A 114,490-nucleotide genomic window follows, 5' to 3' on the forward strand; every position below is an offset into this window, starting at 1 on the left:
GTTCCGAAAGCCCAACCCGTCAGCTTGATCGACGTGAGCGTCGTCGTGGCGGTAAGCCCGACAAGGCTACGGATCAGACGCTTTTCGACGGATTCGACCGGCGCGATGTCCGCAGCCCAGTCGTACGATTCCGCTTCGACGATCATGCGATGGTCGTGCTCACTCATGCTCATACTCCGAATATTGCGAGGTGTAGGAAACCGGCAAACGAGCCCAGCACGGCCCCGTGTACGAACAACAGCCACTCGTCCTGCTTGACGGCTGAGCGTAGTAGTTCGCTGAAATCTTCCGGTGAAAGGATGCTCATGCGTTCGGTGACGAAGACACGAATCTTCTCCGACTGGTTCTCGGCGAACTCCGCGTCCTCGAAGACCCTTGGGTACAGGTCGAGCACTTCGGTGGTGGCCAGGCCGGGCAGACGCTTGTAGCTCTGCGAACCAACGGTCATCTTGACCACCGACTTTGCCCAGCCGGCTGCGTCGTCGACGGATTCGCGCAGTACCTGATCGAGCATCCGCCGCGTTCGGTCCGAGCGGGGACCTTCGAGGAGTTCGGTGCCGATGTTCTCGAGCGTCACGACGTGATCGGCGAGGGTTTTTGCGTACCCGGCGATGATCTCGGTGCGGCGTTTCAGGAACAGTCCCTGCCGCCACGGCACCCAACGGCTGGGGGTGATCGGTTCGAAGATCATCGTGATTCCGAGGTAGTTCACGATGTACCCGATGATCACGCCACCGATGGGAAGCACCCACCACTGCGGAACCAGATGGAGGATTCCGACGAGCACGAAGCCCATCGGGAACCCGAAGTAGAAGCCGAAGTTCTGCATGAACCTGAGCTCTTTGTTGCCCATCGTGCGGAAGATGTCGTTGAGCAGTTTGGGGTGCGAGGAGAGGTAGCGGATCACCATCAGCTTCGCGTCGATGAACTCGTCGATGTCCTCTTCGATGCGGTCGGTGATCATGCGCACGCTGGCCGGCAGATCGTCCTCCACCTTGCGGAAGACGGCTTCCTTCACCGACGTCGGAAGGTTGTGCCAGAGCTGAGGATTCTCGGCCGTCATGATTCTGGTGACCACGCCGCGCACTTCACTGCGAGAAATGTTCACCAAGTGCTCGGCGATGCTGTCCGGGTCCAGGACGCGATAGAAATCGGCGATGCTGCCGACTTTCGCGAGGGATTTGTCGACGGCGATCGACGCCATCTTCTCCGCCCGCGAGGGGACGATGCCTTGCCAACCGAATCTGCCGTCGCTGGTGATCGCGGGGATCACCTGAACGCGCCGGGGGAGGAACGGGAAGAGCAGTTTGAGGCCGGGCACTTTGATCCCGTGGAAGTTGATCGGCGCAAAAAGCATCAGGACGCCCGACCAATTGGTGATGTACCCGATGATTCCCGTGAACAAAGGAATGGTGATCAACTGTTCGAGCAAGTGGTCCGGCACCGTCGCACATCCTCCTCATATCCGAGAACCTCACGTTCGGACATGATTGCCGAAACTTCGCTCTTCGTGGGTGTTTCGTTGGCTACTGCTGCGCCTTCCCAGTTGCGTCAGCATAGAGGCCCGACAATTCGGGCTGTAGGTGGGTAGGAAGTTGATGTAACCTCACGTACATGGTCAGTATTGCGCACAACACGACGACGCCGGTTCTCTTCCGGCGCATCGTTTAGCAACTGCTGACCGAACCCTTTCAGCCCCGGGAGTTATCGCCCCGGGGCTTTCCTGTTTCGTCGCTCCGTGTGCGTCTCCCCTTGAACGATTTGGAGACCTCTCATGAGCGTTGACCACCGCGAACTCGGGCGCGACCTGGAGTTTTTCGCCACCACCCCCACCGTCGGGGCCGGCCTCCCACTCTGGTTACCGGACGGCGCGATCATCAGGAACGAACTCGAAAAGCTCGCCGCCGAACAAGCAGCGCGATCCGGATGCCGGGGTGTCTATACCCCCGTTATGGCGAAGAAAGAGTTGTACGAGAGATCTGGGCATTGGTCCAAGTTCTCGGACGACATGTTTCCCGAAATGAAGATAGGCGGAGAGTCATTTCTCCTTCGTCCGACTAACTGTCCCCATCACGCTCAGGTATTCGCCGCTCGCGGTCGTAGTTATCGCGAGCTACCTTTCCGCGTTCGTGAACTCGGCTCGATGTTCCGTAGCGAACTCTCCGGAGTTCTCAGCGGATTGAGTCGAGTCAGACAGATCAATCTCGACGACGCACATGTCTTCTGTAGTCGCGAACAAGTGCAAGCGGAAGTGATCGTCGCGCTCGACGCGATCGAGCGCTGCTACTCGACTCTGGGGATTGCCGAACGGGAGTACCGCCTCTCGATCAGAGGGGGAGAGGGGCAGTATCTCGGCACCGACGAGCAGTGGGCGGACGCCGAGGATCACCTTCGCGGAGCACTGAATGCACGCTCGATCGAGTACGTGGAAGCGAAGGGGGAGTCAGCGTTCTACGGTCCCAAGATCGACGTCCAGGTGCGAGACGCGCACGGCCGCGAGGAAACACTCTCGACCGTGCAACTCGACTTCAATCAACCGGAGCGGTTCGACCTCGAGTACACCGCTGAGGACGGATCCAAGGCTCGCCCCGTCATGATCCATCGGGGCTTGCTCGGATCGATGGAACGCATGACTGCGCTTTTGATCGAAAGGTTCGAAGGGCGGATGCCGCCGTGGCTGGCACCCAACCAAGTCTCGATTCTGCCCGTCGGCGACCGGCACCAGGTTGAGGCCGAGCGTTTGCGGGCCGATCTCGAGGCTCGCGATGTTCGAGTGGCGATCGCGCCTGACGGATCGTTGGGACGTCGCATCCGCGAGGCACGCACTCACCGTGACCCGTACATCGCGGTGATCGGGGACAACGAGGTGCACGGCGGCACCGTCGACGTTCTGGTCCCCGCGCGTGGTGGGCGGGTGGTCGTCGATGCGAGTGTGTTTGTCGCTCAGGTGGTCTCGGGCATCAAAGAGCGTGCCCTGCTTCCGGCAGACTTCTAGCCGACGGGAAGCTCGTGGAGGGCGCGCACCAGTGGCGCGAGTTCGGGTGTCTTGCATGCCTCGTCGAGCGCCGCCTCGAGGGTGGCGTCGTGCGTCGGCCGTGCGCTTTCGAGAAGCTCGCGGCCGGCCGGCGTCAGCTCGGTGTAGATGCCTCGACGGTCGTCGGCGCACAGGATGCGCGTCAATAGTCCTCGATCTTCGAGTCGATTGACCAAGCGCGTCGTGGCGCTGCTGCTCAGTGCGGCAGCGCGAGCCAACTGAGCCATCCGCATGTGCCAGCCGTCCTGGCGGCTCAACGCGTCGAGGACGGTGTATTCGACGACGGACAGTTTGTGCTCACGCTGGAGCGCGCGTTCCAGTTCGGTGTCGAGAGCGCCGTGCAGTGCTGCGAGCGTGCGCCACCCTTGCGAACGGATTTCGACGGCGTCGTCGGCGATCCCCATGTGATTCTCCTTGTCCGTTTCCTGCGACTCCAGGTTACCAGCTTGCGCATGTAGCGCGCGCGTGCAACTATTTATAGCGCGCCTGCAACTAATGCACACGCCCGCTAACGGCTTACGCGTAAATCTGTGAAAGGAACATCGAGATGCCATTGGGTCTCATTGCCCTCGCTATGGGCGGGTTCGGGATCGGCCTCACCGAATTTGTCATCATGGGCCTCCTGCCCGAGGTCTCGGCTGATTTCGAGGTCACCGAGTCCGTCGCGGGCTACCTGATCTCGGGCTACGCACTGTCGGTGGCGATCGGCGCGATCCTCCTGACCGCTGCCGTCACCCGCTTCGAGCGCAAGAAGGTCCTTCTCTCGCTCATGGTGCTGTTCATCATCGGCAACCTGATGTCCGCGCTCGCTCCCTCCTACGAGGTCATGATGGGCGGACGCATCGTCGCGGCGCTGTGCCACGGTGCGTTCTTCGGAATCGGCTCGGTGGTTGCCGCCGACATGGTCGCGCCCAACAAGCGCGCCGGCGCCATCGCGATGATGTTCGCGGGCCTGACCATCGCCAACGTTCTGGGCGTTCCGTTCGGCACGCTGCTGGGCCAGCAACTCGGATGGCGCTCGACGTTCTGGGCCATCACCGTCATCGGCGTCATCGCACTGATCGGAATTGCAGCACTCGTCCCGACGACGCCCGCCAGCACGACCGGTGGCGGATTGCGCGGAGAGTTGGGGGCATTCCGCAACAAGCAGGTATGGCTCTCGATCATCATCACCATCCTCGGCTACGGCGGAATGTTCGGAGCCTTCACCTACATCGCCTTCACCCTCACCGAGGTCACCGGCTTCGCGACGTCCAGCGTTCCGTGGCTGCTCATCCTCTTCGGCTCGGGCCTGTTCGTCGGCAACTTCCTCGGCGCCAAGGCGGCCGACCGTTCGCTCACGAAGGCGCTGGTCTGGATTCTCGCGATCCTGACCGTCGTTCTGATCGTGTTCGCCGCCACCGCGGAGAGCAAGGTCATGACTGTGATCTCGCTGTTCTTCATGGGCGCCTTCGGTTTTGCGACGGTTCCCGGTCTGCAGATGCGGATCATGAACTACGCGTCGGCAGCACCGACCATGGCATCGGGTGCCAACATCGCCGCCTTCAACGTCGGCAACGCACTCGGGGCATGGCTGGGCGGAATCACCATCGCCGCGGGACTCGGCTTCACCTCCCCGATCTGGATGGGGGCGGCGGTCACCGTCGCCGGTCTGCTGGTCCTGATCGTCGCGGCGAAGATCGACCGCCCGGCAGCGTCAGAGCAGTCGACGTCGAGCACCTCGCTGCACCCGACCGCCGCCTGAACCTGTCCACTGCGCTCTGACCCCATCGCGTGAACGTATCGCTCCCCTTGTCCAACAAGGGGAGCGATACGTTCACGCGGGTCAGGTGAGGCGGAATTCGGCGGTCACCCCGGAGAAAGGCGTGATCGCGCCGCTACCCCGAGCCTTCGACGCACCGAAGTGTTGGACTCGATACGTACCCGCCGGAGTATCGGCCGGAACATCCCACGTGATGCGAACGACGGAACCGTTGCTCCCGACCCGGCGCCAGTGCAGTTTGGTGGACCAGTCGTTGTCGTCGGCGACCCGTGTCCAGGATCCGCCGGTATTGCGTTGGATCTCGTAGAAGGTCCCGTTTCGGTGAGTGTCGTTCTTGGGGTGGCCGGTGACGAACTCGACGGCAACCTGTCCGCCTGGTGAGCTGTCGCCGGGCTGGACGGTCGCATCGCCGAATTGTGTTCCCGGCAAGGGCTCGTCGAAGTCGACGCCAGGTCCGAAGCTGGGTTGGAACCCGGACAGGTCTGCCGGAGCGGGGCCGCGAGGAGGTTCGGTGCCGTCGCGCATCGCGGCTGCAAGGGCGGCATACCCCTGCTGATAGGCCGGCAGTGTGTAACGGCCGAACATCGTCGAACCGCCCTCGTACTGCTGCGAATCGTATTCCTGTGGTGTGGTGCAGTAGCTCGAGTACGAGTTCGCGTATCCCTGGAAGATGACGTTCTCGAGGGGAACCCCAAGCTCCTCGGCGACGGTTCGACGCACTCGTAATCCGGAGACGATGGTGAATTCCGCAGGGCCACCGACGATGTAGAACTGACCGATCCGCAGGATCTGGATTTTGAGTACGTTCGGCACCCATCCTCCCGGTGGCAGCAGGCCGACCGGAACGACTACGAGTTTGGGCGCCTGTGCATCCTGAAGCCATTGAGGCACAGGAGCATCCATACCGCCCAGGGCGTCGATCATGGGGTTTCGGGTGCCCTCGGGGAAGATCGGGATTGCCGGTCCGTCCTCGACGCTTCCGGCGCTCATTGCCGCGCCGATCGCGGCCGGAGCGGTGCGGTGCTCGCGTCCGTCGGGGGTGAATCTTCCGCTCACCACCTGATTTGCCATGTCCAGGTACATGATCCGACTGTCGACGCCACCGGTGACGGTGTCGGACGCCGCGTCGAAGGCAGTTCGAGCTGCCGCTACCTGGCGCAGCCCGATGATGCGTGCGTTCTCGAATTCGTCTTCGGTCGGTCCGCGTCCGGGCTCGAGGAAGAGGTTGGGTGACATGTCGCCGCTGTTGGTCTGCGGAAACGCAGCAATGAAGCTGGTGTCGCCGTCGAGGTAGCGCACGCCCTGGTCGTCGTGCTCCCAGAAGTACGCCGCGGCGCCCTTGTTGTCCCCGGAGATGAGATGGTTCTCGTTCGTAAGCGAGGCGCAGTGGGTGGCGAACCAGTTGATCGCTCCGATGTCCTTGCTGCCCCGACTGATACGCATGACACGCATGTGGTGGTCGTTGCCACCGGGGTAGTAGGCCTTGTCCTCTTCGGGGTTGAGGTCGAACGCCACTCGCGATCGGTTGACGCTGGCGTCGGTGAGATCGGACCGCCCGAAACGGACCGTGCCTGGCGCCAGGTTCTCGTGCGCAGCGCTGATCGCCTCGACCATGCCGTTGACCTCGGCTTCGAACACCTGCAGTTCGAAGCCGAGAACTGCGAGGTTGTACGCGTAGTTGTGCGAGGCCCCGCCACATGCCGCGTGTGAATGGATGGCCGTCAACATGACGTTGCGTTCGGTGTAGATGTCACCGAACCTCCCGGCCAGTCGGCGCAGGACCTCGTCGTGAACGGACTGGAAGATCATGCAGTTGTCGACGCACACGTAGGCGACCCGTGACCCGCCGGACTCGAAGATGAAGGCGCGTGCGCGCATTCGCTGGTGCAGGCCTTCGGCGCGTTGATCGAAGCTCGAGTAGCCCATCATGCCGACTTCGGCGACCGGTCCGGTCACGTCGGAAATTCCGACGCCCACCTGCAGTGACGCCGACGACTTGTCGGTGCGTGCGGGTGAAACGGTGCGTGCCGGCGAAGCTGCGACGGCCTGGTTCGTCGACAGAGCGGCGAGCGCAGGTGCGGCGGCAGCGCCTGCCAGTACGGTGCGTCGGGTGATCTGCACGAGTGTCCTTTCGGGCGGTCTGACGCGAGTTGGTCAACCGTCCAGGAGTGTAGCCCGAGTCACACGTGACCGAAAGGGGTGCCGTCGGCCGACACTCAGATTGTTGTGGCCTCCCCGAACGTCATCGCCAGGTTCTTGATGGTCGTGGTCATCAGGGCCCGGCGGGGGAGTCCCAGTTTCCGGAGCTCCGCCGCCATCGGGTGACTGCCCAGTTGAACCTCGGCTCCACCAGGGCGCGATTTGACGCCGGTCGGTGCCATGTCCCACGACGTGCACCTGGTGGCGCCGTCGAGATGTGAGTACGCGGCCAACGACATGTTGGCTCCGCCGCCCGGCACGCTGACGCCGGATTTCACACTCAACTGTGTGATGAGTTTGCCGTCGCGAGAGACCGATCCGCGCTTGACCGAGCCGACGTGCTCGGTGTCGAACTCGGCGAGCACCTTCGGGAATCCCCAGATTTCCCGGCCGGCGGCCTTGGTGAACTCGCCGTCCACCGGCAACTCGTGAATGAGTGCCCCTGCAGTTCCGGCAGCGAGCGAACGTAGATCTCCCAGCACCGAGGTTTCGGGAGGCGCAGTGTGGCTGCGCACCATGTACGTCACTCCGAATTCGTTGTACGGCCCCAGATCCCCGTCGATGTAGTCGACAAAAACCAGGCCGCACAGCGCCCGGCCGGGACGGTACTGGAGCACGGTCAAGCCGGTGTAATCGATGATCGACTGCGCGGTTGTGCTGGGTACCGAGTACAACGCCATGAAGGCAGACGCGGTGCGAACTTCGACGGGCAGCTCGACCTTCTTGCCCAGAATCGTGTAGCTCATGGCGCCACCACCCCGCGGAGTCCGTCGGAGCCGTAGACAGGTTCGAGCATCGAGCGGAAATCCGGTCCGCGGCGCAGCATTTGGCCTCCGTCGACGTTGATGATCTGCCCGGTGATCCAGGTGGAGTGCGGTCCGAGGAAGAAGGAAGCGAGTCCGGCGACGTCCTCGACCTCGCCGACGCGTTCGAGCGGCGTGTTGGCCAGGTAGTCGTCCAGGATGGGGCCACCGTCGGTGATGAGCGCGACCAGATCCGTTCGGGTCAGCCCCGGGCGGATCGCGTTGACACGAATGTTGCTGGCGCCCAGTTCGTCTGCTGCCAACTGCACCAGGTGGTCGACGCCGGATTTCGAGACTCCGTACGCGCCGAACCAGCGATGTGTGTTGCTGCTGGCGATCGACGAGATCGCGACGATGGATCCACCGCCTCCAGCCACCAGTGCCCGCGCGCCGTGCTTGATCGTCAGCATGGTCCCCGTGACGTTGAGGTCGACGGTGCGGCGCCAGGCGTCGACGTCGAGTTGCGTGACCGGTGCGATGGTTTCGTTCCCGCCGGCGCAGGCCACGACTCCGTCGAGCTTTCCGGTGACGGACACCGCCGCGGCGACAGCGGCGACGACGTCTGTCTCGATCGTGACGTCGGCGGGGGAGACGCTGACCGATCCTTCCGGACTCGACTGCCGGATCGATTCAGCGGCAGCATCGAGTTTCTCCTTGTTGCGTCCGCAGATCGTGACGTGAGCGCCAGACGCAACGAGCGAACGAGCGATGCCCAGGCCGATGCCACTACCGCCGCCGGTCACCAGTATCGATGTGCCGGCGAAAGTGGGTATGCCCGCTGAGGCGGTGTCGTCGTCCATGCGTGTCTCCTGGTCGTTGCTCCGGCGGGCTCGCGTGCTGATTCTGGAGGATTTCCGATTCGGCTTCGGTGAAAACGCCCCACGCTATATAGGAACAGGTTCTACTTATTGAGGCAAGGGTTGTGCGAGAGGTGGAGTGATGGCTACCAGACCGACCTTCGATTTGATCGACGGACGCTTCTACAGCGGAGACCTCGGCAATGTGCGCGACGCGTACGCCTGGATGCGCGATCACGAGCCCGTGTACCGAGACGACGCCAACGGAATCACCGCGGCCGCGAGTTACGACGCCGTCGTCGCAGCCGAGCGGGATCCCGAACTGTTCTCCAACGCCGGTGGCATCCGCCCCGAAACCGGTCCATTGCCGCAGATGATCGACATGGACGACCCGCAGCACCTCACACGTCGACGCTTGGTCAATGCGGGTTTCACACGTAAGAAGGTCGAAGCCAAGGCCGGCCGTATCCGGGAGATCTGCGATCAACTGATCGACGCCGTCTGTGAGAAAGGAGAAGCCGACTTCGTCGCAGACCTGGCGGCACCGCTGCCGATGGCCGTCATCGGCGACATGTTGGGTGTCCGTCCGGAGGAACGCGCGTTGTTTCTGCGGTGGTCGGACGATCTGGTGAAGGCATTGGGAAGCAACGCTTCCCAGGATCAACTGCAGGCCATGATGGTTGCGTACGTCGATTTCACCGCGTACATGATGCGAACCATCGCCGAGCGGAGGAGCGACCCGGCCGACGATTTGGTGAGCACGTTGATTCACAGTGAGGTCGACGGCGAGGCCCTCTCCGATCAGGAAATCGTCAACGAATCCCTGCTGATCCTGATCGGCGGTGACGAGACCACACGGCACGTGCTCAGCGGCGGCATGGAACAGCTACTGCGCCATCCGGACCAGCGCCGGGAGCTAGTCGACGATCCCGATGCCATTCCCTTGGCAATGGAGGAGATGCTGCGGTGGTCCTCGCCGATCAAGAACATGGCTCGAACCCTGACCCGTGACACCGATTTCTTCGGCGCGCAGCTGAAGGCAGGTGAGAAGATGCTGCTGCTCTTCGAATCGGCAAATTTCGACGAGTCCGTGTTCCTGAACGCCGAACGGTTCGATGTCGGCCGCACACCGAATCCGCACGTGGCCTTCGGCTTCGGAACTCATTTCTGTCTGGGCAATCAGCTGGCCAGGTTGGAGGGACGGATCATGTTCGAGCAACTCTTCGCCAGGCTGCCGGACATGGAACTTGCCACCGACGCGCCGTTGCAGCGGCGTGCGGCCAACTTCGTGTCCGGGCTCGAATCGATGCCGGTGCGGTTTAACTCTTCTGCCCCGTCAGCCGGGTAGTTGGCAGTTAGGAGGCGCAGCATCTTCGGAGAGGGGGCTGCCCGCCGGATTGACGTAGACGACCTCGAGCACCAATGGTGTTGTCTGCGAGTTGTTTCCGATGTGCACATGATCTGAACCGCTCGGTTCGATCAAAGTATTTCCGGCGCTGTAGATCCCGTCGACGGAGCAATCGGATCGGTAGTGGCTCAACGTGCCCTGCGCGATCAGCGCGTAGAGCGTCCCGTCGTGGAAGTGCCAACCGGTGGAACCGCCGGGGTCGATGGTGATCTGGCGCAGGATGTAGTCCTTGCCGTCGAAAGTCACCTGCCCGAGGATTTCTCCGTGTACTCCCGTGCTCGGTGTTGCCGACGCATTGATCGGCGTCAGCGACAGTCCGATCGCTGCGGACACTGCAAGCAGAACCTGATGGCGTTTACGCATGAGCGGCCCTCCCAGACGGATGTGCTCCTGAGTGTCCTCCGACAGTGTCCGATTTATCCCGGTTTTCGTGGATCTTGCAGGGTGAAGGCAGAGGTATGCCCTTGAGAGGCGGTTACGCTCGTGTCATGCAGCAAGTCGCGACGAGGCGCCGGAGCCAGCCGCCGCCTGCGCGCTTCATGTTCGAGGCATTGATCGATCCGTACCGCCAGCCCGCCCGGCACTGGCTGGAACTTCTCGAGAGCGAGATCGCACCGGAGACCGTCAGGGCTGAAGAACCGGAGCTGGTGATCTGGTCGTCGATCTGGCCGGACCGACCCGACGCCGTCATCCGATTCGACATCGAGCCGGTCGGAAACAGTACGATGCTGCGTTGGACGCTCTTCTTGGACGATCCGATACCGCCCGAGGCAGAGGTTGTCAGCATGCGAAAGCGGCTCAACACCTTGATAAATGCGAATCTCAGGTTCAACTTCGGCCAATAAGTTGGATCACTGCCGCATTACTTGGTGTCGACTCGGCCGATCGGGTCGGCGTTGTCGCTGAATGCGGCCCGGGCCGCTGGCCAGCTGGTCTCATCGATGCGCAACGCGGTCCGAAGGTAGGCAGTACTCATCCGTTGGATGGCGGCGACCCGCTCTGGGTTCTCGTCAGTGGTCTCGGCGACTTGGTATCCGACGATTCCACCGAGTGCGTGCTCGGCACCGTAGAAGGAAAGGAGGTCGGTGGCTCCGGGGCTGTGCGTGTAGGCGTCGGTGAACCAGTCAGGTCCGCGGCTGGACATCTTGGACTGGTCGTGGTCGCCCGCGACGACGAGTGTCGGCGTCGTCAGTTCCTGGAACGAGGGGCGCATGAACGGGAAGTTCGCCTGCGCGAACGGATGCAGGTTCTCGCCGCCGAGACCGGTTGCTGCGAAAAGGATTCCCGCGGTGACGCGACTGTCGGACATGTCCTGGCCGACCTGGCCGGCCTCGTCGAAGATCCTTGCTCCGAGGAGTGACTGAGCGGTTTGCCCGCCCCAGGAGTGACCAGTGGCGGCAACTCGACTGCGGTCGATGCGGCCGGCAAGCCCGGGCACGGCAAATTCGATGGTGTCGAGCTGATCAAGGATGCGTGTGAGATCCGCGATCCTCTCGGTCCAGATCGTCGGGAAAACCGGGTGGTCGAACCCGAAACCGTTCCGGCGCGAGTCCAGATGTGTCGGCTGGATCACCACGAATCCGTGGGATGCCCAGAATGCCGTGAGTGGCGAGTATCCATCGAGGTTCCAGCCGTTGCCGTGGGAGAACACCACAACGGGGAGGTTCGTGCCTGCTGCCGGAGCAGACACACGTACTTCCAGCGGGACAGGTCGATCGGGGGCGAACAACTCGACGGGGGCAACGGAGACGACCGGGGCGCCGGCGCCGATGATGCCGTTCAGAGTGTCGATCATTGATGAGGTCATGGCAAGTTCCTTGCTGAGGCTGCACCCTGCGATACTGTTTATCGGAGCGTCGCTCCGCAACATTACGGAGCGTTGTTCCGTAATGCAAACATATGTTGTGAGTCAGCGAGGAGTGCACATGGCTGATGCCCAGGACGAGCAGTCGCGCGTCGCCTCTCCCAAGCAAGTCGGTCGCCCACGTCGAAGCGAGCAGGCGCTGCTCGACGCGGCGGCAGCAGTGTTCGTGGAGTCCGGAGTCGACGCTCCGGTGCGGGAGATTGCGGCGAAGGCCGGCGTCGGCATGGGGACGATCTACCGCCACTTCCCGACGCGTCCCGAGTTGGTGGTCGCCGTATACCGACACCAAGTCGAGGCGTGTGCGGACGCGGGCCCACAGATGCTCGCGGAGAGTGCAACGCCCGAGGCGGCTTTGCGGGCATGGGTGGCTTTGTTCGTGGAGTTCCTGGTAACCAAGCATGGGCTCGCCGGTGCACTGCAAGGAGACAGCGCCGGGTCCGACGCTCTGCATATCTACTTCGTCGACCGCCTCGTTCCGGTATGTGACTCCCTCCTCGCGGCAGCGCTCGAGTCCGTTGGCACTGCTTCGCGGGTCGATGCGTACAACGTGCTCAAAGGCATCGGGAACCTTTGTATCGGTGCTGGGTCCGATGACCGGTACAAGGCCGAGGTCCTTGTACAGCTATTCATCTCGGGCGTACTCGCGCGGGAGGTTCGCTGACGCTCGGCAGTCAGATCAGCTCCGGATTCTCGGCGTACACCTCCTCGAGGATCGACATGTCGAACAGTTGCTCCGCCGTAATCTCCAGCCCCGCTTTCGACAGTGCCGCGATGTTCTGTTCGATCAGTTGGGGTGTCATCGTGAACAACCCGTTGGCTTTGGTATCTGCCGACACCACCAGATCATTCTGTGCGGTGGCTTCCTTGATCTGCTCTTCGAGTTCGAGGTTCTGGTCCTTGCCGTAGACCTCGACGGCAAGCCGTGCCGACTCTGCCGGATCGGCGACCGCATCCTTCCATCCTTGGATCTCGGCCTTCAGGAATGCCTTGAGTTTGTCCCTCTCGTTGTCGATGGTGGACTGGAGAACCGTGAACGATTCGGCGACCAACGGCAGGTTGTAGTCCGCGAAGAGGAAGTGGGCGTTGGGGAAACCTTTGGCGGCCAGTGTGATCGGCTCGTTGGTCACGTAGGAGACCCAGCCGTCCACCTCGCCGTTTGCCAGGGGGCTCGGATCGAACTGCGCGGGCACGATCGTCATCTGGCTTTCGGTCAGGCCGTTTGCTGCCAGGAGAGCTCCGAAGACGAGCTGATTGGAATCCTGGACGCCGATCTTCTTGCCGATCATGTCCTGCGGTGAGTTGATCGGTGCCGCAGCGGAACTGACAATCGCAAACGGATTCTTCTGGAATGTCGCACCGACGATCTTTGCCTCCAGTCCGTCGAGTACGGCGGGGGCTGTGAGCTGCGGTGCGGACATTCCGATCCACACCTTGCCGGTGTCCAGGCCGGCTTCGACGCCGGTGCCGGCTGCGCCACCTGCCACCAGGTCTACATTCCCGAACCCGGCATCCTTGTAGTACCCCTTGTCGAGAGCGAAGTACTCACCGGCGAACTCGATGTTCTTGATCCAGGACAACTGCACTGCAACTGTTCCGAATTCGGAACCGTCGTCCGTGGTTCCGCCACTCGAACTGCTGGAGTCACTGCTACACGCGAGCAATGACGCACTACCGGCGACTGCGATGCCGGTCAGCGCGGAGTAGCGGAAGAAGGCCCTGCGGTCCAGCTGGCGGACGGGCTTGAATGGCGTCATGAATCGGAACACTAGGGCCAGTCGGTTTCGTTCAGTTTGCTTGGGAGAGAGAGTTTGTTGAGGTCGTGTTAACAGATGTCACGACTTGCCCGCCGAAGGACCGAAACGAGACAGAGCGATGCTTTCGAAGATCCCGACCACGGCGTAGAGGACGATCGACACCACGGTGATCACCACGATAGATGCCCACAATTCGTTGTACTGGTAGCGCGGAATGGCTTTGATCATGCTCGAACCCAAGCCTTGACCGCTACCGAGCCATTCGCCGATCAGTGCTCCGATCAAAGCGCCGGGCACTGACACCCTAGCGGCGGCGAACACCGCCGGAAGTGCGGACGGTACGGACACCATTCGCAATGCGGTCCAACGACTCCCGCCGTACGCAGCGATGAGGTCTTGTGCCTGAGCTGGAGCGGCGCGCAGACCGACCATGATCATGACCAGGGCCGGAAAGAACACCACTATCGCAACCATGACCGTCACACCCACGATTCCGCGGCCGAATATCAGGACGATGATCGGGGTCATCGCAACGAGAGGAACAGATCGTAGAAGCATTGCAACGGGCATGAAAGTCTGTTCGACAGTGCGGGAAACGACGAAGATCGATGCCACCACGAGCGCGGCAGTCATTCCGACGGCAAAGCCGACACCGGCGTCGCGCAGAGTGATGAACAGGTTGTCGATGATGCCCGAACGAGCGTCGGCGGATTTTGGGCCGGAGAACAGGTACTCCCAGACGTCGGCCGGCGTCTTTCCCACACGCGGGCCGACCTGGGGGAAGGCGTTGAGGAAGACCACCCAGATGACAAGCAACAGCGCCGAGGCGATGGCAATCGGGGCGAGGAATCTCAATGTTCCTCGTACCGCGGTCATTTCTGTGCTCCCGGAGCGCTGGTCCACGGCGTGACGAGCCGGGCGATCGCTGCGACTACGGCGTACCCCAGACCGGCGAGCAAGGCGGCGGCGATAGCCATTCCCCACGTTCGCGGGACGTTGTACGACGTCTGAGCGGCCGTTAGTGCGACGCCGATCCCGCTGTCCACCCCGCCGAGATACTCGCCGAGAATTGCACCCAGTACGGCCGAAGGTGCAGCAATCTTGAGGGCAGCAAAGGTGCTCGGAAGTGCGCTCACAAGTTGAACTTTGGTGAACTTCTGCCAACGCCCACCGCCGTAGGCGGCGACGAGATCGAGGCTCGTCTTGTCGGCCGATCTCAGGCCGGCGAGTGTGCCGACCATCGTGGTGAAGAAGCAGTACATTGCGGCGAGAAAGATTGTGGGGGTCCGGCCGCCGAAGACGACCAGGATGATTGGGCCAAGCGCCAACAGCGGTGTGCAGTAGCTCAGGATCGCCAGTTGTGTGGCCAATCCCTCGATGGGCGGAATGAGAACGACAAGCACGGCAAGCGTGATCGCCAGCAGGTTTCCCCAGAGGAAGCCCTGCAGCGCACCGGAAGCCGTGACGGTGAAATTGGGTCCGTACAGCGACCAACCGTCGTCGAACATCGTCGAGACAACCACCCACGGCGTCGGAATCGTGCCTCCCGCAACACCGGCCGCCGCCAGAATCCACCAGAGAGTGATCAGTCCGCAGATGCCGACTGCACCACCGAACCACGTCGGACGCTTCAATCGGATCCGGCGGGGCACAGATGGCTGCGCGGCCGCGGTCGCGACGTTCTCGATATCGGTAATTGTCATGCGACGCCTGCTTTTCCGAAGAGCAGTCCGGAGAGGTAGTCGTGGATCTCGTGGAACTCGGGTGTACGCATCATCTCGGGTGTACGCGGGCGCGGCAGGTCGATCGGCACGGCTTCGAGGACGCGTCCGGGCCGCGGCGTCATGACGGCGACGACGTCGGAGAGGAACACGGCTTCGGCGATTCCGTGAGTCACCATCAACGTGGTCGCGGGTTTCTCGGTCCAGATCCTGAGCAATTCGATGTTGAGCCGTTGACGGGTCATGTCGTCCAGCGCGCCGAAGGGTTCGTCGAGTAGCAGGACACTCGGCTTGACCACGAGCGATCGCGCGATCGACACACGCTGACGCATACCGCCGGATAATTGAGCGGGCTTGGCCTTCTCGAATCCTTCGAGGCCGACGAGAGCGATCAGGTCGGCGATCAGGTCGGGGTCGGGATCGATGCCGGCAACCTGAAGGGGCAGTTTGATGTTGGAGGCCACTGTTCGCCACGGCAGCAAAGCCGAATCCTGGAAGGCGATTCCGAGTTCGCGGCGCTTGCGTAACTCGGCCGGCGACTGTCCGTTGACAAGGGCCGTTCCCGACGTCGGATTATCGAGGCCCGCAAGGATGCGAAGAACGGTGGACTTCCCGCATCCGGACGGCCCGAGCAGAGACAGGAAAGAGCCTTCGCTGGTTTGAAGGGACACGTCGGTCAGCGCGGTCACCGACCGACGACCCATCTCGAAGGTCTTGCCGAGGCCGGAGATGTCGAGACCGGTTCCAGCGGGGCGAGGTGTGGTGACGGGACTGGTCATTCCCGCACAGTACGAACGTCCGGTTGCGGTCATGTTGCCTGCGCGTCACCGCTGCGTGAGGCTGGTTCGGCGTCTCCTGTCACAGCGCCGTGGTGAGATGGACGTCTGGACGGAGTGAGGGGAGCGAAGATTGCTGAAGTTGTACCGGGCCGAGCGTTCGGACACCTTGGTCTCGGCGTTGGCCACGCTCCTCCGTACCCCGCTGTCGGATCCATTCGCCCGGGAAACTGTTGCGGTGCCGGCCAAGGGCGTCGAGCGTTGGCTCAATCAGCGGCTGTCCTCCCAGCTAGGCACGTCCGGACCGTCAGCAGTGGACGGAATTTCTGCGAACATCGCGTTTCCGTCACCCGCGCGCCTGGTCGCGGAGTCCGTGGCCGCGGTCAGTGGAATCACGGCTGACGACGACCCATGGTCGCCGACGCGATTGGTGTGGACGGTTCTCGATGTGATCGACGAGTCCCTCGGCGAGCCCTGGTGCGGAGTCCTGGCGAAACATCTCGAAGGCCATCGTGAAGGTCGACGGTTTGCCTCCGCCACACATGTCACCGAACTCTTCCGCAGTTATGCCGCGCAACGCCCGCAGATGCTGATCGACTGGGCCGCCGGGCGGTTGACCGACGGACACGGATTGGCGCTGTCGGAGGATTTCGAATGGCAGGCACGTCTGTGGTGCATCGTCGCGGACAAGATCGACGTTCCGGGGCCCGCAGAGCGACTGGGGCAAGTGAGCCGCGCGCTGGTCGAGGACCCGGCCTTGGTCGACCTACCGGAACGTCTGTCGGTCTTCGGGCCGACCCGGCTGCCGGTCGATCAGCGAATGATCTTGAGCGCACTCAGTGCGAATCGGGACGTGCACATCTGGCTCCCGCATCCCAGCCCCGCGCTGTGGACCAAGATGAGCTCGCGCATACCGCCTCGAAGTGAGAGCACGATCCGACGTTCGGAAGACGGGTCAGCGCTGATATCCGCCAATCCGTTGCTGTCGAGTCTTGCTCGCGACGTTCGTGAACTTCAGATCAGCCTCGGTGCCGCCGAGTTCGAGTCGGTGCATCTTCCCGAACCAGCCGGCCCGAAATCCCTCCTGGCGACGGTCAAGGCCGATGTCATCGCAGATCGTGCTCCCAGGGTTGCAGCGGAACCGGATGGGACAGTTCAGGTCCACGCTTGCCACGGGCCGGCACGGCAGGTCGAGGTGCTCCGCGAATGTCTGCTCCGATTGTTCGAGGACGACCCGACATTGCAGCCGCGCGACGTACTCGTGATGTGCCCGGACGTCGAAACGTACGCACCTTTGGTTCGTGCTGCATTCGGGCAAGGCGTCCATGGCCACCCGGGGCATCTCCTTCGAGTAAGGCTGGCAGACCGCGGATTACGTCAGACCAATCCTGTCCTGGCCGTTCTCGGCTCTCTCCTCGAATTGGCCGACGGCCGGGCCACAGCCAGTGAGGTTCTCGACCTGGCCGCGACCGAGCCTGTCCGCACACGTTTTTCGTGGGGCGACGACGAGTTGGAAAGACTGCGGGAATGGACGACGGAAGCGGGTGCTCGCTGGGGAATCGGTAGTCGGCAGCGTGCCACGTTCGGCCTCGATGCATTTCCGCAGAACACCTTCAACACCGCCATGGACCGAATCTTGTTGGGGGTCAGCGCGGACGAATCGGAAAATGCCTGGCTGGATCTCGCGCTACCACTCGATGACGTGGACGGCACAGACATCGACCTGACTGGACGTTTCGCAGAGTTCGTCGATCGCCTGGCCGTCTCGCTTCGCGATCTTGCCGGCCCACATTCACCGGCCGAATGGCTTCGTGTGCTGATGCGGGCCCTGGATCTGCTGACCGACACAGCGCCCGCAGATTCCTGGCAGAGCGCGGGGGCCCACCGCGAACTGGTAGCTGCTGTCGAATTCGGCGGAGAGACGGTGTTACGTCTGGCCGATGTTCGCGCGATGCTCTCGCGCAGCCTCGCGGGCAGACCGACGCGTGCCAACTTCCGAACCGGCGAACTGACGGTGTGCACGATGGTTCCGATGCGTTCGGTACCGCATCGCGTGGTCGTGCTGATCGGACTCGACGACGAGGTGTTCCCTCGAACCGGTGGAGTCGACGGCGACGACATCTTGTCACGTGATCCCGTTGTGGGGGAGCGCGATCTGCGCAGTGAAGACCGGCAACTGCTTCTCGATGCCGTGATGTCTGCGGGCGAGCATCTGATTCTGTTGTATACCGGTGCCGATCCGGTCACCGGTGTCGTCAGACCACCGGCGATCCCCCTCAGTGGCCTTCTCGACGTACTCAGTGCGACGGTAGGTCCGGACGCTGTGAACGGGGTGCTGACACGGCATCCGTTGCAATCGTTCGACAATCGAAACTTCGCGCCGAACAAGCCGTTCAGCTTCGACACGGCAGCGCTGGCCGGTGCGAGGGCTGCCTCCGGAACACCGGTCGAATTGCCGACAGTCTTGTCGGCCGAGCTACCCGAGGTGCATCCGAAGGAAGTGAACCTCGCAGACTTGGTGAACTTCCTGGTACATCCCGCGCGTGGTTTTCTGCGCCAACGCCTCGGCGTCCGGGTACCGGAACTCGACGACGACATCGCGGATTCGCTGGCAACCGAGCTCGATCCACTGTCCACCTGGGCTCTGGGTGACCGAATGCTTCTCTCGCGCTTGGCTGGACGCAGCTCGGCGGATTTCCGTGCAGCCGAGTGGCGCCGCGGTACTTTGCCGCCCTACAACCTGGGCGCCACGGTTCTGGGCAACGTCGAGTGGGTGGTAGACCAACTTGCCGGTCTTGCATTGCCACACCTCGAGGGCGACTCCGAGGCTGTCGACGTCGACATCGACCTCGGTGACGGGCGTCGTCTCACCGGAACGGTAACCGGTGTGCACGGCGATTCAGTGGTGCGAGCGTCGTATTCCTCACTGGCGCCTAAACATCGGATGACGGCCTGGATAAACCTGCTCGCCTTGAAAGCGCACGGACGACCCGGTGCGCTCGATGCAGTCTCGATCGGACGGGGTCGGGGAAAGATCGCAGCGGCACGGTCGGTGCTCGATGCGCCGGGCAATGCGGTCGAGATCCTGCAGCAACTGGTGGACCTACGCGAGCGGGGGCTGCAGCGTCCGTTGCCGATGTGGGCCGCTACTTCAGCCGAATATGCGCGCCGACGCTTTGGTGGCGAGTCGGTCGACGATGCGACAAACGGTGCGGACACCCAGTGGACCGGGCAGTACGGCGAGATGATCGATCCAAGCAACGCTTACGTTTTCGGAGAAGCTCGAACACTGGCGGAGTTGGCTGCGGATCCGCCGTCGGACGACGAATTCGTCTGGGCCGAGGAACCGACTCGATTCGGAGTTCTCGCCCGACGACTGTGGGATCCGTTGCTGACCAACGAAAGAGCGGAGTAACCCGTGGACTTCGATCTATTGGGGCCACTGCCTACCGGCACTACGGTGTTGGAAGCGAGCGCCGGAACTGGCAAGACCTACGCGATCGTCGGACTCGCGACCCGTTGTGTTGCCGAAGGTCTCGCCGACATTTCGCAAGTTCTGCTGGTGACATTCAGTAGGGCCGCCACTCAGGAACTTCGTGAGCGTGCCAGGGAGAGGTTCGCGGGAGTGTCCGCCGCTCTGGTCGACCCGGAGGCGGCGAGGCGGTCGGATGATGATCTGGTGGCGTACCTCGCCACAGCTGACGACGAGGAGATCGGCGTGCGGCGTCGCCGACTCCTGCGCGCTCTCGCGGAGTTCGACGCCGGCACCATCACGACCACCCACAGTTTCTGTCAGAGGATGCTCGACGGGCTGGGCATCGCCGGGGAACGTGAACCGGACACAACTTTTGTGGAGTCGGTCGACGACCTGATCAGTGAGGTCGTCTCGGATTTGTACCTCAGCCGCTACAGCCGGACGGACTCGTCTCCACCGTTCTCCACGAAGGACGCGCTGGCCATCGCCCGAAGCGCAGTCGGCGATGGTCAGGCAATTCTCGAACCCGACGGCGAGGAGGAGACCGCACCCGGTCAGCGCGTCCTCTTCGCGGCTGCTGCTCGCCTCGAGGTCGAACGACGTAAGCGGACCAAAGGAATTCGCGACTTCAACGATCTGCTGACGCTGTTGCACGGTGTATTGACGGATCCGGAATACGGTCCCGTCGCGTGTCGTCGGGTGCGCGAAAAGTTCAAGGTTGTGTTGATCGACGAGTTCCAGGACACCGATCCGTTGCAGTGGGACATTCTGCGGTTGGCCTTCCACGGACACACCACCCTGGTCCTGGTCGGTGATCCCAAACAAGCCATCTATGCGTTCCGCGGGGCAGAAGTCCTGAGTTATCTCGATGCGGTCGATCAGGCGGATGCGCACCAGGAGTTGACCACCAATTGGCGTAGCGACCCAGGGTTGTTGGCGGCACTCGAACACCTCTACGGTGGTGCCGCACTCGGCAACGAAGGCATCGTCGCGCATTCAGTGGAGGCTTCGCACAAGAACTCTCGGTTGTTCGGCCCGGTGCCGATGCGTGTACGCCATCTGCCCCGTACCGGAGCCGGACCGCTCAATCGTTCGGGATTTCCGGCCGTAGGCAGACTTCGCAGTCGCGTCGCGGACGACGTCGCAGCAGACGTGGTCGCGCTCCTGGGCGGCGATGCCCGCTTGGCAGTCGACGGTGATCCACGCCCGGTCGAACCAGGAGACGTCGCGGTGTTGGTGCGCACCCACAAGCACGTGGCGATGATCCGCGATGCTCTCGATGCCGTCGGTGTACCTTCCGTATTGACCGGAGGGTCCAGTGTTTTCGCGACACCCAGTGCGACCCAGTGGCTGTGGCTGTTGCAGGCGATCGAGCAGCCCCATCGCTCCGATCGTGTCCGGTTGACGGCCCTCTCGCCGATTTTCGGGCGCACCTCCGAAGAACTGGACAAGGACGGCGACAACGTCGTTGCAGAACTTGCAGGTCGACTGCGCTCCTATTCCGGGCTGTTCGCACGCGTCGGGTTTGCGGCTGTGTTCGAAAGAATCTCTGCCGAAACAAATCTGGAGAAGCGTGTACTCGCGGCCCCGTCCGGCGAACGAGATTTCACCGATCTGCGGCACGTCGCACAACTCCTCGGTCGCGTCGCGACCGAGGAAGCGTTCGGGTTGAGCGCACTGGTTCGCTGGCTTTCCGACCGGATCAAGGATCCGACGTCCGGGAGCGCGACCGATCGAAGCCGCCGCCTCGACAGTGACGCTGCCGCAGTGCAAATCGCTACGGTGCATGCCACCAAAGGGCTCGAGTTCCCGATCGTCTACGTCCCGTTCAGTTGGGAGAGCGTTGGCGGCTTCAACTCGCCGACGCAGCTGTTGCACGACCCGGAGGGACGCCGCATCCTCGACGTCGGCGGGCAGGAAGGCCCGGGGTACAACGCCAGAAAGACTGTTGCGGAGGCCGAAGAAGCGGGCGAAGAACTGCGGCTGCTGTACGTGGCGCTGACCCGGGCGCAGTGCCAACTCGTGCTCTGGTGGGCACCCAGCTACGGGACCTCCCGCTCGCCGCTGCACCGGTTGATGCTCGGACGTACACCCGGCATCGCCGAACCTGCTCGGGTAGTGAAGGTGCTCGACGACGGTACAACCGCAGCACGGCTCGCAACCTGGCCGGCAGCAGCGTCCGACGTGATCTCGGTGGAACCTGTTGGTCCCCATCCGCCCTCGCCCGTCCACTGGTCCAGAGCGGCTGCGGACGTGACCGAACTGGCCGCGGCGCGTTTCGATCGAGACCTGGACACTCTGTGGCGTCGTACGTCGTACTCGGCACTCACCGCCGGAGCGCACCACGCGGTCACGACCACGGGCAGTGAGGTCGAGGATCCCGAAAAAGACGACGAGCCAGAGGATTCCGTAGACCTCGGGAGCATTACCCCCTCGCCCCTGGAGGCGTTCCCTTCACCCATGAACGGACTTCCCGCGGGCGCCGCATTCGGCACGCTGGTGCATGAGGTGCTCGAGGTGGTGGACACGGCTGTGGCAGATCTGAGAGCGGAACTCGGGATGCGTTGCGCCGAGGCGGTCTCGGTACGGGCGGCCGAGGTCGACTCCGAAGCACTCGCGGATGCGCTGTATCTGGTGATGCAGACTCCCTTGGGATTCGGAACCTTGGCCACGATCGCGCCGAAAGATCGTCTTCCCGAACTCGATTTCGAACTCCCACTGGCCGGTGGCGACGATCCGGTGTCGATGAGTGTCACACTCCGCGGAGTATCGGAACTGTTGAGGCGCCACCTTTCCTCCGACGACATTCTGGCGTCGTACGCCGACTATCTGGACCGTGTCGAGACGTCACCGATGCGCGGATTCCTGACGGGCAGTATCGACGCAGTCTTGCGGATCCCGGGCCCGTCGTTCGTGATCGTCGATTACAAGACCAACCGGATCGGTCGCGGCGATCTGACGGCTGCCAACTACACGCGTGAACTCATGGCGACGGAGATGATGCGCTCGCACTATCCGCTGCAGGCACTGCTGTATTCGGTTGCACTGCATCGGTATCTGCGGTGGCGCCTGCCCGACTACGATCCGCACCGTCATCTCGGGGGCGCGCAGTATCAATTCGTGCGTGGGATGCTCGGCCCGGACAGCCCGCCGGAATGCGGTGTCTTCGAATGGAAACCGCCTGCTCAGCTGACGGTTGAACTATCGGATCTGCTGGCCGGTCTTGATGCGTCCCACACAGTAGGGGAGAAGATTCGATGACCGAGGCGCAATTGGCGCAGCGCGCCAAAGGGATCGTGCGAATCTTCAACGAAGCCGGGGTTCTGGTTGCCGCCGATGTTCATGTCGCGACGAGAGTGTGCAGCCTGGGCGGTGAAACTTCCGAAGAAGTGATGCTGGCCGCGGCGTTGGCAGTTCGGGCCGTGCGATCAGGTTCGGTGTGCCTCGATCTACGACGGATGCGTGATGTGAGCGTCGACAATGCGACGGAGGAGGAACTTACGTCGTTGCCGTGGCCCGAACCGTCGGAGATCGTTGCCGCCCTTCGGCTGAGCCCTCTGGTGATCGGCGGAAACGCCGGACCTCTCAGACCGCTCCGGTTGGTCGACACGGACGACGGTGAACTCCTCTACCTCGATCGATATTTTCTGCAGGAGCAGACGATTCGGCGAGTGCTCGACGAGCGGGCGTCCACGTGGCCGCCCGCCGACCTGAAAGCGGTCCGATCGCGGCTGGATTCGCTGTTCGTCGACGAGAACGGGCCGACCATCGCGCCGGATCGTCAACGGATAGCAGCTGCTCTCGCCGCGACACAGTGGACCACCGTCATCGCCGGTGGGCCCGGAACCGGCAAAACCCATACGGTCGCACGTATTCTCGCTCTCCTGTCGGAGGAATTGGGTTCGAATGCTCGCATCGGTCTGGCCGCACCGACGGGTAAAGCCGCAGCACGGCTGCAGGAGTCCGTACGTGAGCAGACCGCGAGCCTTGGCCTTCCCGAAGAACTCGCGGCCATGACCCTGCACCGCCTACTCGGTTGGCAGCGGGGGAGTTCGAGTCGTTTCAAATACAATGCGACCAACAGACTTCCCTACGATGTGGTCGTCGTCGACGAGACGTCGATGGTCTCCCTCACGTTGATGGCGCGCCTGCTCGAAGCCGTTCGCCCCGATGCCCGGCTACTGCTCGTCGGCGATCCCGATCAGTTGACCTCAGTCGACGCGGGCGCTGTTCTTGCTGATCTTGTCGCCCGCCCGGTAAAGGTCAGTGGAAATCCGACGCTGACACAGTTGGTGGGTGACGATCTCACGGCCACTGGTTCCGAAGAGGCATTGAGTGCGGATGAACAGGATCGTCTGCGGGGCGGGATCATTCAACTCTCACGCGGGCGCCGCTTCGACGGAACCATCGCGTCGTTGGCCAGGGCAGTTCGAGCGGGAGATTCCGCTGAGGTTCTGCGTATCCTGCGCAGCGGTGATCCAGCCGTCTCCTTCCATTCGCCCGAGGATGTTGACGCATTGCGCGCCGACATCGTTGCGAGTTCAGAGGTGGTGACGGCGTCGGCCGAGGTGGGTGATGCGATCGGCGCGCTGAAAGGCTTGGAATCGCACCGCCTTCTGTGCGCCCACCGTGACGGACCGTACGGTGTCGGGAGGTGGGCGCAGCAGGCGATGGAGTGGGTCGGCACGGCATCAGGGCAGTTTCTTGACCCGACGCGGTGGTATCCGGGCCAACCCCTGTTGGTGACGGCCAACGACTACGAGGCGAAGATCTACAACGGGGATGCCGGGGTGATCGTGCAGCGTGAGGATGGCGTGCCTATTGCCGCATTCCAGCGGGGCAGTGATGCGTTTCTGATTCACCCGAGCCAACTCTCGTCGGTCCAGACGGTTTACGCGATGACGATTCACCGGAGCCAGGGCAGCCAGTACGACACCGTATCGGTGATGTTGCCGGCCGAGGCGTCGTCACTGCTGACTCGGGAGTTGTTGTACACGGCGATCACTCGCGCCAGAAACCATGTGAGAGTAATCGGCACCGAGGATTCCGTGAGGGCGGGAGTGCAGCGACAGGTACTCAGGGCAAGTGGGCTGCGTCGTGAGATCCGTCCGTACGACGGGCCGTGAAAGTCGGATGTTGCGGATTCTCTTGGTCATTCGTTGTATACGACGAACACCTTGCGTACGGTCTCGGTGACCGTCCACGTACCCTTCCATCCGATTGGGAAGATTGCACTCGTACCGGCAACGAGATGTACGGGATCGCCGTCGTCCTCCTCGACGGTCATGGCGCCGGAGACGATGGTGATGATCTCGCCGCGGGTGAGGAACTCCCACCGCGACTTTCCCGGTTCGCTCTCCCAGACTCCGGATTGAATGCGGCCGTCGTCACTGGTGAACTCGACATCTGCACGAGTGATGATGTCTCCGCCGAGTGGCTCTGCACTGGGTTGGCCCAGCAGTGCTTGTTGGAAGATCCCACTTGCGCTGTTCAACTCTGCGGCACGGAAGGTAATGGTCACAATTCAATCCTGACTTTCGAAACTCATGTGAATCATCGGACTTGTCGATGATGTCGTGTGTCTGCTGAGCCGGGATACATTCACTTGTCGCATCTTTCGGCGTTTCGCTCGTACAGATGTCGAAAGGGTGATCGACCATCATTCAACCGGGGCTCAGGGAACCGTCTCACGCCGAAACATGCCCGAGTCCAGGGAAAACGCCCCCGCGCCGGTGATCTCGAACGGGGGTGATCGGTTGTGTATGAGGGGTTTACGTGGTGGACGCTGTCAACGAGGTGATGAAGCGCTCGGCTGCCGCGTTGACCTCGGCGTCGGGGGTGAGCAACCTCTGCAGCAACAGTCCTCGCAGACATGCGGTTGCGATGATGCTCTGCTGCTTTGCATCCACCACTGTGAATCCTTCGCGAAGGGCCGCCGCTTCGAGGAGGTGCGCCAAATCGTCGAGGTCGGCGGCGAAATCTTGAAATGCTTTGTGCTCGTAAACCGCAAGTCCGGCCAGGTGAAAAAAGGTGCGGCTTCGATCTTCGTGCTCGGCGTTCGAGTAGAAGCTCCAGATCGCCCTGCACAGGGCTGCGAACCCGAGATCTTTGCCCATCGCGGCGATGACGAGGTTGTCACGGCGGCGAGCTTCCGACAGCACGGCGCTGAGGAGTCCCGGTCGTGATCCGAAGTGATAGGTCAGCAGCGTGTGGTGCACTCCGAGTCGCTCCGCTACTTGGCGCATCGACAGCTTCGGGCTTGGGCCGGTTTCACCGAACTCGTCGAACAGTGCCTGCAACAGTCGCTCTCGACCCTCCCCAACCGGCGATCTCACGCTACCTCCATTGACGGGTTCACCACTGTTGAGTACGGTACCGCATATCGAATTCACCAGTGTTTAGGAGAGTGGTTTCCAATGCTCGGAGGTCCCTTTGACTGACGTATGGTTTGCCGGCGGCATGGTCGCGGATGGATCGGGTACCGACCCGGTCGAAGTCGACGTGTGCGTGAGCGACGGCATTGTCACCGCGATCGGACAGGCGCCGTCGGGTTCGACCACGGTTGACTTGGACGGCATGCTTCTAACTCCGGGGCTCATCGATGCCCATGTCCACCTGGGCATTTCGAGTCCGATCCGAAGGCAATTCGGGTTTGAGCTCTCGGCAGCCGAACTGGCTGCGGGCATCTTCGCCACCGCGGGCCATGCCCTCGACGCGGGCTTCACCACGGTGCGAGACGTCGGTGGCATCGACGGCGGAGTCGTCGACGTTATCGCGAGCGGCAAGGTGCGTGGTCCGCGCGTCCTCTCGTGCGGTCCTGTGCAGTGCCAGACCGGTGGACACGGCTACTACGGGGCCGCGTGGGAGCCGACCGAGCTGTGGAACATGCACCACATTCCCGGGCTCTGCGCCTTGTCCTTGATGTCGGGTAATGCCGACGAGCTACGACGCAACGTGCGCGAATCGTTCCGCCGAGGCGCAACATTTCTGAAACTGTGCGTCACCGGCGGTGTCGTCGGAGGCCATGACAGCCTCACCGACACACAGTTCACCGTCGAGGAAATCTCCGTGGCAGTGGAAGAAGCAGCGTCGCGCGGCACCTACGTCACGGTCCACGCGCACAACAATGCGGGCATTCGCAACGCGGTGCGGGCCGGCGTCCGGTGCGTGGAACACGGCACCGACATCGATGCGGAGACGGCCCAGCTGATGCGGGAACATGACGTGGCACTTGTCCCCACCTTCGCCGTGGTCGAGCAGTTGGCGGACACCGAAAGCATGGACCTGGACCCGGCAATACGAGAGCGTGCAGCCGGAGTGCGTCAACGCATGGCCAGAGCGCTCGAGGCCTCTCGCGCAGCAGGCCTGAGGATCGGCCTGGGCTCGGACCTCATCGGGCCGCACCAAAAGCGCCGAGGTGAGGAGTTGCACTTGCGCGCGGAGTTGGAGTCGCCGATGCATGCACTCGTTTCGGCCACCAGCGTCAATGCCGACATTCTCGGTATCGGGGAAAGCGTCGGGACGATCCGCGTCGGTATGCAGGCGGACATGGTTGCCTGGCAGCAAGACCCACTCCGAGACGCAAAGGTGTTCGCCGATCCGGACATGGCTGTTCTCGTCGTGAAGTCCGGAAATATCGTCAAGGGAGACGTTCGATGAGCGCAATGCTGCACGGATGCTTTGCAGACACGGAGTACTTCGAAATCACGGCGAAGTCGGGGTACAGCTACGGCATCTGGGTGACCACACCCCCCGGCTACGCGGACTCCACGGATCCCTTACCGCTGATATACGTGATGGACGGCAACTGGGCTGTAGGTCTTACCGCCCCGCTCATCGTCACGCAGGCAGACCCGTATCTGACGATCGCCCCGTACATCCAGGTCAGCGTCGGTTATGCCGGTGAAGAAGCTGCCAACTGGGCACGACTACGCAACCGCGATCTCGTGCCGCCCGGGGAACCGGTAGGCGAAGAAATGATGGCTACTCTTGCCGCTGCTCGCGACTCGGGTGCAATGACCCAGGAGTATGTGGACGCCTACCTCGAGGAGCTGGCAGACACCCACGCGGACGTCTTCCTCGACTTCCTGACCAACGAACTCCACCCTCGCCTGTACTCGTCGGAGCTACGTGTCAGCGAGTCCGGGCACGGACTCTTCGGGTACTCGTACGGAGGCCTTTTCGCCCTCTACGCATGGCTGCGCGACGCGCCCCCATTCGCGACCTTCGGTGCGGGTAGTCCCGGAGTTGTGAACGCCGACAGCCAGATCCACACACTGGTCGAGGCACTGCCCGAGCGTGGCGTGGGCTCAGTTGTTCCGCAGCTGCACGTCACGCTGAACGAAGCCGAACTGACTGGACCCATTCCGATCTATCGCGGACTGTCACGCAACGTTCTCGCCGTCGTGGAGCAGTTGCATGGCAAGGGACGGTCGCAGGATGTTTCGACCGCGTTGTTGCACGAGACGCACGTAACCGGGCTGCAGGCATCGTTCCTGAGCTACTTGAAGAGCTGCCATGCACGTTAGCTCTCCGTCCCGGAGGCGATGTGCCGCTGACACGTTCTAGGGCGATTTTCCGTAGACGCCGTTGAAGGAGAAGTCGGCTGTGGGTGTCCACCACGTGGTGGACACCCACAGCCGTGTCTATTCAGTTGTCGCGGCTATCGATTCTCCAAGCCGGACAAGACTTCTAACCCATGACCGTCCCGGTCGACTCGGCATTGGGTGCCCGAAGGCGGGAGAATGCGCCGAGGTCGATTTCGAGCCCGGTGTGCATCCCGACATAGGTCAAGGGATCAGCGTCGTGATCGTGTCCAGCTTCCACCTGGTCGATGATCCTGGACATGAGGCGCCCAGCGATGGGCGCATTTTTGAATTGGTTCCCGCTGGTGCCCATGGCGACGTAGAAACCTTGCCTGTCTGTCTTGTCATAGATCGGGGTCCAGTCGGATGCTGCGTCGTACACGCCGGCAATACCTTTCGGTTGTGACGGGACCTCCAGGGTGGGGAAACGCCTGGCGGCGCGGAAAACCTGCGCTTCGAACCGGGCAACAGTGCGATTCGGGTTGGCGGTATCAGGATCGTCGATCCACTCGAGCGGATCGCAATCCGGTTCGGTTCCGCCGACAAGGAAACCGTTTCCAGGTTCGGCTCGCATGTAGGTTCCGAGATCCAAATCGGCGATCATCGGGCCGAGGATCTCGTCGTCGTTGTAGCCAGTGGGTGCGGTGACGTGATGAACTTCCTGGCGCAAGGGCCGAACCGAAACCTTGAAGTCGGCCCCGACGTTCGACAGCTTGTTGAACGCTCCTGACCAGGGGCCGGCGGCATTGACGACAATCTTGGATTTCACACTTTCCCCGTCGTCGAGCCCTAGCTGCCAGATGCCGTCAGGCAACTGCTCGACTGCCACTACACGCGTGTTGTATGCGAAAACCGCACCGTGCGAACGTGCTGCCGCAGCAAGATTCGCGGCAGCCAGTTGCGGGTCGTCGACGAACCCCGCCTGAGGTGTGTACAGCGCGCCGAGCGTGGTTTCCGCATCTGCGAAGAAGGACTCCGAGTCGACTGGCTTGGGTGGATAGTATTTACCTGCGTCGATACCGGGAATCTTCTCGACGAGTGTCGTTGCGTCCCAGAGCTGGTAATCGATTCCTATCTTCTCGAATAATCCGATCGTGCGCGCGTGGGGCGCGACGTCGACATCGAGCAGTGCCATCCCGCATTGCCGAAACTTCGCAAGCGCGCCGTCGACTGTCGCGTTGAGATGCTCGTTCCAGTTTTGCCAGCAATGCAGCGACTCCCAAGCCGCAGCCATACCGTCGAATGTGGAGTAGTTGAACCGGATAACCGCACTGGATGCACTGGTCGAGCCGTAGCCCGGACCACCAGACTTGTCGATGACCAGGACTTCGTAACCTCGAGCGGCCAGTTCGTAGGCGATGGAGCTGCCGATCACTCCAGCTCCGACCACAACTGCATCGGTCTTGTCGGTAGGCACTTTCGGCCTCTCTTTCTACTGATGGCTTTGCCGGATCGAAAGCACAGCTGTTCGATCCGGCAAGCTTGGGTTCTGGTAATTCCGACGCCGTCGACTTCCTCTGGAGAGCTTCATCCCGACTTCTCGGATTCGGCTCTGTCTTAATGAATTTGGCACCTGAAAGTCCAGAGGTGTTCGTCGTCCTCAACTCTCTCGTGGCGGCCATCGGAACGCTATCGACAGCTGCGCAAAAAATCACAGCCGTGGCGCGTCCGTTGTCAGAAATGTTTCGTCGGGCTGCCCTGCGTGGCAGACCAGTTTTTTCGTTTCCGGAATCCCTCGCCACAGAATGGGAAGTGCGATCAAAGCGATGGCGGTCGCGTAGAAGGCAGGCGACAGATCGCTTCCAGTGGCGTTGACCAGTGCTGCGCACACCAGCGGCGCAGTTCCTGCAAAGAGCGCATATGCGATGTTGTAGGGGATTGCCGTGCCGGTGAATCGAGCATGCGTCGGCATCATTTCGAGGATTACGAGCAAAGCGGACGCGAGTAAGGAAAGCGCGATGACCAGAGCAGCCAGTGCAATGGCAATCGCGAAAATGTTTCCGGTACCGATGAGCATGTAGCTGGGCACCGAGACGAAAACTGACATCACCATGCCGATTCTGACGAGTGGCCTCCGGCCGATTCGGTCGACTGTGGCGCCGAAGAAGATGAACAGCGGTACTGCGAGAACCAAAGCGCCGGTTGTCATCAGCAGTGCAACCGTGCTCGAAACGTCGGCTGAGAGAACCAGAAATGTCGGCATGTAGCCGAGCAGCATATGAGTAACGACACCGAGCGAGGCGAAGTACACGAAGGACGTGAGCAGAGTCCGCCAGTGATTGCGGAACAGATCTGCGAGTGGGCGGGTTGGAAGGGAATCGTTTTCTTGCATTTCCTTGAACGCCGGAGTCTCCTCGACGGCAAGCCTCATGAACAGGCCCACCATGGCGACAACGCCTCCGATGATGAACGGCCAACGCCATCCTCCGTCGGCGAAGTGCTCAGCGCCGACCGAGCTGAATGACAAGACTGTGACCGTGGCCAAGATGCTGCCGACAAATGACGAAGAGCTGATTATCCCTGCGTACAAGCCTCGGCGGTGGGACGGCGCATGCTCGACGACGAAGGTGGCAGCTCCGGTGTATTCGCCCCCGGCCGAGAATCCTTGAACCAATCGGCACAGCAGCAGCAACAGCGGTGCGGCAACACCGATCGAAGCGTACGTCGGTAGGAGACCGATTGCCGCCGTCGAGCAGCCCATGAGCGTAATTGCCAGGGACAGTGACCTCCGTCGGCCGAGGCGGTCACCCAGTCTTCCGAAGAATATGCCGCCGGCAGGTCTGGCCAAGAATGCGACTCCGTAAAGAGCGAAGGTGGCAAGCAGTGCGCCACTGCCGAACTCCGGAGGGAAGAACACTGTCGCGAGAACTGCGGCAGTGAAACCGTAGATCGTGAAATCGAACCATTCGACGATGTTGCCTGTCGCGCCGGCAATCAGGGCCCTACGGCGTGCCGATCGACGTCCGGGTGACGTCTCGGTTTGATGCTCTACAGGAGCATTTGCTGTGCCGGTCATGATGATTCCTCTCGGGATATGCTGAATGGCAACGGCTTTGCGATATCACGGTCACCGATGTCATTCGAGGTATTCGACATTGAAAGAGGTCGGTGGGATTCGATGTTGAACTGGCGACCGAAGGTCGTTTGTCGATTTCGGGTCGGAGGCGACTTCGTCTGAGGGAGATCGTGCCGGCCGGCCTCGCTCCCCATTACGCAAATCCCACGGCTGCAACAGATCTCGTCGCTGCCACTTCTGCCGGTTTGCGGACCGAGTGAAGACGTCACGGGTCTCGGGTGCTTGGCATGAAGCGAGCCTATGGTGCAAAAGTTAGTTGCATCACTGTCATGTGTTCAATTTTCTACGTAGAAATTTGGGCATATGTTGCAAACCGGAGAGGGGGCTCGTACAGTTCGACCATGGTCGGAGAACTGCAGCATTTGGTGGACACTACCGGGCGCCGACTGGACCGTTCCGTTGCGATCGATGATGTACAGATTCGTCTGCTCGCGTACAACTCGCATGACAGTGCCGTCGATTCAGTCAGAATGAATTCCGTTCTACAGCGGAATGTTTCACGCGAGATCGTAGACTTCATCTACGCGAGTGGAGGCCGTGAAGCCCTCGATCTCTTCACTGTTCCCGTCAACGAAGAACTAGGGCTGACCCTTGGCCGGGTCGGGATGCCGATCCGATACCGCAATGCGCTGCTGGGCTTCGTCTGGCTGTTGACTTCGGAGGGCGAAGTTGACGAGGATCAAGCCGAGGTCTTGAGGCGCACGGCTGATGCGGCAGCGATGATCCTCCACCGCGAACAGTTGCTGGACGAGTTGTCCCGAAGTCGGGAGCGGGAACTTACTCGAGACGTCCTGTCGGGCGAGCGGTCGCTGCGCGAGGACGCGGCAAACAGGTTGGCCGAGGAGGGCTTGTTGGCTGCGGGTCCAGCAGTCGTGGTCACTGTGTTGCTCCGTCCTGGCGACCAGTCGACATTGACCGAAAGAGATCGTCTGAGTGTTGCCGTCGGCGTCGATCAGCTTCGACGGAGGCTCCCGCGGAACAGTGCAATCCAACTCGACCGCCCCGACCACAGTCTGTTGATCGTATCGGTGGCCGAACGCTCGACTCAAACCCATCTGGACTCGCTGATCGTGGCAGCCCGGGAGCGAGTCTTGTCTGAAAGTGGGCGCCAGAACATCGAATGTTGGGTCGGTATCGGTGAACCGCGAACCTCGGTTGCACACGTGCGCGAATCCTACGAAGAGTCCAGACGTTCCGCAGATGTGGCCCAGGTCGTCAAGGTGCTCGGAAATGTTGTGCGTTATCGGGATCTCGGCGTCTACGGACTACTGGCCGAACTGTCGGAGGATCGACTCGAGAACAGTATTCACTCAGGTTTGCAGTCCTTGCTCAGCCATGAGGACTCGAAAAGTGAGGCTCTTCTCGCGACGCTGGAGAGCTTTTTGGACAATGCCGGTGATGTAAAGCGAACGTCAGAGGCGCTCTGTGTGCATCGAGGGAGCTTGTACTATCGCTTGCGGCGAATTCAGGAGATAACACGAGCAGACTTGGCAAACGGCGACGACCGGTTGGCCTTGCATTTGAGCCTGAAAGTCGCGCGGCTGTTGGATCTCCGATGATCCCGATCCGAGAAGAGGGGACTGCGGAAGAATCAAGCGGCTCAACGTAGTTGGCGGCTTTCGATCGTCAAGCGGGATGATTCCGGGGTGGGAAAGGAAGCGCGTCGTACATCGGCCGGGCTGGGTCGGCTTGACCTGCTGAGATGTTCATACGTTTGATCGGGCATCTTCTATTTTCTTGTCGGCAGATGCGGCGGAGCGCAACTTTTTCGGGCATTGAAAGTGCAGAATCGTCGAGATGGGTGTCGAGCTGTGTGAAGAAGGCGCGTTTTTGCAAACCGAAATGACGACGAATTTGGTCTGAGTTCGGTCCCCCGGTACGCAGATGTTCGCGCGCGAACTGGACTATTTGTTGCCGACTGCAAACAGGGGATCTAGCATCCATTCGCGTTGGCTCCCTTTATCGTTGGATTGGATCAGATACCTGAGTCGGTGCGATTCGTATGCACCCCTTCACCGCAGGTCTGGTCTGATCTTTCCGAAGTCGGAGTCGCGAAGATACATGCAGTTGTTCGAGATCGTTCCCCCGAAATTGAACAAACGCGCCAGACTGGATTGTGGCCATCGAGGCTGTACGTCTATCCATTTGCTGGTTGCTGAGCCGGCTGGTCAGTACGACACTGAACCGGTGATGTTGCCGGCCTATCGCCAAACGGTGAAGTGGTTTTGCCAGGAGAACGACACGTTTTTGCCGGCATTCGAGACGACGACTCCGCGCGGATCGACCTCTGGCGGAAGGGGGACCGACCACATCATCTTTCCGTCGCGAGCCCTGATCGAATGCATGCCGGTGTAGTCGCTGAAGACGAAGTGATCGCCATCAGTCGCACCGCTTCGAACCCAGTACGCGTCTTGCCAGGGTGTTTGCCACAGTTGTCGGCCACTCTCGACGTCGAGACCCGAGATTGTGCGGGTCTCCGGCGACGTGACGAGGATTGTTTTTCCTACCACTGCGGCGATGGCGCTTCCTGTCCCGGCCGTCGCGGTGTTGACGATTTGTGAACTGCGCCAGAGTTCGTCACCCGACTCCGGATCGTAGGCGCCGTCGCCGAGAAACATCGGCACCGCCGTCGAGGGCTTACTCGGGTAGGACGACGATGAGTACGAGGGAATCGGTATCGCACGAATCGTGGATCCGTCGGAAGCCAAGAGGTTTTGGGTTCCGGCATATCCCGACCGGCCGCCGACACTGGTGAGGAACAATCCGTTCCCGGTAGGGACAAGCGAATCGCCCTCGAATCGGAATCGCTCGGCGCCGGACTGCAGATCGTAGATTCGATAGCGGTACTGCGGGTCCCCGCCGTCGCCCTGTTCCATCGCAATGACAGTGTCGGTGTGAGGGACCGTGTAGACGGCTCCGAACTTCTCACTTGGTTCGAAGGTACGCACGAAGTTGGCAGTCAAATTGGTTGTGGTGCCGCTGGCAAGAATTCGTGTTCGAACCGTTCCGTCCATCCTTTCGCCGGACGTGTACACGGTGTTTCCGGCGATGGTGGCGCCATTGAGATCGAAGTCGGTTCCGAGGTCGGACATCAGAGTTCCGGTCGCGGTATCGACAAAGATCATCCGTCGATCGCCCCAGCACGCGATGATCGTGGATTCGTTCTGCTGACTGCACTGGCCGATGACTCCGCCGATTCGCGTTTTCCACAGCGGACTTCCGTCGTCGGGATTCACCCCGACGAGTGTGACGGCACCGACTCCCTGACTCGACGAAGACTCGTCGGTCTTGGGAAGCGGATAAGCAGTCGCGGCCACCAGCACGTCACCGACTTGGTACGTGTTGCCGTAGCCGTAGTAGCTATCGAGCGTGGAAGGCATCGACAGCAGCACGTCCCCGGGGTTGTCCGTGAGCGCTCGGACATCGAGTTCCCAGGCTTGTTGCGGAGGATCGGAGAGGTCTACGTCGACAACGCCTTGCTCGACGATCGGACCGCCTGTCTTCTGCTTCGGCCATGCCGCATCACTGGAGTCGGAGATTACCGATACGACGATGAACGCGATCGCCACGAGCAATGCCAGTCCGAGTGCGACCAGTTTCCAATGTTCCTTCAACCGAAGCTGCATCGAAAGACCGTAACCGATCGATCAAACTGATCGGTTCGTTTCGCGGACGGCCGGCACGATGTCGATCGCGAGATCGAGCCCACGTGCTCGGTGTGACGAAGTGTGGTGGCCTCGTACGCACGAGACCACCACACCGACGGCGTCAGACGTAAGGCGAGTACGCCGGAAGATCCAACTGACCGTTGCCGGACAGCCCGATCACGATCACCTCGGGTTCGGTGACGGCACGGGCGTGAGCGATAGCGCCGGCAACCGCGTGGGTTGATTCCGGAGCCGGGATGATTCCTTCGGCGCGGGCGAAAATCAGACCTGCCTGGAGTGCGTCGTCCTGATCGACGGCAATTGCATCCATGAGTCCGAGGTTGACCGCGTGCGAGACCATCGGCGACATGCCGTGGTAGCGGAGGCCACCGGCATGGATGGCCGGCGGTACGAAATCCTTACCCAGAGTGTGCATCTTGAGCAGCGGCGTCAGGCCGGCGACGTCACCGAAGTCGTAGCGGTACTCGCCCTGGGTGAGGGACGGGCATGCCGACGGCTCGCAGGCGACCAGACGAGTCTTGGTGCCTTCGCGAAGGTTTCGTCCCAGGAACGGGAAGGTGAGTCCGGCGAGGTTGGAACCGCCGCCGGCGCAACCGAACACGGTGTCGGGGACGGCGTCGCCGGCTTCTTCGAGCTGGACCATTGCTTCCTGACCGATCACGGTCTGGTGCAGCATGACGTGGTTCAGCACGCTACCGAGTGAGTAGTGCGTGTTCGGATCCTGCGCAGCGACCTCGACGGCCTCACTGATGGCCATGCCGAGCGAGCCGGTGGTGTCGGGATGCGACTTCAACAGTGCGCGTCCGGCTTCCGTCAGGTCCGAAGGCGACGGGTGACAGATTCCGCCGTACGCCTCCATCTGGATGCGTCGGTACGGCTTCGAATCGAAGGACGAGCGAACCTGCCATACCTCGACGTCGAGTCCGAGCAGCGCGCCCGCGAACGACAGCGACGCACCCCACTGTCCCGCACCGGTTTCGGTGGTGAGCTTGGTGGTTCCTTCGATCGCGTTGTAGTACGCCTGCGCGACAGCAGTATTCGGCTTGTGCGAACCGACCGGGCTCACGCCTTCGTACTTGTAGTAGATGCGGGCAGGCGTGCCCAGAGTGCGCTCGAGTCGATGCGCCCGGAACAGGGGAGAGGGCCTCCACATGCCGTAGATCTCGCGAACCGTCTCCGGGATCTCGATGTAGCGCTCGGTTGCGACTTCCTGCGCGATGAGGTTCATCGGGAACAGCGGCGCCAAGTCCTCGGGGCCGAGCGGCTCACGAGTGCCCGGATGCAGGTGCGGGGGAACAGGCTCGGGGAGGTCAGCCGCCAGGTTGTACCAGTGCGTCGGCACTTTCGACGGGATGGAGACGCCCAAAGGCTCGAGCGAACGGTTGAGTGGGGTGGTGGTCAACTAACTCTCCTTCGTGGATTCGGTACCTGATCTTGGCGGTCGTAGCGACGACGCGTACGGCATTTGCCGGATCGGGGATCCTGAGAGGAGCCTGCTGGACCACCCGATATCGGTCCGGGCAGCACGCAGTTGCGGCTGACCGTCAGCGGTCGGGCCACCAGAGGTGCGCAGTGAGCAGGGTCACGAGCCGATCGTACATCGGCACTCGCACCCTGCTCACGTCGGGCTTAGCGGAAAATCATGCACGTCGTGGTTCCATGCGCCACCAACTTGCCGTTCTTGTCGAGGACCTTGCCCTCTGCGGTGGCGGTGCGCCCGCCCACGTGAATGACGCTGCCGTGGGCTGTCAGCTCGTCACCGTCGAGAGGCACAGTGCGGATGTAGTTGAGCTTGAGTTCGAGGGTCGTGTAGCCGACGCCCGCGGGAAGCATCGTGTGTACCGCGCAGCCCATGACCGAATCGAGCAGCGTTGCGCAGATGCCGCCGTGAACAGTGCCGAGCGGGTTGCTGAAATCGGCGCGCGGGGTCAGGGCGAAGCTGACGGATCCTTCGTTGACCTCGCGCATCTCCATGCCGAGGAGGCGTCCGATGCTGGGTCGGTCGTTGACCTGGGTTCCCATCCAGCGGAGAAGTTCGAGGCCTGTCATCTGCGCCGGATCGACGGTCGCGGTTGTCTCGTCACTCATTGTTTCATCCCATCACTATGTAGGTCGTCATACATAACGTAGCGTATGAGTCGACAGGTGTACCGACGGCCGAAGGATCTGTGACATGGCAGAGCTGAGCTCACGTGATCGCATGATTCGCAGTGCGGTTGAACTGATCAGCCGCAACGGTGTCGACGCGACGTCCTTCAGCGACGTCATCAAGCACAGCGGCGCACCCCGTGGGTCGATCTACCACCACTTTCCTGGCGGTAAGACCGAGTTGATGGTCGAAGCCGTGCGCGCGGCCGGTGCGATCATCACCAGACGGATCAGCTCGGCTGCGGCTACCGGTTCCACGGCCGACGTGATCGAAGCGGTCGGAGACATCTGGCGACTCAATCTCACACGCTCGGACTTCGCGATCGGCTGCCCGGTGATTGCCGGCGGGTTGGCGCGTGCCAGTGAGCCAGAAGTCGCGGAAGTGTCGGCTGAGGTCATGCTGGGATGGCAGAAGTTGATCGAATCGCAACTCGAAACTGCGGGTTATCCTGCAGTGCAGGCAAAATCGATGGCAAACCTGACGATCACGTCGGTCGAAGGTGCAGTGGCGGTGTGCCAGACGACTCGAAGTATCGAGCCGCTCGAACAGGTCATCGCTTCACTGCAGGGGCTCTCTCGTTCTGAGGCTTGGTCCCGCTGAGCCTTCGGGGGTTGACTTCGGTCGTCAAGTATCCGTAACTTCATGTAACGGCTAATTGGGCAGGAGTAGGCGATGACACATTGGTTCGACCTCGAACCGGTCGGTGTCGATTTCTTCGACACGGCACCGCATATCTTCACGTACTCGATCGATCTCGCCGCCGAACCTGACGCCGTCTGGGCCGGTCTGACCGCCGACGAGCCTTTGTCGTGGTGCCGACTGCTCACAAAAGTGCACTACACCTCGCCGCGCCCCTACGGCGTCGGCACGCGCCGAATCGCGGAGGTGGGCGGCGGTGCGATGCAGATGCGCGAAAAGTTCATCACCTGGGACGACGAAACGCGTCGGCACTCGTTTTACGTCGAACAGTCCAATGTTCCGCTGTTCCAATCCTTCGCGGAGGACTACCGCGTCGACGAGCTCGCAGTGGGTTCGAGACTGCAGTGGAATTTTGCATTCTCGCCGCGTCCGAAGCTGTCGCTCGCGGTGCGCGGCGGGCTACCGGTCAACTCGCTGATCTTCTCGAGCTTCGTGCGCGATACCAAGCGGCACTTCGGTTCTGCGCCACGCCATTGACTTTCTTCCCTTCATACGAGAGGCATCCATGACCACGCTCGGAGAATCATTGACTTTGCCCTGCGGGCAGATCCTGCGGAATCGCACGATGAAAGCTGCGCTCAGCGAGGCTCTGGGTGACCGCACTCATGGACCGTCCACTCGCTTGGAAACGCTGTACGGTCGTTGGGGCAGTGGCGGGTTCGGTTTGCTGATCACCGGCAATGTCATGGTCGATCGATCGCAGATCGCCGAACCGGGCAATGTCGTCGTCGACGACGATCGTGATGCCGAAGCACTGACTGCCTGGGCCAAGACCGCCAAGAACGGCGGCGCCGAGATCTGGATGCAGCTGAACCACCCAGGGCGGCAATCCAACCCGATTGCCAGCAGAGGTAGACCGGTCGCCCCGAGCGCGATCGCGCTGAAGATTCCGGGAATGGCGACGCCGCGAGAACTCTCGACCGCTGAGATCGACGAGATCATCGACAAGTTCGCGGAAACCGCTCGCGTCGCCGAGTCCTCCGGCTTCGGGGGCGTGCAGATACACGCAGCGCACGGTTATCTTGTTGCGCAGTTCCTTTCGCCCTTGTCCAATCAGCGGACGGACGAGTGGGGTGGAGATCCTGAGCGTCGACGACGCTTTCTGATCGAGATCGTTCGGCGCATACGCTCTGCCGTTGCTCCGGGATTCGCGGTCTCGGTCAAGCTCAACTCGGCTGATTTCCAACGAGGTGGATTCTCGGAAGACGAGTCGCGAGAAGTAGTGCGCGCGTTGACCGAAGAGTCGGTGGATCTCATCGAGATCAGCGGTGGCAGTTATGAATCGCCGGCCATGATGGGTAAAGCGCAGAAGCAGAGCACTCGCGATCGAGAGGCATATTTCCTCGAGTACGCCGAGACAGTCCGAGCGATTGCCGGCGACATTCCCTTGGCGGTCACCGGCGGCTTCCGCTCGCGATCGGCGATGGTCGAGGCACTGGCTTCCGGCGCGTGCGACGTGATCGGCCTCGGCCGGCCGACGATCACGATCCCCGACGCGGCAACCGTTCTCCTGGAATCGGATCGGGAACGATTGACCGTGCCGACTGTTGAGTTCGGAGCGCGGAAGTTGTTGGGGAAGGTTGCCGACATCTCGATGCTCGACGGTGCACTCGACCTGCAGTGGCATACCGATCAGCTGCACCGGATGGGCGACGGAAGCGAGCCGGATCCGGCTCGGCCGTGGTGGAAGACCCTCGGAACGATGGTGAGGCGAAACGGATTCGATGCGCTTCGCCCCACCAAACGAGCGGCTTGATCAGTTCGGTGCACCGATGTTGAGTTCATCGGGATGCGCGCCGACGCGGGTGCCGTCGTCGAGAGTGTCGATTTCGCTCAGGTCGAGATCGGTGAGTTCGAAGTCGAATACGTCGATGTTCTGAGCGATTCGAGCATCGTGTACGGATTTCGGGATGACGATCAGGCCGTTCTGAAGGTGCCAACGGATCAGGACCTGCGCGGCAGTCTTGCTGTGGCGGTCACCGATTCGTGTGATGATCGGGTCGGTGAGCAGGGTGTTGGGCTTGGACGCCTTACCCCAACCTGCGTTACTGGTACCGCCGAGTGGGCTCCACGATTCGACCTTGATCCCGTGCTCGGCGGCCTTGTCGCGAATGGCGTGCTGCGTGAGGTGCGGGTGCAGTTCCACCTGATCGACTGCGGGCAACAATCCACCGCGTTCGACGAGAAGCTGCAGATGATGCGGCTCGAAGTTGCACACCCCGATTGCCTTGGCGCGGCCCGATTCCGCGATCTTTTCGAGTGCGTCCCACGTGCGGAGGAGTCGGTCGTTGTCCTGCAGAGGCCAGTGGATGAGGTAGAGATCGACGTAGTCGACGCCGAGCTTGTCGATGCTGGTGTCGAAAGCCTTCAACGCCGGCTCGTAGCCCTGATCTGCATTCCAGAGCTTCGTGGTGAGGAAGATGTCCTCTCGCGCGACGGACGAGTTGGCGATACCTCGTCCGACGCCCTCTTCGTTTCCGTAGGCGGCAGCGGTGTCGATGTGCCGGTAGCCGGCCTCGTCGAGTGCGAACCGTACTGCATGCTCGGTTTCGTCGTTGGTGGCCTGCCAGACTCCGAGGCCGAGTTGCGGGATCGTGGTTCCGGAATTCAGCGTGATGTCAGGAATGCTCATGGATCAAGGCTAGCGATCTCGAGCTGTCCTTGCCTGGGTCAGAGCTGCCTGGGTCAGAGAGTGGTAGCCGAGTACCCATGCGCCGATGCAACACTGTCGGACAGGAGCAGGCCGTCGTGTGTGCTCAGACCTGACCCCAGGCCGGGAACTGTCGCGACCGCGTCCTTCCACCCCTTGTCGGCCAAGGCGACGACGTACGGAAGCGTCGCGTTGGTGAGTGCGTAGGTGGACGTACGGGGGACGGCTCCGGGCATGTTCGCAACGCAGTAGAAGACCGAACCGTGAACCTGGTACGTCGGATCAGCGTGCGTGGTCGCGTGTGAATCCTCGAAGCAGCCGCCCTGGTCGATGGCGATGTCGACCAGGACAGAACCCGGCTTCATACGCGCCACCAGGCTGTTGGAGACGAGAGTCGGCGCCTTCGCCCCGGGGACCAGCACTGCGCCGATGACCAGGTCGGCGTCGAGTACTGCCTGTTCGAGTTCGAGGCTGTTGGACGTGATGGTCTTGACCTGGCCGTGGTACAGCTCGTCGATTTCCCGAAGGCGCGCGATCGACAGGTCGAGAACGGTGACGTCGGCCTGCATGCCGTAGGCCACGGCGATGGCGTTCTTGCCGGAGACTCCCGCACCGATCACCACGACCTTGGCGGGGCGCACTCCGGGGACGCCGCCCATCAGAACTCCGCGTCCGCCGCCGTGACGCATCAAGTGATAGGCGCCCGCCTGCGGTGCCAGGCGTCCGGCTACTTCACTCATCGGGGCGAGGAGGGGCAGTGAACCGTCGGAACCGACAACGGTTTCGTAGGCGATGGAGGTGGTCTTCGACGTCAGGAGCGCGTCGGTGCATTCCTTCGACGCCGCCAGGTGCAGGTAGGTGAAGAGAACCTGATCCTTACGGAGTCGCGAATACTCTTCTGCAATAGGTTCTTTGACCTTCAGGAGTAGATCTGCGTCCGTCCAGACCTGATCGGCAGATCCGAGGATCTGCGCGCCCGCGGCCTTGAAATCCTCGTCACTGAACGAGGAGCCGACGCCTGCACCCGTTTCGATGACGACCTCGTGCCCTCGGCCGACCAGTTCGTGGACGCCTGCTGGGCTGATGGCCACGCGGTACTCGTGGTTTTTGATCTCGCGGGGGATTCCGACCTTCATGACACGGCTCCGAACTGAGTCTGTTGTTTCTTCGAATGGCAGGTGCCAAGCATGAAGTTTCGTCGCCAGATAGTGAAGAGAAGTGAAGATAATTCTCTACGCTGTATGCATGGTGCGTGAAAGTTCAAAAATCGGTATTCAGACGGCTGCCTCGCCGAAGCATGTTCGGGCAGCAATGAAGTTGGACGAGATCGACCGGGTTCTGCTCGAAGAGCTGGCGAAGGACGCGAGGATTCCGAACAATGCGCTGGCGGCGATCGCGGGAATTGCGCCGTCGACATGCCTCGGACGTGTGCGCGCCTTGGTGGACAACGGTGTGATCAGGGGATTCCATGCGGACATCGACCCCGCCGCTCTCGGAATGGATCTGCAGGCGATGATCGCAGTTCGACTGCAGGCCAACGCGCGGTCGCATCTCAACCGGCTCGGTGACGACTTCGCCAAGCTGGACTCCGTGCTCAACGTGTATTTCGTGGCCGGTGTCGACGACTACATGCTGCACGTCGCAACGACGGATTCGGCGCAGTTGCGTGACTTCGTCGTCAACAATCTCTCGGCGCATCCGGCGGTTGCTGCGACCGAGACGATTCTGATCTTCGAACATGTCAGGCCTCGAGGCGGTACTGCCTGATTAGTTCTCACCTGATGGCGGGTCGACGCCCGGACCAGGCGTTCTCGAGGAGTTCGCTCAGGCCCGGCGGGGTGATCTCACGCGGATTCGGATACGCGGCGGAGGTGGCGAGTTCGACTGCATTTTCGATTTGATCGTGACTCATTCCCAGTTCTCGCAGAGTGGTCGGTCCGCCGCACGCGGTGACGAGGTCGAAAACGCCGGTAGCGGCATCGGATGCGCCCAGAGCAGTCGCTATTCGCGACATCACATCCGGGACAGCAGGCGCGTTGAATGCCATTGCATGGGGGAGGACCACGGTGTGGGTGGGGGCGTGCGGCAAACCGAAACTGCCGCCGAGGGTGTGGCACAGCTTGTGATGGAGCCCCATGCCGACTGTGGCCAAGCAGGTTCCAGCCAACCAGGCCGATTGCAGCAGATCTGTCCTGCCTTCCACATTTCTCGGGTCGTCGACAAGGGGCGGCAGAGCGTGGGCGATCCCGGAGACAGCCTCGATCGCGATCGCGTCGGTGATCGGGTTGGACTCGGCGGAATACAACGCTTCAACCGCGTGCGCCATCGCGTTGACGGCACTGGTGACGGTGGTATCCAGCGGCAGATCGAGAGTGAGGTCGACGTCGTAGATGACGGTTTCCGGTCTGATGTGGGGAGAGGAGCGAGTTGTCTTGCGTCCGTTCTCTGTTTCACCCAACACCGGAGTGACTTCTGATCCCGCGTACGTTGTCGGAACGACGATCTGATCGAACCCCGCTCGTAGTGCCAATGCCTTGGACAACCCGGTTGCCGAACCGCCGCCGATCGCGACGACCGTGTCGACGTGATGGTTCTCGGCAAGTCTCAGCGCGGCTGTCGTGACTTCGATCGGAGTATGCATCAAAGCGCCGTCGAAGCGGGCCACCGCCATGTCGCCGAGAGATTCGGTCACGGCGGCGGCAACCGCGTCGAGTCGACGACTTGCCAGCACCATCACTCGGCTACGGCCGAGCCGCCGCACTTCTTCGGCGATCGTATCGATCATCCCTTGGCCGAAGACAATTCGAGCCGGTGAAGCGTCGTACGAGAAGGGCTTCATGTCATCCCTGCGAAACGGTGGCGTGCATTTCCCAGACGATGACCTCTGCCCCGGTATCGGAGCTGATCTGCTGACCTCCGCCGCCGGACACGCGTACCGCGTCACCTTGTTCGAGCACTCCGACGCCTTCCATGGCGGCCTGACCGTCGGCGACAAAAACGTGCAGGAACGGTGCGTCGGGCAGGGTCACGGGCTGTCCGGGTTGCAGACGCGCAACGTGCATCGCGGCGTACTTGTTCTTGATCCGGATTGCCGAGTGATCGGCGTACGCGTCCATGCCGGAGGCGACGGGAACCAGTCCACCGGCAAGCAATTCGGCGTCGATCTCCAACTGCTCGTAGCCGGGGGTGATTCCGGCTTCGTCGGGGATGACCCACATCTGGATGAAGTGAACCGGGTCGCTGTGCTTGTCGGAATGGCTGCCGGCCACGTCACCGAGTCGCCACGAATCGTTCTTCTCCGAATGCAGGATGCCCGTTCCGGCGCTCATCCGCTGGGCTAGACCGGGGTAGATGACACCCGAATGACCCATCGAATCCTGATGTACGAGAGAACCTCTCAGTACCCAGGTGACGATCTCCATGTCCTGGTGGGGATGGGTGTCGAATCCCATTCCCGGCGTGACGATGTCGTCGTTGTTCACCAGAAGAAGACCGTGGTGAGTGTTCTTCGGGTCGTAGTGATTGCTGAACGAGAACGAGTGCTTCGAGTCCAGCCAGCCGGCATTGGACTTGAAACGATCCCCGGATCGACGGATATCGAGGTTCGGCTGCGACAGAGTGGAGGTCATGGTGTGCCTTCCGAATGGTATGGGGGAGAGCAAGTTTTCAGAGGACGTGATTGCCGTACATCTCACCGAGTGGGTCTGCGATCAGTTCGAGTCGAGCGCCGTCGGGATCGCGGAAGTACAGCGAAACCTCACTGTGCTCGATCAGTTCGACGCCGGCCTCGGTCAGTCTGGTACGTAGCTTCGCCCACTTGGCGGGTTCGACGCTGATCGCGATGTGGTGGAGGCCGCCGAGTACTTCTTGGTACGGGCCCACGTCGAGACCCGGGAAGTCGAAGAACGCCAGAAGGTTGCCATTGCCGATGTCGAAGAAGAAGTGCGACGACCCGGGATAGTCACGGTTCTCGATCAACTCGGTGAGTGGGAATCCGAGGAGATCCTGGTAGAACTTCACGGTTCGTTCGACGTCACTGCTGATCAGGGCCGTATGGTGCAGGCCGCGTGCGGTCGATGCGGGTCGTTTGTCGGCGGGGAGCAGATGTCGATCCCTGATCTCGGCCCGGCGTTCCTCGAACTGCACTGCGTTGTTGTCGCTCATAGCGCCCGCCTCTCGGTTGAACCTTCTCTTCGAACAGGTAGTTGACTGATCAACTACATTGAGAATAGATCATTTGATTTCGTTGTCAACTACTTCGGATATGCTGGTGTCATGGAATCGACGCGGTGGTTGAGCGACTCGGAGCAAACGGCCTGGCGGGCTTACCTGGACTCGACCCGACTGCTCCAGCGTGTTCTCGATCAGCAGTTGGTGCGAGACTCCGACATTTCCTTCACCGATTTCGAACTGCTGGTCGCTCTCGCCGAAGCGCCCGGCCGGCAACTGCGCATGAGTGAGCTCGCCGACGCTGTGATGGCTACCCGAAGTGGTGTGACTAGGGCCGTCAATCGGCTGGTCGGTGCCGGGTGGGTGCGCCGGGTCGAGTGTGTCGACGACAAGAGGGGCGCTAATGCGGAGCTGACCGACTCGGGTGCCGAGAAATTGGCGTCGGCAAGCCCGGCGCACGTGGCCGCTGTACGGGAGAGCATGTTCGACCTGCTGAGCCCGCGAGATGTCGAGCGGCTGGGTGTGGTCTTCGGTGAGATGCGTCGGCACCTTCTCGAGGCCCAAGCAAGTAATTGACAGAGCAACGGCCCATGTCACGTAGTTGGTGAGGGCTGCGAACGGACTGCCATCATTGTCTGGTGACCCGTATTCGTATGTTCGCAACCGACCTCGACGGCACCCTGCTGCGCTCCGACCGAACGATTTCGGCGCGCACCGCGCAGGCCATGGAGAACGCGCGGCTCGCGGGGATCGAAGTTGTGTGGGCGACGGCCCGGGCCAGGCATTCGGTACACACGTTGGCGAGCTCGTGCGGATTTCGCGGTAAAGCTGTGTGTGCCAACGGAGCTGTCATTCTCGACCTGGCGGACGGGACTCCGGAGATCGTCGACACCGTTTCGATCGAAACATCTTTGGCTGCAACAGCTATGGAGCAGGTTCGTGCTCTGATTCCTGGCGTCGTGTTCGCGAACGTCGGACCCACGCAGTTCTTTGCCGAGCCGGAGTATGCCGCTCTGTGCGAGTTCGCGGACCATCACCGGCACCTGCACGAGATGGTGCTCGCCGATACGCTGCCGCTGGACGTGGAGCCGATGGTCAAGATCGTGGCCCGGCATGCCGAGGTTCCCAGCGCCGACCTGTACCGAACTGCGGTCGCTGCGGGCATCGAGGGTGTGGAGTTGACCCACTCCGGGGCTCCGTACATGGAAATGGCTGCAGCGGGCGTCTCGAAGGCCAGCGCTCTCGCGCAGTTGTGCGCGATCGACGGCATCGACGCGTCGGAAGTTGCCGCGGCCGGTGACGCCTTCAACGACGTTGCGATGCTGAACTGGGCCGGAACGGCTCTGGCGCCCGCCAACGCCAGAGCCGAGGTCATCGAGCTCGCCGACCGAATTTTGCCCACGAACGACGAGGACGGGGTGGCGAGCTGCCTCGAAGAGCTGGTTGCGGGGAGCTAGTTCAGCTGCTGACGGCCTTGGGTCCGGTGCCGATACCGACTCCGCAGTCCGTCATGAATTCGGAGAAGACACGGTCGAAGCGATCCGGATAGTCAAGGTGCGGGAAATGCCCGGCGCGCTTGAATATCTCCACCCGCCCCAGCGGTAGTTCGGCGCGAGCATTCTCGGTGTGGGCGTTGGGGATGATGGTGTCTTCCTCGCCCCACACCAGTAGTGCCTGCAGGTTCTTGAAGTTGGCGAAATGCGGAGTGGCATTGACGGTTTGGCCGTTGTAGTTGATGACCGATCGCGCGGTCGCCAGAAATGCCTGACGTGTCGACGCGTCCGATACCGAAGCAAAGCTCTTACGGGCCTCACTCGCGCTGGCACCGAGCTTGAACAGGCCGATCTTGTTGAAAAGTCCGAGCGCTTTGTCCGTCACGTCGGTCAGCGTCCTGGACGCGAGAACGGGAAGTACCAGTTCGCTGCCGGGCAGAGTCGCCGCGCGCAGGAGTGGGCTCACCTCGGGGCCGAGTCCGCCGCTGGCCACCAGGCACAGCCGCTCCACCCGGTCGGGGAACAGGTACAGCGTCTGCATCGCGATCCCACCACCGAGGGAGTGACCGACGAGGGTGGCCGACGGAATATCGAGGGCTTCGAGGAGGTCGCGAACGGTGGCGGCGTGAGCACTGAGTGAATAGTCGCCGGCAGGCTTGTCCGACGCACCATGTCCGAAGAGATCAGGGGCGATCACGCGGTAATGACGCGAGAGCGTCTCGATCTGCGGCTCCCAATTGGAGTGCGCGCCCAGTAGGCCGTGAATGAGCACCACAACGGGGCCACTGCCTTGGTCGACGTACTTGAGCTGGTCGCCGTGCAATACAACCGTCTGTAATTGGTCGGTTGCCATGATTGAACCTTTCGGAGCCGCCAGTGTCTGTGGCTGCTCGCGTGTTGTCGGACCGCACCCGCCCCGACGCGGATCCACGGGTATTTGTGACCGGGAGTAACCCCAGTTCCCTCAGTATGCCCACCGAGGGGCCCGATGTCGTCGCCATCGGGCGTGTTGTGACGAACCGTGAGCCGTCGGCTGAGGGGAGACGTACAACTCACCGCCGCGTGTCGGCGCCGCTGATCAGGCGAAATCGACCAGTTTGCCGAAAGTGAGGTTGATGTCCCACGGTGTGACGCCCCACGTCTCGATCGCTGATACCGCGAAGATTCCGGCAGCCTCGATGGTGTCCTGTGAGGCTGGTGCCGAAACGGAAACGCCGGTTTGTCCGCTCGGAACCTCCGGCCAGACGCCGGTTCCGGCGGGCGCGGGGGTGGCCTCCATGACCGCGTTGGCCAGTCCCGATTCGTCGACGGTCGTGAAGAGGCAGTTCGGCTCGTGCGGAGAATCCCACCCGCCGAGTTCCGCGAGCCAGAATTCGCCACGTCCAGCAGCGGAGATCGCGACCGACGCGAGTACCGATTCGAGATCTTCCCAAGCGTCGGACGTCGGGGCCGACGCCTCGGTGAGCTTGAACGGTGCGGCAAGTGCAGTGCTGTCAGGGGAAGCGAAGCGCGGCTGCACAGTGAGGGCCTGGGTCTGGGCATCCAGAAACGCAACCTCTCGGAACTTGTTGTCCGGCAGGGTCGTACGGGCTACGAGACCGCGTCCCAACAGTGCGCCGAGCGCCGCGGGATCGTCGACGCTCCACAAGCGGGTCTCGTCCTCGGACCAGGTGCGGATCTTTCCGCCGACGACGGGACTGATCAGCACGGGCTCGAGGTTCGTAGTGCCTGTTGACTCGCTCACCGCTGGCTCCCCACCGCACGTCGTACCGCCGGACCGGTTCCGGGCGACGAGATAAGTATGCCGCCTCGCTGCTGTGCGCCTTTATTAACCGCCGGGGGTTAATAAAGGCGCACAGCAAGTGGTCACATATGCGTGCCGCCGTCGATGCGGATTTCCGTTCCGGTGACAAACGAGCCGTCCTCGGAAGCGAGCATCGCGATCACGCCGGCGACCGCGGACGGGGGAGCGAAACCCTCACCGATTGCCGGGGCCAGCTTGCCGAGCAGCGTGAAGTCGATGTCGGCCGGGAAGCCGGGATCGGAGGTCATGCCCGAAGCGATGCTGCCGGGTGCGACGGCCACGGCGCGAAGGCCCTGCTTGCTGTACTCGAGTGCAAGTGCGTGCGTGAAGGATTGGATTCCACCCTTCGACGCCGCATATGCCGTCATGTACGGGTGGGCGAAGGTCGCCGATGTGGAACTGAAGTTGACCACGACGCCTGCTCCGCTTTCGAGCAGTGCCGGCAGGGACTCCCTCGTCATGAGGAAAGTTCCGGTGAGGTTGACCCCGATGACGGTGTTCCAGAAATCGAGTGTCATCTCGTGGGTGTGCGCGGAGCGCAGAATGCCCGCCGCATTGACCAGCACGTCGAGCCCGCCCAGAGCCTTGATCGCAGCGCCGACCTGTTCGCGAACAGACTCTTCGCTGGAGATGTCGACCTTCACCGTGGTCAGGCGATCGGAGTGTCCTGCGTCCTTCGCGGTGTTCAGCGTCTGTTCGAGGCCGGTCTCGGAAATGTCGGCGGCGACGACGGTGCCACCTTCTGCCAGGATGCGGGCAACGGTGGCCTGGCCGATTCCGGATCCTGCGCCGCTGATGAGGACGCGCTTGTCGTCGAATCGATTCACGAGAAAACTCCGGTCTGTGGGATGGACAGTTGTCTGGTGACCGATTCTGCGCGATCCAGAGCTATTAATCTGCTGGGCATTCCACTGACTGGGCACCAGTGGTGCTTGTTCGCTCGCAATCCCGAGCGAACAAGCACCGACGTCTCCTAGAGGCCCGCTGCCTGCGCGAGGCTCGGCAGGTAGGTGCTCGGCTGACCGAAAAGCTGAGCGCTGCCGTGTGCGCGCTTGAAGTACAGCTGAGCGTCGTGCTCCCAGGTGATTGCGATTCCGCCGTGCAACTGAACCGCTTCGGAGGTGATCTGCTGCAAGGCTTCCGAGCAGTAGACCTTCGCCACTGCCGCGTCGTCCGCCGACTGCGTCGCCACGGCGGCGTACGTCATCGACCGCGCCGTCTCGACCAACGTGTACATGTCGGCCATCCGATGCTTGAGGGCCTGGAAAGAACCGATCGCGCGACCGAACTGCTTGCGCGACTTGGTGTATTCCACAGTCTGTTCGACGATCGCTGCGGCCGCTCCCACCTGTTCAGCAGACAAGGCGATCAGAACGACGGTTCGGATCCGATCGACCAGATCTTCGGACCACTCCAGTGGCCGACCACGAACACCGGAGAACGTGACCTCCGCCAGCGTTCGCGTCGGATCCATGGTGGGGACGCGTCGGCGGGAGACGCCTTCGGCCGCTGGATCCACTTCGTAGAACCCGTCGGCCGTGAGAACGAGCAGGGTGTCTGCGACGTGTCCGTCGAGGACGTACGACGCCGTGCCGGTCAACGCGTCTTCGGTTGCCTCGACGCCGAAGGTGCTCCAACCCGCGGCACCTGCCCAGCACAGAGCGAGCGTGCTCTCGCCGGACGCGACACCGGGCAGCAGTCGCGAGCATGCGTCGTTGTCACCGGAAAGCAGCAGTGCCTGTGCGGCAAGAATCGCCGAACCCAGCATCGGTGACGGGGTCAGCGTGCGGCCCAATTCCTCCTGGACCACGTGTACTTCGCCCAAACCTGCTCCGACGCCGTCGAACTCCTCCGGAATCGCCAACGCGGCGACGCCGATCTGCTCGCACAGCTTGCTCCACAAAGCGGCGTCGTAGCCGATCTCTGTGGTGATGGCGGCGCGGACGGCAGCGGAGTCGGAATGCTTGCTCAGGAGATCGCGTACCGATGCGCGCAATGCTGCCTGGTCTTCGGTGTCGATGCTCATGATGCAACCAGCGCTTCGACGACGCGTGCGCGATGCTCGGACGGTGTGCCCCACGCGGTGAGCAGCGCCCGTACCTTGGTGAGCCACAAGGAGAGATCGTGTTCCATCGTGTAGCCGATGGCGCCGTGAACCTGGAGTCCGACGCGAGCGGCCTTGTACGCAGCATCCCCGCACGCGACCTTGGCCGCAGAGATGTCACGCGAGGCGTCGGCCGACTGATCGCGAACCGACAGTGCGGCGCCGTGCAGCAGGGGGCGAGCCATCTCGAGGGAGACGGCAACCTCGGCCAGGTGGTGCTTCATGGCCTGGAACTGTCCGATGACCTTGCCGAACTGCTTGCGCTGCTTCGCGTATTCGGTGGTGACCTCGAGCAGTGTCTGTCCCAGGCCCTGCAACTGCGCGGCAGTGGCAAGAGCGCCCATGTCGAAGGCGGCCGAGAAGTCGGCGGAGCCCAGTGATTCGCCGGCGGAAACCTCGTAGAGCTTGCGGGAGAGATCCACTGATGCCTTGGCTTCGCCAGGGACGCCGAGTGATACGGCACCGTCCTGCGCTAGCAGAACCAGATCCACCGCATCGGCGTCGAGCGCGAACGGTGTGCGCGGGGGAGCTGCGACGGTTGCCAGCGAACCCTCGGCGAGAGCAGAGAGACGTTCCGGTGCAACGGAAGCCAGGAGCGTCGGCGCCACGGCGATCGTTTCGACGACCGGTCCGGGTACTGCGTGCCGACCGAGCTGTTCGAGCGCAACGACCAGGTCGACGGCGTCGGCGCCGAGTCCGTCGTGCTCTTCGGAGATGACGAGACCGTTGACGCCGGTCTCGGCGAGGCGCTGCCAGAGCTTCTTGCCCGGCTCGGTGTCACCGTCGTTCCACGAACGGATGACGGCGGGCATGTCGGACTTGGTCAGCAGCGCATCGATGCTTGCAGCGAAGTCCTGGTGGGAGGAGTCGAGCGCGAATCTCATCGGTCCGCCTTCGGTAGGCCGAGCAGACGCTCAGCGATGACGTTTTTCTGAATCTCGTTGGTGCCTGCGTAGATCGGGCCGGACAGGGAGAACAGGTATCCGTCCATCCAGTTGTCGGCCAACTCGGCTTCAGGGCCCTGAAGTTCGAGAGCAGTCTCGTGGGTGGCGATATCCCACTCGGACCAGAAGACCTTGTTGATCGAGGACTCGGCGCCGAGCTGTCCACCGTCGGCCAGACGGGTGACGGTGCCGAATGTGTTGAGTTGGTAAGCGCGAGCGCCGATCCAGGCGTCGGCGACCTGGTTGCGCAGAGCGCTGTCGTCGGTGCGTCCGCTGGACTTGTACAGCTCGAGCAGGCGGTCGACGGTGGCGAGAAAGCGGCCGGGGCTGCGCAGCGAGAGACCACGCTCGTTGCTCGCGGTGCTCATCGCGACCCGCCAACCTTCGTTGACGTTTCCGATCACACCCGACTCACCTGGGTTGGCCGGGTCGTCCGGAACGAAGACGTCTTCGAGGAAGATCTCGGCGAAGCCGGGCTCACCGTCGAGCTGATCGATCGGGCGAACGGTGACACCCTTCGACCGGAGGTCGAACATGAAATACGTGATGCCCTTGTGGCGCTGCGCATCCGGATCGGAGCGGAACAAGCCGAAGCCCCAGTCGGCGTAACTCGCGCGTGAGCTCCACGTCTTCTGACCGTTGAGCAGCCAGCCGCCGTCGACCTTCTTCGCACTCGAACGCAGGCTTGCGAGGTCGGAACCGGACTCGGGCTCGGACCAGGCCTGGGCCCAGATGTCGTCGGCACGAGCCATGCGCGGCATGATGCGAGCCAACTGCTCGGCATTTGCATGCTCGAACAGTGTGGGAGCCAACAAGAAGATGCCGTTCTGGCTGACGCGGCCGGGCGCGCCCGAGCGGTAGTACTCCTCCTCGAAGATGACCCATTCGAGCAGGGACGCATCGCGTCCGCCGAGTTCCTTGGGCCAGGAGACGACGGCGTAGCCGGCATCGGCGAGCGTGTGCTCCCACTGACGGTGCTCTTCGAAGCCTTCGGCGGTATCCATCGACTTCAGGGGAGTCGCGGGCACATTCGCTTCCAGGAACGAGCGAACCTCGTCACGGAATGCGGTTGTGGCGTCGTCGAATACGAGATCCACTAGTTTGTTCCTTCCTGCGGTGCGCGAGCACTGGCAGCCATAGCTTTGGCGTCGAGACCACCAAGCGAGTCTTTGCCGACTTCGGCGTTGTGAGCGTGAGCGAAGTGATGCAGACCGAAGACGGAGTCGATGCCGTTGCGCATCCCCATCTGATCCTCGCACTGATTGACGGCCTTCTTGGTCAAAGCCAGTCCGAAGCGCGGCATCTCGGCGATACGTCCGGCGAGCTCGAACGTCTCCTTCTCGAGATGCTTGCGGGCGACGACGCGGTTCACCATGCCGATTTCGTATGCACGTTGCGCGGTGAACCGATCGCCGGTGAAGAGCATTTCCTTGGCGAATCGTGAACCGACCATCCACGGGTGCGCGAAGTATTCGACGCCGGGGATGCCCATGCGGACAACGGGATCGGAGAAAAAGGCGTCGTCGGCCGCGACGATCATGTCGCAGACCCAGGCGAGCATGAGCCCGCCGGCAATGCAGGCGCCTTGCACCATCGCGATGGTGGGCTTGGGGATCTCCCGCCAACGGCGGCACATGCCCAGGTAGACCTCCATCTCGCGGGCGAAACGCTGGTCACCGCCTGGCTTGTCGACGTGATCCCACCACATGGTGGCCTTGTTATCGTACTCGACGTGATGGTCGCGTCCCGGAGTTCCCAGGTCGTGACCGGCACTGAAGTGAGGTCCGTTGCCTGCCAGGACGATCACCTTCACGTCGTCGTCTTCGACGGCGCGCTGGAATGCCGCGTCGAGGGCGTACGTGACCACCGAGTTCTGGGCGTTGCGGTAGTCGGGTCGATTCAAGGTCACGACGGCGACCGAGTCACGAACTTCGTAGGTCACGACGTCGGCTTCGAAGGGAACGGTCATGATTGTTCCTCGCGCAGAACCGTTTTGAGGACCTTGCCCGAAGGGTTGCGGGGCAGGTGATCTACGAAGCGCACCTCGCGGGGCACCTTGAAGCCTGCGATCTTCTCCTTGAGGAAGGCGATTACCGACTCTTCGGTGAGGCCGGCACCGTCGAGTTGGGCGATGTAGACGCGGCCCACCTCTCCCATCCGGTGATCGGGGATGCCGATGGCAGCAGACTCGTGGACGCCGGGCAGGCGAGCCAACATGCCCTCGATCTCGGCGGGGTAGACGTTGAATCCGCCGCTGACGTACATGTCTTTCAGACGGTCGGTGATGTCGAGATAGCCACGCTCGTCGAGGGTTCCGACGTCTCCGGTGTGCAGCCAGCCGTCGGCGTCGATTGCCTTGGCGGTGGATTCGGGGTCGTCGAGGTATCCGAGCATGACGTTCGGTCCACGAAGCAGGATCTCACCCTGGTCGCCGATCTTGACCTCGAAATCGGCTGTCGCGCGGCCGGAACTGGTGGAGACGGTGACCGGGTCGTCGTCGGTGCGGCACATGGTCGCGACCACTGCCTCGGTCAAACCGTATGCCGTGAGGACGGCGTCGAAAAGCTCTGCTTGCATGCGCTCGACGAGAGCAACCGGCACGGGTGCTGCGCCCGTGATCGCGATGCGGAGCGAGGACAGGTCGTATTCGCTGCGGCGGGGATGATCGAGGATGGTCTGGTAGATCGTCGGGGCGCCAGGCAGGATGCTGATCTTCTCGCTGCTGACCAATGCGAGGGTGTCGTCGATGTTGAAGACGGACACCGGCACGATCGTCGCACCGTTCAACAGGCAGACCAGGATTCCGGCCTTGTACCCGAAGGTGTGGAAGAACGGGCTGATGATGAGGAAGTTGTCGTCGGCGGTGACCTCGGCGCATTCACCCCACGACTTGGCGACAGCGATGGACTGACGATGCGCGGTGATCGCGCCCTTGCTGCGCCCCGTGGTGCCGGAGGTGAAGAGGATGTCGCTGACGTCGTCTGGCTGCACCTTCGCAGCACGCGCGTCGGCTTCGGTGCGGGCGGCGTCGGTGGCGAGCGCGAGGAAGTCCTCGAACTCGATGACGCCGTCACGGTCGTCGTCCCCGTCGATCGGTACCTGGATGACGGTGGGGATCCTCAGGTCCGGATTGGCGTCGAGGAACTGCTGGTACCGGTCGGCCTTGAGGAACGTGCCGACGACCACCAGGGCAGCTGCGTCGACGCGCTCGATGATGTCGAGTGCTTCGGTGCCGGTGTAGCGCGTGTTGATCGGGATGATGGCTGCGCCGGCGTACTGAGCGCCGAGCAGGGCGATCACCCAGTGGTACGTGTTGGGCGCCCAGATGACGACGCGGTCGCCTGCCTTCACCCCACGGTTGATCAGTGCGCCGGCGAAATCGCGGACGCGCTGATGTAGCTGTGCGAAGGTCAGTCGGGTGTCGCCATCGGCGATAGCCGCGCGCTCACCGAACTCCTCGGCGGCCCGGATGAGGGCTGATGGGATGGTTCTCGGTTGTTCGGTCACTGGACTCCTACCTGACACGCTACCTAGCAAGTGCTTGGTAGGTTATCTTACATATGTGGACCAGAGCGAGAGCCCGGACGGGCAGATGACGGACGACGAGTTTGCGGCCACGGTCGCGCAGTGGTTGGCCGAGAACTTGACGGGCAAATTCGCCCAGCTCAAGGGTAAGGGCGGCCCCGGCAGTGAGCACGAGTTCTTCGAGCAACGACTCGAGTGGGACAAGCACCTCGCAGCGTCGGGGTGGACGTGCCTCGGGTGGCCGAAGGAGTTCGGCGGGCGGGTAGCAAGCATCTCCCAGCAGGTCATCTTCCATCAGGAGTACGCGAAGGCCGGTGCGCCCGCTCGCGTCAGCCACATCGGTGAAGAGCTGCTCGGCCCGACGCTGATCGCGTACGGCACCGACGAGCAGAAGCGCCGATTCCTTCCTGGCATCAACACGGTCAGTGAACTGTGGTCGCAGGGCTACTCCGAGCCCGGCGCCGGTTCCGACCTCGCGAACGTCTCCACGACCGCACGCCTCGAAGACGGCAAGTGGATCATCAACGGCCAGAAGGTGTGGACCTCACTGGCTCACGTCGCGCAGTGGTGCTTCGTGGTCTGCCGCACCGAGGTGGGCTCCAAGCGTCACCAGGGGTTGAGCTTCCTGCTTGTCCCGTTGGATCAGCCCGGTGTGACAGTTCGGCCCATTCAGCAGCTCACCGGCACATCGGAGTTCAACGAGGTCTTCTTCGACGACGCCGTCACCGATGCCGATCTGGTGGTCGGGGAACCCGGCGAGGGCTGGAAGATCGCGATGGGGCTGCTCACCTTCGAGCGCGGTGTATCGACGCTCGGACAGCAGATCGGATTTGCCCGCGAGCTCCAAGGCGTCGTCGACTTGGCGAAAGCCAATGGCAGTGACCAGGATCCGCACATTCGCGAAAAGATCGCCCGCGCGTGGGTCGGACTGCGCGTGATGCGCGCCCACGCGATGCGCACTCTCGACGCGGTCGACGCCGGAACCGGTGGCGGAGAAGCGTCCGTCGCAAAACTGTTGTGGGCCAACTGGCATCGTGATCTGGGACAGCTGGCGATGGACGTGCAGGGGGCGTCGTCGTTGGTTGCACCGTGGGCGGATTCCGAAGGCAATGCCTCGGACATCACCGATCCCGAGCACCTCGAGCTCGACGAATGGCAACGCCTCTTCCTCTTCACCCGCGCCGACACGATTTACGGCGGCTCCAACGAAATTCAGCGCAACATCATTTCCGAGCGCGTGCTCGGTCTTCCCCGAGAGGCCCGTTAATGTCTGACACCAAAGCCGCGTCCCCGCTTTCCGTTGCGCCGGAGGAAACCCCGGGCCACGGACTGCTCGCGGGCAAGAAGGCGATCATCACCGCCGCAGCCGGAACCGGCATCGGTTTCTCCACTGCGCGCAGGGTGCTTCTCGAGGGCGGCGACGTTCTCGTCTCCGACTTCCACGAGCGTCGACTCGGCGAGACGGTGGAGAAGCTGAAGGCCGAATTCCCCGGTCAGCAGGTCGAATCGATCATCTGCGATGTATCGAGCACCGAGCAGGTCGACGCGTTGTTCGTCGGCGCCGCCGAGAAGTTGGGACGTATCGACATCGTCGTCAACAACGCGGGCCTTGGCGGTGAAACTCCCGTCGTCGACATGACGGACGATCAGTGGGATCGCGTTCTCGACATCACACTCAACAGCACCTTCCGTTCGACGCGCGCCGCCCTGCGGTACTTCAAGAGCGTTCCCCACGGCGGTGTTCTGGTGAACAACGCGTCCGTTCTCGGTTGGCGCGCGCAGCATTCCCAGGCGCACTACGCCGCAGCCAAGGCCGGCGTCATGGCGCTGACTCGGTGCAGCGCCATCGAAGCAGCGGAGTACGGAGTCCGTATCAACGCGGTCTCGCCTTCCATTGCGCGTCACGCGTTCCTGGCGAAGGTCACCAGTGAGGAACTGCTCGACCAGTTGGCTTCCGGTGAGGCCTACGGCCGCGCCGCGGAGGTCTGGGAGATCGCAACGGTCATCGCGATGCTCGCCAGCGATTACTCCACCTACATGACCGGCGAGATCGTCTCCGTTTCTTCGCAGAGGGCCTAGCGTCCCCGTGCGCGGTTAAGGAGTCCCTGGACTCGCTGACCGCGCACAGGGGAAGGCCCTGGATAGGATTGAATACATGACGCCACCTCGAAATTCCGACGAATCAAACGGCAAGTCCGGGCGCCGCGACGAGCTGCTCGAGATCGCGGCGGGGCTCTTCGCCGATCGCGGAGTGCGCGCGACGACCGTCCGCGACATCGCCGACGCCGCCGGGATCCTGTCCGGCAGCCTGTATCACCATTTCGATTCCAAGGAGTCGATGGTCGACGAGATCCTGCACCAGTTCCTCGACGAACTCTTCGGAAAATACCGCGAGATCGTCGCGGCGGGGTTGGACAGTCGCGCGACGCTCGAAGCACTGGTCGTGACGTCGTACGAGGCCATCGACGCCTCACATTCGGCTGTGGCGATCTACCAGGACGAGGTCAAGCACCTCGTCGGGAACGAGCGCTTCGCTTACCTGGCCGAGCGCAACACCGAATTCCGGGACCTGTGGGTCGGCGTCCTCGAAGCCGGCGTCGCGGACGGGACCTTCCGCTCCGACATCGACGTCGAATTGGTCTTCCGCTTCATGCGCGACACCGTGTGGGTCGCGGTTCGCTGGTACCGCCCGGGTGGATCCCTCTCGGCGCACGCCGTCGCGGCTCAATATCTCGCGATCGTGCTCGACGGGCTCTCCGATCCGGCCACAACTTCAGACGCTATTGCTGAATCAACTTCAAGAACTATTGCTGCACAACGAAACTAGGAGCTAACGCTATGTCCGAGGTTTACATCGTCGACGCCATTCGCACACCGATCGGCAAGAGGGGCGGCGCGCTGTCCGGCGTGCACCCCATCGATCTCGGTGCGCACGTCGTCAAGGCACTGGTCGAGCGCACCGGTATCGACCCCAGTGACGTCGACGACGTGATCTTCGGTTGCGTCGACGCCATCGGCGGCCAGGCCGGCAACATCGCCCGTATGTCCTGGCTCGCAGCGGGATTCCCGGAGCACGTTCCCGGGGTGACCGTTGACCGTCAGTGCGGTTCGAGCCAGCAGGCAGTGCACTTCGGCGCTCAGGCCATCCTGTCGGGCACTGCGGATCTGATCGTTGCCGGCGGCGTTCAGAACATGAGCCAGATTCCGATCTCGGCAGCGATGATCGTCGGTCAGCAGTACGGATTCGACACGCCGACTTCGGGTTCGGTCGGTTGGACCGAGCGCTACGGTGACCAAGAGGTCTCGCAGTTCAAGGGCGCCGAAATGATCGCCGAGAAGTGGGACATCAGCCGCGAAGAGCTCGAGAAGTGGGCCCTGCAGAGCCATGAGCGCGCCAAGGCTGCAATCGCCGCGGGTCGCTTCGACAACGAGATCGTCGCCATGGGCGACGCGACCGTCGACGAAGGACCCCGCGAGACCAGCCTCGAGAAGATGGCGACGCTCAAGGTTCTCGTCGAAGACGGACGCATGACCGCGGCAGTGGCCAGCCAGATCTCCGACGGTGCGAGTGCGCTGCTGCTGGCGTCGGCGGAAGCGGTGGAGAAGTACAACCTCAAGCCCCGCGCCCGGATTCATCACCTCAGCGCACGCGGCGACGACCCGATCTTCATGCTCAGTGCGCCGATCCCGGCCACGAAGCATGCTCTCGCGAAGGCCGGCCTGAGCATCGACGACATCGACATCGTCGAGATCAACGAAGCTTTCGCCCCGGTCGTCCTGGCCTGGATCAAGGAGATCGGTGCAGATCCGGCCAAGGTCAACGTCAACGGCGGCGCGATCGCACTCGGTCACCCGCTCGGCGCGACCGGCACCAAGCTGATGGCAACCCTGCTCAACGAACTCGAGCGCACCGGTGGCCGCTACGGCTTGCTGACCATCTGTGAAGGTGGCGGCACCGCGAACGCGACGATTATCGAGCGTCTCTGACGCCTTGCTGTGCGCCTTTATTAACCGCCGGCGGTTAATAAAGGCGCACAGCAGTTAGTTGTTCGGCGCATCCGCGACCTTGATGTCGAAGTTCGCACTTTCACCGTCAACGCTGGTCACGGTAGCTGTGACGTCGTATTCGGTGCCCTGCTCGGTCAGGACGCACGTGATCGATGCGCCGACTTCGGCGTCGAGGTTCTCCGGACACGTCACGTCGTCGGGTGGCTCGCCGATCTTCTCGGCTAGTTGAGTGGAGATCTGACTTGCGACTTCGGACTTGTCCACTTGCGGCGTCCCGACGCTTGCCGAGCAAGCTCCCGTGGCCAATGCCGCCGAGAGTAAGACGATTCCCACTGCAGGCCTCTTTGTCATGTGAACTCCCAGGGTGCGCCGGTGCTCGCTGCTGCCACCTCAGGGATTACCGCATTCGGGACTGTTTCAACCGAGTTGCGCGACGCAGTTTTGCGAGGTCAGCGTCGGCGGACCGTCAAGTTGAAGCCTTCGGGCATCAGGGTGAGCCGTTCGGCTACCTTCAACTCGTAGTCCGGATCGGCCTCGATCGTGTATTTCTGCAAGATGGTGCCCAACACGAGGACCGCTTCGTGAATAGCGAATTGTCTTCCGATGCAGGCGCGTTCACCGGTTCCGAACGGCTTGTACACGTGCGCCGGCCTGGCTTTGATGTTGGCGGGCAGGAAGCGATCCGGATCGAACGCCTCGGGATCGTTGCCCCACACCGGATCACGATGAAGTGAGGGGATGAGCACGAGCATCCAATCGCCCTTCTTCATCGGATACTTGCCGACGAGCGTCGTGTCTTCGAGCGCCGCGCGCCCGTAGGCGGGAGCGGTCGGCCACAGACGCAATGATTCGTCGAGGACGCGTCGTACGTATCGAAGTTTCGCGATCTTCTCGAAGGCGGGCTCCTCGCCCTCCCATACCTTGTCGACCTCGGCTTGCGCCTTGGCCAGCACGTCAGGGTTTCGTGACAGGTAGTACAGCGCGAACGACAATGCGCCGGAGGTCGTTTCGTGTCCGGCGACGAGGAAGGTCACGACCTGATGGCGGATGTTCAGTTCGTCGATACGGTTGGGATCGTTCTCGCGTGCCGCCCGCAGCATCAGTTCGAGAAGATCTTCGGGCCCCGGTTCGGTACTTGTCCGCCGGGCACGGATCACTTCGTCCACAACCTCGGCCATGTACGCCTTGCGGACCTCGTCACGTTGATCGGCGCGACGTGCGAGCACTCGCCCGAGGGCGGTCGACTTCAGGAACGTCGTGCGCTGCGAATGGGAGAGTGCGCCGACCATTGCCTTGACGAACGGATGCTGTTCTTCACGTTCGAAGGAGTCGAACGAGTAGCTGAATCCAGTGCGTCCGATGGTCTCCAGCGTCAGCTTGGTCATGTCTGCGGAGACGTCGATGGGGGAGTCACTTTCACGACTATCCCAATGGTCGACCAACTCGCCGGCCACGTCGAGCATGGTGCGGTGGTACGAGCGCATCGCAGTCTGGCTGAACGCCGGTGCCAGGAGATTGTGCGCCTTGCCCCAGTTGGGTTCGTGGTTGTACGCCGTGAACAGGCCGTCGCCGCCGATTCCGCGGAGTGCTTTGACTCCAGGTGCAAGGTGCTTCGCGAACCGGGACTCGTCGGACAGTTCTGCCACCATGTCCGCGCCCGAGGCGAAGACGAAGCGATTTCCCAGGACATTTCTCTCGAAGATCGGGCCGAGTTCGCGGCCGATGCTCACGGAGTTCTGCAGCGGTGTCCGGATATTGATCCCGAGAACGTCCCCGAGGACCGGCAGGCGCCACGCCGGATGCGGTATCCGAGCATCGGTCGTCGCCTCTGGAGTGGTGTCGACGCTCATTGTGTGTCCCCCGGGGTGAGATCGCTTACTGAATTGATGTCTAGTACGCAAAGTACGCCTTACTGAATCGGTGTCAAGTAGTAATCTGACTTGCCTATGGTCGCACCACGAAAACGCCTGGACCGAGAGCAGCGGCGCACGCAGTTGCTCGACATCGGCGCGCAACTTTTTGCCGATCGCTCGTACGAGGATGTGTGGATCGAAGAGGTCGCCGAGATTGCGGGCGTCTCGCGCGGGTTGATGTACCACTATTTTCCGACCAAGCGAGACTTCTTCGCCGCAATCGTCGAGCGCGAATCGCAGCACCTGCTCGAGGTGACCGCACCCGATGCGACGCTACCGGTGCGCGAACAGGTGGCAGCCGGGTTGGACGCCTACTTCGCGTACGTGAAGTCGCACAGCAGGGGAGTGCGCGCCATCAACGTCGGGACGCTCTCGGCCGAGGCCGGTATCCGGGCGATTGTCGAGCGCGAACTCGAACAGCAGCAGATTCGAATCCTCGATGCACTGGGATTCGAGGGCGAAAGAAGACAGCTCGCTGCCGTTGCAGTTCGGGGATGGATCGCGTTCGTCCGAGCTGTCTGCCTCGACTGGCTCGATCAACCTTCCATACCGCAGGAAGAGTTGAGAGTGATCTGTCTGCGGACCCTCTCCGGAGCGTTGGGCATCGACCTCGAAACGTGAAATGCCGACCGCGCGGGAGCGGCCGGCATTTCCACGGACAAGTCTGATCAGTCGAGCGTCGAATAGAGATCGTCCCAGCCCTTGGCGACGTACATGTTGGTGTAGATGGACCCGTAGTACGTACTTCCTTGCAGAACGGTGACGTTCCCGGCCTGCACAGCCGGAAGTCTTTGCCACAACTTGGTGTCCGAGAGTTGTTCGAAGGTGGTGTCATTGCTGTCTGTGACAGAAACCATGAACGCGTCGCAGCCTTGCAGACGATCCATCTCTTCGATGCTCAGTCGTCCCTGATTGTCGAAACCGGTTGTGTTCAATGTTCTTCCGCCGATATCGGCGAGCGTCATGTCGGTGGGTTGACGATTCTTCTTTCCCGTTTCCTCCGACACGGGCAGGCTGTCGATGTAGATCGTGGCCTTGTCCGGACTGTAGGACAAGCTTGCGACGGTTTTGCCCGCGATCGCGGAAGCGTGTCGAGTGCGAATGTCGGTGATCAGAGCGTCATAGTCGGTGATCAGGCGATCCATGGTGGGTGTTCGGCCCAGCCAATCGGAGAGCTGGGTCAGGTTCTCCCGCCACGTCTGCTTCGATTCGGTCGTCAGGACAGGAGCGATGGCTTGGAGCTTTGCAGCGGGCCAGTACTCGTTGTCGGCGTTGACGCAGATGATGAGATCGGGTGCGAGTCCGAGGATCTGCTCCAGATTGGGCTTGTCGCTGAGGTATTCGGCCGAGCCGTCGGCGGGAACCCACTTGGTGACGGGCGAGATGTTGTATCCGAACACCGGTAGTTCCAGGGCAATGGCGAGCTCGAGGTCGGTTCGGGCGTCGACGGCCAAGACCCGCTTGGGGTTGGTAGGTATGTCGTAGGTCCCCAACGGCGTGGTGACGGTGCGCATTTGAGCGTCATCATCGGCCCCTGAACCGTCGCTGGAACTGCAGGACGACAGAATAGTTGCGACTGCTGCCATCCCGGCTCCGATGCCGAATTGGCGACGGGTAAGTGCGTCGACTAGCTCTTGCCAGACGCGTTCGTCCGGCACGGTAGGTGTGTTGGTCAGCATTTTTTCGATACCCTTCGGTCTGAGTCCGTATCGATCGTAGGGTTGGCGATACCAGATCACCTATATCGAAAACCGCCTGATATTAGTCGATTTCGGCCATGGTCCGTGACTTTCGGGTGATGGCGGCGCCGAAGGCTGCAGCGAGCGGGAACATCAGAACGCCGTACACCGCGGCCGGCACTGCCAATTGCACGTTGTCGAGGAGACTGACGGCGATGGTGATCGCCAACGTGCTGTTGTGGATGCCGATTTCCATGGAACTGGCGATGGCCTGACGATCCTCGATGCCGAATATCCGGGGAACGACGTAACCGATCGAGAGGCTCAGTAGGCAGAACAAGGCAGCGACGACGCCGATGTCGACGAGATAGTCCGCGATGTTCTCGCGCTCGGAAACAACCGTTCCGACGATCACCAGTGCCAGAACCACCGCGGATCCGATGCGGACGGGCTTGTCCATGCGCTCGGCAAAGGCGCTCGAGCGCAATCGAACCCACATTCCGAGGGCGACAGGAATCAGTACGACGGCAAAGACCTGAAGTACCTTCGTGAACTGCAGTCCGAGGGTGCCGTCCGCGTCCTCGGGTTCGAAGTAGCCCAACGCGAAGTTGGTGATGAGCGGAAGGGTGACCACCGCTATCACCGAATTGACCGCAGTGAGTGTCACATTGAGAGCGACATCGCCGCGGAACAGATGGCTGAACAGGTTTGCCGTGGTGCCGCCCGGTGATGCGGCGAGGAGCATCATGCCGACAGCGAGCAGTGGGTCGAGGTCGAACAACGTGACCAGACCGAAGGCCGCGGCCGGGAGCAACAACAACTGACAGATCAGGGCAATCGAGACGGCTTTCGGCGCTTTTGCCACGCGGGCAAAATCTCCGACCGTCAAGGAAAGCCCGAGGCCGAACATGATGATGGCGAGTGCGGCGGGTAGGCCGACGGAGGTGAGTGCAGAGTCCATGAGTTAGTGGCTACTTCCAGTCACTGGGGGAATTTCACTGAAACTACCGTGATGCCCGGATCTGCGTGGCAGTTTGGATACATTGATGTATCGAACCGTGACGGCGTCGGTGAGCAGGGTTATCGTCGAATTATGTGCCGAAACATCACTGAACTTCGTGGACTCGAGCCCGCTGCTACGCCGGAGGAGATCGAAGCGGCCTCTCGCCAATACGTACGTAAGGTGAGCGGAATAGCCAAGGTGTCCGACGCGAACCGAGACGCCTTCGAACAGGCGGTGCGTGAGGTGACCGAAACGACGACGCGCCTGCTCAGTGCGTTGCCGCCTCGCAGACAGCCACCTCAGACCGTCCCTCCGTTGCGTCGCCCGGAAGTACAGGCTCGGATCGCTGCTCGTTCGTCCTGACCCGAGTGGATCTCACAGATATCGACGTATGGGACGTCGAAGCCTTGGATCAACTGTCTGCTGGGTTGGAAGGCGTTCTGGTCGCTCACCGCGTTCGCGACATCCGTCGACGGCTGGATACGCTGCGCAAAGAGGCCGTCGCCGACGACTTGCATATTCGTCAGGATGGAACCGTCTCTGCCGTTGCGCCCATCGCCGACGGTCACCCGCTCCACGTGCACGCCCGGTTGCTCGAGGTCGCAGTTCGAGAACTGATCGGTGAGGCACTGCTGGTCAGCGCGGATCTTCATCATGCGTTGTCTCTGCGGTCTCAGGTCGGCACCGACCTCCGTGACAAAGCTGTGCGTGTGGGGGAGGAGTGGCGAGCGTTCAGCCCTGATCGGCAGCGTCAGATGTTGCGTCATGCACCAGGCCTGATCGCCAACCTCGACGGCATTCCTGCTGCGATTCGCAGCCCGGCCAACCTCGATCGAATTCAATCGGAACGAGCACGGCTGCAAGATGATTCAGTCCGAATATCGCAAGAACTTCACCGCGAGTTCTTCGGCGGCAGACTGAGTAACACCGGGGCGGGCCAGTGGTACGCCGAACGCAAACTCGAGGATCTGGACGCGCTCGACGAGTTGTTTCGCGCCGAACCTGATCGACGGTTACTGCTCATGGACATGCGCTCGGGCGAACGAGGCTTCGCTGCAATTGCGATCGGGGATCCGGACACAGCGGATCACATCTCCGTGACGATTCCCGGACTGAACACCAACGTCAAGGACTCGATGCGCGGAATGGTCGGAGAGGCAACGCGATTACGAGCCGAGGCGATGCGGCAACTCGAACTGGCCGGCCGAAAGGAAAGCGTGGCCACCATCGCCTGGATCGGATACGACGCGCCACAGGTGATCGGGCCGGGAAAGTTCGACATCGGTCGGGCCAGCTTCGACGTCAGTCGATCGTCCAAAGCAGGCATAGCCGCCGACGCATTGGGTAGCTTTTTTCACGGTCTTCGTGCCGCGTCGGTCAACGACGGAGTCCATATCACCGCGTTGGGCCACTCCTACGGATCCCTCGCGACTTCTCTTGCGCTGCAACGCGGGGCAAGCGCAGCGGTCGACGACGTGGTGTTCTACGGTTCACCCGGGGTGCGAGCCAAGGTGGAGTCGGACCTCGGTATCGCCGACCGCCACGTCTACGTCATGAAAGCGGAAGGCGACAGCATCGCGGGGTTCGGCCGTTTCGGTGGCGATCCGACGCGCACCGAGTTCCATCGGTTGTCCACGGCCGAGGGGATCACCCCGGATGGAGTGAAACACGAGCGGGCGTTCGGGCATGCGGAGTACGCGAGGACAGGGGACAACGGAGAACTGCGGATGTCGGGATACAACCTCGCGGTTGTGGTTGCCGGACTGCCGGAGTTGGCCGTTATGGCCTGACCTGCTGACTTACAGTGGCACTCATGCGTCTGAGGCATTCGGCCAGGGGGTTGGTCGTTGACGACCAGTCCCGTCTTCTGCTTTACCGACTCATCGCGCCCGGGGGTGGGCTGACGGTCTGGTGTCCTCCGGGCGGAGGCTTGGAAGGAGACGAAACCCCGTCCGAGGCGCTCGCGCGCGAATTGGACGAGGAGATCGGCTTGCGCGACTACGGCGCAGCCACCCATGTGTGGCATGAGGAGATCCGTGACCCGGCGATATTGCCGGGTTGGGGCGGTGCGATCAACGACTACTTCCTCGTGCCGGTGGCGACCGTATTCGAGCCCTGTGGGTCGTTGGGGCGCGAAGCGCTGGCCGCCGAGCTGGTCGAGCACTCCGAGTGGTGGAGCGTTGACCGCCTCTTGTCACACAGTGGTCGAGAAGTGTTCGGGCCACGCGATTTACCCGACCGGTTTGCACGCCTGGTCAAGGATGGGCCATCGAGTGCGCCGGATCGATTTGTTCGGTCGCCGTGAGGGATGCGAGGTAGCGATTGAAAACGAACATTTCGGCATCGAAACACGGCTACGCTGGGGTTATGGAGCACTACGTGCGTAAGGACCCCATCCCGTACGCTTCTACGGCTGCGCCGGTCAGTTCTCACAACCGGTTGGCAAGGACGGCCCAAAAATTGTGGATGGCTCTTCGAGGGATGATGGGGGATCGGAAGGCGAGTCGATATACCTCGCTCGCTGCGCGGCATCCCGACGGATCACGCACCGCTGTAACATCTTTCAACAGTAGTGGTGGTGGGAAATAGGTATCGGTATACAACACTGCCCGGTGTTCGTCGAATTCTCGACGAACACCGGGCAGTGACGCACTACTCGAACTGGGGTCAGCGGAGGTACTGTCCGCACACCGGCCACGCGCCGGCGCCCTGACCGGCAAGGACGTTTTCAGCAACGCGGACCTGTTCTGCCTGGCTGGCGTTGGCGGCGCTGCCCGCTCCGCCGTAGGCCTCCCACGTGCTCTGGCTGAACTGGAGTCCGCCGTAGTAGCCGTTTCCGGTGTTCGCGGCCCAGTTGCCCGAAGATTCGCATTCTGCGACACCCGACCAGTCGTGGGTGGCTGCGGATGCGGTGCCTGCGCTCAATCCGAGGGCTCCGGCTGCGAGGGCTCCGGCTGCGGCGACAGAGGCAAGTGCACGGGTAACGGTCGTCTTGGTCATTTTTGGTAAATCCTCTCGAGTCCCGCCGACGGAGGACGGTGACCGTCTCAGCTCCGCTCCCACCACTAGGAATGTTGTCGAGTCCGAACCGCGGGGTGGGACGGGCGGTGGCGATTCGGTAATGCCCGGTTGATCGGGCTGTCACCAACCATAAGAGATGATTACGGATTGGTCACGGGTCGGCGTGTCGACACATGTTTGTGCAACAGAAATGCATCAAAGAGTGTTTTCCCAGGTCGCATGGCGATATGCCACCTCTCCCGGCGTTACATAAACGAGATAAAATGTGATGTAAGTCACCTGAAACGTGCCTCGACGGCGTCGATATGCGGCGAATGTGACACTCAATCAGCCCGGTTTGTCGGCTTTTCGACCCGGTCTTCAGTCGTGCTGGAACCCATGTCCAGCCGTGATCTGTTGTCGACCGACCGGCCCGATTTACCTGTAGGGCAGCAGAATTGACAACGAATAACGCGCCGCTGGCTCAGACGAGATTCTTGCTCGCCTTGATCCGGCGGCGAATGTCGCGCATCTGAATGGTGTTGCCGGCCTGACGAACGGAGCGTGGGATGAACCTGTTGACGAACGACACGAAAATGAAGAGGTGTTCGAACCGGCGGCGGTCGTCTTCGGTCCACTCGAGATCGAGTTGGTCGCGGTAGATCGGTGGAAGGAATCCGACCGTCAGGAACCGCAACAAGTTTCGGAACACCAGGCGTATCGGCCACGCGATCATCTGTAGGTTGACCAAGTCGATCAGGTACTGCTTGGTGCGTTCGTCGATGACGACGCGTTCGCAACCGAGGTTCCAGTAGCGCTCGAAGTCGGCACGTGTGGCCGGCCACATCTCTTCGGTGACCTGCAGCGTCGTTCCCAAAGTTGACGCGGACTTGTAGAACGACTCCGCCTGTTCTTCGGACATCTTGCCGTGCAGCAACTGATGACTGTCTTCGAAACCGATGAACAGGCATGCAGCAACCCATAATTGGAGTTCGCGATTGAAGGCGTTGTACTTGACCGGGCTGTTTGAATCCGACTTCACATGTCGGTGCACCGAGTTCACGGCCTCGCGGTAAGCCTTTCGCTCTTCCTCGTCACCCAGGATCGCGACCGTCAGGTACTGCGTCGTGGTTCGTGCACGCTTCCACGGATGCGCTGTCAGAGCACCCGATTCGACCTTGCTCTCCATGACGCCGTACGCCACCTCGGGCCAACCGAGTTGCAGGATGACGTTGGCAGCGGCTCCGGCGAACGACCAGAAATCGAGTGCGTCGGTGATGTGTGCGGGCTTACGTGCCCACCGTCTACGCTCGGCCGTGATGGTGATGCGTGTCTGATCGGTGCGAAGCGACGACTCGGACTTTTCCGAATCCAGGTAGTGAGTGGGCATGGATCTTCCTCCGCGTGTGGTGAGTTACTTGGTCTCGACGTTGCTCACGAGCCACCGGTCGCCCGAGCGGACCAGGGACACGACCATGCGGTACTTCTGTGTGTTTCCCTCTGGCGCTGCGACATTCTTGGCTTGTTGGTCGACGAACACGAGCACCTTGGCCGACGAATTGTCCAGCGATTCGATACCGACGTCTGTCGCCGTCGCGCTCGCCTGGCCTTGGCCCCCGGCAACGACTTCGCGAAGTGAATCGACCATTGTTCGGTAGGTGCCGGCAAACTCGTCGGTCGACATCGAGGCAATGCTGTCTTTGTTGGCATCGAGGTTCTGATAGTCGAAGGAGGACATGATGGTCGAGTAATCCCGCGCGGTGTCCAAAGCCTCCTGCCGCAGCGTGTCTTCCTGATTCGCCGAGTACATCTGGAATCCGAGCACCGCCAATGCTGCGACCAGCGCTACCGCCATTAGTGAGATCAGTGCGTTGCGTGGCTCCTTCAGGCGGTGAAGTAGCGACGGAGAAGTCGGATGTTCGGCCACCTCGGCTTCTGTCTCGTCGAGTAGTGCGTTGTCACCGTGTGCCATTTCCCAGTCCTTCCAACATCAATCTCCAGTAGTTCAGGGCGTCGACTCCGGTCGGGACGAGAATCGGATCTGCGACGACGGGCGGTCCGATCGGAGTGCCCGGGACGATCGAGTTCTGCAAACCGAGGTCGTTCGGACGCGGAGCATTCTGTGCTCCGCGTTGGACGAGGTCGTCGGCGGGGGGACAGTACATCGCCAGACTCGGACTGGTGGGAGACAGATCGCCGACCTCACGCCGAGGGGTGTCGTAGTTGCAGACCGGCCCCTGGGTCGCAACCAAGGCAAAGTCGGCGCGATCGCCTTTGACGATGGATGCCAGTTTGGCGAGACCTTCAGGAATCGTGACAAGTCCGGTTTCCAGGGCGTCTGTGCGGTCGGAGATGATCGGTGCGACAGTGACGAGATTGGCCAGGACCGCTCCGAAAGTGTTGTGGTACTTGTCGAACAACTGTTGAGCGCTGTTCAGGGCGGCGGGCGAATGATCGGTGAGGTAGATCAGCACCGGCGCGTTGGATTCGAGTTGTTCGGTGAAGTTCTTGGCAGCTGCCATTCCCCGGACGAACGAATCCGATTGTGTCGCCATGGAGTCCACCAACGTGGAGGTTCGCGACAGCAGCGCAGCGAGTTCGGCCGACTGGTCGTTCAACTGCGCCGACATGGTCCCACCGTTGTCGATCATCGTCGCCAAGCTCGGGCCGAGCCGGTTGAACGAATTCCCCAGCTCGGTCCCCATGTCGCTGATCGCTTGTGGATCAATCCCTTCCAAGACACCGGACGCCTGAAGCATCAACTGGCTCATCTGGACCGGTTGCTGATCCGCGGGCATGGCGATCTCGTCGCCGTCCCTAAGATACGGGCCGTGGTCTGTGTTGGGGTAGATGTCGACATTCTGAATTCCGGCTGCGGTCCCCATCGTCACCTTGGCGACGCTGTCGGTAGGTATCTCGGTGTTGTCGTTGAGTGAGAGTTCCACCCGAGCCGTGCGGGTGCCTGCGTCGAGTTCGACTTCACTCACTTTCCCCACCTGTACGCCGCGATACGTGACGACCGTGCCCTTGGTCAGTCCGAAGGCGTCGGACATGTTGGCGTGCAGCCGGATTTGACCCCCGAAACCCTGAGGGCCGACCACGTAGACGATCCCGAAAGGGATGACCACAGCAGCGATCAGAGCGAACAGGACAAGTTGAACAAGCGCAAGGCGACTCAACGCGGACCTCCCTGAAGTAGATCGGTGAGAGTTCCCGCTGGTGCGATCGATTGACCGGCCATACCGCCGCTCCAGAGCTTGTCGATCGTTCCCGGAATATCCAGGGCGCCGTCGAAAACGAGGTAGTCACCCTGCACTGCACCGGTGAAGTTTTCGAGCAACCCGTTCATGTTCGTCAGCGTCTGGCCGATCTCCGAGTTGAACGAATCCAGAGTCCCGACAACGGTCGACGCATCGTGCAGCATCGCGTCGAGGCCGTTGGGAGACGAGTCGAGAATGGTGTTTGCGTTGGTGGCGAGCTGAACGGTCGAGTTCAACAGGCTCGCAATCTGATCCTTCTGTCCCACGAGAATCGACACCACCTGTGGAACGGAATCGAGGTAGTTGTCGACAACTACGCGTTGGCCGGCCAGTTGGGAGGAGACCCGGGCAGCGAGGTCGACGGCCTCGTCGAACTCGCTGCGGTGACTGCTTGCCTCTGCCATGAGCGAGGTGAGGGTCTCGGTCAGAGAACGAACTTCACCGGAGCGCCCGGAAAACGCGGTGTTCAGCTCGCGCACCACGGTATCGAGTTGGTCGATGCCGCTTCCGGTCAGAACCGTGCCGAGGGTGGCAAGCGCACTCTCGACCTGCGGACCGATCTCGGTGCGAGACTCCGGAATTGTGTCTCCGTCGCTGAGCGTGGAGCCGGACGGAACTTCCGGCACCAAGAGTCTGATGAACGGATTGCCAAGTGCGGACGGGAGTTCGACGGAAGCTTCGACGTTGTCGGGCAATGGCGTCGCGGCGTCCAGACTCAGAGTCACATCGGCTCCGACGACATCGGCTGATAGCGCGGATACTCGACCGATGACTTTCTGGCCGCTGCGGACGTCTGCTCCCAACACCAGGCCGTCGGCGCCGGCCAGCTGCAGCGCCACGTTGTACGCGTCACCGTCGGCCGAACGACCCAGGGGTAGGTCTTGAATGCCTGCGCTACAGCCGCCGAAGGCGAACACGGCCGCAGAACCCACACCGATGATCACGATACCGGCGATTATTCGAATCGATTGCCGCGTCAATTGCCACCTCCGGGGACGCCTCCGCCGGAAATCGCGGAGGCGATGCCGAGCGGATCAGAAGTGCTGAGGGGGAAGGAAATCGGATTCGTGAACCCGGCTCCGGTGCAGATCGGCAACTTGTAGGTGTCGCACAGCGGTTTCGCCACCGCGAACTGAGTCAATGCAGTCGAGACGTTGAGCCGAATGCGCCCGCGCTGATCAGGACCGATTGTCTGGGAGAGGTTCTGCATCATCAACGGCACCAGGTCCATGAACTCGGCGAGGCCGGGTTCTTTGGCAGCCAGAGTGTCACCGAGAACTCGCACGTTGTCGGCTATGGCACCGACATCATCGCCGTGAGTTGTCATGAAACTGTTCAACTGGTCGAAGACCACCTGCAGATCCTGCAGGGGCTGTGAGATGTCCATGTTCTGGCTCGCCCATTGATCACCCAGGACGCCGAGGTCGCCGACAAGTTCGTCGAGGCTGACCTGCCGTGCGTCCAGAGCATTCATCAAAGTGTTGAGATTGTCGACAAGGGCACCGATGTCTTCCGACCGAGCGCCGACAACTCCGGTTGCCGTGCTGAGGTTGCGAATTGCGGTGTTGAATTGATCGCCCTGGCCCTGCCACCCGGCGGCGCCGCGGCTCACGAGATCGCCGAGATTGCCCCCATCCCCGGCAAATGCGTCGGCCAAAGTGCTGACGCTTCCCATCAAGCCGTCGAAATCTATGGGGGAGTGGGCACGTTCGATCGGAATCTGGTCGCCGTCTTTCAGTGTCTCTCCGCCGGTGTACGCCGGGCCGAGTTCGATGTGTCGATCGCTGATCACCGATGGATTGAGGACATAGGCCGAGGCGTCGGCGGGCAGGTCCACGGAGTCGGGCATCGACATCGCTACTCGAACAGAAGTTCCGCGAGGTTCCACCGACGTGACCGTCCCGACGCCGACTCCGAGGACGGTGACCTTGCTTCCCTCGTAGATTCCGCCGACGTAGCTGAAATCGGCGTAGACGGTCTTGGACTGATCTGTTCGTCCGAATATGTACCAACCGGGCAGGGCGATCGCCAAGGTCACTACCAGCATGGCCGTGACGGCTTTTCGTGTATTCACTTGCAGCCCTCCATGATGCCGAGCGCGCAGAGCAGATTGTCCGGGATCACGGCCGCCGGCGCGTTGACGTCGGTCCAATTGCCGGTGCCGGTTGAATCGGTGACCGAACGCAGCGCGGAAGGAAGACGAGTCAACAGCAGGTCGATCTGATCTGCGTTGTTCTTCAGCGTGGTGGTGACCGCGACGAGGTTGTCGGTCATGGCTCCGAACTCGTCCTGACGATCGACGAAAGTGGTGGAGAGCTTCGAGATGATGATTGTCAGGTTGTCGACCAGCTGAGTCAGTGCGTCCTTGCGCATCGCAAGAGTTCGAACGATCGTCTGAGCATTGGCCGCAGTACCGACGATCGAATCGGTTTGTGCCGCAGCCATGTCCGACAGCTCACGAGACATGATGAGAATCTGGTCGATCTGTTCACTGTTCTGCGCGAAAGCCGCCGAGGCGCCGCTGATTCCGGCCAGAGCCCGGCCCACCTGATCGGAATCAGTGGGAATCACCTGCGAAAGGGTGTTCATCATGGACTCCATCGCCTGTAGGTCGACGCCTGTTGCCGCAGTGGTGGCATCACTGCTGACGTCGTCGAGGCTGTACGGCACGGTTGTGCGGGAGAGCGGGATGACCCGCGCCTCGGAGTCGTCGACCACTCCGGCCGGCACGATCTCCAGGTAGCGCTTGCCGAGGACCGTCTTGAGCCTGACCGTCGCCGTGCTCTGGTTTCCCAAAGGCTGGTCCTTGTCCAAGCGGAAGTTGACGACGACGTGGTCGCCGGCAAGGTCGATCGAATCCACTCGGCCCGCGGGAACCCCGGCCACGTAAACCGGATCGGTGTCGGAAAGCCCGCTGGCATTGGCTAACTCGGCTGTGTATGCCGACGTGCGTACGTTGTACCAGAGCTTCGGAATGCCCAAGGCGGCGCCGAGTCCCACCACCAGAACGAAGATTCCGAGACTGCCCAGGGCGAGAGCGGTGCCGCTACCGCTGCGACGGCGATCCCCTTTGAACAGGAAGAGCATGATGCCGACGAACACGTCGATCAGCTTGACCAGGAACATCATGAGCACACCGGCGAGTGTGTCGGACCGAAGATGTTGGCTTCCATGTCGCCTGCCTTCAGAGTGAAATTGCACAGATACAGGCTGATGAAACTTCCGTAACTTCCGATCCGGTTGGCGGCGTCGGCGAACTGGGGAAGGTTGACGAGAAGTCTGTTGAACTCGTCGGTGCTCGCAATCCAACTCCCGGTGACACTTTCGAGTTGTTGCACGGTCTGACCGAATGCACCGTTCGACCCGGCCATGATCTGAGCCAACGACGAGACAGTGCGGTTTCCCTGATCCAAGAGCGAGACCAGTTGATCGTTCTGCCCGACGACGGAAGTACTCAGATCGTTCAAACCGTCCAACAGACCGACCAATTCGGGTTGACGCTCGTCGACGGAGGTGAGAAGAGTGTTCATGTTCGTGAGTAGTTGCGCGAAGACGTCCTGACGGTCGACCAGGCCGGAACTCATGGTCGCGATCTGGTCGAGCAGGGTGGTCATTGCCTGGCCCTGGCCGTTGAAGGTTTCGACAAAACTTCGCGTGAGCGTGTTGACCTGCTCGGGCTGCAGCGCGGCGAACAACGGTTTGAACCTGTTCATCAGGGCCGTCAAGTTGATCGGCGGTGTTGTCTGCGCCAGCGGTATCGTGTCACCTGGTTCGAGCTGTCGTGCGGATACCGTTGTTGCGCTGTCGTCCTGCGTCAGTGCCAGATATCGAGCACCGAGCATGTCGCCGTAGCGCACGGCGGCACGGACATCCGACTCGAGGGAATATCGCGACTCGATTTCGACGTCGACGATCGCCTTGCTCGTCCCGCCTCCGTTGTCGGCGAACGCAACCGAGTCCACGCGGCCGATACGCACACCCGACATGGTGACCGGGTTGCCCGGGTTGAGTCCTTCGACGTCGGTGAACTCGAACGAGTACGAATCGGTGCTTCCGCGAACCGGGACCGACAACGTGTTCGCCACGAACGACGCGCAGGCGACGCCGGTGAGACAGAAGAGTGACAACCGAATTACCTGGCCAGGACGGACCTTCACGGGACGGTCACCTCGTTACCTCTGACCATCGGCCCCAACATCAGTGTTGTTGCCGGGTTGGGGGTATCCGAGGGTTCCGGCGATCCGCCCAGTAGTTGATCTTCGAGGTACCGCAGGGGGGCCGCTTCGGCTACGCCGCCCACGACCGGGGCACTGACGGGTTGTTCAGGCGTCAGGTTGGAGCCCGAACACTGTGCTCCGCGCGAGTCACCGTACTGCGGGCAATCATCACCCGTGTATGGGAGCGGTTCGGCGAACGTGGCAACTGCTGTGATGTCGAACTTTCCGGTGGCGAAGACCCGAGCGCCCGCGGCGCCGAACGTACTGGCATTCGCGAGGGTGGAACGCAGTCCTCCGGGATTGGCCGCGGTGGTTGCGAGTATCTTTCCGGCGGAATCGATCACAGTGATGATGTTTCGGTTGTTCGCCCCGACAAAATCGTCGACGGTAGCGGCGAAGACTGCGGCCGCGCCGATCGAGGACTCGAGATTCGCTCTGTTGGCGACCATGTCGTTCGAGACAGTTGTGGCGGCTGCCAAGGTATCGAGAATGTCGGGGGTCGCACGGTCCAACGCGTCGACGACCGACTTGAATTCGGGTGTCGATTCGAGGAATTGGTGTGCGGCGGGTGTCAGTACGCCGGACGCGGCACTGAGATTGTCTATCGTGGTACCGATCTCGGCTCCGTTTCCGTCGAGCGCCTGGCCCAGCGCAGTCAGGGCTGTCTGCAACTTCTCGGGCTGCATCGCAGTGAGGACGCCCACCAACTTGGTGTACACGTCGTAGAGCGCAACGGCTTCGGGACCGTCGTCCATGTGGATCTCGTCTCCGTCCGCCAGAGTCGTCTGGCCCTGCTCATTCGGACTGTCCACGAGCTGCATGTAGATGTCGCCGAAGAACGTGCGTGGAACAACGCGAGCCACCACGTCAGCGGGAATCTTCGACGCGTCATCGGTCTGAATCTGCAACTGCACAACGGATTCGGCGGTTCCTGATTCGATTTCGCCGATTCGGCCGACGTTGACGCCGTGGTACCGAACCGGAGCTTCACCGCTGATGAGACCGGCTGTGGCTGGAACAGCGACGAAGATGTCGGTGCTCTGCTCGAGATTTCCCGAACCGCGTAGAACCATTGTCACGGCGGCGGCGACGGCTACGACTATGGCGATCGCGCCGCGAAGGGCGTACACGATCTTCGTGCGTGTAGTGAGTCTGTCCACGGCTCAGACCCCCATTCCCGGGATCTGGGGCACGAGGCCCCACAGCGCGAAAGTCATCAGTACGTCGAGGATTCCGATCGCGAGGATCGCAGTCCGGAGCGCGCGCCCGGCCGCTTGCCCGACGCCGGCCGGACCACCGGAGGCATAGTAGCCGTACGCGCAGTGAACCAGCGCGACAACAGCGGCGAACACCACGGCCTTGAGACCCGAGTACAGGAGATCCTGCGGAGAGATCGCCAGATGGAAGAAGTAGTCGTAAGTACCGGCCGATGCGCCGTTGAAGAACACGACGACCAGTCGGGTCGAGAGGTAACTGGCCAGGAGTCCGATCATGTAGATCGGGATGACACAGATCATGGCAGCGATCACCCGGGTACCCGCGAGGAAGGGGATCGATCGGATCGCCATCGAGTCCAGCGCGTCGATTTCGTCGGAGATACGCATGGCCCCGATCTGGGCGGTGAAACCCGTTCCGACCTTGGCGGCCAACGCGATCGCGACGACAACAGGGGCCAGTTCACGGGTGTTGGCAACCGCGGACAGCATGCCGGAGAGCGAGGTCATCCCGACAAGCTCGAGGCCCCGGTGGGTCTCGACGCCCAACATCATCGCCGCGGCCAGCGACATCGCGAAGACGATCCCGATGGTGCCGCCGCCGGACAACAAGGAATTCGTGCCGAAGCTGACCTCGCTGATCTGACCGAGTACATGCTTGCGGTACTTGGTGAGCGCAAAGGGGATCGATGCGATAGTGCGGACGTAGAAAGTGACGTGCTGACCGAGGGAGACGAGGCCGTCGCCCGCGGTTCGCAGGGGTCTGCTCGCTTGACGTGCTCGAACACGGAGATCGACGAGCGACATCAGAATTCACCGACTGCCGGGACGATTACGGTGTAGAGCGCGGACAACACTGTGTTCACGATGAAGACGAGCGCGAACGCGATGACCACGGCTTCGTTGACTGCGTCGGCAACGCCGCGTGGGCCACCTTTTGCATGTAGACCTTTGAAGGTGGCGACCAAAGTCGAAGCGATGCCGAAGACCGCAGCCTTCACCAAAGCCATGACGAAGTCGGAAGATCGCCCGTACTGACTGAACGTTGCCATGAACGTTCCGGCCGGAAGATGCTGGACGTAGATGTGGTACAGGTAGCACGCGATCACACCGCCGAAGGTGACCATCGAACACAATGCAAGGGAGACGATCACTGCCGCAACCAATCTCGGTGCGACGAGGCGCTCGATCACGTCGATGCCCATCACTTCCATCGCGTCGATCTCTTCCCGGATCTTTCGTGAACCCAAATCCGTGCAGATCGCCGATCCTGCGACACCGGCCATCATCAACGCGCACACCAGCGCCGCGGCCTGACCGACGATGATGAAAGCTACGACAGCTCCGGAATATCCACCGGCTCCGATCCGGCCGGCCAGTTCACCGACCGAGACGGCGATGAATACACCGATCGGAATCATGAGAAGCAGCGACGGGCCGGTGCTGACGCGACCGATGAACAGGGTCTGAGTAACCGTCTCGTGCAATGAGAGTCGTCTGCGCAGGATTGCCGTGAACAGGCCGAAGAGTGCCTGAACCGAGAATCCGATCAGATAGCCCCCCTGTAACGCTACGTCTCGCACCGGGCCCTTCGCGGCTGGCAGCTCGTACGTCATCTAATTGAATTCCTTTGCAGATCAACAGTGTTCGGCGCGGAGTTCGAACTGTTCGAGCGCTGGCGGTCGAGCGAACTGCCTGTGAAGCATCTCACACATATATGTGTCCAAGCAAGCATTATGTGAACCGAAATTCTCGTCGAACTGTCAGCCCTGTTGACCGAGTTTCCTTCATTGACGTGGAGATATCGGAACTGTTCATATCGACATCCTGTGTATGTTTACGAATATTCCGAATCTGCCAGTCGGATTGCTTCGTGGATGCGGGCTGGATGCTTCGAGCGGTGACCCTACCCACTGCTGGTGGCCACAGGCAACGTTTTGTTAACGAAGATTCTCGGTGGAAGCAACGGGGGAGGTGGCGAAGGGCGAGTGGTGTGTTCTGATCAAAGTCAGCGTTACCTGCATGTATGAAACTCTAGACGCGCGATGTGCTGAAATCGGTGTACGAGTTTTCAGAATCATGCTTATGCTGATTCTCGTCTGATGAGCAGGCGGATCGAAGTGCTTTGTGCGTGAGGGCTGGAGAGTGGGGTACACGGTGAGCCTGAACGATCAGTTCGTCGACGCGCAGACGTCGAATGGGATTGTTCGGCAGCCGAGGTCCGACTCCGTCAAGAGGCGACCGAAGGACCGCAAGGCGCAGATCGCGGCTGCAGCGGCAATCGCGTTCAGTGAGCGCGGATATCCTGCTGTCAGTGTCGACGACATCGCGTCGGCGGTCGGTATTTCGGGTTCGGCGCTCTATCGGCACTTTCCGAACAAGTACGCGATGTTCCGCCACGCGGCACTGGAGTTGACCGGAGCGCTCGCCAGTGCCCTCGATGCCGTTTCGGTTGCGCCTGCGGCAACCGATGCGCAGCGGTTGCGCGAAGATCTGATTGCAGTGATACGAACGACGATCCGCAATCGGCGTACGGCCGGAATCTATCGTTGGGAGAGCCGGTTTCTCGACACCGATGATCGGAAATCCGTTCGAGCGCAAGCCAGTACGGTCAATCGCCGAGTAGCCCGGTATCTTTCGCGCTCCGAACCCGCGATGACGGCGAGGGACGAGACCCTTGTCGTGGCAGCGATGTTCAGCGTCATCGGCAGTATCACCGTCCATAACCTGTTGCTGCCCCAGCGAGCGATGGAGAAGGTTCTGCTCGACGCGTGTCTGGCGATAGATCAAGGTGAGGCTGCAATCACCGCTAGCCGCTTGGAGCAGTCCTCGTTACCTCGAACCGTGACCACGAACAAACGTGAACGTCTCTTGCAGGAAGCCGTGCGCCTCTTCGACTCTCGCGGGTATCACGACGTCAGCATCGAAGAGATCGCCGCGGCCGCCGGCTTGAACGCATCCGGTATGTACCGCTACTTTCCCAGCAAGGCAGAGCTTCTCGGCGCCGTGTTCTATCGAGCTGCAGATCGCTTGGACTTGGCGACGGCAGCGGTCTTCGACTCCGCGACTTCGCACGAACAAGTGCTCCGGTCACTGTCGGCGATGTACGTGGAGTTGTCGTTTGCACAGCACGAATTGATGTCGGTCTACTTCTCCGAGATGAACAACCTTCTGCCGAGTCATCGAAGCGATCTGAAGAATCGCCAGAAGCTTTACGTGGTCGAATGGGCGCGAGTGCTCGGCGAGATTCGTCCTGAGCTGTCGGCAGTAGAGGCGAAGTTCGTAGTTCACGCTGCGCTCAACCTGGTCCCGGATGTCGGCCGCATGATGAAGTTCGACGCTGCCGCAGAGAACGCGGCCATGTTGCAGGTGTTCATGTCGGCAGTACTGTTCGGCCGTCGGGCTTCGGCCGCCTGAAGCGTGTCGGTGAGTGTGCGTAGTCTGGCCCACTATGAGCGAAGTCGTGTCACTGGCAGCTGCCCGTCGCATAGCGCTTGCCGCTCAGGGATTCGGCAAATCGCATCCCACGACGGTGACGCGTCGCAATCTGGTCGGCGTGATGGACCGGCTGCAGGTGCTGCAGATCGACTCGGTCAATGTCTTCGAACGCAGTCACTACCTACCCGTTTATGCGCGATTGGGCGCATACGACAAATCCAGACTCGATCAGCTTGCCTTCGCCCCCGGTTCGGGATACCTCGAATACTGGGGCCACGAAGCAACGTTCTTGCCGGTGGACATGTGGCCGTTGTTCCGTTGGCGGATGGACCAGTTTCGCGCCAAAGCGTTGAGTGACAAGGACGGGTGGGCTTCCGATCGGAGTGTCTTCCTCGATTGGTTGCGGCAGGAGTTGCGCGACAACGGTCCGATGGCGGCGAGCGAGATCGAACACGAGGCGAACACACGGCGCGGTCCGTGGTGGGGGTGGTCCGACGTGAAGGTCGGGCTGGAGACGCTGTTCCGTTGGGGCGAGGTGGTCTCGGCGGGGCGCGCCGGTTTCGAGCGTCGTTACGGCCTGGCCGAGCAGATGCTTGCACCCGAGATACTCGACGCACACGTCGAGCGGTCGGAGGCGATACGCGAACTGGTGCTGCGGGGTGTGAAGGCACACGGTCTCGGCACCCTCGACGACATCGCCGACTACTTTCGTCTGCCCAGCGCAGAAGCACGAACGGCATTGCAGGAACTCGAAGATGCCGGCAGTGTGCGCCGGGTGTCCGTCGACGGCTGGGAGCGTCGAGGCAAGGCAAGGGAGGTGTGGATCGATCCGCGAGCGAAGCGTCCCAGGTCCATCCGTGCGGATGCGCTGTTGTCACCCTTCGACCCGGTAGTGTGGGCACGCGATCGAGCGTTGCGGCTCTTCGACTTTCACTACCGGATCGAGATCTACACTCCGGCGCACAAGCGAGTTCACGGATACTACGTGCTCCCGGTGTTGATCGACGACAAGATCTGCGCCCGAGTCGATCTGAAGAACGACCGTCAGAACCGTCGACTGCTTGTCCGCGCGGCGTGGGCCGAACCCACCGCGGACGCCGACACTGCGCCGCGGTTGGCGGAACTCCTTCGGAGAACTGCGCGTTGGCAGGGCTGCGACACCGTCGAGGTGGAGAACAAAGGTACGTTGTCTCAGCAGTTGGCCGCCGCTATGACGTGAGCCTTCAGGTCGCGAGGACGATTGTCATTCGGGAACTGTTATGCGTCCGTCGGTAGCTGCCTGATTGATGGAATTTCTCAATGCGGAACAACTTCCGGATCGAATTCTCGGCGGTTCAGCATCGTCGCGGTACTCCAAACATGCCGTGCGCGAATCTGATCGCCACTGGGTCGACGTGTGATGCCAGCTGTTCTTCTCCACGAGGACGTATGTTCCGCACCGCTCGCAGTCCAGCGGTTCCATGGTCATTGCCCTACTCCTGCGGCGGCCCTGCGTGCGATGTTGTCAGCGACTTCCTGCTTCCACACTTCGATGGGTTTGCTTGTGTCCATCTCGAATTCGAAACGGTCGACCATCTCGGGCGTGACGTCGGCGACGTCCACGTAGAACTGTTCATACCACCGCCTCAGTTGGTATACCGGACCGTCCTCGGTGCAGAGCAGCGGATTGTCGATGCGGGTCTTGTTCTTCCAGATCTCGATGTCCTGCTCGAACCCGACACCGATGTATCCGATCATCGCGTCGACGGTTTGGTCCGCGATTTCGGCGGGAAGGTCGTCGGTCTTCTTGACGGTGATGCCGTACATCAGGACAAACTTGTTCGGGCTGACCGGATAGTGGCAGTTGATCAAAACCGAATCCACCTTGAATGTTTCGTACTGGTACACCAGATCATCGATCATGAACGAGGGTCCGTGATAGGCGGCCACCGAGAAGTTCGAGACCAGCTTCGGCACGTCGGGATCCGTCCAGGTCACGATGTCGTCGCGGTTGATACCGCTCTGCTCCTGGATGGCGACGTGTCCTTCGAAGACGTTCTTGAAATAGGTGGGGAACGAGAAGTGCACGTAGAAGAAGTGCGCCATGTCCACGACGTTGTCGACGATTTCTCGACAGTTGGTGTCGATGACGATTGACTTCCATACCCAATCGGTCCATTCGTGGTCCGGAGTTTTGATTGTCGGTATGGCGACTTCGGCCGGAGGCGGATTGCCTTCGGGGTCATGCCAGACGAAGAGCAGTCCGTCTTGTTCGAGGGTGGTCCAGGCGCGAGTTTTGGCAAGCGGTGGAACGCGGCGTGCAAAGGGATCGCGGTGCATTTGCCGTTGCCGCCCCAACGCCAGTCGTGGAAGGGGCAGGTGACTGAATCGCCCTTGACCGTGCCCTGACTGAGGTCGCCGCCCATGTGACGGCAGTAGGCATCGAGGACCTTCAATTCGCCCTGGCTGTCGGCAAATACGACAAGCTTGGTGCCGAAGGCCTCGATCGGATGTGGGTTCCCGTCGTGGAAATCCGTTGCAAGTCCGAGGCAGTGCCATCCGCGGGCAAAACGTTCGGGCGCAGCGCCCTCGTCGATCATGCGGATCTCGTCGACTTCGCCGAGGTCCATTGTGGTCGTCACGTCTGTGGTCAAAACGTCGTCCTTTGTTCAGTGATCTGTGTTGGCCACTGTGGTGAGGAGTTGGTCCAGGTTCAACGGGGGTAACCGGTGATCGGTATAGCTGCAGGTGGAGTGGCCAGGCAGGTTTGTCTCCCGCACGGTGGGAAACACCCTGGCGGTTCGTCCGGTGAAGGCCCAGATTTGCAGTCAGCAGAGCACGCCCAGCGCTGTCCTCTCGACGGGCGGATCACCGAAACGGAGACGCCATGTCGGTCGGACCGATCACAGAAGAGCCCATCCCTATGTCAACCCTCGACAGGTTGGCGATGGTGGTGGATTGCTTTCGTGACACGCCGCGGTTGACGCTGGGCGAGGTGGCCCGTCGAACCGGGATTCCGCGATCGTCCGTGCACAGGATGCTTCTGAAGCTAGTGAGGATGGATTGGCTTCGCAGAGAAGGCCTCGAGTACGAAATCGGCGACAAACTCGGCGATCTTGGGGCAATCTCGTTGTATCGAAACAAGTTCGAGAGGGTGGTGGTGCCGTTGTTGTACAACCTGCACCTCGTCACCAATCAGGCCGTACATCTCGGGGTCCTCGAGGGAAGCAACGTGCGATACCTTCAGAAGATCGGCAGCCAGGCGATACCTGACCTCCAGACAGGCGTCGGCTCTCGCATCCCGGCGCGATCCTCGGCAATCGGCAAGGCACTCTTGGCAGCGGGCCGCCGTTCGACGGTCGCGCAACATTCCGCAATAGCCAACCATCGGTACGGCGTCGTATTCGGTACGTGTACTTCGGGTCTCGGCTGCATCGGTGTGCGGGTGGGTGCGCTGGGTGAAGCGGAAGTCGGTCTGTCGATCAGCGGCCCACTCGTTCGAGGCAAGATCGACGATCGACACGTTGCACCGGTACAGATGGCCGCGGTGGCAATCTCCCAGTATTTCGAGGTGCCGGGTGGTCGTCACCAGCAGACCGGTTAGCTCGGCAATGCGCAGAGTGCGCCTCCTCCGGCTCCGCGTAAAGCGCAGTGGGGGAGACGCACTCGGATGAATCTGCGTCAGCGAAGAGCCGCAAGCGCGTCGATACGCTTGGCCGCGTCCTCCATGATGTTCTCTATCAGTTCCTTGCAGCTGGGCAGATCGTTGATCATGCCGACAACCTGACCCGAAGCAAGAACACCGGCTTCCGTGTTGCCCTCGACCAGTCCGGCCTTGAGCAACATCGGTGTGTTGGCTGCCATGATGATCTGCATCAGCGTGCGGTCACCCGACCGCTTCATCGCGAGACCGTCCTTGGCGAGGGTCGACCACTTCATGCCCGTCATGGCCTTGAACTTCGTGGCATTCTTGGCCGCGGCGATCAAACCGGTTGCATAGCTGGAACCTTCGAGGCTGTTGACCAGGTCGGTGTTGAGCACACGATGAGGCATGCCGTCGACCTTGCGGGAGACTGTTGTATCCGTCAGTCCGCGCTTGAGATACTCCTGCTTGACGGAATCGGGAACCGAAGAGTCGCTGGTGAGAAGGAATCGCGTTCCCATTGCGACACCGGCAGCGCCGTACGCCAGTGCGGCAGCCAGCCCGCGGCCGTCGAAGAATCCGCCACCGGCGATGACCGGAATATCGACCGCGTCGAGAACCGAGGGGAGAAGCAATGTCGTGGCCACACCGCCGGTATGGCCACCACCTTCGCCGCCCTGGACGATGACGGCGTCCGCGCCCCAGGATGCAACCTTGACCGCGTGCTTCGCAGCACCGATCGAGGGCACGACGACGATGCCGTGGTCCTTGAGCTTGGCGATCAGTTCCTTCTTGGGAGCCAACGCAAACGACGCGACCTTGACGCCTTCACGGATCAGCAGATCCGCGCGTTGCGGGGCGTCAGTGGCGTCGGCACGCATGTTGACGCCGAACGGCTTGTCCGTGAGCTGCTTCGTCTTCTTGATCGCGTGCTCGAGCTCGTCGTACGTCATCGTGGCCGAAGCCAGGATGCCGAGACCGCCCGCGTTGGCCGTTGCCGACGTGAGAGCGGGACCGGAAACCCAGCCCATACCCGTCTGCACGATCGGGTACTCGACACCGACCAGTTCGGTCAGCGCGGTCTTCAGGGTGGGGGTCATGCCGAGACCTCACGGTCCCGGAGGTTGCGCGGATCGAGGGTTTCGCGGATGAGGTGAAGTTCTTCGGCGGTGGGGTCACGGGTGATACCGGCCTCGGCGAGTCCGGCAACCTCGAACGAGGTGTTCTCGGCTACCTCTTCGGCGGTGACGCCGGGGTGAAGGCTCAACGCGCGGAAAGTGTTTCCCGGTCCGCCGAAGTCGAAGACACCGAGGTTGGTGACAACGCGGGGGATGTTCAGGTACTTGTAAGCCGGATTCTCGGGATCGATCTGGTCGTAGCCGACACCGCACACCACGTCGACCTTGTCGACGAACACTCGCTTGGAGTGCTTGGGGACGAAGTAGCTCGTCGCGTGGTTGATGGTGTTACCCGGGGCGCCGCGCACACCGAACATCTGACGCGTCGGCTGCTGAAGCGGGCCGAAGGCGGAGAGGTTCTGGTTGCCGTGGCGATCGAGCTGATTGGCGCCCATGACAACGTGGCGACGGCCGGAAGCGACGACGTCGAACACCTTGCGGAACGGCATCCATCCTTCGACGGGGCCCTTCGTTCCGACGGCCGGAGTGTCCTCGAGAATGAGGGCTTCACCATCGGTGATCAGCAGGTCGGGTTCGGTGGTGAGTCGAGCCAGGCGAGCGCCGATGGTGGACGACGTCGACATCGGGCTGGCCATGATTTCGCCTGCACCGGAGAAGATTTCAGCGCAAGCGAGAACAACGTACTCTGCGCGGGTGACGGTGGATTCGCTCATTTTGCCTGCTCCCCTGCCTTTGATGAATCGGCAAACTTCTTTACTGCGGCTTGGTAGTCCTCTTCGCTGCCGGAGAGGAAGGTGTCGACGAACGCCTGCCACGACTCGGGGGTCTTGGCGGACTCGGCGTAGTGACGCTGGAACTTCTCGTCGCGGCCGTAGCTTTCGCCGGCCAACGTGAAGTGCGCACCATTGGGTGCCTCGACGACGGCGTCGACCATCATGCGGTTGAGCAGAAGGTTCTGCAGTGGAACGGATTTGACCAGTTCCTCGGTCTCGACGATGCGTTCGACGGAGACGTAACGCTTTTCGGCCGCCATGCAGTACAGGTCGTCGAAGTACGGGTCGACGCCGTTGTACGCGGCGTTGCCGTGCTTGTCACCGAGATTGAGGTGAACGAACGACGCATCGAGGTTGAGCGCAGGCATCGCGATCAAGGTCTCGGAGCGGCCGTCGGCCTCGGGGTACGGGGAGGTGACGGTCTTGAGTTCGTCGCCCCAGAAGTTGCGGACGTCCGAACCCAGGCCGGCGCGGATCGGGAGGAAGGGAAGGCGAGCGGCAGCTGCTTCGAGGCCGCACTTGACCATGCCCTCGTCCATCTCGCGGACTTCGATCTCACCGGCGGTGCGTGCCTTGGCAAACCACGGGTCGTAGAACGGCGCGGAGTCGAGGGACACGAAACCGTAGTACGCCTTCTTGACCTTGCCGGCCGAGCACAGCAGTCCGAGATCCGGTCCGCCGTAGGTGACCACGGTCAGGTCCTTGATGTCCGAACGCAGAATCGCACGCACGAAGGCCATCGGCTTGCGGCGAGATCCCCAGCCGCCCAAGCCGATCGTCATTCCGCTGCGGAGTTCGCCGACTACCTCGTCGAGCGACTTCGTCTTGTCACGCTTGCTAGCCATGTTTGTCTCAGCCTTCCTTCTGGGTTGCGTTCTCGCGCGGCTTGCCGGTGGCGACGAACTCGTCGCGGTGTTCGTCGGACACGCCGAGGAGGTTGAGTTCGAAGGTGTAGCCCTGCTCGAGGCGGTAGCTGCCCTTGACGTCCACCGGGTCGATGCCGTTGATGGCTTCCTTGGCGCACCGGATGATGCGGGTGTCCTTGGCAGCGATCTTCGCGGCGATCTCGCGAGCGCACTCGTCGAGCTTCTCGCGCGGGACCACGTCGTAGACGCTGCCGAACTGCTTGAGTGTGTGTGCGTCGACGCTCTGTGCGGTGTAGTAGAGCGTGCGCATCATGTGCTGTGGCACCAGCCTCGAGAGGTGTGTGGCAGCGCCGAGTGCGCCGCGGTCGACCTCGGGGAGGGAGAAGATCGCGTCGTCGGAAGCGACGATCACGTCCGCGTTGCCGACGAGTCCGATGCCGCCGCCGACACAGAATCCGTTGACGGCCACGACGACGGGTACAGCACAGTCGTAGACGGCCGCGAAGGCCGCGGCGCAACCGCGGTTGGCGGCGACCAGCGCGTCGAATCCCTCGGTGGCCTGCATCTCCTTGATGTCGACGCCGGCGTTGAATCCGCGTCCCTCGGCTCGCAGGATCACTACGTGAGTGTTGAGATCCTTGCCCGCGTCGAGGATGGCGTCGGCAAGCTCGAACCATCCCTTGGACGGGATTGCATTGACCGGCGCGTAGTCGATGGTGACCGTGGTGATGCCGGTTCCGTCGGAGGAGGTGCTGATGCCCATATCCGGATTCCTTACGTCTGTGTACCAAACCAAGCGATTGCTTGGTAAGTTAGCACACAAGCGGAGCCGACAAGCCCGAGCAGAGTGCATTAGGAGACAAATATGAGTGGATTGGTCGACGGACGCGTAGTCATCATCACCGGGGCTGGCCGCGGTATCGGACGTGCGCATGCATTGGCATTTGCTGCCGAGGGCGCCAAGGTCGTCGTCAACGACATCGGTGCGGGTGCCGACGGTTCCGCGACCGGTGAGAGTCCGGCCGAGCAGGTTGTCGCGGAGATCATCGCCGCCGGTGGTCAAGCAGTGGTCAACGGAGACGACGTCGCCGACTGGGCGGGCGCCGAGAATCTGATCAAGACCGCGATCGACACCTTCGGTGGCCTGGACGTACTCGTGAACAACGCAGGCTTCCTGCGGGACCGCATGCTGGTCGGCATGAGCGAAGGCGAGTGGGACGCGGTGATTCGCGTGCACCTCAAGGGGCACTTCGCGCCGCTCCGTCACGCAGCTGCCTACTGGCGCGCCGAGGCCAAGGCAGGCAAGACCGTCGACGCACGCATCATCAACACCAGTTCGGGTGCAGGACTGCAAGGTTCGATCGGCCAAGGCAACTACGCCGCGGCCAAGGCCGGCATCGCCGAGATGACCATCCAGGCCGCCGCCGAGCTCAAGAATTACGGAGTCAGTGTCAACGCGATCGCGCCTGCTGCGCGCACACGCATGACTGTCGGCGCGGGCGGGGCGATGGCAGAAGCGATGGCAGCCCCGGAAGAGGGCTTCGACGCCATGGCTCCCGAGAACATCTCGCCGCTGGTCGTCTGGCTCGGTAGCGCCGAGTCCAAGGACGTCACGGGCCGGGTGTTCGAGGTAGAGGGCGGAAAGATCACCGTCGCGGAGGGCTGGCGTCACGGCCCGAGCGAGGACAAGGGAGATCGCTGGGACCCGAAGGAGATCGGGCCCGTCGTGGCAACGCTGTTGGAGAAGGCGGAGATTCCGACGCCGGTGTACGGGGCGTAGGGCCTCCGGCCCTGTGAGTGGTTAAGGAGTGCAGGAACTCCTCAACCACTCACAGGCGGCGTGCCGCCTACGCGGGCGCCCGAACCACCAAGACGGTGCCGGGGAACTCAGCTGCGAGTTCGCGCCGCGAATGCTTCACGCAGGCGGTGCCGTAGCCCTTCTTGCGAGATTCCGGCGCGATCCAGATCGCCACGTTCACCTCTTGGCCGTCGAGTTCGCCGAATACCAGGCCGACGCTCTTCGGGCCGTCACCGGAGACGTCCTCGGCGACGAACCAGGCAGCGCTCTCGTCGTCGATCCGACCGAGACCGCCGACGCGCTCGGCTTCGATCCGATCCTCGCTCCACGGCTTGCCGTCTTCGCCGAGCTGCTCGGCCGAGCGAATCGTGAACAGTGCCTTGTCTTCTGCGCTGTCGCTGAACGGACGCAGGGTGAAGTTCTGCCCGCTGCTCGCGGGACGATCGAGCGTCGTCCATTCGAGAGTGGCGTCGAGATTCTCCAGCTCGCCCTGGATGCGATCGCGCGCTGCCTTGGTCAGTGCGCTGAACTTGAGGCTCAGAACTGCTTCGGCATTTGCTTCCGACGTGCCGAGGAGTTCCGCGACGGTGGTCAGTGCCTCCTGGTGGTCCTTGCTGTCGACCACTGCGTCCAGCACCTCGTGGCGACGCTCCAGCGCACGCACGAGGGCTGAGGTGATCTCGCGTCGGTCCAGGATTTGATCTTGAATATGCGTCGTCATATATGCGACTCCTTGCTGTGTTCGAGGCTCTGTCGAAACGCCGTGCGGACCGTACGAGTCAATAGTGCTCCAACTCGCCGGTTATGGCACGCGTTCAGCCTCCGGTGCGGCGAACGAGCCGTTCGTAGCGCTGGCGGGCGGCTTGAGTGCTTCCGAGTCCCAGTCCGAAAGCGATGTCCTGCCAGGTCATGCCCCGTTCGCGGGCAATCCCGAGGAACAGTGCTTCCAGCTGTTCCATTTCGGCTCGGGCCTTGGGGATCAGAGTCAACGCAGCCATGACGTCGGCATCGTCGACCTCGGGTTCGTTCGGCTGCGGTGTGTCGGTGCCACCCGCAAGACGAGCCACGACGCGCACCGCGCCGTAGGGCTCGAGCATCTCCGGATGAGATTGCCGCGCGCGCTGGCTTGGGGTCGCGCCGTGGCGCTCGCTGATTCGAAAGAGTCCGGCGTACTCGCGATGTGCGCGTTCGCGGCCGGAATCGATCGGTCTGAACTGGTCATCGGTCATGAACCCAGGGTGGCACGAACCCGGGTCAATGTAAACGTTTTGTTGTAAACAGTTCGTTTAACTCTTCAGTGGCTCGCACACGATGACGGGAATGACCCGGTCGGTCCAGGCCTGATAGTTGTCGAAATCCGGATACATCGCCCTCAACATCGGCCACAGCCGAGCGCGCTCGTCCTCGGCCGCGACGCGGGCTTTCATCGAGCGGATCCGAGACTTGATCTGCACCGTCACCACCGGGTCTGCCTTGATGTTGAGGTACCACATCGGGTTCTTCGGAAGACCGCCTTGCGACGCCACCAGAATCACGTTCTCGCCGTCCTCGAGGAACAGCAGCGGGCTGATCCGCTCCTCGCCGGATTTGCGACCGGTGGTGGTCAGCAGGCAGATCGGCAGCCCGCGAGGGAACGCGCTGCCGACCCGCCACTTGCTACCCAGCCGCCCGTCGGTGGCGCGATACATCGCGACGTTCGCCTTCGACATCCACTTGATGATCTTGACCGTCGCCGGAGCGTCGAGTCCCTTGGGTTTGGCTGGGGGAGTAGTCATCTCAGATACGCTCGATGATGGTTCCGGTGGCCAGTGCGCCGCCGGCGCACATCGTGATCAGAGCCGTCGAGCCGTTGCGACGCTCGAGTTCGTGCAGTGCGGTGGTGATCAGGCGAGATCCCGTGCTGCCGACCGGATGGCCGAGAGCGAGCGCGCCGCCGTTGACATTGACGTTGTCGAAGTCAGGTTCGTGAACCTGAGCCCAGGACAGTGCGACGGATGCGAATGCTTCGTTGATCTCGAACAGATCGAGATCGCCGATCTTCATTCCGCTCTTCTCCAGGACACGGCTGGTTGCCTGCACCGGTCCGTCGAGGTGGAATTCCGGTTCCGAGCCGACCAGCGCCTGGGCGATGATGCGGGCTCGCGGCTTCAATCCGAGCGCGCGAGCCTTGCCCTCGTCCATGAGCAGGACTGCGGCCGCGCCGTCGGAGATCTGGGAAGACGTTCCGGCCGTGTGAATCCCGCCTTCGAGGACGGGCTTCAGTCGGGCAAGGGACTCCGCCGTCGTATCGCGCAGGCCCTGATCGCGATTGACGACCTTGGTCTCGCCCGTGAGGTTTCCTTCCTTGTCGACCTGGGGTGCCGAGAGTTCGAGAACCTCGCGGTCGAAACGTCCTTCCTCCCAAGCCTGCTTGGCCAGCGCCTGCGAGCGGACGCCGAGGGCTTCGACGTCGTCGCGGGTCAGTCCGCGTCGACGCGCGATGCGTTCTGCAGCTTCGAATTGGTTGGGCATGTCGATGTCCCACGTCGCGGGTCGGCGCGGTCCGGCCTGATCGCCGACGTTGGCGCCGAGGGGAACCTGGCTCATGGCTTCGATGCCGCAGGCGATACCGGCGTCGATGGCGCCGGTGGCGATCAGACCGGCGATCAGATGGTTCGCCTGCTGGGCCGAACCGCACTGGCAGTCCACGGTGGTTGCGCCGGTCTGCCACGGAAGTCCGGCGTGCAGCCAGGCCGTGCGCGTGATGTTGTTGGACTGAGCGCCGGCCTGGGTGACGCAGCCGCCGATCACCTGCTCGATCAGCAACGGGTCGATTCCCGACCGGTCGAGAACTCCCTTTTGTGCAGCTCCGAGGATCTCGGCGGCGTGCAGACCGGCGAGCCAACCTCCGCGCTTGCCGATCGGTGTACGGACAGCCTCGACGATTACTGGTGTGCCCACAGCGGGCTCCTTTCCTTGTAATGAAAAAGTAGAACAGGTTCTCTGCGGGAAGCAAGACCTGCCGACGTTTCCTTTCCTAGTAAGCAGGCTTGTGTTTCAATGAGAGTAGAACGTGTTACACATCACGGATCCCCATCACCCCTGTGATGAAAAGGCTTAGGGCAGGAGACATCAGTGGCACAGCCCGCATTCCCCGAGGGAATCGACTTCACGGACCCCGACATCTACGCGGAACGCATGCCGTTCGAGGAGTTCGCCGAACTCCGGAAGACGGCCCCCGTGTGGTGGAATCCGCAGCCCCCGGAAATCGGTGGATTCCAGGACGAGGGCTTCTGGGTGGTCACCCGTCATGAAGAGGTCAAGGAAGTTTCGCAGCGAAGCGACATCTTCTCGACCCACGAGAACACTGCGATTCCTCGCTTCGCCGACGACATCCCGCGTGAGAACGTCGAGATGCAGCGATTCATTCTCATCAACAAGGACGCTCCGGAGCACACCAAGCTGCGCAAGCTGGTATCTCGTGGATTCACCCCGCGCGCCATCAACAGCCTGCGCGAGGAACTGACCGAGCGTGCCGAAAAGATCGTCACGACCGCGGCTGCCGGCGGTGCCGGTGACTTCGTGGTTCAGGTCGCGTCCGAACTTCCGCTGCAGGCAATCGCCGAGCTTCTCGGTGTGCCGCAGGAAGATCGAATGAAGCTCTTCGACTGGTCCAACCAGATGACGTCGTACGACGATCCCGAGTTCGACATCGACCCGCAGGCAGCGTCGATGGAGATTCTGGGATACGCGTACCAGATGGCGGATCAGCGCAAGAAGTGTCCCGCCGATGACATCGTCACCAAGCTCATCGAAGCTGACATCGACGGAAATGAGCTCTCCCCAGAGGAATTCGGCTTCTTCGTGATCCTGCTTGCGGTCGCGGGTAACGAGACCACTCGCAATGCCATCACACACGGCATGGTTGCCTTCCTCGACAATCCCGACCAGTGGGAGCTGTACAAGAAGGAACGCCCCAAGACGGCGGCCGACGAGATCGTTCGTTGGGCGACCCCGGTGACTTCCTTCCAGCGCACCGCGCTCGAAGACACCGAACTCGGCGGACAGAAGATCAAGAAGGGCGATCGCGTCGTGATGATGTACGCGTCGGCCAACTTCGACGAGGACGTCTTCGAGAACCCGACGAAGTTCGACATCATGCGTGACCCCAATCCGCACCTCGGATTCGGCGGCACCGGTGCGCACTACTGCATCGGCGCCAACTTGGCCCGTCTGGAAATCGATCTGATCTTCAATGCGATCGCCGATCACCTACCCGACATCACCAGGCTCGGGGATCCCCGACGCCTTCGCTCGGGCTGGCTCAACGGCATCAAAGAGTTTCAGGTTGATTACAAGACATCGGGCTGCCCGGTCAAACACTGATCCGGACATATACTGACCTGGTAACCGGCGAGTAGGTTCTGTGTAGGTTTTCGGGAGTTGCCTCTGCACTCTCGAACACGCAGAACTACAGTAGACGTTCCGGGGAGCCACTTGTTGGCAACCTGGAACTGCGGCGGCGTCTGCGGGATCCCTCATCTCCCGTAGGCGCCGCCGTTTGTAGTTCAATCTCCAATTCAGCCGCCGTACGGTTTGGTGATGGCTTCCAGGAAATGTCCCGACGGGTCGAGGAAGTAGACCCCACGCCCACCGTCGTTGGTGTTGAAGCCGGTACTCGACTGGCGCGGATCGGCCCAGTGATCCAGTTTCAGCGCCTGTATCCGCTGGTAGATGCCGTCGAAGTCATCCTCGGAGACGAGGAAAGCATAGTGCTGAGACGCAACCTCGGCGCCTTCTTCCACCTGTGCGAAGTCCAACGTCACGCCGTGCTCGAGTTCAACGCCGAGAAAGTAGCCGGCTTCGACCGGGCCTGGAAGGCCGAACATGTGAGTGAAGAACCACGCAGACTCTTGTCGGTCTTTTGCGGCGATGATGGTGTGATTGAACGAAATGGTCATGAGTGACCCCTTGCGGTACGACGCCTCCATGCCTGACGCAGTCCGTCATCGACACGCGACGTTGGGAACCAGGAAACCATTTCGAGCTTCTCGGTGCAAGTACGACGGGCTGATTCGAATACGACGAGCGCGGCCCCGGTCGATGACCGGGGCCGCGCTCGTACTGTGGGTTCTCAGGCTTTGCGTGCCGTCTTCATTGCACGGTCCACTTCCCAGAATGCTCGAAGCGACGCGATCTTGCCGTCGTCGTTCACCCGGTAGACGAACACGCCCTCGGCGTCGATGATCGAGCCGCCGATGGTGGTTCGGATCTTGCCGATGTTGACGTTCTCGTTGCCGCACACCAGGGAATCGTCGATCAGAAATTCGAGCTTGTCCGCGTTCGCGATCGTCATGTCGTAGAACTTGGAGATCGCTTCGCGCCCGTGATGGCCTTTGCCTTCGGGATCGAAGCCCGAAGGCCCGACCGGATCTTCCACCCAACCGTCCTCGGCGAAGAGGTCCAGCCAGGCTTCCTTGTTCTTGCCACTCGCTGCGGCGCGCGAAGCGTTACCCGCGACGCGGGCGGGGTGTTCGTCGGTCATCGCGGCTCCTCAGTTGATGTACTGCTCGGCGAATTTGCGCATCGAATCCTGCTTTGCCTCCAGTGGGGCATCGAATCCGATTCCGTCGAAAACCCAAGGCACGGTAATGATGTCCGTGACGCCGGCATCTTCGAGCTCTGCGTAACCGTCCTTGCCGAAACGGTCGATGCACACCGTCTGGATTTCGAACGGCTCGTTCTCGCGGCCGTACTCGGCGCGCAGTTCGCGTAGTCGTGCGATCACACCCACCAGGTCGTCGAACTTGATCATCGCCGAGGTCCAACCGTCGCCGACTCGCGCAGCACGCTTGAGTGCGACCTCGGTGTGGCCGCCGACGTAGAACGGAACCGGCTTGGTGGGGGCCGGGCTCATCTGCAGGCGATCGAAATCGAAGAACTCACCGTGATACTCGACCATGCCGCCGCCGAGGATCAGTTTGAGGACGTCGATCATCTCGTCCACACGTGCGCCCCGACGCTTGTACGGAGCGCCGCACCACTCGAACTCTTCCGGAGCCCAACCGATTCCGACGCCGAAGCCGAAACGGTTGTTCGTCAATGCCGCCACCGAACCGACCTGCCGCGCGAGCAGGACGGGATTGCGGCTACCCAGCTTGAGCACCTGGGTGTAGAACTCGATCTTCTCGGTCACCGCGCCCATTGCAGCCGCGGCGATGAGCGGATCGACCCAGGGGGTCTCGGCATTCCACATCCGAGACCCGTCCGGGGTGTACGGGTAATCCGCCGCCTGTGTTTCCATGAAGAACAGTGAATCGGGGAGAGCGATCGACGAGAAGCCGCATTCCTCGGCAGTTTTGGCGATACCGGCTAACTGGTCCAAGGGGTTCATGGCAACCCCGACGGTGTACTTCATCTTCGGCCTCTTCCTGATCGGCGTGTGTGCTGCTGCTTACGTGGTGGGACGTTCGGAGCCGACGACCCACATCGAGAAGTACTGCGAGCCACCGCCGTAGGCATGGCCGAGAGCCTTGCGCGCGTCGGCTACCTGGTGATCGCCGGCGCGGTGCATGACCTGCATCGCCGACTCGGCAAATCGGATCATGCCCGAGGCGCCGATCGGGTTGGAGGAGAGAACACCGCCCGAGGCATTGACCGGGAGCTTGCCGCCGATCGCGGTTTCACCTGCCTCGGTCAGCTTCCAGCCCTGGCCTTCCTCCGCGAAGCCGAGGTTCTCGAGCCACATCGGCTCGAACCACGAGAACGGGACATAGATTTCGGCGCAGTCGATCTCGTTCAGCGGATCGGTGATTCCCGCTGACTTCCACAGTGCTGCTGCAGCGTCACGGCCGGCTTGCGGATTGACCTGATCGCGTCCGGCATAGAAGGTCGGCTCGGTGCGCATGGCCGTCGCGTGGATCCACGCGACCGAACGACCCTCGGCCTCGACCTGTGCGGCCGCTTCCTCGTTGCCGATCACCAGAGCGCACGCGCCGTCAGAGGACGGGCAGGTCTCGTCGTATCGGATCGGATCCCAGAGCATCTGAGATGCCTGTACCGATTCGAGAGTGATGTCCGGCTGCCGCAAGTGCGCATACGGATTGAGGCTGCCGTTGAGCCGATCCTTCACCGCGACGAGGTAGCCGATGTGCTCCGGTGCGCCCGATCGACGAATGTACGAACGGACGTGCGGGGCGAAGTATCCACCGGCACCGGCGCCGACGGGCATGTTGAACGGAACCGGTACGGACAGCGCCCACATGGCGTTCGACTCGGACTGCTTCTCCCAGGAAACCGTCAGAACCCGCTTGTGGACACCGGATTTGACCAGGCTGGAGGCGACGATAGCCGTCGAACCGCCCACCGAGCCGGCAGTGTGAACACGCAGCAACGGCTTTCCGTTGGCGCCCAGAGCATCCGACATGGCGAGTTCGGGCATCATCGAACCCTCGAACAAGTCGGGGGCCTTTCCGATGACGACGGCGTCGATGTCGTCCCAGCCGACGTTGGCGTCGAGCATCGCGGCGTCGATGGCTTCACGAACCAAGCCCGCCATCGAGACATCGTGACGCTTTGCGACGTAGTGAGTTTGGCCGGTGCCGAGCACGGCCGCGAGTTGAGGCGTTCCGGCCATCAGTTCCGTCCCTCCAAGACTGCTACCAGGTTCTGCTGCAGCACAGGGCCGCTTGTTGCATGGGCCAGAGCGCGATTCGCCTGGCCGTCGAAGATTGCCTTGGCGGCGTGGCCGATTCGTTCCAGACCACCGGCGAACAGTGGGTTGCCGCTGAGCGGACCGCCGGACGGATTGATCGTGGTGGCGTCGGTCAGGCCGATCGCTTCCTTCAAGATCAATTCCTGGTGAGTGAACGGTGCGTGCAGTTCGGCGACGTCGATGTTGCCGACCTCGCCGCCCGTTGCCGCCTTGGCTGCGGACGTAGTGGACGGTGAGGTGGTCAGGTCACGTGCACCCAGGTTGGGGGAGTCGATGCGATGCTCGAGTCCGGTGATCCACGCCGGCCGCTCGCAGAGATCGCGGGCGCGGTTACCCGAGGCCAGGACGATTGCTGCCGCGCCGTCGGTGATGGGCGCACAATCGTGTGCGCGCAACGGATCTGCGAGGAAGGGGCTGGCGAGAAGGGCCTCGATGTCGACCTCGCCTGCGAGCTGAGCCTTCGGATTACTCAGCGCGTGACGACGGCTACGAGCGGCAACCTCCGCCATGTCCTCTTGCGTCCACTTACCCGCGTCGAGTCCGAGTCGGGCTTGAAGTCCGGCGATCGAGACGGAGTCCGGCCACAGCGGAGTGACGAGGTACGGATCGAGCTGCATGGACAGGATCTTGCGCAGGTGCCCGGCGGAGGATTTGCCGAAGCCGTATACCAGCGCGGTCTCGACCTCGCCGGTCAAGATCTTGATCCACGCTTCGTAGAAGGCCCACGCAGCGTCCATCTCGACGTGAGATTCGTTGATCGGCGGGACCGCTCCGATGGAGTCGATGGCCGAGATGAAGGAGAACGCTCGTCCGGCCAGGTAGTCGGAAGATCCGGAGCACCAGAAGCCGATGTCTGACTTGGTGATTCCCAGATCGCTGTAGAGCTGCTGGAAGCACGGGACGAGCATCTCGACGCCGTTGGTGGTGCCGTTGGTTTCGCGGACGTGGGGTGCCTGAGCAAAGCCCACGACTGCGATGTCTGCAGAAGTCATTTCAGGAGCCTCACAGGTGGTGTTGGAAGGTGGAGTACTCGGCGTCGGGTTCACCTGTCGGCCGGAAGTATTCGATGTTCTCGAGGGTGTAACCCCACTCTTCGCGAGGCTTCCACTTGGCTTCGACGCGCATGCCCATGCGTACGTCCGCGGCATCACATTCGAGAATCAAGTGCAGGAACGGAATGTCGGCCCCGTCGAGAAGCACGTAGGCGGCCACGTAGGGCGGTTTGATTCGCTGCCCGAGGAACGGGACGTTGACGATGCAGAAGGTGGTGACAATTCCCTTGTCCGGCAGTTCGATCTGCTCGCTCGTCGGCTTCCCGTTGGTGGGATTGGCGCCGCGCGGTGGGATGTAGATCTTGTCTTCGGGTCCGCTGCGACCACCGATGAGCTTGCCTTCTGCGAGACCGCGGAGGTAGAAGCTCTCCTCGGCCGAAGCGGAATGCATGAAGTGCAGGTCGACAGGCGTCGTGATCATGGTGACAGGATCGGCGCTGGAATCGACTGTCGCGATTCCATTTTCGCTCTCACCCGGTTCGAAGCACTCGATGTCCTTGATCTGCCCGACCCGCTCCGACGCCCAGCGAGCACGAACCCGCAGGCCGGTGCTGATGTCGTCAGGGGAGTCGACGTCGACTGCGTGGAGCATGGACGTGTCCGCGCCGTCGAGCTTGATCAGGGCCCACGCGAAAGGCTTCGTCAGTGGTTGACCCTCGATGGGTTCGGGCATCCACGTCCAACTCACGACCGTTCCGCCGTCGGAGACTCCGACGAAGTCGGTCAGTGGTTCGGCCGTGTCCGGATCGAATTCCGGTGGCGGCACGAAGACACGACCGTTCGACCCGCGTGCGCCGATCACCTTGCGATCACGCAGGGCAGTCACGAACGCGCCGATGGTCGGTCCCGTCGATCTGGTGTAGTCGAAATGGAGATTCAATGGTGCGCTCAGGGGCTTGTCGGCCACCCCGCTCTTTCCGATGGTCACAAGATCGAGTAGAACAGGTTCTAGAGATTGTGGCAAGAGTCACTTCTGATCACCGGCAATGTGGAGGCCTGCGATGAAGCTTGGGTTGCAACTCGGATACTGGGGCGCACAGCCGCCGGCAAACGCCCCGGAACTGATCGAGGCCGCGGAAGGCGCGGGATTCGACGCGGTCTTCGCGGCGGAGTCGTGGGGCTCGGACGCTTTCACCCCGCTCGCCTGGTGGGGATCGCGCACCGAGAACGTCCGTCTCGGCACCTCCGTCGTACAGATTTCGGCGCGAACACCGACCAGCTGTGCCATGCACGCGCTCACTCTCGATCACCTCAACGGTGGGCGAACGATCCTCGGGCTCGGCGTATCCGGACCGCAGGTCGTCGAAGGTTGGTACGGCCAGCCGTTCGAGAAGCCGCTCGCGCGCACCCGCGAATACGTCTCGATCGTGCGCCAGGTCCTCGCCCGTGAAGCGCCCGTCACCAGCCCCGGTCCCCACTACCCTCTGCCGTATGCGGGACCGGGTAGTTCGGGACTTGGCAAGCCGCTCAAGCCCATTACGCACCCGCTGCGTGCGGACATCCCGATCTGGCTCGGCGCCGAAGGGCCGAAGAACGTCGCGCTCGCCGGTGAAATCGCCGACGGCTGGCTGGCGATCTACTACACCCCGCGCCTGGCCCCGATGTACAACAAGTGGCTCGACGAAGGGTTCGCGCGCGCCGGGGCCCGTCGCAGTCGCGAAGACTTCGAGGTGGCCGCCACGTGCCAGGTCATCGTGACCGACGATCGCGCCGCTGCCATCGCTGCTCTCAAGCCGATGACCGCCCTCTACGTGGGCGGAATGGGCGCCCCGGAGTTGAACTTTCACGCGCAGGTCTACAAGCGGATGGGCTACGAGAAGGAGGTCGACGAGATCGGTCGCCTCTTCATGTCGGGCCGCAAGGACGAAGCTGCTGCCGTCGTCCCCGACGAGATGGTCACCGAGACCATGATCATCGGCAACGTCGACGAGGTGCGCGCAGACGTGAAGCGTTGGGAGGAAGCCGGAGTCACGATGCTGCTGGTGACCTGCCGCGACGCCGACCATGTGCGAGAGCTCGCGGCCGCGGTGGGTGGTTGAGCGGGGCACCCCCCCATTTTCGAGCGGTACCCCCTTTTTTCGAGCGAACGGCACGTTCAGCGCATCTGAGGCGCTGAACGTACCTTTCGCTCGCCCAAAGTTATCCACAGGCGCACCGAAACCCCAGTTCGCCGCCGGGGCCCGCGCTGATGCTCGAGTCATGCTGCAACCATGCGGCGAGGAACGTGGGGCGATGATCTGGACGCGATTTACCGCGTCAGTCGAAGCGGAGTGATCCGAACGGCGGAGTTGGCGCGATTGGGCGTGTCCAACTCCGCAGTGCACACCCGGTGTCGGGTAGGTGGACCGTGGCAGCGCATATTGCCGGGGGTCATTCTGCTCAGAAACGGTCAACCGACGCCACGTCAACGCTCGATCGCTGCGCTCATGTTGAGCGGTGACGATTCCCTGCTGACCGGGCGATCAGCCATGTCGGAGTACGGATATCGAACGCACTCGGGGGATGTGCAGGTGCTCATCCCCATCGACCGTCGAGTTCAATCGGTTGGGTTCGTCACGGTGGAGCGCCCTGTTCGACTGCCCGAGCCGGAGATTCGGAACGGTCTGCGCTGTGCTCCGCTGCCGCGAGCGTTACTCGACGCTGCGAGGCGGTACAAGGCGCTCGATCCCACACGGGCACTCATCGCTGAGGCTGTTCAGCGCGGCGATGTCTCGGTGCGCGAACTTGCGAAGGAACTCGAAGCGGGTAGCAGTCGGGGTTCCGCGCTACCTCGGGTCGTGTTGCGCGAAGTGAACGCGAACGTCCACTCGGTTCCGGAGGTTCACGCGCGAAAATTGTGGCAGCGGAGCGGGCTGCCGGAAATGTTGTTCAACCATGAGATCCGGGATGCCAACGGGGACTTCATCGCAGTTCCGGACGGATGGATCGATTCGGTTGCCTTCGCGTGGGACATCGACTCCTTGGAATGGCATGCCGCGCCGACGGACTACAAGCGCACGGTGGAGCGTCGGACGCGTATGCAGAATGCGGGAATCAGCGTGTTGCCGACGGTGCCCAGTGCACTGCGAACGGACCCTGATCGCGTGATCGAGGACCTGCGTGCGCACTACAGATTGGCGCAGTCACGTCCCCGGCCGCAGGTGTTCGCGAGGTCGAGATGGGTGAAATTGGACGAAACCGGCTGAGCGAAAGTGCCTTTCGGCGCACTGAAGGCGCCGAAAGGTACGTTCGCTCGAAAAGGGGGTGGGTGGGACCGAGAGCGGACGGGAAAGGGGGCTCAGGCGGGGTCGGTCAGACGGGGGTGGCTCAGACAGGGGTGGGTCAGACACCCTTGAACTGGGGCGCCCGCTTCTCACCGAAAGCCCGCGGGCCCTCCTTGGCGTCGGCGCTCATGAACACCTTCATACCCAGCTGTGCGTCGATCTGGAAGGCCTCTTCCTCGTGCATGCCCTCGGTGTCGCGGATGGTCTTGAGAATCGCCTGCACGGCGAGGGGGCCGTTGGCACTGATCAGTTCCGCGAGCTCCAGCGCCTTGTCGAGGGCCTGGCCGTCCGGGACCACGTGGCCGATGAGCCCGATCTCCTTGGCCTCCGGAGCCTTGATGTGACGACCTGTGAGCAGGATGTCCGCCGCGATCGTGTACGGAATCTGTCGCACCAGACGCACTGCGGAACCGCCGAGCGGGAAGAGCCCCCACTTGGCTTCGGAGACGCCGAACTTGGCGCTCTCACCCGCGACGCGGATGTCGGTGCCCTGCAGGATTTCGGTTCCGCCGGCGATGGCTGCACCCTCGACGGCGGCGATCAGCGGCTTGGTCAACCGACGGCCCTTGAGGAGGCCTTCGATCTTGGACATGTCGACGCCACCGCCCGCGAAGGAATCTCCCGGCGGCTTGGCGGACATGTTCTTGAGGTCGGCGCCGGCGCAGAAGTCGCCGCCCGCACCGGTGAGGATGGCGACACGGATCTCGGGGTCGTTGTCGACCTGATCCCAGGCGTCGACCATGATCGCCATCATCTCGCCGGTGATGGCGTTCTTACGCTCGGGGCGATTCATGGTCACGATGAGAACGTGGCCACGCTTCTCCACGAGGCAATGCGGCGCGGTTTCCGAAATGTCTGATTTTTCGGTCGTCGAAGTGGACACTGATGGCTCCTGGCGGGTCTGTGAGCTGGCTCTCAAATTGGGTCTTGCCAGAAACGGTAACACGTTCTACTTTGAACTCGTGGCCCTTAACATCGCAGACTTCGTAGAGCACGCAATCGACCTCGTTCCGGACCGCGTTGCGCTGGTCTCGGACAACCGCGAGATGACTTATGCACAGTTGGAGGACCGAGCAAACCGCCTCGGTCACTACCTGCGTGAACATGGCGTTCAGCCGGGTGACAAGGTCGGCATCTACTGCCGGAACGTCATCGAGGCGATCGAGGCCATGGTCGCGGTTTTCAAGATCCGGGCCGTGATGGTCAACATCAATTACCGGTACGTCGAGAACGAGTTGCAGTACATCTTCGACAACTCCGACATGGTTGCCCTCATTCACGAGCGCCGCTACTCGGACAAGGTCGCGAACGTCCTGCCGAACACTCCCAAGGTCAAGTCCGTCATCGTGGTCGAGGACGGCACCGATCTGGACTTCAGTGCTTTCGGCATCGGCTACGAGGACGCACTCGCGCAGAGTTCGGGTGAGCGTGATTTCGAAGAGCGCAGCAACGACGACATCTTCATGCTCTACACCGGCGGCACCACCGGAAGTCCCAAGGGCGTCATGTGGCGTCACGAGGACTGGTGGCGTGTTCTCGGCGGAGGCATCAACTTCGTCACCGGAGTTCCGGTCGAGGACGAGTACGAGATGGCGAAGGTCGGCGCCGCCAACCCGAGCATGATCCGCTACCCGATCCCCCCGATGATTCACGGCGGTTCGCAGTCGGCGGTATTCCACAGCCTCTTCGGCGGCGGAACCTGTTTGATGCACCCGGAATTCGACGCCCACGAGGTGTGGCAGAACATCGACAAGCACAAGGTCAACCTGATCTTCATCACTGGTGACGCGATGGGCCGTCCGATGCTCGACGCACTCATCGCCGGAAACCCGGAGACCGGTGAGCCGTACGATCTTTCGACGCTCTACGTGATGGCCAGCAGTGCTGCACTCTTCTCGCCGAGTATCCAGGAGCAGTTCCTCGAACTGTTGCCCAACCGCCTGCTGACGGACTCCATCGGAGCATCCGAGACCGGCTTCGGTGGACTCGCCGTGCTGAGCAAGGGCCAGAAGCACACTGGCGGTCCGACGGTCAAGATCGACGCCTCCACAACGGTTCTCGACGACGACGGCAACGAGGTCGAACCCGGATCGGGCAAGCGCGGCATGCTCGCTCGCAAGGGCAACATCCCGCTCGGCTACTACAAGGACGAGGTCAAGACGGCCGAAACCTTCCGCACCATCAACGGCGTTCGCTACTCGATCCCCGGCGACTATGCGCAGGTCGAAGCCGACGGCACGGTCACGATGCTCGGCCGCGGTTCGGTGTCGATCAACAGCGGCGGCGAGAAGGTGTACCCGGAAGAGGTCGAGGGCGCTTTGAAGGCGCACCCGGACATCTTCGACGTCCTGGTGGTCGGTATCCCCGACGAGCGCTTCGGTCAGCGCGTTGCCGCAGTGGTCCAGGTACGCGAAGGCACGTCGCCGACGCTGCACGACATCGCCACCGCAGCACGCAAAGAGATTGCCGGATACAAGGTTCCGCGCAGCGTGTGGTTCGTGGACCAGATCAAGCGCAACCCGGCAGGCAAGCCCGACTACCGCTGGGCGAAGGCCGAAACGGAATCGCGCGAGGCTGATGATCACAACGGAAACGGCGCTCCTGTGGCGTCCGCAAACGAAAGCGTGGAAGCCTGATGCGTTCGGATCTCGCCGACAAGTTCGGCATCGAATACCCGATTTTCGGATTCACTCCTTCCGAGCACGTCGCGGCCGCGATCAGCCGCGCGGGCGGTCTGGGCGTGCTCGGTTGCGTCCGGTTCAACGACCCGGAAGAGCTCGAAGCCGCACTGACGTGGATGGACGAGAACACCGACGGTAAGCCGTACGGCGTCGACATCGTCATGCCGGCCAAGGTGCCGACAGAGGGCGGCGCCGTCGATCTCGACAAGCTGATTCCGGAGGAGCACCGCGCCTTCGTCAACCGCACGCTCGACGAGCTCGGTGTGCCGCCGCTTTCCGACGACGTCGAGCATGCGACCGGCGTACTGGGATGGCTTCACTCGGTGGCGCGGTCACACGTCGATGTTGCTCTGGGACACCGGATTGCGTTGATTGCGAATGCTCTGGGATCACCGCCGAAGGACGTCATCGATCAGGCACACGAGAAGGGCGTACCGGTAGCAGCGCTGGCCGGCGCCGTCGAGCATGCACGTCGTCACGTCGAGAACGGTGTCGACATCGTGATCGCGCAGGGCTACGAGGCCGGCGGTCACACCGGCGAAATCGCATCGATGGTTCTCGTTCCGGAAATCGTTGATGCACTGGGTGATTCAGCTGCCGTACTGGCTGCCGGCGGTATAGGCAGCGGCCGTCAGGTGGCTGCCGCACTTGCACTCGGTGCGTCCGGAGTGTGGATGGGCTCGTACTGGCTCACCACGTCCGAATACAAACTCGGCAGTGCATCGGGCGAGGGCCCGTCCGCTATTCAGCGTGCACTGTTGGGCGCGACGTCGGCCGACACCGTTCGTTCGCGCATCTACTCGGGTAAGCCCGCTCGGTTGCTCAAGACCAAGTGGACGGAAGCCTGGTCGAACCCGGGAGCACCGGCGCCATTGCCGATGCCGCTGCAGAACCTTCTGGTCAGCGACGCTCATCAGAGAATCGCTGCATCGGAGAACCCGGAAGTTGTGGCAATGCCCGTCGGTCAGATCGTGGGACGGATGAACGAGATCCGCCCGGTCGCCGAGGTCATGGCAGAGCTGGTGTCCGGGTTCGAGGACGCGCGAACCCGGCTGGATTCGATGAAGTAGTAGATGACACGTGCGTGTGCCCTTGGCCGAGTTTCGGCCGAGGGCACACGTCGTTTCAGCCGGCGAGGTCGTCCGGTCCGACGGTGTCCGACAACCATTCTCCGCGGCTGAGGGCGCCGTCGTCGCGGCGGCGTGCGATCACGAAAATGACCAGGGCGGCAGCGAGGACAACTGCGAGAACGCGCGAAGGCGTCAGGTTCGGGTTCTTCATACCCGTAATTTTGCCGGAAGAACGGGCGCGATGGTGAGACAGCGGAGCAAAATCACGTGTTTCGAAATTACTGCGCTTCCGACGCATGGAGACTGGCGATCCGCTCGCGCAGGCCACCGAAGTGCACATCGAGAGTGTGCGCCGCCTCGACTGCATCACCCGTACGGATCGCGTCGAGAATCGCACGGTGCTTCGACGCGATGTCGATCAGCGGCGTATCCGAATGCCCGATGGCCTGCTGGATCTCGCTGTACACCTGCCAGAAGACGTCCATCAACTGAGCGAGGACCTGGTTGTCCAGCGGGGAGTACAGGCGGGAGTGGAAGGTCGCGTCGATGTCGGAGAAGTTCTTCCCGGCAGCGGCACGGACCTCCATGCCGGTGACGAGTTCGTCGAGGTCGGCGTGGTCGGCCGACGTCATCTCGGCCATCGCCGCACCGATCAGTCCGGTCTCGAGTGCCTGACGAATGTCGACCAGTTCCATCGCCTCGTGCCCGGTGCCCTGCAAGGACAACCGGCCACGGAAGGTCAGGCCGTCGGCGAGAGCGTCGAAGTTGCTAGGGGCGACGAACATTCCGAAGCCGTGACGGATCTCGACGACGCCCAAGGCCTGCAGAACCTTGAGCGCCTCCCGGAGCGTGTTTCGGCCGATACCCAATTCCTCGGACAGTTCGGCCTCGGTGGGCATCGGGTCGCCGGGGGAGAGCCTGCGTTCGAGGATCAAGTTCATGATGTCCGTCTGAAGTGCGCGCATGCGGTTTTGCGCGCTGAAACGAGCGCCCTGTGTGCCACTCCGGACAGACATCGATTCCCCTTTTCTGATACGAACGTCCTTCATCCTATGTCCGGTCATCCGCTCCATTGGTCAACCCACGTCAACGGTGCGTTGCAGGAGGCTGGGCGCCGCACCCAGCAGTTTGGCCGTGTACGCATCCGACGGGTTGTCGAATACTTCCTGGGCCGTTCCCTGCTCGACGATCCGCCCGGCGTTCATGACGACGATGGTGTCGGAGACGTACCGCACCGTCTGTATGTCGTGCGAGATGAACACCATGCCGAGCCCCAACCGAGCCTTGATGTCGCTGAGCAGATTCAGGATCTGCGCTCGCACCGAGACGTCGAGCGCCGACGTCGGCTCGTCGGCCACGATGACGTCAGGTTCGAGCGCGAGTGCACGCGCGATCGCGACACGTTGCCGCTGACCGCCGGAGATCTGGCTCGGGATGACTTCGAGCGCAGATTGGGGGAGTCCGACCAAACCGACCAGCTCGCGAACTCGGGCGGTCCGGCTCGCGCGGTTGCCGATGCCGTGGACGTCGAGTGGATCGGTGAGGATGTCGGCCACCGTCATTCGGGGATTGAGCGCGGTAGCCGGATCCTGGAAGACGATCGAAATCGCCCGGCCGAACTCCTTGCGCACGCCGGCCGACCGGGTCAGAGCGCTTCGGCCGCGAAAGACCACGTCGCCCGACGTCGGTTTCTGCAGTCCGACCATGACTTTGGCCAGAGTGGACTTGCCACAACCCGACTCGCCCACGATGCCGATCGTCGTCCCTCGTCGTACGTCGATACTGACATCGTTGACCGCGTGAACCGTGCCGGGTTTGAACAGTGATCCCGAACGGGTCTTGTGGACGACGTGAATGTTCTTCAGTTCCAGGATGGGTGCTTCAGCTGTAGTCATCGCACGCTCTCCAATTCCGATTCTGTACGTACGGGAGTCGCGGACTGGTCGGCGAACCAATGCTCGGTCCCGTCGATTCGGACCATCTCCGGCTTACGGAGGGGGTCGGAGTCCGGGCGAGTGGAACGCTCGGCGAAACGGTCACCCGCCGCGAAGTTTCCGGGCGAGGGAACAGTTCCCTGAATCTGATGCAGTCGCGGCGCTTCGTCCTCGATAGAGAGAACGGCACCGAGAAGGCCCTGGGTGTATTCGTGGCGGGGATCGACGAGCAGATCACTCGTGGGCGCCGACTCGACGACCTGACCGGCGTACATCACCGTGATCTTGTGGGCCAGGGAGGCTACGAGTGCCAGGTCGTGGCTGACGAAGACCATTGCAAATCCCAGCTTTCCCCGAAGATCGTTGAGCAAGTCCACGACCTGGGCCTGGACGGTGACGTCGAGAGCGGTGGTGGGCTCGTCCGCGACGATCAACCGCGGACTGCGGGTGAGCGACATGGCGATCAGAACGCGCTGACGCTGACCACCGGAAAGCTCGTGTGGGTAGCTGGAGAGAGTGCGCACCGGATCGAGTCCGACGAGTTCGAGCAGTTCCTCGGCTGTGCGGGTACCGCCGCGCTTGGTGAGCTGCTTGAACTGCGCGCGGATCAGCATCGCCGGATTCAGTGAACTCAGCGCGTCCTGGTAGATCATGGCCATGTCGTGCCCGCGCAGCTTGTTTCGCTCTCGGTTGTTCAGCTCGAGGACGTTGACTCCGTCGAACAGGATCTCGCCGGTCACCACTGCCGTCTTGGGTAGCAGACCCATGATCGCCAGCGACGTGAGCGATTTTCCGCAACCGGACTCGCCGACGAGTGCCATCGTCTCGTTCGGGCGGACGGTGAAGCTCACGTCGTCGACGATCGCGGTGTCTCCGTAGCGTTCCGGGAACCGGATCGTGAGATTGCGGACCTCGAGGAGTGGCGCGGCATCGCCCTCGTACACAAGACGATCGGAGCGGGACCGCTCGGTTTCCGCCAGGATCTTCAGGTGCGTTTCGAGAGGAGTCGGCTCGGCGGCCGGCTCGAGAACATCTTTCACGACGCTCGGATCGGCGAAGTCGTCTATCAACTCCGGAGTGTCGGTGACCGATGCGGCTTCGTCCTCCAGAATGAGCTCGTTGGAGGTCTCCTCCGCTGCAGCGGTCTGCGCTGCTTGGAGCGCGGAGGGCGTCTTCTTGGTCTTCTTCAGACTCGGATCGGCCATCGCGTCCGTCAGGCCCTCGGCGAGCACGTTGAGGGAGAGCACCGTCAGCAGAATGAGCAGGCCGGGGAACACCGTTGCCCACCAACCACCGAGGAGGACCATGTTCTTGCCGTCCGCGATCACCGATCCCCACGACGGGTCCGGGGGACGCACACCGGCGCCGATGAACGACAGGCTGGCTTCCAGCACGATGGCGTCGGCGACCATGACAGTGCAGAAGACGAGAACGGGCGCAGCACAGTTGGCTACGACGTGCTTGACGACGATGTGTGAAGTTCTTGCGCCGATGACCTTTTCGGCCGCGACGTAGTCCTCGCCGTACTGAGCGAGAACGTTTGCGCGAACGACGCGAGCCACCATCGGTGTGTAGAGGAACGCGATAGTGACGATCAGAACCGGGATCGAACCACCGAAGGCCGCGACGAGTACGGCAGCGAGTGCAATGCCCGGGAACGCCATGACCACGTCGAGCACACGCATGATGGTCTCGTCGACGCCTTTTCGGCTCGTTGCGGCCACCGATCCGATGAGAGCGCCGGCGCACAGTGCGAGGAAGGTGGAACCGAGACCGATGGTCAGCGACCAGCGTCCGCCGTAGAGCAAGCGGCTGAACAGATCTCGACCGAGACTGTCCTGACCGAACCAGTGCTCGGCGCTGGGGCCCGCGGTACCCACCGCCTGTTCGAGCGGGGTGTACTGCGTGATCAGCGGCGCGAAGAGGCAGGCGAGCACGATGATCGCGAGAACCGCCATCGACAGCCAGGCCGAGAGGGGGAAGCGAGAAAAGGTGATGCCGGGTCGCGAAAGCTTCTCGGTGAGTTTTCTTCTCATCATGCTGCGCTCCGAAGTCGTGGATTGACAAGCAGGTAGAGGATGTCGACGGCGAGGTTGACGACGACGAAGCCGACCGCGATGACGATGACAACACCCTGAACGACTGCGGGGTCACCGTTGGTGACGCCGTTGATCATGAGCTGACCCATGCCGGGCAGGCCGAAGATCTGCTCGATGACCACAGCGCCACCGAGGAGATAACCGACTCGTAGACCCAGGACGGTGAGCGGGTTGATCAGTGCGTTACGCAACACATTCCGTCCGATCACCACGTGATAGGGCAGGCCGCTGCCGATCGCGGTCCGGACGTAGTCTTTGTCCAACTCCTCGACCATCGACGTGCGGATGATGCGCGTGAGTTGTGCTGCGACGGGCAGTGACAGGGACAGCGCCGGGAGCGCCATGTACCAGAGCCAGTCGCTGACGGAGTCGCTCGGATTGACGTAGCCACCGGTGGGGAACCATCCGAGTTGAACAGCCAGATACTGAATCATCAGCAGTGCCAACCAGAATGACGGTGCCGCCACACCACCGAGTGAGATCACTCGGATGACCTGATCCGGCCAACGATCGCGGAACAGTGCGCTGGTGACGCCGAAGATCAGCGAGAGCACGATGGCGATCACCAGTCCGAGAACCGTGAGCTGAATGGTCAGTGGCAGAGCGGTGGAGATCGAATCCAACACCGGGGTACCGGAAATCAGACTGTCACCCATGTTGCCGCTGACCAGATCGGTCACGAAGTGAACGTATTGCAGCGGAAGCGGATCGAGCAGTCCGTTCTCTTCCTTGAACTGCTGCAACTGTTCCGCAGTCGGGTTGCCACCGTTGAACGCCGCGGTTGCGGGATCGGTGGGCGCGAACTGCATCACGATGAAGACGAACGCGATGATGCCGAGGATCAGGGGGATCAGTATCAGTAATCGCCTGATCAGCATGGGGAGGACTCTTGCCATCGGGGGATCTCTCAGTTGTGGGAAACGGCCGAGCGGGCGGGTATCAGGCCGGCTTCGCCTGAAGCAGGTTGACGCCGGGGTACGGCAGCGGAGTGACGTCGGCGATCTTCTTCGGATCCCACGCAGTCAGGAGTTCCTGATGGAGAACCGGGTAGTAGACAGCATTTTCGGCGATCTGGTTCAGGTACGACTGCACGAGGGTGCTGCGCTTTGCCGGGTCGGTCTCGCGGGTGGCTTCGTCCATGGTGGCGTAGATCTTCTGCGCTTCGGGGGTGTCGTCCCACTTGGCGTAGGTCTTCGTCCACAAGCCGCCCTTGCTGTACGTGTAGCGGACGAGAAGGTCGACGTCGCTGCCGAATGCCTGCGGGTTGGACGTACCGGCGGCGATCTGGAACTTCTGGCCGCTGTTGAGCTTGCTCACCATGGCGCTGGTGTCCTGCGGTTCGAGCGTCGTGTTGAATCCGACTGCGTCCCAAGACTCTTTGATGGTCGGCAAGCAGTCGGCCAGCCAGCTGACGTTGGTGGAGAGCAGTGTCAGGTCGAGGCCACTGACGCCGGCGGCAGCGAGGAGTGAGCGGGCCTTGTCCGGATCGTACGAGTAGACGGTGGACGCTCGCGCGTAGTCGGGGTTGCGCTCGTACAGGTAGCTCGTGGCCGGTGCTGCCTTGCCGCCGAGGGCGATCTCGATCATCTTCGGGGTGTTGATCGCGTAGAACATCGCCTGGCGAACACGAACGTCGTCGAACGGTGCCTGAGTGGTGTCGAAGAGCAGGTACATGAGGTTCATGCCCGGGTTGCCCTCGACGGTGCGCCCACCGGAGGTCAGAGTGGGGACGTTGGCGACGGGGATGTTGTCGGCGAGTTGTGCACCGGCATTGTTGCCCGAGACGCGCGCGATGCGTGAGGAGGTGTCGACGATGGAGAGCCAGTTCATGGTCGCGAAGTTGGCCGGACGCGGCCCGTTGTACGCCTCGAAGGCCTCGAAAGCTGTATTGCTCTTGGGGGTGTGGCTCTTGAGCTTGTACGGACCGGAACCGACGACCAGCGCTCCGGACTTGGCCTCGTCCCAGTGGCCGTCGAAGACGTGCTTGGGCATGATCTTGGCGATCGAGAGACGCTGTGCGGCAGCGCTGAACGGGTAGTTGAAGTTCAGGGTCACCGTTTGGTCGTCGACCTTGGTGACGGACTGCAGCCAGGAGGAGAAGAAGGAGCGGATCAGTACGTTCAGCTGTGGATCGAGGATGCGATCGAAGGTGAAGACGACGTCGTCCGAGGTGACCGGAGTGCCGTCGTGCCAGGTTGCTCCCTCGCGGATTTTCATGGTCCAGCTCGAGGCGGTGGCGTCGGTCGGGACGGCCTGTGCGAGCGCCGCATACGTCTCACCGGTGCCTGGATCGTTTTCGAGCAGTCCCTCGTAGACGTGGTTGACCGCTGCCATGAGGAAACCGGATGCAGTCTGCATCGGGTCGAAGCTCTGGTCGTTGCCGTATCCGATGGCGGTGGTCAGATCGCCGGTGCTCGCGGAACCGCCGACAACCGAGGTCGACGACGGCCCGCCGCCACAGGCCGCGAGAGTCGCGGTGATACCTGCTGCAGCTCCCAGTAGCCCGGTGTACCGGAACAGGTCTCGGCGGGTGAACGCGGAGCTCAGCGGTCGTTCGTTCTTCAAGGCGGCCTCCAAGGCGGGGAGCGGGACATCAAGGGAGTGGATAGGGGATGTCCTATGTTCGACGTCCGATGTTGCGTAACTTACATTGTGGATCAGAAAGCGTCTAGAGAATCTTCGGAACTGGCGGCGCCGAACTTCGACGTTTTGCCGGTTTCGAGCCGAAAATAGTGCGCTCACCTGCATAGATGAAGACTGTGTTACCGGCGTCGAATTGACGAGCGATGACGCTGGCCGTATAACATAGGACATCCCTCATCCAATCTTTGGAGACTTCATGACCCGATACAAAGTCGGTGTGGTCGGTTGCGGATTCTTCGGTAGTTCCCTCGCTCGCGAGCTGGCTGCCCATCCACGTTTCGAACTGACGATGCTGTGCGACCGTGACTTCGAGCGGGCCAAGGACGTCGCCGCAGAGTTCTCGGCAACCCCGACAGACGATCACGACGCGGTGGCCGCTCACCCGGAGTTGGCCCTCGTTGTCGTCGCGACGCCCAATCACGCGCACGCCGAACCTGCCATCGCGGCGCTCGAACACGGCAAGGCAGTTTTTGTCGAGAAGCCACTCGCCGTCGAACTGGTCGATGCGCAGAACATGATCGCGAGCGCCGACGCGAGCGGTTCGCCGTTGATGGTCGGGCACATCATGCGGATGATGCCGGGTGTACGACGGCTGGCGGGCCTGCTGACGTCGGGGGAGCTCGGCGAGGTCGCTGCGATCGAAACGTCTCGCTCACGATGGATCGACACCGACGGCGCAGATCCACAGTGGTGGAAGCTCGACAAGAGCCGAACGGGTGGAGAACTGACTCACGAGATTCACGAACTGGACCTGATGTGCTGGCTCGGCGGCGAGGTGACTGCCGTGTCGAGCATCGCCACCGCGGACGACGGCTTCCGCAACACAGTGGTGTCGTTCGCCGGCGGCGCGATCGGCAGACACACCATCTCGACGCGTTCACACACTTCGTCGTGGCAGCTGACGGTCGATGCCACCGAAGGTTCGGTCCACGCGGACTTCCACACCGGCCGGGTCAGCCGAGTGCGCGGGGGACAGGTCGTAGAGTCGTGGCCGATCTTCGACGTCGACGCCGAGAACCAATCGTTGATCGACGCTGCGAGCAGGACGCAGAAGTACAACTCGGGAAACGGAGGATCCTCGCTGTGGATGCAGGCTGCGATTCGTCACGAAATCGACGAGATGGCAGCAGTTCTCGACGGCAAGGCTGATCCCGACTCGCCGTTGACGTACGCACGTGAACGCGCACTCGTCGTCGCCGAACAGGTGCGACTCGGTGGCGGCGAACCGGCAGCGCTCTCGGGAAGTGCCAAGTGACGGTGCGTGTAGCCGTCATAGGTAGCGGCGGAATCGCGCGGGACCACGTCAGCGCCTTGGCGCGCATCCCGTCGGTCGAAGTCGCCTACGTATTCGGCAGTGACTTGGACCGGGCCGCATCGGTTGCGGCGTTGGCGCCGGGCGCGAAGGCCAGTACCGATCTGGCGAAGATTCTCGCCGACCCGAGCGTGCAGGCGGTCAACGTCGTCGGGGCCACTCCCGACCACGCACCCGTGACGATAGCCGCGGGCCGCGCGGGAAAGCATGTGCACGTGGAGAAGCCGGCCGCGCTGACAGTCGCGGACTTCGACGCGATGGTCGAGGCCACCGAAGGTAACGGCACCTCACTGATGGTCGGACAGACCGTACGATTCCAGCCGTCGATCACCTCGATCGGAAACTCGGTTGCACAAGGTGCCATCGGCGACCCCCGGTTGATCCATCTCAGTTGGTACACCGGCCATGTCTGGCCAGGGGGCTGGCGAGGCTGGCAACACGACAAGGAACGTTCGGGTGGTCACCCCGTTCACAACGGAACCCACGCACTCGATCTGGTGACGTGGCTGATCGGTCGTCGTCCGACCCGTGTGTTCGCTCGTAGTTTCCCCACCTTCGCGGCGGGGATGCCCGTGCACGACAGCTTCCATCTGACCGTTCGCTTCGAGGACGGATCGCTGGCTCTGATCGAATTGGCCTACGCGCTAACACAATCGGGAAAGATGGTGCGTCGGATCGTGGTGTCGGGGACTTCCGGCACGCTCGCGCACGACACCGGCGACGACCCGGGACTGATGACGGACACGACCAACGCGCCGCCGTCGTCGATCGAGGACGCGATGTCGCATCAGATGCGTCACTGGATCGCCACTCTCGACGGTTCCGCGAGCCCGATAGTCGAGAACTGGCAGGTGCGTGCAGCTCTCGCGACTGCCATCGCTGCCCAGCAATCGCTCGACACCGGCCGCGCTGTCTCGATCGGAGAAAACCAATGACCGGCACCGGTTCGATCCGCGTCGGATTTGTCAGCGGCGTCAGGCATGCCGGCTCCTATGCGGACCTGTTGCGATCCGATCCTCGAGTGAGCCTGGTCGGGGCCTCCGACGAATCCTCGGTCCCCGATTGGATTCGTGAGGACGGGATCGCGATGGCAAAGGCCGCAGACATCGAGTGGATCGACGAACTCGGCGAGTTGCTCGACCCCGAACGGATTGACCTGGCGATCATCTGCAGTGAGCCGACCAGGCATGCGCGGCTTGCGATTGCCGCATTGAACGCCGGACTCGACGTCCTGGTGGACAAGCCGGTGGGCGTCGACGAGGCGGAGGCCGCGGCGGTTCAGCAAGCCGCACGGTCGAACGGGCGAATCTGCACGGTGGTGAACCGCACTCATTCACCTGCGCTCCGGCGACTGCGCCGATGGATCGACGCCGGAAATCTCGGACTGCCGCGCCACATGGACATCGAGTTCCTCGCAAGCGGAACACATTTCGCGACGTCCGTCGAGCGTCCCGAACTGGTGGTGGATCCCGCGCTTTCCGGCGGGGGAGAAGTAGTGAACTTCGCCGGTTACGCCGCCGACTACCTCCGATACCTCACCGGCCTGGACGTCACCGAGGTGTACGCCGAGACGAGCACACTCTACGGCGGGGCCCACCAGCTGTTCGGCGTCGAAGACACGGCGTTGATCTCGCTCGCCCTGGAAAACGGCGTCACCGCGACGGTGACCGTCGGAAGAATCCCCGCAGCACCGGGTTTCGGCGCGAATACCGCGACGGTTCGCGTCCTCGGATCCCACGGATACGCGAGTTCCGACGACGACAAACCCGCGGTGACCCACTTCGCGGCCTCGGGAGACGTGACCGCACTACCCATCGGCGGCTTCGGTTCGGACAACGCGGTGTCGAGCTTTCTCTCTCACGTGCTCGATCGACTTCCCACACGGACCGAACCCGACTACACCGTGGCAGACGCCCGCGCGTCGATGCGCGTGATCGATGCTGCCTATCTGTCCGCCTCGAGCGGTCAGCCGGTCTCCGTTTCTCCCTGACAGCCGCACCCACAACTCAATCCGACAACCAACATATGGAGACCCCATGAGCACGGAAACCACCACCTTCAGCGGAATCGTCCCGCCGATCGTCACACCACTGACGCTCGAGGGCGAGGTCGACACCACGTCGCTCGAACGCCTGCTCTCACTGCAGATCGAAGCCGGAGTCGACGGCTTGTTCGTCCTCGGTTCCTCGGGTGAGGTCGGTTACCTCACCGACGCTCAGCGCGCCCAGGTGGTGCAGACGGCCATCGGTCACGTCGGCGGCCAGGTACCGGTCCTCGTCGGAGTGAACGACATGACCACCAACCGGGTCATCGCCGTCGCCGAGCAGGCGCGCGAGGCTGGTGCGGATGCCATCGTCGCGACGGCGCCGTTCTACGCGATCACCGATGCAGCCGAGACGGCAACGCATTTCCGCTCCATCCACGCCGCAGTGGATCTTCCGTTGTTCGCCTACGACGTCCCGGTTCGTGTCCACAGCAAGCTCAGCCCGGCAATGCTGGTCGAGCTCGGTCGCGAGGGAGTCATCGCCGGCGTGAAGGATTCGAGCGGCGACGACGTCAGTTTCCGTATGTTGCTCCGTCAGTCGGCCGGGCTCGAAAACTTCGCCGTCTTCACCGGGCACGAGGTAGTCGTCGACGGATGCCTGCTGATGGGTGCTTCGGGCGCAGTGCCCGGCCTGGCCAACGTGGACCCGCACGGCTACGTACGACTGTGGCGCGCTGCGCAGGCAGGAGACTGGGCCGCAGCGAAGGCCGAGCAGGATCGACTCACCGATCTGTTCTCCATCGTCGAGGCGCCGACACCGGGTCGCGTCAGTGCCGGTGCCGCGGGTCTGGGCGCGTTCAAGACGGCTCTGGCCCTGCGCGGCGTCATCACCGGCAACACGATGTGCGCGCCGATGCTCTCGCTCGACGAGTCCGAGACCGCAACGATCAAGGTCGTTCTGGAACAGGCCGGGCTCCTCTGACATGACATCTGGGCAGAAGCGATGGATCGGTATCGACATCGGCGGCACCAAAGTGGCTGCCGCGGTGGTGACGTCCGACGGAGACGTGATCGACACCGTTCGTGCGGCAACACCGACGGCGGGTAGGGAAGCCGTTCTCGGGACCGCTACCGCGTTGATCGACCGTCTGAGGGCGAATCACACGGTAGCCGGAATCGGAGTCGGTGCACCGGGAATCATCGATCGGGTGCGTGGCCGCGTCGTCTTCGCCTCCGACATTCTGTCCGGATGGAGTGGCGCCGAGGTTCGCGGAGAACTCGAGGCACACTCAGGCCTACCGGTGACGGTGGACAACGACGTGCGCGCGATGGCTCACGGCGAGAACATGATCGGCGCCGGTCGCGGTCGAACCTCTGCACTGTTCGTCTCGATCGGTACCGGAATCGGTGGCGCGTTGACCGTGGGCGGTCAGCTGTACCACGGTGCCCACGGAACAGCCGGCGAGCTCGCGCATCTGTTGGTTCCGGTCTCCGGGGCGATAGGTTGCGGTTGCGGCAGAACCGATCACCTCGAGGCAGTCGCGTCTGGCCCGGCGATGGCAGCCGAGTACGCAGCGCGGGCGGGTGTGCCCACTCAACCGTTACAGGCAGTGGTGGCGCTCATGCACTCGGGCGATCCGATCGCCCGTGCCGTGGTCTCCGACGCCGGTACTCTGCTGGGCCGCGTCCTGGCCGGCATCGCGACTGCATTCGATCCCGAGGTGATCGTCATCGGCGGCGGCGCAGCCCAGATCGGAGCCGACCTCCTGTCTCCGCTGACGTCCGCTTTCCGGGTGGAAGCGATGGGCCCCATTGCCGAAACCGCCATTCTTCCTGCCCGTTTGGGGACCGATGCGCCGCTCGTCGGCGCTGCGCTCCTGGCCGCCGCAACACGAATCGAGGTAACACCGTGACTGTCGAAGAATTGCTCACGATCATCAGCGGGAAGCTGATCGTGTCCTGTCAGGCCGGACACGGCCATGCCCTGCGCGACACCGGGACCATCGAGAGGATGGCCCGCGCTGCGGTCGACGGGGGAGCGGTGGCTATCCGCTGCGGCGGTGTGGGCGGAACCCCGGATGTCGCAGCAGTCGTGTCGGCAGTGAAGGTACCGGTGATCGGTTTGACGAAGATCGGCTCGGAGGGCGTGTTCATCACGCCGACAAGGGAATCAGCCCTCGAAGTCGTGGATTCGGGTGCGCAGATCGTGGCTGCCGACGCCACGCTGCGGCCTCGTCCGGACGGGCTGACCTTTGCCGACACCGTCGACGCGGTCCATGATCGCGGCGGCCTCGTCATGGCCGACTGTGGAACACTCGAGGACGGCATCGCTGCCGCCGCGGCGGGCGCCGACGTCATCTCCAGCACAC

At 62.2% G+C, this 114,490-nt stretch carries 107 protein-coding genes and 2 pseudogenes (2 of these 109 only partly in view); 40 read left to right on the top strand and 69 right to left on the bottom strand.

The window, feature by feature from the left end; translation table 11 throughout:
- Positions 1 to 167, bottom strand: the beginning of a protein-coding gene (locus ACBG85_RS04165) for an Abi-alpha family protein (protein ID WP_372026290.1). It extends 658 nt beyond the left edge of the window; the window shows 167 of its 825 coding nt (coding positions 1-167); it begins with the start codon at positions 165 to 167; the stop codon falls past the left edge of the window.
- Between the two features lie 2 nt (positions 168 to 169).
- Positions 170 to 1,444, bottom strand: coding sequence for a DUF445 domain-containing protein (locus ACBG85_RS04170; protein WP_007734105.1), 1,275 nt, complete (start codon positions 1,442 to 1,444; stop codon positions 170 to 172).
- A 330-nt stretch (positions 1,445 to 1,774) separates the two neighbouring features.
- Between ACBG85_RS04170 and thrS the strand changes: the two genes are divergently transcribed.
- Positions 1,775 to 2,995 carry a threonine--tRNA ligase gene (gene thrS, locus ACBG85_RS04175; protein ID WP_372026293.1) on the top strand — a complete coding sequence of 407 codons (1,221 nt, stop codon included), beginning with the start codon at positions 1,775 to 1,777 and terminating at the stop codon, positions 2,993 to 2,995.
- Here the strand turns inward: thrS and ACBG85_RS04180 are convergent.
- Entirely contained in the window at positions 2,992 to 3,438 is a 447-nt protein-coding gene (locus ACBG85_RS04180; RefSeq protein ID WP_003945852.1) for a MarR family winged helix-turn-helix transcriptional regulator, read from the bottom strand. The genes thrS and ACBG85_RS04180 overlap by 4 nt on opposite strands.
- Positions 3,439 to 3,581: 143 nt before the next feature.
- On the opposite strand from ACBG85_RS04180, the gene ACBG85_RS04185 reads away from it, so the two are divergent.
- Entirely contained in the window at positions 3,582 to 4,778 is a 1,197-nt protein-coding gene (locus tag ACBG85_RS04185; RefSeq protein ID WP_165638603.1) for an MFS transporter, read from the top strand.
- Between the two features lie 81 nt (positions 4,779 to 4,859).
- On the opposite strand, the gene ACBG85_RS04190 is transcribed toward ACBG85_RS04185, so the two are convergent.
- From ACBG85_RS04190 to ACBG85_RS04200, 3 genes are all read right to left on the bottom strand, one after another.
- A complete protein-coding gene (locus ACBG85_RS04190; protein WP_065456146.1) occupies positions 4,860 to 6,917 on the bottom strand; it encodes a neutral/alkaline ceramidase in 2,058 nt (685 codons plus the stop codon).
- 95 nt (positions 6,918 to 7,012) lie between these two features.
- Positions 7,013 to 7,741 (bottom strand): acetoacetate decarboxylase family protein, encoded by a 729-nt coding sequence (locus tag ACBG85_RS04195; protein ID WP_165638604.1) that lies wholly within the window; start codon positions 7,739 to 7,741, stop codon positions 7,013 to 7,015.
- Complete coding sequence (locus tag ACBG85_RS04200) at positions 7,738 to 8,598, bottom strand: SDR family oxidoreductase (protein ID WP_372026297.1); 861 nt, start codon at positions 8,596 to 8,598, stop codon at positions 7,738 to 7,740. The genes ACBG85_RS04195 and ACBG85_RS04200 overlap by 4 nt, the downstream gene beginning before the upstream one ends.
- A 139-nt stretch (positions 8,599 to 8,737) precedes the next feature.
- On the opposite strand from ACBG85_RS04200, the gene ACBG85_RS04205 reads away from it, so the two are divergent.
- The gene (locus tag ACBG85_RS04205; protein WP_165638606.1) at positions 8,738 to 9,943 is read left to right on the top strand and encodes a cytochrome P450; all 1,206 of its coding nucleotides are present in this window, start codon (positions 8,738 to 8,740) and stop codon (positions 9,941 to 9,943) included.
- Here the strand turns inward: ACBG85_RS04205 and ACBG85_RS04210 are convergent.
- On the bottom strand, positions 9,932 to 10,366 hold the full coding sequence (locus ACBG85_RS04210) for a cupin (RefSeq protein WP_003945598.1): 435 nt from the start codon (positions 10,364 to 10,366) through the stop codon (positions 9,932 to 9,934). The two genes, ACBG85_RS04205 and ACBG85_RS04210, sit on opposite strands and share 12 nt — an antisense overlap.
- Positions 10,367 to 10,491: 125 nt before the next feature.
- On the opposite strand from ACBG85_RS04210, the gene ACBG85_RS04215 reads away from it, so the two are divergent.
- A complete protein-coding gene (locus ACBG85_RS04215; protein ID WP_270008357.1) occupies positions 10,492 to 10,848 on the top strand; it encodes a hypothetical protein in 357 nt (118 codons plus the stop codon).
- Between the two features lie 17 nt (positions 10,849 to 10,865).
- Here ACBG85_RS04215 and ACBG85_RS04220 read toward each other — a convergent pair whose 3' ends face one another.
- Complete coding sequence (locus tag ACBG85_RS04220; protein ID WP_372026301.1) at positions 10,866 to 11,810, bottom strand: alpha/beta hydrolase family protein; 945 nt, start codon at positions 11,808 to 11,810, stop codon at positions 10,866 to 10,868.
- Positions 11,811 to 11,928: 118 nt separating this feature from the next.
- On the opposite strand from ACBG85_RS04220, the gene ACBG85_RS04225 reads away from it, so the two are divergent.
- Complete coding sequence (locus tag ACBG85_RS04225; protein WP_007734129.1) at positions 11,929 to 12,528, top strand: TetR/AcrR family transcriptional regulator; 600 nt, start codon at positions 11,929 to 11,931, stop codon at positions 12,526 to 12,528.
- A 10-nt stretch (positions 12,529 to 12,538) separates the two neighbouring features.
- Here the strand turns inward: ACBG85_RS04225 and ACBG85_RS04230 are convergent, their stop codons facing one another.
- From ACBG85_RS04230 to ACBG85_RS04245, 4 genes are all read right to left on the bottom strand, one after another.
- Positions 12,539 to 13,621, bottom strand: coding sequence for an ABC transporter substrate-binding protein (locus ACBG85_RS04230; protein WP_031332841.1), 1,083 nt, complete (start codon positions 13,619 to 13,621; stop codon positions 12,539 to 12,541).
- Between the two features lie 78 nt (positions 13,622 to 13,699).
- Positions 13,700 to 14,497, bottom strand: coding sequence for an ABC transporter permease (locus tag ACBG85_RS04235; protein WP_003945590.1), 798 nt, complete (start codon positions 14,495 to 14,497; stop codon positions 13,700 to 13,702).
- On the bottom strand, positions 14,494 to 15,324 hold the full coding sequence (locus tag ACBG85_RS04240; RefSeq protein ID WP_042449422.1) for an ABC transporter permease: 831 nt from the start codon (positions 15,322 to 15,324) through the stop codon (positions 14,494 to 14,496). Before ACBG85_RS04240 ends, ACBG85_RS04235 begins: the two co-directional genes overlap by 4 nt.
- The gene (locus ACBG85_RS04245; protein WP_372026305.1) at positions 15,321 to 16,154 is read right to left on the bottom strand and encodes an ABC transporter ATP-binding protein; all 834 of its coding nucleotides are present in this window, start codon (positions 16,152 to 16,154) and stop codon (positions 15,321 to 15,323) included. The genes ACBG85_RS04240 and ACBG85_RS04245 overlap by 4 nt, the downstream gene beginning before the upstream one ends.
- 97 nt (positions 16,155 to 16,251) lie before the next feature.
- On the opposite strand from ACBG85_RS04245, the gene recC reads away from it, so the two are divergent.
- From recC to recD, 3 genes are read left to right on the top strand one after another with little or no spacing between them, the layout of a single operon-like run.
- Complete coding sequence (recC, locus tag ACBG85_RS04250) at positions 16,252 to 19,533, top strand: exodeoxyribonuclease V subunit gamma (RefSeq protein WP_372026308.1); 3,282 nt, start codon at positions 16,252 to 16,254, stop codon at positions 19,531 to 19,533.
- Between the two features lie 3 nt (positions 19,534 to 19,536).
- A complete protein-coding gene (locus ACBG85_RS04255; RefSeq protein WP_372026310.1) occupies positions 19,537 to 22,854 on the top strand; it encodes a UvrD-helicase domain-containing protein in 3,318 nt (1,105 codons plus the stop codon).
- Positions 22,851 to 24,719, top strand: coding sequence for an exodeoxyribonuclease V subunit alpha (gene recD / locus ACBG85_RS04260; RefSeq protein WP_069146985.1), 1,869 nt, complete (start codon positions 22,851 to 22,853; stop codon positions 24,717 to 24,719). Before ACBG85_RS04255 ends, recD begins: the two co-directional genes overlap by 4 nt.
- 26 nt (positions 24,720 to 24,745) lie before the next feature.
- Here recD and ACBG85_RS04265 read toward each other — a convergent pair whose 3' ends face one another.
- Together ACBG85_RS04265 and ACBG85_RS04270 are read right to left on the bottom strand one after the other, a co-directional pair.
- On the bottom strand, positions 24,746 to 25,114 hold the full coding sequence (locus ACBG85_RS04265) for a cupin domain-containing protein (RefSeq protein WP_007734139.1): 369 nt from the start codon (positions 25,112 to 25,114) through the stop codon (positions 24,746 to 24,748).
- A gap of 250 nt (positions 25,115 to 25,364) precedes the next feature.
- Positions 25,365 to 25,928, bottom strand: a complete 564-nt coding sequence (locus ACBG85_RS04270; RefSeq protein WP_136471287.1) for a TetR/AcrR family transcriptional regulator — start codon at positions 25,926 to 25,928, stop codon at positions 25,365 to 25,367.
- A 97-nt stretch (positions 25,929 to 26,025) separates the two neighbouring features.
- Between ACBG85_RS04270 and ACBG85_RS04275 the strand changes: the two genes are divergently transcribed.
- Both ACBG85_RS04275 and ACBG85_RS04280 read left to right on the top strand, forming a co-directional pair.
- Positions 26,026 to 27,252, top strand: a complete 1,227-nt coding sequence (locus tag ACBG85_RS04275; RefSeq protein ID WP_238592526.1) for an amidohydrolase family protein — start codon at positions 26,026 to 26,028, stop codon at positions 27,250 to 27,252.
- A complete protein-coding gene (locus ACBG85_RS04280) occupies positions 27,249 to 28,121 on the top strand; it encodes an alpha/beta hydrolase (protein WP_064443112.1) in 873 nt (290 codons plus the stop codon). Before ACBG85_RS04275 ends, ACBG85_RS04280 begins: the two co-directional genes overlap by 4 nt.
- 163 nt (positions 28,122 to 28,284) lie before the next feature.
- Here ACBG85_RS04280 and ACBG85_RS04285 read toward each other — a convergent pair whose 3' ends face one another.
- The gene (locus tag ACBG85_RS04285) at positions 28,285 to 29,595 is read right to left on the bottom strand and encodes an FAD-binding oxidoreductase (protein ID WP_003945449.1); all 1,311 of its coding nucleotides are present in this window, start codon (positions 29,593 to 29,595) and stop codon (positions 28,285 to 28,287) included.
- Between the two features lie 234 nt (positions 29,596 to 29,829).
- A complete protein-coding gene (locus ACBG85_RS04290; RefSeq protein WP_372026314.1) occupies positions 29,830 to 31,194 on the bottom strand; it encodes an MFS transporter in 1,365 nt (454 codons plus the stop codon).
- 401 nt (positions 31,195 to 31,595) lie between these two features.
- Between ACBG85_RS04290 and ACBG85_RS04295 the strand changes: the two genes are divergently transcribed.
- A complete protein-coding gene (locus ACBG85_RS04295) occupies positions 31,596 to 32,813 on the top strand; it encodes a CdaR family transcriptional regulator (protein ID WP_003945591.1) in 1,218 nt (405 codons plus the stop codon).
- Between the two features lie 642 nt (positions 32,814 to 33,455).
- Here the strand turns inward: ACBG85_RS04295 and ACBG85_RS04300 are convergent.
- The 3 genes from ACBG85_RS04300 to ACBG85_RS04310 form a co-directional block, all read right to left on the bottom strand.
- The gene (locus tag ACBG85_RS04300; protein WP_064443113.1) at positions 33,456 to 34,880 is read right to left on the bottom strand and encodes a PQQ-binding-like beta-propeller repeat protein; all 1,425 of its coding nucleotides are present in this window, start codon (positions 34,878 to 34,880) and stop codon (positions 33,456 to 33,458) included.
- 142 nt (positions 34,881 to 35,022) lie between these two features.
- Entirely contained in the window at positions 35,023 to 36,324 is a 1,302-nt protein-coding gene (locus ACBG85_RS04305) for a TrpB-like pyridoxal phosphate-dependent enzyme (RefSeq protein WP_042920478.1), read from the bottom strand.
- Between the two features lie 227 nt (positions 36,325 to 36,551).
- Positions 36,552 to 37,010, bottom strand: a complete 459-nt coding sequence (locus ACBG85_RS04310; protein WP_003945940.1) for a PaaI family thioesterase — start codon at positions 37,008 to 37,010, stop codon at positions 36,552 to 36,554.
- 85 nt (positions 37,011 to 37,095) lie between these two features.
- Between ACBG85_RS04310 and ACBG85_RS04315 the strand changes: the two genes are divergently transcribed.
- The 3 genes from ACBG85_RS04315 (at position 37,096) to ACBG85_RS04325 (ending at position 39,526) form a co-directional block, all read left to right on the top strand.
- Entirely contained in the window at positions 37,096 to 37,671 is a 576-nt protein-coding gene (locus ACBG85_RS04315; protein WP_007734151.1) for a TetR/AcrR family transcriptional regulator, read from the top strand.
- 72 nt (positions 37,672 to 37,743) lie between these two features.
- Positions 37,744 to 38,247, top strand: a complete 504-nt coding sequence (locus ACBG85_RS04320; protein WP_019746932.1) for an SRPBCC family protein — start codon at positions 37,744 to 37,746, stop codon at positions 38,245 to 38,247.
- Between the two features lie 28 nt (positions 38,248 to 38,275).
- The gene (locus ACBG85_RS04325) at positions 38,276 to 39,526 is read left to right on the top strand and encodes an NADH:flavin oxidoreductase/NADH oxidase family protein (protein ID WP_007734160.1); all 1,251 of its coding nucleotides are present in this window, start codon (positions 38,276 to 38,278) and stop codon (positions 39,524 to 39,526) included.
- On the opposite strand, the gene ACBG85_RS04330 is transcribed toward ACBG85_RS04325, so the two are convergent.
- Together ACBG85_RS04330 and ald are read right to left on the bottom strand one after the other, a co-directional pair.
- Positions 39,527 to 40,402: an aldo/keto reductase gene (locus ACBG85_RS04330; protein WP_007734162.1), complete on the bottom strand. Its 876-nt coding sequence runs from the start codon at positions 40,400 to 40,402 to the stop codon at positions 39,527 to 39,529.
- A 53-nt stretch (positions 40,403 to 40,455) separates the two neighbouring features.
- On the bottom strand, positions 40,456 to 41,556 hold the full coding sequence (ald, locus tag ACBG85_RS04335) for an alanine dehydrogenase (protein ID WP_054188063.1): 1,101 nt from the start codon (positions 41,554 to 41,556) through the stop codon (positions 40,456 to 40,458).
- A gap of 109 nt (positions 41,557 to 41,665) precedes the next feature.
- On the opposite strand from ald, the gene ACBG85_RS04340 reads away from it, so the two are divergent.
- Positions 41,666 to 42,187, top strand: a complete 522-nt coding sequence (locus ACBG85_RS04340; protein ID WP_003945867.1) for an Lrp/AsnC family transcriptional regulator — start codon at positions 41,666 to 41,668, stop codon at positions 42,185 to 42,187.
- Between the two features lie 7 nt (positions 42,188 to 42,194).
- On the opposite strand, the gene ACBG85_RS04345 is transcribed toward ACBG85_RS04340, so the two are convergent.
- Genes ACBG85_RS04345 through ACBG85_RS04355 form a run of 3 tightly spaced genes read right to left on the bottom strand, consistent with a single transcriptional unit; the run spans position 42,195 to position 44,584 of the window.
- The gene (locus ACBG85_RS04345; RefSeq protein ID WP_372026321.1) at positions 42,195 to 43,259 is read right to left on the bottom strand and encodes a maleylacetate reductase; all 1,065 of its coding nucleotides are present in this window, start codon (positions 43,257 to 43,259) and stop codon (positions 42,195 to 42,197) included.
- Between the two features lies 1 nt (position 43,260).
- Entirely contained in the window at positions 43,261 to 44,049 is a 789-nt protein-coding gene (locus ACBG85_RS04350; RefSeq protein WP_231782933.1) for a pirin-like bicupin family protein, read from the bottom strand.
- Positions 44,050 to 44,086: 37 nt separating this feature from the next.
- Entirely contained in the window at positions 44,087 to 44,584 is a 498-nt protein-coding gene (locus tag ACBG85_RS04355) for a VOC family protein (RefSeq protein ID WP_007734170.1), read from the bottom strand.
- Between the two features lie 111 nt (positions 44,585 to 44,695).
- On the opposite strand from ACBG85_RS04355, the gene ACBG85_RS04360 reads away from it, so the two are divergent.
- On the top strand, positions 44,696 to 45,166 hold the full coding sequence (locus ACBG85_RS04360) for a MarR family winged helix-turn-helix transcriptional regulator (protein WP_007734171.1): 471 nt from the start codon (positions 44,696 to 44,698) through the stop codon (positions 45,164 to 45,166).
- Positions 45,167 to 45,228: 62 nt separating this feature from the next.
- Positions 45,229 to 46,047, top strand: coding sequence for a Cof-type HAD-IIB family hydrolase (locus tag ACBG85_RS04365; RefSeq protein ID WP_372026325.1), 819 nt, complete (start codon positions 45,229 to 45,231; stop codon positions 46,045 to 46,047).
- Position 46,048: 1 nt separating this feature from the next.
- On the opposite strand, the gene ACBG85_RS04370 is transcribed toward ACBG85_RS04365, so the two are convergent.
- The 8 genes from ACBG85_RS04370 to ACBG85_RS04405 form a co-directional block, all read right to left on the bottom strand.
- Entirely contained in the window at positions 46,049 to 46,936 is an 888-nt protein-coding gene (locus tag ACBG85_RS04370) for an alpha/beta fold hydrolase (RefSeq protein ID WP_003945464.1), read from the bottom strand.
- Positions 46,937 to 47,161: 225 nt separating this feature from the next.
- Entirely contained in the window at positions 47,162 to 47,827 is a 666-nt protein-coding gene (locus ACBG85_RS04375) for a hypothetical protein (protein ID WP_372026328.1), read from the bottom strand.
- Positions 47,828 to 47,949: 122 nt separating this feature from the next.
- Positions 47,950 to 48,714 (bottom strand): SDR family NAD(P)-dependent oxidoreductase, encoded by a 765-nt coding sequence (locus ACBG85_RS04380; protein WP_042449451.1) that lies wholly within the window; start codon positions 48,712 to 48,714, stop codon positions 47,950 to 47,952.
- 146 nt (positions 48,715 to 48,860) lie between these two features.
- Positions 48,861 to 49,913: an acyl-CoA dehydrogenase family protein gene (locus ACBG85_RS04385; protein ID WP_003945931.1), complete on the bottom strand. Its 1,053-nt coding sequence runs from the start codon at positions 49,911 to 49,913 to the stop codon at positions 48,861 to 48,863.
- Positions 49,910 to 50,875, bottom strand: a complete 966-nt coding sequence (locus ACBG85_RS04390; RefSeq protein WP_007734178.1) for an acyl-CoA dehydrogenase family protein — start codon at positions 50,873 to 50,875, stop codon at positions 49,910 to 49,912. Before ACBG85_RS04390 ends, ACBG85_RS04385 begins: the two co-directional genes overlap by 4 nt.
- Positions 50,872 to 52,032, bottom strand: coding sequence for an acyl-CoA dehydrogenase family protein (locus tag ACBG85_RS04395; protein WP_007734181.1), 1,161 nt, complete (start codon positions 52,030 to 52,032; stop codon positions 50,872 to 50,874). The genes ACBG85_RS04390 and ACBG85_RS04395 overlap by 4 nt, the downstream gene beginning before the upstream one ends.
- Entirely contained in the window at positions 52,032 to 52,904 is an 873-nt protein-coding gene (locus ACBG85_RS04400) for an enoyl-CoA hydratase (protein ID WP_372026334.1), read from the bottom strand. The genes ACBG85_RS04395 and ACBG85_RS04400 overlap by 1 nt, the downstream gene beginning before the upstream one ends.
- A complete protein-coding gene (locus tag ACBG85_RS04405) occupies positions 52,901 to 54,442 on the bottom strand; it encodes a FadD3 family acyl-CoA ligase (protein ID WP_372026336.1) in 1,542 nt (513 codons plus the stop codon). The genes ACBG85_RS04400 and ACBG85_RS04405 overlap by 4 nt, the downstream gene beginning before the upstream one ends.
- 55 nt (positions 54,443 to 54,497) lie before the next feature.
- Here ACBG85_RS04405 and ACBG85_RS04410 point away from each other — a divergent pair, with 55 nt between their 5' ends.
- The 4 genes from ACBG85_RS04410 to ACBG85_RS04425 all read left to right on the top strand — a co-directional run bounded on the left by ACBG85_RS04410 (position 54,498) and on the right by ACBG85_RS04425 (position 58,447).
- Positions 54,498 to 55,727 (top strand): acyl-CoA dehydrogenase family protein, encoded by a 1,230-nt coding sequence (locus ACBG85_RS04410; RefSeq protein WP_372026339.1) that lies wholly within the window; start codon positions 54,498 to 54,500, stop codon positions 55,725 to 55,727.
- Positions 55,727 to 56,539, top strand: a complete 813-nt coding sequence (locus ACBG85_RS04415) for an SDR family oxidoreductase (RefSeq protein ID WP_003945582.1) — start codon at positions 55,727 to 55,729, stop codon at positions 56,537 to 56,539. The genes ACBG85_RS04410 and ACBG85_RS04415 overlap by 1 nt, the downstream gene beginning before the upstream one ends.
- 76 nt (positions 56,540 to 56,615) lie before the next feature.
- Positions 56,616 to 57,287 carry a TetR/AcrR family transcriptional regulator gene (locus ACBG85_RS04420; protein ID WP_003945807.1) on the top strand — a complete coding sequence of 224 codons (672 nt, stop codon included), beginning with the start codon at positions 56,616 to 56,618 and terminating at the stop codon, positions 57,285 to 57,287.
- Positions 57,288 to 57,298: 11 nt separating this feature from the next.
- Positions 57,299 to 58,447: an acetyl-CoA C-acetyltransferase gene (locus ACBG85_RS04425; RefSeq protein WP_007734192.1), complete on the top strand. Its 1,149-nt coding sequence runs from the start codon at positions 57,299 to 57,301 to the stop codon at positions 58,445 to 58,447.
- Between the two features lie 54 nt (positions 58,448 to 58,501).
- Here the strand turns inward: ACBG85_RS04425 and ACBG85_RS04430 are convergent, their stop codons facing one another.
- Together ACBG85_RS04430 and ACBG85_RS04435 are read right to left on the bottom strand one after the other, a co-directional pair.
- On the bottom strand, positions 58,502 to 58,819 hold the full coding sequence (locus ACBG85_RS04430; RefSeq protein WP_232329980.1) for a DUF4333 domain-containing protein: 318 nt from the start codon (positions 58,817 to 58,819) through the stop codon (positions 58,502 to 58,504).
- Positions 58,820 to 58,917: 98 nt separating this feature from the next.
- Positions 58,918 to 60,318, bottom strand: a complete 1,401-nt coding sequence (locus tag ACBG85_RS04435) for a cytochrome P450 (RefSeq protein ID WP_007734205.1) — start codon at positions 60,316 to 60,318, stop codon at positions 58,918 to 58,920.
- A 96-nt stretch (positions 60,319 to 60,414) separates the two neighbouring features.
- Between ACBG85_RS04435 and ACBG85_RS04440 the strand changes: the two genes are divergently transcribed.
- The gene (locus tag ACBG85_RS04440; RefSeq protein WP_003945528.1) at positions 60,415 to 61,002 is read left to right on the top strand and encodes a TetR/AcrR family transcriptional regulator; all 588 of its coding nucleotides are present in this window, start codon (positions 60,415 to 60,417) and stop codon (positions 61,000 to 61,002) included.
- A gap of 47 nt (positions 61,003 to 61,049) precedes the next feature.
- Here ACBG85_RS04440 and ACBG85_RS04445 read toward each other — a convergent pair whose 3' ends face one another.
- Both ACBG85_RS04445 and ACBG85_RS04450 read right to left on the bottom strand, forming a co-directional pair.
- Positions 61,050 to 62,060: an ABC transporter substrate-binding protein gene (locus ACBG85_RS04445; RefSeq protein WP_064688698.1), complete on the bottom strand. Its 1,011-nt coding sequence runs from the start codon at positions 62,058 to 62,060 to the stop codon at positions 61,050 to 61,052.
- Between the two features lie 82 nt (positions 62,061 to 62,142).
- Positions 62,143 to 63,021, bottom strand: a complete 879-nt coding sequence (locus ACBG85_RS04450) for a bile acid:sodium symporter family protein (RefSeq protein WP_003945620.1) — start codon at positions 63,019 to 63,021, stop codon at positions 62,143 to 62,145.
- Between the two features lie 132 nt (positions 63,022 to 63,153).
- Between ACBG85_RS04450 and ACBG85_RS04455 the strand changes: the two genes are divergently transcribed.
- Genes ACBG85_RS04455 through ACBG85_RS04465 form a run of 3 tightly spaced genes read left to right on the top strand, consistent with a single transcriptional unit; the run spans position 63,154 to position 65,368 of the window.
- A complete protein-coding gene (locus ACBG85_RS04455; protein WP_003945457.1) occupies positions 63,154 to 63,426 on the top strand; it encodes a DUF2277 domain-containing protein in 273 nt (90 codons plus the stop codon).
- 5 nt (positions 63,427 to 63,431) lie between these two features.
- Positions 63,432 to 64,853, top strand: a complete 1,422-nt coding sequence (locus ACBG85_RS04460) for an alpha/beta hydrolase (RefSeq protein WP_372026344.1) — start codon at positions 63,432 to 63,434, stop codon at positions 64,851 to 64,853.
- A 23-nt stretch (positions 64,854 to 64,876) separates the two neighbouring features.
- Positions 64,877 to 65,368, top strand: a complete 492-nt coding sequence (locus ACBG85_RS04465) for an NUDIX domain-containing protein (RefSeq protein ID WP_082845696.1) — start codon at positions 64,877 to 64,879, stop codon at positions 65,366 to 65,368.
- Between the two features lie 368 nt (positions 65,369 to 65,736).
- Here ACBG85_RS04465 and ACBG85_RS04470 read toward each other — a convergent pair.
- The 11 genes and pseudogenes from ACBG85_RS04470 to ACBG85_RS04520 form a co-directional block, all read right to left on the bottom strand.
- Positions 65,737 to 66,063 (bottom strand): annotated as a pseudogene (locus ACBG85_RS04470) (transglycosylase family protein); the annotation flags it as partial.
- Positions 66,064 to 66,547: 484 nt separating this feature from the next.
- Positions 66,548 to 67,453: an oxygenase MpaB family protein gene (locus ACBG85_RS04475; RefSeq protein WP_003945519.1), complete on the bottom strand. Its 906-nt coding sequence runs from the start codon at positions 67,451 to 67,453 to the stop codon at positions 66,548 to 66,550.
- Positions 67,454 to 67,477: 24 nt separating this feature from the next.
- The gene (locus tag ACBG85_RS04480; protein WP_054827261.1) at positions 67,478 to 68,035 is read right to left on the bottom strand and encodes a hypothetical protein; all 558 of its coding nucleotides are present in this window, start codon (positions 68,033 to 68,035) and stop codon (positions 67,478 to 67,480) included.
- Positions 68,022 to 69,242 (bottom strand): MlaD family protein, encoded by a 1,221-nt coding sequence (locus tag ACBG85_RS04485; protein ID WP_372026348.1) that lies wholly within the window; start codon positions 69,240 to 69,242, stop codon positions 68,022 to 68,024. The genes ACBG85_RS04480 and ACBG85_RS04485 overlap by 14 nt, the downstream gene beginning before the upstream one ends.
- On the bottom strand, positions 69,239 to 70,303 hold the full coding sequence (locus ACBG85_RS04490) for an MCE family protein (protein WP_054781821.1): 1,065 nt from the start codon (positions 70,301 to 70,303) through the stop codon (positions 69,239 to 69,241). Before ACBG85_RS04490 ends, ACBG85_RS04485 begins: the two co-directional genes overlap by 4 nt.
- Complete coding sequence (locus ACBG85_RS04495; protein WP_372026351.1) at positions 70,300 to 71,397, bottom strand: MCE family protein; 1,098 nt, start codon at positions 71,395 to 71,397, stop codon at positions 70,300 to 70,302. The genes ACBG85_RS04490 and ACBG85_RS04495 overlap by 4 nt, the downstream gene beginning before the upstream one ends.
- Complete coding sequence (locus ACBG85_RS04500) at positions 71,394 to 72,449, bottom strand: MCE family protein (protein WP_007734231.1); 1,056 nt, start codon at positions 72,447 to 72,449, stop codon at positions 71,394 to 71,396. Before ACBG85_RS04500 ends, ACBG85_RS04495 begins: the two co-directional genes overlap by 4 nt.
- Complete coding sequence (locus tag ACBG85_RS04505; protein ID WP_372026353.1) at positions 72,449 to 73,480, bottom strand: MCE family protein; 1,032 nt, start codon at positions 73,478 to 73,480, stop codon at positions 72,449 to 72,451. Before ACBG85_RS04505 ends, ACBG85_RS04500 begins: the two co-directional genes overlap by 1 nt.
- On the bottom strand, positions 73,477 to 74,700 hold the full coding sequence (locus ACBG85_RS04510) for an MCE family protein (RefSeq protein WP_007734237.1): 1,224 nt from the start codon (positions 74,698 to 74,700) through the stop codon (positions 73,477 to 73,479). The genes ACBG85_RS04505 and ACBG85_RS04510 overlap by 4 nt, the downstream gene beginning before the upstream one ends.
- A 3-nt stretch (positions 74,701 to 74,703) precedes the next feature.
- Entirely contained in the window at positions 74,704 to 75,561 is an 858-nt protein-coding gene (locus ACBG85_RS04515) for an ABC transporter permease (RefSeq protein ID WP_003945491.1), read from the bottom strand.
- The gene (locus tag ACBG85_RS04520) at positions 75,561 to 76,370 is read right to left on the bottom strand and encodes an ABC transporter permease (RefSeq protein ID WP_003945485.1); all 810 of its coding nucleotides are present in this window, start codon (positions 76,368 to 76,370) and stop codon (positions 75,561 to 75,563) included. Before ACBG85_RS04520 ends, ACBG85_RS04515 begins: the two co-directional genes overlap by 1 nt.
- A 541-nt stretch (positions 76,371 to 76,911) precedes the next feature.
- Between ACBG85_RS04520 and ACBG85_RS04525 the strand changes: the two genes are divergently transcribed.
- Both ACBG85_RS04525 and ACBG85_RS04530 read left to right on the top strand, forming a co-directional pair.
- On the top strand, positions 76,912 to 78,171 hold the full coding sequence (locus ACBG85_RS04525; protein ID WP_372026356.1) for a TetR/AcrR family transcriptional regulator: 1,260 nt from the start codon (positions 76,912 to 76,914) through the stop codon (positions 78,169 to 78,171).
- Positions 78,172 to 78,205: 34 nt separating this feature from the next.
- Positions 78,206 to 79,411: a winged helix-turn-helix domain-containing protein gene (locus ACBG85_RS04530; protein ID WP_050655742.1), complete on the top strand. Its 1,206-nt coding sequence runs from the start codon at positions 78,206 to 78,208 to the stop codon at positions 79,409 to 79,411.
- A gap of 245 nt (positions 79,412 to 79,656) precedes the next feature.
- On the opposite strand, the pseudogene ACBG85_RS04535 reads toward ACBG85_RS04530, so the two are convergent.
- Positions 79,657 to 80,801 (bottom strand): annotated as a pseudogene (locus ACBG85_RS04535) (Rieske 2Fe-2S domain-containing protein).
- A gap of 293 nt (positions 80,802 to 81,094) precedes the next feature.
- Here ACBG85_RS04535 and ACBG85_RS04540 point away from each other — a divergent pair.
- Positions 81,095 to 81,775: an IclR family transcriptional regulator gene (locus ACBG85_RS04540; RefSeq protein ID WP_223257971.1), complete on the top strand. Its 681-nt coding sequence runs from the start codon at positions 81,095 to 81,097 to the stop codon at positions 81,773 to 81,775.
- A gap of 77 nt (positions 81,776 to 81,852) precedes the next feature.
- Here ACBG85_RS04540 and ACBG85_RS04545 read toward each other — a convergent pair whose 3' ends face one another.
- From ACBG85_RS04545 to echA20, 4 genes are read right to left on the bottom strand one after another with little or no spacing between them, the layout of a single operon-like run.
- Positions 81,853 to 82,914, bottom strand: a complete 1,062-nt coding sequence (locus ACBG85_RS04545; RefSeq protein ID WP_019746967.1) for a nitronate monooxygenase family protein — start codon at positions 82,912 to 82,914, stop codon at positions 81,853 to 81,855.
- The gene (locus ACBG85_RS04550; RefSeq protein WP_003945796.1) at positions 82,911 to 83,666 is read right to left on the bottom strand and encodes a CoA-transferase subunit beta; all 756 of its coding nucleotides are present in this window, start codon (positions 83,664 to 83,666) and stop codon (positions 82,911 to 82,913) included. Before ACBG85_RS04550 ends, ACBG85_RS04545 begins: the two co-directional genes overlap by 4 nt.
- Positions 83,663 to 84,571: a cholesterol ring-cleaving hydrolase subunit IpdA gene (ipdA, locus tag ACBG85_RS04555; RefSeq protein ID WP_003945662.1), complete on the bottom strand. Its 909-nt coding sequence runs from the start codon at positions 84,569 to 84,571 to the stop codon at positions 83,663 to 83,665. The genes ACBG85_RS04550 and ipdA overlap by 4 nt, the downstream gene beginning before the upstream one ends.
- 7 nt (positions 84,572 to 84,578) lie before the next feature.
- Entirely contained in the window at positions 84,579 to 85,355 is a 777-nt protein-coding gene (gene echA20, locus ACBG85_RS04560) for a (7aS)-7a-methyl-1,5-dioxo-2,3,5,6,7,7a-hexahydro-1H-indene-carboxyl-CoA hydrolase (protein WP_003945611.1), read from the bottom strand.
- 102 nt (positions 85,356 to 85,457) lie between these two features.
- On the opposite strand from echA20, the gene ACBG85_RS04565 reads away from it, so the two are divergent.
- A complete protein-coding gene (locus ACBG85_RS04565) occupies positions 85,458 to 86,372 on the top strand; it encodes an SDR family oxidoreductase (RefSeq protein ID WP_003945561.1) in 915 nt (304 codons plus the stop codon).
- Between the two features lie 67 nt (positions 86,373 to 86,439).
- Here the strand turns inward: ACBG85_RS04565 and ACBG85_RS04570 are convergent, their stop codons facing one another.
- The 4 genes from ACBG85_RS04570 to ACBG85_RS04585 form a co-directional block, all read right to left on the bottom strand.
- Complete coding sequence (locus ACBG85_RS04570; protein ID WP_003945460.1) at positions 86,440 to 87,111, bottom strand: GNAT family N-acetyltransferase; 672 nt, start codon at positions 87,109 to 87,111, stop codon at positions 86,440 to 86,442.
- Between the two features lie 94 nt (positions 87,112 to 87,205).
- Positions 87,206 to 87,619 (bottom strand): hypothetical protein, encoded by a 414-nt coding sequence (locus ACBG85_RS04575; protein ID WP_007734258.1) that lies wholly within the window; start codon positions 87,617 to 87,619, stop codon positions 87,206 to 87,208.
- A gap of 57 nt (positions 87,620 to 87,676) precedes the next feature.
- Positions 87,677 to 88,165, bottom strand: a complete 489-nt coding sequence (locus ACBG85_RS04580; protein WP_050655745.1) for a nitroreductase family deazaflavin-dependent oxidoreductase — start codon at positions 88,163 to 88,165, stop codon at positions 87,677 to 87,679.
- A 1-nt stretch (position 88,166) separates the two neighbouring features.
- A complete protein-coding gene (locus tag ACBG85_RS04585; RefSeq protein WP_065456129.1) occupies positions 88,167 to 89,330 on the bottom strand; it encodes a steroid 3-ketoacyl-CoA thiolase in 1,164 nt (387 codons plus the stop codon).
- Positions 89,331 to 89,504: 174 nt separating this feature from the next.
- Between ACBG85_RS04585 and ACBG85_RS04590 the strand changes: the two genes are divergently transcribed.
- The gene (locus ACBG85_RS04590; protein ID WP_007734267.1) at positions 89,505 to 90,755 is read left to right on the top strand and encodes a cytochrome P450; all 1,251 of its coding nucleotides are present in this window, start codon (positions 89,505 to 89,507) and stop codon (positions 90,753 to 90,755) included.
- Positions 90,756 to 90,949: 194 nt separating this feature from the next.
- Here ACBG85_RS04590 and ACBG85_RS04595 read toward each other — a convergent pair whose 3' ends face one another.
- The 6 genes from ACBG85_RS04595 to ACBG85_RS04620 form a co-directional block, all read right to left on the bottom strand.
- Positions 90,950 to 91,330: a VOC family protein gene (locus ACBG85_RS04595; RefSeq protein WP_020906296.1), complete on the bottom strand. Its 381-nt coding sequence runs from the start codon at positions 91,328 to 91,330 to the stop codon at positions 90,950 to 90,952.
- 173 nt (positions 91,331 to 91,503) lie between these two features.
- The gene (locus tag ACBG85_RS04600; RefSeq protein ID WP_007734269.1) at positions 91,504 to 91,914 is read right to left on the bottom strand and encodes a nuclear transport factor 2 family protein; all 411 of its coding nucleotides are present in this window, start codon (positions 91,912 to 91,914) and stop codon (positions 91,504 to 91,506) included.
- Positions 91,915 to 91,923: 9 nt separating this feature from the next.
- On the bottom strand, positions 91,924 to 92,787 hold the full coding sequence (locus tag ACBG85_RS04605; protein WP_019746978.1) for a TIGR03619 family F420-dependent LLM class oxidoreductase: 864 nt from the start codon (positions 92,785 to 92,787) through the stop codon (positions 91,924 to 91,926).
- A gap of 36 nt (positions 92,788 to 92,823) precedes the next feature.
- The gene (locus ACBG85_RS04610; RefSeq protein WP_007734272.1) at positions 92,824 to 94,005 is read right to left on the bottom strand and encodes a thiolase domain-containing protein; all 1,182 of its coding nucleotides are present in this window, start codon (positions 94,003 to 94,005) and stop codon (positions 92,824 to 92,826) included.
- Positions 94,005 to 95,075, bottom strand: coding sequence for a thiolase domain-containing protein (locus ACBG85_RS04615; protein WP_003945801.1), 1,071 nt, complete (start codon positions 95,073 to 95,075; stop codon positions 94,005 to 94,007). Before ACBG85_RS04615 ends, ACBG85_RS04610 begins: the two co-directional genes overlap by 1 nt.
- Positions 95,076 to 95,085: 10 nt before the next feature.
- A complete protein-coding gene (locus ACBG85_RS04620; protein WP_314674996.1) occupies positions 95,086 to 96,063 on the bottom strand; it encodes an OB-fold domain-containing protein in 978 nt (325 codons plus the stop codon).
- A gap of 73 nt (positions 96,064 to 96,136) precedes the next feature.
- Here ACBG85_RS04620 and ACBG85_RS04625 point away from each other — a divergent pair, with 73 nt between their 5' ends.
- A complete protein-coding gene (locus ACBG85_RS04625) occupies positions 96,137 to 97,174 on the top strand; it encodes an LLM class F420-dependent oxidoreductase (RefSeq protein ID WP_019746980.1) in 1,038 nt (345 codons plus the stop codon).
- Between the two features lie 171 nt (positions 97,175 to 97,345).
- On the top strand, positions 97,346 to 98,320 hold the full coding sequence (locus ACBG85_RS04630; RefSeq protein ID WP_165638620.1) for a hypothetical protein: 975 nt from the start codon (positions 97,346 to 97,348) through the stop codon (positions 98,318 to 98,320).
- A gap of 136 nt (positions 98,321 to 98,456) precedes the next feature.
- Here the strand turns inward: ACBG85_RS04630 and ACBG85_RS04635 are convergent, their stop codons facing one another.
- Positions 98,457 to 99,281, bottom strand: coding sequence for a crotonase/enoyl-CoA hydratase family protein (locus tag ACBG85_RS04635; RefSeq protein ID WP_165638621.1), 825 nt, complete (start codon positions 99,279 to 99,281; stop codon positions 98,457 to 98,459).
- 79 nt (positions 99,282 to 99,360) lie between these two features.
- Here ACBG85_RS04635 and ACBG85_RS04640 point away from each other — a divergent pair, with 79 nt between their 5' ends.
- Both ACBG85_RS04640 and ACBG85_RS04645 read left to right on the top strand, forming a co-directional pair.
- Complete coding sequence (locus tag ACBG85_RS04640; RefSeq protein WP_039973409.1) at positions 99,361 to 101,034, top strand: acyl-CoA synthetase; 1,674 nt, start codon at positions 99,361 to 99,363, stop codon at positions 101,032 to 101,034.
- Positions 101,034 to 102,149: a nitronate monooxygenase family protein gene (locus ACBG85_RS04645; RefSeq protein WP_003945863.1), complete on the top strand. Its 1,116-nt coding sequence runs from the start codon at positions 101,034 to 101,036 to the stop codon at positions 102,147 to 102,149. Before ACBG85_RS04640 ends, ACBG85_RS04645 begins: the two co-directional genes overlap by 1 nt.
- A gap of 55 nt (positions 102,150 to 102,204) precedes the next feature.
- Here the strand turns inward: ACBG85_RS04645 and ACBG85_RS04650 are convergent, their stop codons facing one another.
- The 6 genes from ACBG85_RS04650 to ACBG85_RS04675 form a co-directional block, all read right to left on the bottom strand.
- Positions 102,205 to 102,360: a hypothetical protein gene (locus ACBG85_RS04650; protein ID WP_003945810.1), complete on the bottom strand. Its 156-nt coding sequence runs from the start codon at positions 102,358 to 102,360 to the stop codon at positions 102,205 to 102,207.
- 67 nt (positions 102,361 to 102,427) lie between these two features.
- Positions 102,428 to 103,165, bottom strand: coding sequence for a FadR/GntR family transcriptional regulator (locus tag ACBG85_RS04655; protein ID WP_007734278.1), 738 nt, complete (start codon positions 103,163 to 103,165; stop codon positions 102,428 to 102,430).
- 60 nt (positions 103,166 to 103,225) lie between these two features.
- Complete coding sequence (locus ACBG85_RS04660; protein WP_042449495.1) at positions 103,226 to 104,044, bottom strand: ABC transporter ATP-binding protein; 819 nt, start codon at positions 104,042 to 104,044, stop codon at positions 103,226 to 103,228.
- Positions 104,041 to 106,119 carry a dipeptide/oligopeptide/nickel ABC transporter permease/ATP-binding protein gene (locus ACBG85_RS04665; RefSeq protein WP_372027826.1) on the bottom strand — a complete coding sequence of 693 codons (2,079 nt, stop codon included), beginning with the start codon at positions 106,117 to 106,119 and terminating at the stop codon, positions 104,041 to 104,043. Before ACBG85_RS04665 ends, ACBG85_RS04660 begins: the two co-directional genes overlap by 4 nt.
- The gene (locus ACBG85_RS04670; RefSeq protein ID WP_003945671.1) at positions 106,119 to 107,078 is read right to left on the bottom strand and encodes an ABC transporter permease; all 960 of its coding nucleotides are present in this window, start codon (positions 107,076 to 107,078) and stop codon (positions 106,119 to 106,121) included. Before ACBG85_RS04670 ends, ACBG85_RS04665 begins: the two co-directional genes overlap by 1 nt.
- Before the next feature lie 43 nt (positions 107,079 to 107,121).
- Positions 107,122 to 108,747 carry an ABC transporter substrate-binding protein gene (locus ACBG85_RS04675; RefSeq protein ID WP_275231394.1) on the bottom strand — a complete coding sequence of 542 codons (1,626 nt, stop codon included), beginning with the start codon at positions 108,745 to 108,747 and terminating at the stop codon, positions 107,122 to 107,124.
- A 274-nt stretch (positions 108,748 to 109,021) separates the two neighbouring features.
- Between ACBG85_RS04675 and ACBG85_RS04680 the strand changes: the two genes are divergently transcribed.
- The 6 genes in view from ACBG85_RS04680 to ACBG85_RS04705 are tightly spaced (at most 46 nt apart) and all read left to right on the top strand, a layout consistent with a single transcriptional unit that may run on beyond the window.
- A complete protein-coding gene (locus ACBG85_RS04680) occupies positions 109,022 to 110,080 on the top strand; it encodes a Gfo/Idh/MocA family protein (RefSeq protein WP_065456125.1) in 1,059 nt (352 codons plus the stop codon).
- Positions 110,077 to 111,072, top strand: a complete 996-nt coding sequence (locus ACBG85_RS04685) for a Gfo/Idh/MocA family protein (RefSeq protein WP_372026370.1) — start codon at positions 110,077 to 110,079, stop codon at positions 111,070 to 111,072. Before ACBG85_RS04680 ends, ACBG85_RS04685 begins: the two co-directional genes overlap by 4 nt.
- Positions 111,069 to 112,127 (top strand): Gfo/Idh/MocA family protein, encoded by a 1,059-nt coding sequence (locus ACBG85_RS04690; protein ID WP_372026373.1) that lies wholly within the window; start codon positions 111,069 to 111,071, stop codon positions 112,125 to 112,127. The genes ACBG85_RS04685 and ACBG85_RS04690 overlap by 4 nt, the downstream gene beginning before the upstream one ends.
- Before the next feature lie 46 nt (positions 112,128 to 112,173).
- On the top strand, positions 112,174 to 113,103 hold the full coding sequence (locus ACBG85_RS04695; RefSeq protein WP_007734313.1) for a dihydrodipicolinate synthase family protein: 930 nt from the start codon (positions 112,174 to 112,176) through the stop codon (positions 113,101 to 113,103).
- Position 113,104: 1 nt separating this feature from the next.
- Complete coding sequence (locus ACBG85_RS04700) at positions 113,105 to 114,034, top strand: ROK family protein (protein ID WP_007734314.1); 930 nt, start codon at positions 113,105 to 113,107, stop codon at positions 114,032 to 114,034.
- Positions 114,031 to 114,490: the 5' portion of an N-acetylmannosamine-6-phosphate 2-epimerase gene (locus ACBG85_RS04705; RefSeq protein ID WP_047269588.1), read on the top strand. It continues 248 nt past the right edge of the window; only the first 460 of its 708 coding nucleotides appear in the window; the start codon lies at positions 114,031 to 114,033; its stop codon lies off the right edge, out of view. The genes ACBG85_RS04700 and ACBG85_RS04705 overlap by 4 nt, the downstream gene beginning before the upstream one ends.

Source organism: Rhodococcus sp. NyZ502 (assembly GCF_041464245.1).
Lineage (GTDB): Bacteria > Actinomycetota > Actinomycetes > Mycobacteriales > Mycobacteriaceae > Rhodococcus_F > Rhodococcus_F qingshengii.

Bases quoted from the DNA above. Each gene is read 5' to 3' on its own strand.
- ACBG85_RS04385 (WP_003945931.1), bottom strand. From the start codon at position 49,913: ATGAGCATCGACACCGAAGACCAGGCAGCATTGCGCGCATCGGTACGC.
- ACBG85_RS04630 (WP_165638620.1), top strand. From the start codon at position 97,346: ATGCGGCGAGGAACGTGGGGCGATGATCTGGACGCGATTTACCGCGTC.
- ACBG85_RS04605 (WP_019746978.1), bottom strand. From the start codon at position 92,787: ATGAAGTACACCGTCGGGGTTGCCATGAACCCCTTGGACCAGTTAGCC.
- ACBG85_RS04550 (WP_003945796.1), bottom strand. From the start codon at position 83,666: ATGAGCGAATCCACCGTCACCCGCGCAGAGTACGTTGTTCTCGCTTGC.
- ACBG85_RS04425 (WP_007734192.1), top strand. From the start codon at position 57,299: ATGTCCGAGGTTTACATCGTCGACGCCATTCGCACACCGATCGGCAAG.
- ACBG85_RS04445 (WP_064688698.1), bottom strand. From the start codon at position 62,060: ATGCTGACCAACACACCTACCGTGCCGGACGAACGCGTCTGGCAAGAG.
- ACBG85_RS04465 (WP_082845696.1), top strand. From the start codon at position 64,877: ATGCGTCTGAGGCATTCGGCCAGGGGGTTGGTCGTTGACGACCAGTCC.
- ACBG85_RS04330 (WP_007734162.1), bottom strand. From the start codon at position 40,402: ATGAGCATTCCTGACATCACGCTGAATTCCGGAACCACGATCCCGCAA.
- ACBG85_RS04655 (WP_007734278.1), bottom strand. From the start codon at position 103,165: ATGTCTGTCCGGAGTGGCACACAGGGCGCTCGTTTCAGCGCGCAAAAC.
- thrS (WP_372026293.1), top strand. From the start codon at position 1,775: ATGAGCGTTGACCACCGCGAACTCGGGCGCGACCTGGAGTTTTTCGCC.
- ACBG85_RS04310 (WP_003945940.1), bottom strand. From the start codon at position 37,010: ATGAGTGACGAGACAACCGCGACCGTCGATCCGGCGCAGATGACAGGC.
- ACBG85_RS04430 (WP_232329980.1), bottom strand. From the start codon at position 58,819: ATGACAAAGAGGCCTGCAGTGGGAATCGTCTTACTCTCGGCGGCATTG.
- ACBG85_RS04530 (WP_050655742.1), top strand. From the start codon at position 78,206: ATGAGCGAAGTCGTGTCACTGGCAGCTGCCCGTCGCATAGCGCTTGCC.
- ACBG85_RS04440 (WP_003945528.1), top strand. From the start codon at position 60,415: ATGGTCGCACCACGAAAACGCCTGGACCGAGAGCAGCGGCGCACGCAG.
- ACBG85_RS04415 (WP_003945582.1), top strand. From the start codon at position 55,727: ATGTCTGACACCAAAGCCGCGTCCCCGCTTTCCGTTGCGCCGGAGGAA.
- ACBG85_RS04670 (WP_003945671.1), bottom strand. From the start codon at position 107,078: ATGGCAAGAGTCCTCCCCATGCTGATCAGGCGATTACTGATACTGATC.
- ACBG85_RS04435 (WP_007734205.1), bottom strand. From the start codon at position 60,318: ATGAGCGTCGACACCACTCCAGAGGCGACGACCGATGCTCGGATACCG.
- ACBG85_RS04540 (WP_223257971.1), top strand. From the start codon at position 81,095: ATGTCAACCCTCGACAGGTTGGCGATGGTGGTGGATTGCTTTCGTGAC.
- ACBG85_RS04615 (WP_003945801.1), bottom strand. From the start codon at position 95,075: ATGACTTCTGCAGACATCGCAGTCGTGGGCTTTGCTCAGGCACCCCAC.
- ACBG85_RS04420 (WP_003945807.1), top strand. From the start codon at position 56,616: ATGACGCCACCTCGAAATTCCGACGAATCAAACGGCAAGTCCGGGCGC.
- ACBG85_RS04610 (WP_007734272.1), bottom strand. From the start codon at position 94,005: ATGGCCGGAACGCCTCAACTCGCGGCCGTGCTCGGCACCGGCCAAACT.
- ACBG85_RS04650 (WP_003945810.1), bottom strand. From the start codon at position 102,360: ATGAAGAACCCGAACCTGACGCCTTCGCGCGTTCTCGCAGTTGTCCTC.
- ACBG85_RS04455 (WP_003945457.1), top strand. From the start codon at position 63,154: ATGTGCCGAAACATCACTGAACTTCGTGGACTCGAGCCCGCTGCTACG.
- ipdA (WP_003945662.1), bottom strand. From the start codon at position 84,571: ATGGCTAGCAAGCGTGACAAGACGAAGTCGCTCGACGAGGTAGTCGGC.
- ACBG85_RS04580 (WP_050655745.1), bottom strand. From the start codon at position 88,165: ATGACTACTCCCCCAGCCAAACCCAAGGGACTCGACGCTCCGGCGACG.
- ACBG85_RS04345 (WP_372026321.1), bottom strand. From the start codon at position 43,259: ATGAAGCCCTTCTCGTACGACGCTTCACCGGCTCGAATTGTCTTCGGC.
- ACBG85_RS04665 (WP_372027826.1), bottom strand. From the start codon at position 106,119: ATGAGAAGAAAACTCACCGAGAAGCTTTCGCGACCCGGCATCACCTTT.
- ACBG85_RS04315 (WP_007734151.1), top strand. From the start codon at position 37,096: ATGGCAGAGCTGAGCTCACGTGATCGCATGATTCGCAGTGCGGTTGAA.
- ACBG85_RS04230 (WP_031332841.1), bottom strand. From the start codon at position 13,621: ATGACGCCATTCAAGCCCGTCCGCCAGCTGGACCGCAGGGCCTTCTTC.
- ACBG85_RS04225 (WP_007734129.1), top strand. From the start codon at position 11,929: ATGGCTGATGCCCAGGACGAGCAGTCGCGCGTCGCCTCTCCCAAGCAA.
- ACBG85_RS04595 (WP_020906296.1), bottom strand. From the start codon at position 91,330: ATGACCATTTCGTTCAATCACACCATCATCGCCGCAAAAGACCGACAA.
- ACBG85_RS04320 (WP_019746932.1), top strand. From the start codon at position 37,744: ATGACACATTGGTTCGACCTCGAACCGGTCGGTGTCGATTTCTTCGAC.
- ACBG85_RS04570 (WP_003945460.1), bottom strand. From the start codon at position 87,111: ATGACGACGCATATTCAAGATCAAATCCTGGACCGACGCGAGATCACC.
- ACBG85_RS04400 (WP_372026334.1), bottom strand. From the start codon at position 52,904: ATGACCGTTCCCTTCGAAGCCGACGTCGTGACCTACGAAGTTCGTGAC.
- ACBG85_RS04180 (WP_003945852.1), bottom strand. From the start codon at position 3,438: ATGGGGATCGCCGACGACGCCGTCGAAATCCGTTCGCAAGGGTGGCGC.
- ACBG85_RS04565 (WP_003945561.1), top strand. From the start codon at position 85,458: ATGAGTGGATTGGTCGACGGACGCGTAGTCATCATCACCGGGGCTGGC.
- ACBG85_RS04210 (WP_003945598.1), bottom strand. From the start codon at position 10,366: ATGCGTAAACGCCATCAGGTTCTGCTTGCAGTGTCCGCAGCGATCGGA.
- ACBG85_RS04215 (WP_270008357.1), top strand. From the start codon at position 10,492: ATGCAGCAAGTCGCGACGAGGCGCCGGAGCCAGCCGCCGCCTGCGCGC.
- ACBG85_RS04240 (WP_042449422.1), bottom strand. From the start codon at position 15,324: ATGACAATTACCGATATCGAGAACGTCGCGACCGCGGCCGCGCAGCCA.
- ACBG85_RS04295 (WP_003945591.1), top strand. From the start codon at position 31,596: ATGGTCGGAGAACTGCAGCATTTGGTGGACACTACCGGGCGCCGACTG.
- ACBG85_RS04290 (WP_372026314.1), bottom strand. From the start codon at position 31,194: ATGACCGGCACAGCAAATGCTCCTGTAGAGCATCAAACCGAGACGTCA.
- ACBG85_RS04360 (WP_007734171.1), top strand. From the start codon at position 44,696: ATGGAATCGACGCGGTGGTTGAGCGACTCGGAGCAAACGGCCTGGCGG.
- ACBG85_RS04660 (WP_042449495.1), bottom strand. From the start codon at position 104,044: ATGACTACAGCTGAAGCACCCATCCTGGAACTGAAGAACATTCACGTC.
- ACBG85_RS04600 (WP_007734269.1), bottom strand. From the start codon at position 91,914: ATGACCGACGAACACCCCGCCCGCGTCGCGGGTAACGCTTCGCGCGCC.
- ACBG85_RS04350 (WP_231782933.1), bottom strand. From the start codon at position 44,049: ATGACCTCCACTCTGTCGCAGCCGAACCTCGATATCCGTCGATCCGGG.
- ACBG85_RS04195 (WP_165638604.1), bottom strand. From the start codon at position 7,741: ATGAGCTACACGATTCTGGGCAAGAAGGTCGAGCTGCCCGTCGAAGTT.
- ACBG85_RS04355 (WP_007734170.1), bottom strand. From the start codon at position 44,584: ATGAGCGACAACAACGCAGTGCAGTTCGAGGAACGCCGGGCCGAGATC.
- ACBG85_RS04625 (WP_019746980.1), top strand. From the start codon at position 96,137: ATGAAGCTTGGGTTGCAACTCGGATACTGGGGCGCACAGCCGCCGGCA.
- ACBG85_RS04325 (WP_007734160.1), top strand. From the start codon at position 38,276: ATGACCACGCTCGGAGAATCATTGACTTTGCCCTGCGGGCAGATCCTG.
- ACBG85_RS04690 (WP_372026373.1), top strand. From the start codon at position 111,069: ATGACCGGCACCGGTTCGATCCGCGTCGGATTTGTCAGCGGCGTCAGG.
- ACBG85_RS04475 (WP_003945519.1), bottom strand. From the start codon at position 67,453: ATGCCCACTCACTACCTGGATTCGGAAAAGTCCGAGTCGTCGCTTCGC.
- ACBG85_RS04300 (WP_064443113.1), bottom strand. From the start codon at position 34,880: ATGCAGCTTCGGTTGAAGGAACATTGGAAACTGGTCGCACTCGGACTG.
- ACBG85_RS04520 (WP_003945485.1), bottom strand. From the start codon at position 76,370: ATGACGTACGAGCTGCCAGCCGCGAAGGGCCCGGTGCGAGACGTAGCG.
- ACBG85_RS04370 (WP_003945464.1), bottom strand. From the start codon at position 46,936: ATGGCAACCGACCAATTACAGACGGTTGTATTGCACGGCGACCAGCTC.
- ACBG85_RS04185 (WP_165638603.1), top strand. From the start codon at position 3,582: ATGCCATTGGGTCTCATTGCCCTCGCTATGGGCGGGTTCGGGATCGGC.
- ACBG85_RS04205 (WP_165638606.1), top strand. From the start codon at position 8,738: ATGGCTACCAGACCGACCTTCGATTTGATCGACGGACGCTTCTACAGC.
- ACBG85_RS04515 (WP_003945491.1), bottom strand. From the start codon at position 75,561: ATGTCGCTCGTCGATCTCCGTGTTCGAGCACGTCAAGCGAGCAGACCC.
- echA20 (WP_003945611.1), bottom strand. From the start codon at position 85,355: ATGGGCATCAGCACCTCCTCCGACGGAACCGGCATCACCACGGTCACC.
- ACBG85_RS04700 (WP_007734314.1), top strand. From the start codon at position 113,105: ATGACATCTGGGCAGAAGCGATGGATCGGTATCGACATCGGCGGCACC.
- ald (WP_054188063.1), bottom strand. From the start codon at position 41,556: ATGAAGGTCGGAATCCCCCGCGAGATCAAAAACCACGAGTACCGCGTG.
- ACBG85_RS04340 (WP_003945867.1), top strand. From the start codon at position 41,666: ATGGTGCGTGAAAGTTCAAAAATCGGTATTCAGACGGCTGCCTCGCCG.
- ACBG85_RS04480 (WP_054827261.1), bottom strand. From the start codon at position 68,035: ATGGCACACGGTGACAACGCACTACTCGACGAGACAGAAGCCGAGGTG.
- ACBG85_RS04450 (WP_003945620.1), bottom strand. From the start codon at position 63,021: ATGGACTCTGCACTCACCTCCGTCGGCCTACCCGCCGCACTCGCCATC.
- ACBG85_RS04390 (WP_007734178.1), bottom strand. From the start codon at position 50,875: ATGAGATTCGCGCTCGACTCCTCCCACCAGGACTTCGCTGCAAGCATC.
- ACBG85_RS04500 (WP_007734231.1), bottom strand. From the start codon at position 72,449: ATGTTCCTGGTCAAGCTGATCGACGTGTTCGTCGGCATCATGCTCTTC.
- ACBG85_RS04200 (WP_372026297.1), bottom strand. From the start codon at position 8,598: ATGGACGACGACACCGCCTCAGCGGGCATACCCACTTTCGCCGGCACA.
- ACBG85_RS04575 (WP_007734258.1), bottom strand. From the start codon at position 87,619: ATGACCGATGACCAGTTCAGACCGATCGATTCCGGCCGCGAACGCGCA.
- ACBG85_RS04545 (WP_019746967.1), bottom strand. From the start codon at position 82,914: ATGACCCCCACCCTGAAGACCGCGCTGACCGAACTGGTCGGTGTCGAG.
- ACBG85_RS04245 (WP_372026305.1), bottom strand. From the start codon at position 16,154: ATGACCGCAACCGGACGTTCGTACTGTGCGGGAATGACCAGTCCCGTC.
- ACBG85_RS04695 (WP_007734313.1), top strand. From the start codon at position 112,174: ATGAGCACGGAAACCACCACCTTCAGCGGAATCGTCCCGCCGATCGTC.
- ACBG85_RS04645 (WP_003945863.1), top strand. From the start codon at position 101,034: ATGCGTTCGGATCTCGCCGACAAGTTCGGCATCGAATACCCGATTTTC.
- ACBG85_RS04220 (WP_372026301.1), bottom strand. From the start codon at position 11,810: ATGACCTCATCAATGATCGACACTCTGAACGGCATCATCGGCGCCGGC.
- ACBG85_RS04235 (WP_003945590.1), bottom strand. From the start codon at position 14,497: ATGACCGCGGTACGAGGAACATTGAGATTCCTCGCCCCGATTGCCATC.
- ACBG85_RS04680 (WP_065456125.1), top strand. From the start codon at position 109,022: ATGACCCGATACAAAGTCGGTGTGGTCGGTTGCGGATTCTTCGGTAGT.
- ACBG85_RS04280 (WP_064443112.1), top strand. From the start codon at position 27,249: ATGAGCGCAATGCTGCACGGATGCTTTGCAGACACGGAGTACTTCGAA.
- recD (WP_069146985.1), top strand. From the start codon at position 22,851: ATGACCGAGGCGCAATTGGCGCAGCGCGCCAAAGGGATCGTGCGAATC.